The 115,343-nt window shown below is 70.2% G+C and carries 71 protein-coding genes and 3 pseudogenes (1 of these 74 cut by a window edge); 27 read left to right on the top strand and 47 right to left on the bottom strand.

Features of this window, described 5'->3' with window-relative positions; translation table 11 throughout:
* Nucleotides 1-376: the 3' portion of an NUDIX domain-containing protein gene (locus O7615_RS18035; protein ID WP_278178860.1), read on the top strand. Its footprint begins 116 nt before the window's first position; the window shows 376 of its 492 coding nt (coding positions 117-492); the start codon falls outside the window, past its left edge; its stop codon occupies nt 374-376.
* Between the two features lie 18 nt (nt 377-394).
* On the opposite strand, the gene O7615_RS18030 is transcribed toward O7615_RS18035, so the two are convergent.
* Entirely contained in the window at nt 395-943 is a 549-nt protein-coding gene (locus tag O7615_RS18030; RefSeq protein WP_278178859.1) for a type 1 glutamine amidotransferase domain-containing protein, read from the bottom strand.
* A gap of 138 nt (nt 944-1,081) precedes the next feature.
* Here O7615_RS18030 and rfaE2 point away from each other — a divergent pair, with 138 nt between their 5' ends.
* A complete protein-coding gene (gene rfaE2 / locus O7615_RS18025) occupies nt 1,082-3,019 on the top strand; it encodes a D-glycero-beta-D-manno-heptose 1-phosphate adenylyltransferase (RefSeq protein WP_278178858.1) in 1,938 nt (645 codons plus the stop codon).
* Complete coding sequence (locus O7615_RS18020; protein ID WP_278178856.1) at nt 3,016-3,888, top strand: glycosyltransferase family A protein; 873 nt, start codon at nt 3,016-3,018, stop codon at nt 3,886-3,888. The genes rfaE2 and O7615_RS18020 overlap by 4 nt, the downstream gene beginning before the upstream one ends.
* Nucleotides 3,889-3,924: 36 nt before the next feature.
* Here O7615_RS18020 and O7615_RS18015 read toward each other — a convergent pair whose 3' ends face one another.
* The 4 genes from O7615_RS18015 to O7615_RS18000 form a co-directional block, all read right to left on the bottom strand.
* The gene (locus tag O7615_RS18015; RefSeq protein WP_278178854.1) at nt 3,925-5,031 is read right to left on the bottom strand and encodes a glycosyltransferase family 9 protein; all 1,107 of its coding nucleotides are present in this window, start codon (nt 5,029-5,031) and stop codon (nt 3,925-3,927) included.
* Between the two features lie 8 nt (nt 5,032-5,039).
* Nucleotides 5,040-5,573, bottom strand: a complete 534-nt coding sequence (locus O7615_RS18010; RefSeq protein ID WP_278178853.1) for an Hsp20/alpha crystallin family protein — start codon at nt 5,571-5,573, stop codon at nt 5,040-5,042.
* Nucleotides 5,570-6,076 carry a DUF2231 domain-containing protein gene (locus O7615_RS18005; protein WP_278178852.1) on the bottom strand — a complete coding sequence of 169 codons (507 nt, stop codon included), beginning with the start codon at nt 6,074-6,076 and terminating at the stop codon, nt 5,570-5,572. Before O7615_RS18005 ends, O7615_RS18010 begins: the two co-directional genes overlap by 4 nt.
* Nucleotides 6,077-6,295: 219 nt before the next feature.
* Nucleotides 6,296-6,709, bottom strand: a complete 414-nt coding sequence (locus tag O7615_RS18000; protein ID WP_278178851.1) for a VOC family protein — start codon at nt 6,707-6,709, stop codon at nt 6,296-6,298.
* 104 nt (nt 6,710-6,813) lie between these two features.
* Here O7615_RS18000 and O7615_RS17995 point away from each other — a divergent pair, with 104 nt between their 5' ends.
* Entirely contained in the window at nt 6,814-7,293 is a 480-nt protein-coding gene (locus tag O7615_RS17995) for a hypothetical protein (protein ID WP_278178850.1), read from the top strand.
* A gap of 17 nt (nt 7,294-7,310) precedes the next feature.
* On the opposite strand, the gene O7615_RS17990 is transcribed toward O7615_RS17995, so the two are convergent.
* The 3 genes from O7615_RS17990 to O7615_RS17980 are packed head-to-tail and all read right to left on the bottom strand — an operon-like array spanning nt 7,311 to nt 9,675.
* Entirely contained in the window at nt 7,311-8,039 is a 729-nt protein-coding gene (locus O7615_RS17990) for a GPP34 family phosphoprotein (protein ID WP_278178848.1), read from the bottom strand.
* A complete protein-coding gene (locus O7615_RS17985; RefSeq protein ID WP_278178847.1) occupies nt 8,036-8,755 on the bottom strand; it encodes an ABC transporter permease in 720 nt (239 codons plus the stop codon). The genes O7615_RS17990 and O7615_RS17985 overlap by 4 nt, the downstream gene beginning before the upstream one ends.
* Nucleotides 8,756-8,796: 41 nt before the next feature.
* Nucleotides 8,797-9,675 carry an ABC transporter ATP-binding protein gene (locus tag O7615_RS17980; protein WP_278178846.1) on the bottom strand — a complete coding sequence of 293 codons (879 nt, stop codon included), beginning with the start codon at nt 9,673-9,675 and terminating at the stop codon, nt 8,797-8,799.
* A 108-nt stretch (nt 9,676-9,783) separates the two neighbouring features.
* Here O7615_RS17980 and O7615_RS17975 point away from each other — a divergent pair, with 108 nt between their 5' ends.
* Together O7615_RS17975 and O7615_RS17970 are read left to right on the top strand one after the other, a co-directional pair.
* Complete coding sequence (locus O7615_RS17975) at nt 9,784-10,932, top strand: histidine kinase (protein WP_278178845.1); 1,149 nt, start codon at nt 9,784-9,786, stop codon at nt 10,930-10,932.
* Nucleotides 10,929-11,531: a response regulator transcription factor gene (locus tag O7615_RS17970; RefSeq protein WP_278178843.1), complete on the top strand. Its 603-nt coding sequence runs from the start codon at nt 10,929-10,931 to the stop codon at nt 11,529-11,531. Before O7615_RS17975 ends, O7615_RS17970 begins: the two co-directional genes overlap by 4 nt.
* Nucleotides 11,532-11,567: 36 nt before the next feature.
* On the opposite strand, the gene O7615_RS17965 is transcribed toward O7615_RS17970, so the two are convergent.
* The 3 genes and pseudogenes from O7615_RS17965 to O7615_RS17955 all read right to left on the bottom strand — a co-directional run.
* Entirely contained in the window at nt 11,568-11,885 is a 318-nt protein-coding gene (locus O7615_RS17965) for a multidrug efflux SMR transporter (RefSeq protein ID WP_278178842.1), read from the bottom strand.
* Nucleotides 11,885-12,280 (bottom strand): SMR family transporter, encoded by a 396-nt coding sequence (locus O7615_RS17960; protein ID WP_278178841.1) that lies wholly within the window; start codon nt 12,278-12,280, stop codon nt 11,885-11,887. Before O7615_RS17960 ends, O7615_RS17965 begins: the two co-directional genes overlap by 1 nt.
* A 23-nt stretch (nt 12,281-12,303) precedes the next feature.
* A pseudogene (locus O7615_RS17955) lies at nt 12,304-13,011 on the bottom strand (SDR family oxidoreductase); the annotation flags it as partial.
* 155 nt (nt 13,012-13,166) lie between these two features.
* Between O7615_RS17955 and O7615_RS17950 the strand changes: the two are divergent.
* On the top strand, nt 13,167-13,775 hold the full coding sequence (locus tag O7615_RS17950) for a TetR/AcrR family transcriptional regulator (RefSeq protein ID WP_278178840.1): 609 nt from the start codon (nt 13,167-13,169) through the stop codon (nt 13,773-13,775).
* Between the two features lie 482 nt (nt 13,776-14,257).
* Nucleotides 14,258-15,217, top strand: a complete 960-nt coding sequence (locus O7615_RS17945; RefSeq protein ID WP_278178839.1) for a DUF5954 family protein — start codon at nt 14,258-14,260, stop codon at nt 15,215-15,217.
* Between the two features lie 420 nt (nt 15,218-15,637).
* Here the strand turns inward: O7615_RS17945 and O7615_RS17940 are convergent, their stop codons facing one another.
* The 3 genes from O7615_RS17940 to O7615_RS17930 form a co-directional block, all read right to left on the bottom strand.
* On the bottom strand, nt 15,638-16,966 hold the full coding sequence (locus tag O7615_RS17940; RefSeq protein ID WP_278178838.1) for a low temperature requirement protein A: 1,329 nt from the start codon (nt 16,964-16,966) through the stop codon (nt 15,638-15,640).
* 841 nt (nt 16,967-17,807) lie between these two features.
* Complete coding sequence (locus O7615_RS17935) at nt 17,808-18,545, bottom strand: nuclear transport factor 2 family protein (protein ID WP_278178837.1); 738 nt, start codon at nt 18,543-18,545, stop codon at nt 17,808-17,810.
* Between the two features lie 241 nt (nt 18,546-18,786).
* The gene (locus O7615_RS17930) at nt 18,787-19,362 is read right to left on the bottom strand and encodes a DUF3592 domain-containing protein (RefSeq protein WP_278178836.1); all 576 of its coding nucleotides are present in this window, start codon (nt 19,360-19,362) and stop codon (nt 18,787-18,789) included.
* Nucleotides 19,363-19,640: 278 nt separating this feature from the next.
* On the opposite strand from O7615_RS17930, the gene O7615_RS17925 reads away from it, so the two are divergent.
* Together O7615_RS17925 and O7615_RS17920 are read left to right on the top strand one after the other, a co-directional pair.
* A complete protein-coding gene (locus O7615_RS17925; protein WP_278178835.1) occupies nt 19,641-20,969 on the top strand; it encodes a S1 family peptidase in 1,329 nt (442 codons plus the stop codon).
* Nucleotides 20,970-21,179: 210 nt separating this feature from the next.
* A complete protein-coding gene (locus O7615_RS17920; protein ID WP_278178834.1) occupies nt 21,180-22,100 on the top strand; it encodes an AfsR/SARP family transcriptional regulator in 921 nt (306 codons plus the stop codon).
* Here the strand turns inward: O7615_RS17920 and O7615_RS17915 are convergent.
* Nucleotides 22,090-24,933 carry a BTAD domain-containing putative transcriptional regulator gene (locus O7615_RS17915; RefSeq protein ID WP_278178833.1) on the bottom strand — a complete coding sequence of 948 codons (2,844 nt, stop codon included), beginning with the start codon at nt 24,931-24,933 and terminating at the stop codon, nt 22,090-22,092. The genes O7615_RS17920 and O7615_RS17915 overlap by 11 nt on opposite strands.
* Nucleotides 24,934-25,328: 395 nt before the next feature.
* Between O7615_RS17915 and O7615_RS17910 the strand changes: the two genes are divergently transcribed.
* Together O7615_RS17910 and O7615_RS17905 are read left to right on the top strand one after the other, a co-directional pair.
* Nucleotides 25,329-26,276, top strand: a complete 948-nt coding sequence (locus tag O7615_RS17910) for a hypothetical protein (protein ID WP_278178832.1) — start codon at nt 25,329-25,331, stop codon at nt 26,274-26,276.
* 89 nt (nt 26,277-26,365) lie between these two features.
* The gene (locus tag O7615_RS17905) at nt 26,366-27,784 is read left to right on the top strand and encodes a hypothetical protein (RefSeq protein ID WP_278178831.1); all 1,419 of its coding nucleotides are present in this window, start codon (nt 26,366-26,368) and stop codon (nt 27,782-27,784) included.
* Here O7615_RS17905 and O7615_RS17900 read toward each other — a convergent pair.
* The 13 genes from O7615_RS17900 to eccD form a co-directional block, all read right to left on the bottom strand.
* Complete coding sequence (locus O7615_RS17900; protein WP_278178829.1) at nt 27,775-28,365, bottom strand: sigma-70 family RNA polymerase sigma factor; 591 nt, start codon at nt 28,363-28,365, stop codon at nt 27,775-27,777. The two genes, O7615_RS17905 and O7615_RS17900, sit on opposite strands and share 10 nt — an antisense overlap.
* Before the next feature lie 126 nt (nt 28,366-28,491).
* A complete protein-coding gene (locus O7615_RS17895; protein WP_278178827.1) occupies nt 28,492-29,046 on the bottom strand; it encodes a sigma-70 family RNA polymerase sigma factor in 555 nt (184 codons plus the stop codon).
* Between the two features lie 73 nt (nt 29,047-29,119).
* Entirely contained in the window at nt 29,120-32,368 is a 3,249-nt protein-coding gene (locus O7615_RS17890) for a right-handed parallel beta-helix repeat-containing protein (protein ID WP_278178826.1), read from the bottom strand.
* Nucleotides 32,365-34,104 carry a hypothetical protein gene (locus tag O7615_RS17885; RefSeq protein WP_278178825.1) on the bottom strand — a complete coding sequence of 580 codons (1,740 nt, stop codon included), beginning with the start codon at nt 34,102-34,104 and terminating at the stop codon, nt 32,365-32,367. The genes O7615_RS17890 and O7615_RS17885 overlap by 4 nt, the downstream gene beginning before the upstream one ends.
* Nucleotides 34,105-34,229: 125 nt before the next feature.
* Nucleotides 34,230-64,406, bottom strand: a complete 30,177-nt coding sequence (locus tag O7615_RS17880; protein WP_278178824.1) for a protein-glutamine glutaminase family protein — start codon at nt 64,404-64,406, stop codon at nt 34,230-34,232.
* A gap of 74 nt (nt 64,407-64,480) precedes the next feature.
* On the bottom strand, nt 64,481-64,801 hold the full coding sequence (locus O7615_RS17875; protein WP_278178822.1) for a hypothetical protein: 321 nt from the start codon (nt 64,799-64,801) through the stop codon (nt 64,481-64,483).
* Complete coding sequence (locus O7615_RS17870) at nt 64,794-65,231, bottom strand: YbaB/EbfC family nucleoid-associated protein (protein ID WP_278178821.1); 438 nt, start codon at nt 65,229-65,231, stop codon at nt 64,794-64,796. The genes O7615_RS17875 and O7615_RS17870 overlap by 8 nt, the downstream gene beginning before the upstream one ends.
* 12 nt (nt 65,232-65,243) lie before the next feature.
* Complete coding sequence (locus O7615_RS17865) at nt 65,244-67,439, bottom strand: hypothetical protein (RefSeq protein WP_278178819.1); 2,196 nt, start codon at nt 67,437-67,439, stop codon at nt 65,244-65,246.
* Between the two features lie 4 nt (nt 67,440-67,443).
* Nucleotides 67,444-67,911: a hypothetical protein gene (locus O7615_RS17860; RefSeq protein WP_278178818.1), complete on the bottom strand. Its 468-nt coding sequence runs from the start codon at nt 67,909-67,911 to the stop codon at nt 67,444-67,446.
* 43 nt (nt 67,912-67,954) lie between these two features.
* On the bottom strand, nt 67,955-68,251 hold the full coding sequence (locus tag O7615_RS17855) for a WXG100 family type VII secretion target (RefSeq protein WP_278178817.1): 297 nt from the start codon (nt 68,249-68,251) through the stop codon (nt 67,955-67,957).
* 32 nt (nt 68,252-68,283) lie between these two features.
* Nucleotides 68,284-68,643, bottom strand: a complete 360-nt coding sequence (locus tag O7615_RS17850) for a WXG100 family type VII secretion target (RefSeq protein WP_278178816.1) — start codon at nt 68,641-68,643, stop codon at nt 68,284-68,286.
* Between the two features lie 54 nt (nt 68,644-68,697).
* Nucleotides 68,698-70,092 carry a type VII secretion protein EccB gene (gene eccB, locus O7615_RS17845; protein ID WP_278178815.1) on the bottom strand — a complete coding sequence of 465 codons (1,395 nt, stop codon included), beginning with the start codon at nt 70,090-70,092 and terminating at the stop codon, nt 68,698-68,700.
* Nucleotides 70,093-70,095: 3 nt separating this feature from the next.
* The gene (gene eccD, locus O7615_RS17840; RefSeq protein WP_278178814.1) at nt 70,096-71,490 is read right to left on the bottom strand and encodes a type VII secretion integral membrane protein EccD; all 1,395 of its coding nucleotides are present in this window, start codon (nt 71,488-71,490) and stop codon (nt 70,096-70,098) included.
* A 124-nt stretch (nt 71,491-71,614) separates the two neighbouring features.
* Between eccD and eccCa the strand changes: the two genes are divergently transcribed.
* Complete coding sequence (gene eccCa, locus O7615_RS17835) at nt 71,615-75,613, top strand: type VII secretion protein EccCa (RefSeq protein WP_278178813.1); 3,999 nt, start codon at nt 71,615-71,617, stop codon at nt 75,611-75,613.
* Here the strand turns inward: eccCa and O7615_RS17830 are convergent.
* The gene (locus O7615_RS17830) at nt 75,579-76,601 is read right to left on the bottom strand and encodes a S8 family serine peptidase (protein ID WP_278178812.1); all 1,023 of its coding nucleotides are present in this window, start codon (nt 76,599-76,601) and stop codon (nt 75,579-75,581) included. The two genes, eccCa and O7615_RS17830, sit on opposite strands and share 35 nt — an antisense overlap.
* A gap of 300 nt (nt 76,602-76,901) precedes the next feature.
* Here O7615_RS17830 and O7615_RS17825 point away from each other — a divergent pair, with 300 nt between their 5' ends.
* Both O7615_RS17825 and O7615_RS17820 read left to right on the top strand, forming a co-directional pair.
* Nucleotides 76,902-78,005: an FAD-dependent monooxygenase gene (locus O7615_RS17825; RefSeq protein ID WP_278178811.1), complete on the top strand. Its 1,104-nt coding sequence runs from the start codon at nt 76,902-76,904 to the stop codon at nt 78,003-78,005.
* A 10-nt stretch (nt 78,006-78,015) separates the two neighbouring features.
* Nucleotides 78,016-79,536, top strand: a complete 1,521-nt coding sequence (locus O7615_RS17820; RefSeq protein WP_278178809.1) for a phenylacetate--CoA ligase family protein — start codon at nt 78,016-78,018, stop codon at nt 79,534-79,536.
* Nucleotides 79,537-79,558: 22 nt separating this feature from the next.
* Here O7615_RS17820 and O7615_RS17815 read toward each other — a convergent pair whose 3' ends face one another.
* The 6 genes from O7615_RS17815 to O7615_RS17790 all read right to left on the bottom strand — a co-directional run bounded on the left by O7615_RS17815 (nt 79,559) and on the right by O7615_RS17790 (nt 88,961).
* Nucleotides 79,559-80,401 carry a BTAD domain-containing putative transcriptional regulator gene (locus tag O7615_RS17815; RefSeq protein WP_278178808.1) on the bottom strand — a complete coding sequence of 281 codons (843 nt, stop codon included), beginning with the start codon at nt 80,399-80,401 and terminating at the stop codon, nt 79,559-79,561.
* A gap of 76 nt (nt 80,402-80,477) precedes the next feature.
* Nucleotides 80,478-83,267, bottom strand: coding sequence for an AAA family ATPase (locus tag O7615_RS17810; RefSeq protein WP_278178807.1), 2,790 nt, complete (start codon nt 83,265-83,267; stop codon nt 80,478-80,480).
* A 140-nt stretch (nt 83,268-83,407) separates the two neighbouring features.
* Entirely contained in the window at nt 83,408-84,814 is a 1,407-nt protein-coding gene (locus O7615_RS17805; RefSeq protein ID WP_278178806.1) for an FAD-binding oxidoreductase, read from the bottom strand.
* A gap of 34 nt (nt 84,815-84,848) precedes the next feature.
* Complete coding sequence (locus tag O7615_RS17800) at nt 84,849-85,787, bottom strand: hypothetical protein (protein WP_278178805.1); 939 nt, start codon at nt 85,785-85,787, stop codon at nt 84,849-84,851.
* Nucleotides 85,787-87,352 (bottom strand): alpha/beta fold hydrolase, encoded by a 1,566-nt coding sequence (locus O7615_RS17795; RefSeq protein WP_278178804.1) that lies wholly within the window; start codon nt 87,350-87,352, stop codon nt 85,787-85,789. The genes O7615_RS17800 and O7615_RS17795 overlap by 1 nt, the downstream gene beginning before the upstream one ends.
* 409 nt (nt 87,353-87,761) lie before the next feature.
* The gene (locus O7615_RS17790) at nt 87,762-88,961 is read right to left on the bottom strand and encodes an MFS transporter (protein ID WP_278178802.1); all 1,200 of its coding nucleotides are present in this window, start codon (nt 88,959-88,961) and stop codon (nt 87,762-87,764) included.
* 108 nt (nt 88,962-89,069) lie between these two features.
* On the opposite strand from O7615_RS17790, the gene O7615_RS17785 reads away from it, so the two are divergent.
* The gene (locus O7615_RS17785; RefSeq protein ID WP_278178801.1) at nt 89,070-90,026 is read left to right on the top strand and encodes a LysR family transcriptional regulator; all 957 of its coding nucleotides are present in this window, start codon (nt 89,070-89,072) and stop codon (nt 90,024-90,026) included.
* 47 nt (nt 90,027-90,073) lie between these two features.
* Here the strand turns inward: O7615_RS17785 and O7615_RS17780 are convergent.
* Both O7615_RS17780 and O7615_RS17775 read right to left on the bottom strand, forming a co-directional pair.
* Nucleotides 90,074-90,739 (bottom strand): annotated as a pseudogene (locus O7615_RS17780) (BTAD domain-containing putative transcriptional regulator); the annotation flags it as partial.
* Nucleotides 90,732-92,018 carry an amidohydrolase family protein gene (locus O7615_RS17775; protein ID WP_278178800.1) on the bottom strand — a complete coding sequence of 429 codons (1,287 nt, stop codon included), beginning with the start codon at nt 92,016-92,018 and terminating at the stop codon, nt 90,732-90,734. The pseudogene O7615_RS17780 and the gene O7615_RS17775, both read right to left, overlap by 8 nt.
* Before the next feature lie 297 nt (nt 92,019-92,315).
* Between O7615_RS17775 and O7615_RS17770 the strand changes: the two genes are divergently transcribed.
* Nucleotides 92,316-92,708 carry an SCP2 sterol-binding domain-containing protein gene (locus O7615_RS17770; protein WP_278178798.1) on the top strand — a complete coding sequence of 131 codons (393 nt, stop codon included), beginning with the start codon at nt 92,316-92,318 and terminating at the stop codon, nt 92,706-92,708.
* On the top strand, nt 92,701-94,758 hold the full coding sequence (locus O7615_RS17765) for a glycogen debranching N-terminal domain-containing protein (RefSeq protein ID WP_278178797.1): 2,058 nt from the start codon (nt 92,701-92,703) through the stop codon (nt 94,756-94,758). The genes O7615_RS17770 and O7615_RS17765 overlap by 8 nt, the downstream gene beginning before the upstream one ends.
* Nucleotides 94,759-94,953: 195 nt before the next feature.
* On the opposite strand, the gene O7615_RS17760 is transcribed toward O7615_RS17765, so the two are convergent.
* Complete coding sequence (locus O7615_RS17760; RefSeq protein ID WP_278178796.1) at nt 94,954-96,378, bottom strand: glucose/sorbosone family PQQ-dependent dehydrogenase; 1,425 nt, start codon at nt 96,376-96,378, stop codon at nt 94,954-94,956.
* A gap of 366 nt (nt 96,379-96,744) precedes the next feature.
* On the opposite strand from O7615_RS17760, the gene O7615_RS17755 reads away from it, so the two are divergent.
* Nucleotides 96,745-98,253, top strand: coding sequence for an FAD-binding protein (locus O7615_RS17755; RefSeq protein WP_278178795.1), 1,509 nt, complete (start codon nt 96,745-96,747; stop codon nt 98,251-98,253).
* 219 nt (nt 98,254-98,472) lie between these two features.
* Here O7615_RS17755 and O7615_RS17750 read toward each other — a convergent pair whose 3' ends face one another.
* Nucleotides 98,473-98,829: a hypothetical protein gene (locus O7615_RS17750; RefSeq protein WP_278178794.1), complete on the bottom strand. Its 357-nt coding sequence runs from the start codon at nt 98,827-98,829 to the stop codon at nt 98,473-98,475.
* Nucleotides 98,830-99,417: 588 nt separating this feature from the next.
* Here O7615_RS17750 and O7615_RS17745 point away from each other — a divergent pair.
* Both O7615_RS17745 and O7615_RS17740 read left to right on the top strand, forming a co-directional pair.
* Nucleotides 99,418-100,695 (top strand): S1 family peptidase, encoded by a 1,278-nt coding sequence (locus tag O7615_RS17745; RefSeq protein WP_278178793.1) that lies wholly within the window; start codon nt 99,418-99,420, stop codon nt 100,693-100,695.
* 123 nt (nt 100,696-100,818) lie between these two features.
* Complete coding sequence (locus tag O7615_RS17740; protein WP_278178792.1) at nt 100,819-101,184, top strand: peptidase inhibitor family I36 protein; 366 nt, start codon at nt 100,819-100,821, stop codon at nt 101,182-101,184.
* Nucleotides 101,185-101,329: 145 nt separating this feature from the next.
* Here the strand turns inward: O7615_RS17740 and O7615_RS17735 are convergent, their stop codons facing one another.
* Nucleotides 101,330-103,366, bottom strand: coding sequence for a glycogen debranching N-terminal domain-containing protein (locus tag O7615_RS17735; protein ID WP_278178791.1), 2,037 nt, complete (start codon nt 103,364-103,366; stop codon nt 101,330-101,332).
* Nucleotides 103,363-103,737, bottom strand: a complete 375-nt coding sequence (locus O7615_RS17730; protein ID WP_278178790.1) for an SCP2 sterol-binding domain-containing protein — start codon at nt 103,735-103,737, stop codon at nt 103,363-103,365. The genes O7615_RS17735 and O7615_RS17730 overlap by 4 nt, the downstream gene beginning before the upstream one ends.
* A 625-nt stretch (nt 103,738-104,362) precedes the next feature.
* On the opposite strand from O7615_RS17730, the gene O7615_RS17725 reads away from it, so the two are divergent.
* Entirely contained in the window at nt 104,363-106,402 is a 2,040-nt protein-coding gene (locus tag O7615_RS17725; protein WP_278182131.1) for a glycogen debranching N-terminal domain-containing protein, read from the top strand.
* 119 nt (nt 106,403-106,521) lie between these two features.
* Here the strand turns inward: O7615_RS17725 and O7615_RS17720 are convergent, their stop codons facing one another.
* On the bottom strand, nt 106,522-107,421 hold the full coding sequence (locus O7615_RS17720) for a pyridoxamine 5'-phosphate oxidase family protein (protein ID WP_278178789.1): 900 nt from the start codon (nt 107,419-107,421) through the stop codon (nt 106,522-106,524).
* Between the two features lie 218 nt (nt 107,422-107,639).
* Here O7615_RS17720 and O7615_RS17715 point away from each other — a divergent pair, with 218 nt between their 5' ends.
* Nucleotides 107,640-108,392, top strand: coding sequence for a zf-HC2 domain-containing protein (locus tag O7615_RS17715; RefSeq protein WP_278182130.1), 753 nt, complete (start codon nt 107,640-107,642; stop codon nt 108,390-108,392).
* A 2-nt stretch (nt 108,393-108,394) separates the two neighbouring features.
* Here O7615_RS17715 and O7615_RS17710 read toward each other — a convergent pair whose 3' ends face one another.
* The 4 genes and pseudogenes from O7615_RS17710 to O7615_RS17695 form a co-directional block, all read right to left on the bottom strand.
* Nucleotides 108,395-108,964: a sigma-70 family RNA polymerase sigma factor gene (locus O7615_RS17710; protein WP_278178788.1), complete on the bottom strand. Its 570-nt coding sequence runs from the start codon at nt 108,962-108,964 to the stop codon at nt 108,395-108,397.
* A 164-nt stretch (nt 108,965-109,128) separates the two neighbouring features.
* Nucleotides 109,129-109,725, bottom strand: a complete 597-nt coding sequence (locus tag O7615_RS17705) for a hypothetical protein (RefSeq protein ID WP_278178787.1) — start codon at nt 109,723-109,725, stop codon at nt 109,129-109,131.
* 213 nt (nt 109,726-109,938) lie between these two features.
* Nucleotides 109,939-110,421, bottom strand: a complete 483-nt coding sequence (locus O7615_RS17700) for a sigma-70 family RNA polymerase sigma factor (protein WP_278178786.1) — start codon at nt 110,419-110,421, stop codon at nt 109,939-109,941.
* 399 nt (nt 110,422-110,820) lie between these two features.
* Nucleotides 110,821-111,647, bottom strand: a pseudogene (locus O7615_RS17695) (IS5 family transposase).
* Between the two features lie 284 nt (nt 111,648-111,931).
* On the opposite strand from O7615_RS17695, the gene O7615_RS17690 reads away from it, so the two are divergent.
* The 3 genes from O7615_RS17690 to O7615_RS17680 all read left to right on the top strand — a co-directional run bounded on the left by O7615_RS17690 (nt 111,932) and on the right by O7615_RS17680 (nt 114,044).
* Nucleotides 111,932-112,225, top strand: coding sequence for an acyl carrier protein (locus O7615_RS17690; RefSeq protein WP_278178785.1), 294 nt, complete (start codon nt 111,932-111,934; stop codon nt 112,223-112,225).
* Nucleotides 112,226-112,322: 97 nt separating this feature from the next.
* Complete coding sequence (locus O7615_RS17685) at nt 112,323-112,781, top strand: hypothetical protein (RefSeq protein WP_278178784.1); 459 nt, start codon at nt 112,323-112,325, stop codon at nt 112,779-112,781.
* 42 nt (nt 112,782-112,823) lie between these two features.
* Complete coding sequence (locus O7615_RS17680) at nt 112,824-114,044, top strand: M20 family metallopeptidase (RefSeq protein WP_278178783.1); 1,221 nt, start codon at nt 112,824-112,826, stop codon at nt 114,042-114,044.
* Nucleotides 114,045-114,172: 128 nt separating this feature from the next.
* Here O7615_RS17680 and O7615_RS17675 read toward each other — a convergent pair whose 3' ends face one another.
* Nucleotides 114,173-114,433: a hypothetical protein gene (locus tag O7615_RS17675; RefSeq protein WP_278178782.1), complete on the bottom strand. Its 261-nt coding sequence runs from the start codon at nt 114,431-114,433 to the stop codon at nt 114,173-114,175.
* Between the two features lie 35 nt (nt 114,434-114,468).
* Here O7615_RS17675 and O7615_RS17670 point away from each other — a divergent pair, with 35 nt between their 5' ends.
* Nucleotides 114,469-114,858: a hypothetical protein gene (locus O7615_RS17670; protein ID WP_278178781.1), complete on the top strand. Its 390-nt coding sequence runs from the start codon at nt 114,469-114,471 to the stop codon at nt 114,856-114,858.
* The last annotated feature ends 485 nt before the right edge of the window (nt 114,859-115,343 follow it).

The following is a 115,343-nucleotide window of genomic DNA, read 5'->3' as shown; positions in this document are numbered from 1 at the left end:
GCTGATCCGCCGCTCGGACAACGGGCAGTGGGCCCTGCCCGCGGGCGCCATGGAGCTGGGCGAGTCGATCGCCGACTGTGCCGTCCGGGAGGTGCGCGAGGAGACCGGCCTGCGCGCCCTGCGGGTGAGCGCCTTCGCGCTCTACACCGGCCCGGACCGCACCCACACCAACATGTACGGCCACACGTACCAGATCTTCACCACCGCGTTCCGCGTCGAGGAGTGGGACGGTCAGCTGGCCAGGATCACCGACGAGACCACGGACGCGGGCTTCTTCCACCGCGAGGCGATGCCGCAGCCGCTCTCCGCCAGCGTCCCCGAGACCCTGGCCGACCTGGACGTCTTCGAGCAGACCAACCGCCTGATCCTGAAGTGACCGCCGGCGCGCCCCGGGTCAGTGCCGGCCCTCGGCGAACTCCTCGACGATCTTGGCGCAGAAGGCCGGCAGGTCGTCGGGCCTGCGGCTGCTGACCAGGCCGTTGTCGGTCACGACCTGCTCATCCACCCAGTTCGCACCGGCATTGACCAGGTCGGTACGCAGGCTCGGCCAGCTGGTCAGCCGGCGGCCCCGCACCACATCCGCCTCGACCAGCGTCCACGGGCCGTGGCAGATCACCCCGACCGGCTTGCCGGCATCGAAGAACGACCGCACGAACCGTACGGCGTCCGCGTCGGTGCGCAGGAAGTCCGGGTTGGCCACCCCGCCGGGCAGCACCAGCGCGTCGTACCGGGCGGGATCCGCGTCGGCCGCGCTCACATCCACGTCGTACGTGGTGGAGGGGTCCAGGTGGTCGAAGGAGGTGATCTTCCCAGGCTTGATCGAGACCAGCTCGGCCGTGGCGCCGGCCTGCTCGACCGCCTGGCGGGGCTGGACGTACTCGACCTCCTCCACACCGTCGGTGGCCAGGAAGGCGACTCGCTTGCCCTGCAACGTGGCTGCCATGCTGTTTCTCCTCTCCAGGGGTTCACCAGATCCCCTTCCCGGGCTCGGACGCCCGAAACACACCATTGCGGTGGCCCACGCCGCACCGCCGGCCCGGCCGGCAGGTTTGATCCCACCGGCCGGAGGGGAACCGCCGGCATGGCACGAGCAGAAGCGGAACAGCTCCGGCTCGCCGACGTCGTGCAGAGCTGGCTCGGGCGCCCGGTCCTGGTGATCGGAGACGCCATGCTCGACGAGTGGCGGTTCGCCGACTCCGACCGGTTGTGCCGGGAGGCCCCGGCCCCCGTCCTCACCCTGCGCCGGCGCATCTCCGCCGCCGGTGGTGCGGCCAACACCGCGGTCAACATCGCCACGCTGGGCGGTCGCTCGGTGCTGGTGGCACCGGTCGGTGCCGACGCGGCCGGCGACGAGCTGCACGACTGCCTCGACCGGGCCGGTGTCTGGGACCGGACGATCAGCCAGCCCGGCCGGCCCACCCCGGTCAAGCGCCGGATGCTGGCCGGCGACCAGATCCTGCTGCGGGAGGACTCCGGCGACCCGGAGGACTCGCTCAGTGACGTGGGCGTGGACTGCCTGCTCACCGCCCTGGACTGCGCGAGCGAGGAACTGCGGGCCGCCAGTCGTGGCGCGGCCCCGGCGCTGGTGATCTGCGACTACGGCCTGGGTGCCCTGCCCGCACCGGTCCGCTCCTGGCTGGTCGCGCATCGGGACCGGTACGGCACGGTCGCGCTCGACGCCCACGACCTGGCCGACTGGCGGGGTCTCGCCCCGACCGTGGTGACCCCGAGCTTCGCGGAGGCCGCCCGGCTGCTCGCCCGGGCGGGCACCGCCGCACTGGGCACCGCCGCACTGGGCACCGCCGCACAGGACAACGCCCACGGCAGCGGTGACGCTCATGGCAGCGGTGACGCCCGTGGTGCCGGTGACGGTCGGGGCGTGGATGATCGCGAGTTGCACCTGGAGCATCCCGAGGTCGATCCGGCCGACGGGCCGTCCGAGCTGACCGTGGGCGCGGCACCGGGTGGCGCCGGGATGCGGCGTACCGACGGGCCGACCGGCGAGCCCACCCCGGGCGAGAGCCGGGTGGCGATGACCCGCGACGGGCTCAGCGTGACCGGCACCGGGGTGACCGTGAACGCCGAGGCCGGTGCCGGTGTGGACCGGGCGGTCCTGGCCGAGTCCCGGCTCGCCGAGCTGCGCGCCCACACCGGCGCGGCCGTGGTGGCGGTGACCCTGGACACCGAGGGCGCGGTGGTCGGCGGCGCCGACGGTGAGCCCGCACGCAGCCACAGCACGCCCGTACCGGCCAGCCATGCCGTCGGCGCCGGTGACGCGTACCTGGCGGCGATGACGCTCGCACTGGCCACCGACGCTCCGCTGTCGACCGCCGCCCAGCTGGCCCAGTTCGCCGCCACGAGCACCGTTGCCGGCACCGGCACCTGCGTCTGCCATCGGGAGGACCTGCTGGCCGCGCTGGGCCGGCCGGCCTCCGACGGCGACGGCCGGCAGGTGCAGGTCAGCGCCGGGAGCCTGGCGGAGATCGTCGCCGATCACCGCCGCGCCGGGCGCTCGATCGTCTTCACCAACGGCTGCTTCGACGTGCTGCACCGGGGTCACGTGCGGTACCTGGAACAGGCCCGCGCCCTGGGCGACCTGCTGATGGTGGCGGTCAACTCCGACGGCAGCGTACGCCGGCTGAAGGGGGCGGACCGACCGGTCAACCCGGTCGAGGACCGCTGCGCCCTGCTCGCCGCGATGTCCTGCGTGGACCATGTGGTGGTCTTCGAGGAGGACTCCCCGGCCGCGCTGATCGAGACCGTCCGCCCCGACGTCTACGTCAAGGGCGGCGACTACCCGCCCGAGCTGGTGCCGGAGGCGCCGCTGGTGCGGCGGCTGGGCGGCCAGGTCCGCACCCTGGGCTACGTGCCCGACCGCTCCACCTCCGCGATCATCGACCGGATCCGGGCGTACGGCCAGCAGGGCGTCCCTGAGGTCGCCGGCCCGCCGCCCGAGCCGGTGACCGAGCATGGCACCGCCACCGGTGCGGCGGCTCCACTGACCGGCAAGGCGCCGTGAACCGACCACTCGATGCCGGCGACCCCGCCGAGTTCCGCACCGACCGCCTGGTCGACGTGCTGGTCCCGACCCGCGACCGCCCCGCCGAACTCGCCGTCACCCTCTCCGGGCTCGCCGCCCAGGAGGGGGTGCCGGGCTTCGGCGTGGTGGTCAGCGACCAGTCCGACGGCGACCCCGGGTACGCCCACCCGGCGGCGGCCACCATGGTCCGGGCGCTGCGCCACCGGGGACACCCGGTGCTGCTGACCCGCCGGCTGCCCCGGCGCGGGCTCGCCGAACACCGGTCCTTCCTGCTCGCCGCCTCCGCCGCCCGCCACGTGCTCTTCCTCGACGACGACGTCTGGCTGGAACCGGGAACGCTGCACCGCCTGGTGACCGCGATCGACGAGTTGGGCTGCGGCTTCGTCGGCAACGCGGTGCACGGGCTGTCCTATCTGGACGACGTGCGGCCGCAGACGCACCGGCACTACCGGGAGTGGCCGGGCCGGCCGGTGCCCGAGCGGATCCGTCCGGGCACCCCCGAGTGGGATCGCTCGCAGATCCATTCCGCGGCGAACCTGCTGCACGTCACCGAGTCGCTGGCCCTGCCGGCGGGAACCTGGCGGGCGTACCAGGTGTCCTGGGTCGGCGGTTGCGTGCTGTACGACCGGGCCAAGCTGGTCGACGCCGGTGGCTTCGACTTCTGGCGCCGGGTCCAGGAGCGCCACCAGGGCGAGGACGTCGCCGCCCAGCTCGCCGTGCTGGCGCACCACGGCGGCGCCGGAGTCCTGCCCAGCGGCGCGTACCACCTGGAGTCACCGACCACGGTCACCGACCGCGACGTGGAGGCGTGGGAGGTCCTGTTCGCCGAGGCGGACGCCGAGACCTGAGCCGGCGCCGGCGCGCGTTAACAAGGGGGCCCTTCCTTACCGGAACAGCAGTTCGCGGGCGGCTTCCGCCACCTCGGCGGTGGGTACGTCGGCGACGAAGGAGTCCCGGTGCGGGCAGTCGCCGTCGCCGGGGCGGTGCGGATAGATGCCGGGGGTGCAGTCCACCCCGCAGACCGGGCAGTGGACCGTCCACGAGGTGATCGGCCGGTGCCGGCCGCGCAGCGCGGTGGCGGTGGTGATCAGGTTGCCGACCCAGAAGATGCCGACGGTGGGCGTGCCGACGGCGGCGGCCAGGTGCAGCGGGCCGGTGTCGTTGGAGACCACCAGTTCGCAGCCGGCGTAGCAGCCGGCCAGCCCGCCCAGGCTGAGCGTGCCCACCTGCGGCCGTACCGGCACCCCGGCGGCGGCGACCACCTCGTCGACCACGCCCCGCTCGGCGGGGGTGCCGGTGACCAGCACCTCGTACCCGTCGGCGTGCAGCATCCGGGCCACCTGCCCGAAGCGGTCGGCGGGCCAGCGGCGGCGGGTGTCGGTCGCCCCCGGGTGCAGCGCCACCCGGGGGCGCTCCGGTTCGCCGAGCACGGCCCGCGCCTCGGCGCGGTCGGCGTCGGTGACCGCCAGCGCCGGGATGACCGTGGTGGCCGGGGCGCCGACCAGCGCCGCCGTTTCGAGATAGCGGATCACTTCGGGCTGGTAGTAGACGTAGCGCAGCCAGCGGTCCAGCGGTGGTGCGTCCTCGGCGCGCAGCCCGGCGGTGACCCGGGCGCCGAGCGCGGCGACCAGCGGGTTGGAGTTGGCGCCTCCGCCGTGCAGTTGGAGAGCCAGGTCGAAGCGTTCCGCGCGGGCGTCGGCCAGGAAGTCGACCATGCTCGACTCGGGCTCGCCGGCGGTCGCCGCGCGGATCCCGGGTGCGGGCGGCACCACCAGTACCCGGTCCACCGGGCCCGGCCGGTCCCGCCACAGCTCCGCGTGCCACGGCGCGCCGAGCAGCACGATCTCCGCCCCCGGGTACGCGGCCCGCAGCGCGTCCAGCGCCGGCAGCACGAAGATGAAGTCACCGAGCGCGTTGGCGCGCAGCACGGCGATCCGGGCCACGTCGGGCACCAGCCCGGCGGCCGGGGCGAACAGGGCCGGAGCGGCCACGGCCCGGGTTACCGGTCCGACTCGCCGGCGGCGACATCCGGCTGGTGCAGTTCCCGGTCCGCCGCCGGATCGGCGCTGCTCGGCGTACCGCCGAAGGTGCCGGCGGGGCGCGGGCCGGTGCGGCCGACGGTGATGGTGCGCGGCGTGGCCCGGTTCGCCCGGGGCAGCCGCACCCGCAGCAGGCCGTGGTCCATCAGCGCGTCGATCGCGTCGGGGTCCACCCGCGACGGCAACTGCACGCGATACTCGAAGCCCCGCGTCTCGAAGCCGCCGGGGATGCCGTGGTCGGCGTTGACCTCGGCCTCCGTCCGCGCCCGTACGCACAGCTCACGGTCGTCGAGTTCCACCGCGACCTCCTCCGGCGCGACGCCGGGCAGCCGGACGACCACCTCCCAGCCGTCCGCGGTCTCGCCCAGTTCCACCTCGGGCGGCCCCGGCCGGCCACCGACCAGCCGGCTCAGCTCGGCCCGCAGCGACTGCAACTCGCCCATCGGGTCCCAACCCTGCTGGCCGCCTCGCCAACCCCGTCCCGGCCTCGTCATCGCACCTCTCCCATCCGTTGGCTGGTCCCCGCCGGTCGCAGGGAACTCGGCGCGTCCAGACCGGCGTCGCGGTCGACGCCGACGCCGAGCCGGTCGACCAGTTCCCCACCCAGCCAGGCACCGACGCCGAGAATGGCGAGCGCCACCACCTCGATGGCGATCAACGCACCACCGGCCGCCCGGGACTCGGCGTTGAGCCGTACCGCCCAGACGGCGGCGAAGAGCAGGATCACCGCGACGTTCGCGGCGGCGTGGGTGAGCGCCACCCGCTTGGCCCGGGTGCCGGCCGGGATTGCCAGCAGGTCGAACACCCCGGCCGCCGCGGCCAGCAGGCCGCCGATCAGGCCGACGGTGAGATTCCAGTACGCCACCTCGCCGAGGAACTCGGGCCCACCGACCGTGTCGACGATATCGAACAGCACGGCGGTGACCAGCAGGGCGACCGGGAACATCACCAGCATCGGGTGGACGGGGTGACCCAGGATCTTGAGCCGACTCTCCATCTCCGGGCCTCCACTGCTCTCCTCGCGGGCGCTCGGTGAGGCCGTACCCGGGTCACCGGGGGACAAACCTCACGGTGCGCACGCGACCACACTGACGGTGGCGGTCTCCCGCCCGGACGCCGTCACACGGTCAACTCCACGGGGCGGCACCCGGTGACGGTGGCGGACTCGCACGTCGGCCTGATCTTCCTGATCCCTGACCATCGGCGGGCCGGTGAATCAGGCAGAGCCGTCGGGGGCGACCGCGACCATCCACAGGTGACCGTCCGGGTCGGCGAACATGCCCGCGTACCCCCAGGGTTGCTGCCCGGGCTCGGTGACCACCTCGGCGCCGGCGTCCCGCGCCCGCCCGACCAGCCCGTCGACCTCGTCCGGGCTGGCCGCGCTCAGACCCAGCACGCACTCGCTGTGCCGGGAGTCGGCCACCTCCCGCCCGCCGAGCACCCAGCCGAAGCCACCGGTCGGCACCAGCATCAGCCGCAACCCGTCGTTGACCTCGAACTGCAACGGCTCGGGCAGACCATCCTCGGCCGGCTCGCCGACGGTGACCAGGCCGAGGGCACCTCGATAGAAGTCGTGAGAGATCTTGCGGTCAGCGATCGGCAGGCTGACGGTGATCTGGGCTGGGCGCACGGGGCCTCCAGGGTTCGACGCGGCATCCCACCATAGGTCGAGCTGGCGCGCATCGTGCTGATCGTCGTCATGGACGATTGCCGCCTGGGCATACGATCCGGCGCATGAGGGTGTCCCGCGCCTGGTTGCTCGCCTGTCTCGTGCTGCCCTTCCTGGCGGCCTGCGTCATCGCGCCCACCGAGTCGGTGGCACCCCCGTCGGTGACGTACACCTGCTGTACGGACGAAGACGTGAACACGCCGTACGAGCCGGGGCAGACCCTCACCGTCCACTGGATCGTCGAGCACTCACCCGAGCCGGGCGGCGTCCCGCCGCAGGTCGAGCTGACCGCACACCTCACCGGGCCGTACGCGACGGTGGAGGCCCTCAAGTCGGCGATCGTGGCGGCCCGGGACATCCCGGGGGTGGTCACCTTCGCGGCGGCGCCCGTCCGCCCGGCCGGCACGCCCGACGAACAACCCGTCAGCCCCATCACGATCCCTGGCGAGGCTCAGCCCGGGTACTACAACCTGACCACCTCCGTGGTCGATGGCGACCACACCGCCAGCGGGTCGTCCATCGTCCAGGTGGTATCCCGCGGCTGAGCCCGCTGACACAGGCCCTAGCTTCGGGGAAGCACGGTGGTGGCCACGACGACACTGTTGACGATGACCGCCGTCATGGTGCGGGTCACGGCCTCCCCGGCGGCCCCGGCGCCCCAGTTGCCCCGCTCGAGTTCCTTGGCACGGTTGATCACGGGCGAGGTCCACGGGATGTCGCGGTGGAACTGTGGGAGAGTTCCGCTCGCCGAGAGCAGTGCCGCGAGTGCGGCAACGCGGGCCCGTGGCTCGGCACCGTCCACGAGGACCCGCCGGACCTCCCCGAGGAGGGCGGCTCGGCGTCCGCTTCGCCCCTCCCGGAGGGTGGTCGTACGGAACAGGCCGAGCACCTTGCGATCCCCCCGGTCGATGTCGCCGCGTGCGATGAGCCGCGCCAACAGTGGCGCGCGGAGTGTGGGACCGATCGCCGCGAGTACCGTCTGGACGCCCCGGGGCTTCGTGGAAACGTAGTCCCACGCCGAACGGAGCAGGTCATCCGGCGGGGCGTGACCCTCGACGGCCCGCACCCTGCCCCGGTCCGCCGTGGTCACGTGATCGCCGAGGGCGAGATCCGCGACGACGGCTCCCGCGAGGATGTAGAAGAGGGTGTTCTCTCCCGCGATGGTGCCGGAGTCGGGCTGGAACAGCAGGAGCAGGAGGTCCTCCGCCAGCGTCGGAGCGTCCGGCTGCGTCGCCTCGTCGGGCGTTCCGGCCCGGCCACCGAGGGAATCGTCAGGTCTGGCGGCGGTCATCGGCTGGGCTCCCAGCGGAAGAGTCGGGTGGCGAGTGCGATGGCGGCGACGACCCAGCCCAGCGTCGGTGCGAGCAGGGGAAGTGAGTCGGCGACCGCGACGCCGCCGTTCCAGGCGTTCATGACCAGTTCGGTGGCGGAGCCACCGGGCAGCAGCCGCTTGACCGCGGTGAGTTCCTCGGTGCCGGTGATGCCCACCCAGGTGGCCACGGCGATGACGCCGAGGCTGACCGGCAGCGTGGTCACCTGGGCGTGTTCCGGCGAGTTCGTCAGCCCCGCGGTGGCCAGGCCCAGACCGATCAACATGGTGACGGTGGCGAGGACCGCCGCCGCCAGCAGCAGAGCGTTGGCGGGCTCGCCGGCGACCGAGGCCAACACCGCCAGGATCGCGGTCACCTGCACCAGGGCGATGGCGGTGACGGGCAGTAGCAGGCCGGCGAGGATGCCGGCGTCCCGGGCAGCGGTGGATCGCAGTCGTTTGAGGAAGAGGGTCTGCCGCCGCGACGCCAGGGTGGTCACGGTCGCGGTGTAGAGCCCGAACGCGCCCACGCTGAACATCACGATCGCCGCGATGTAGCCGAGGCTGCCGATGGACTCGAAGGTGTCGTGCTGGTAGACGAAGAACGCGCTGATCATCACCGGCATGACGAGGCTGGTGACCAGCACCAGCCGGTTGCGGAAGATCTGGATCAGCTCGCTGGCTGCGATGGAGAACATGGGGAGAATCCTCTCGGGTACGAGTCGGCTACCGATGGCGATCAGCGGCCGACGGCGCGGAAGACGTCGTCGAGTCGGGTCGGCCCGGCCTGCAGGTCCGGCAGCTCGACGGCGTGGTCCTGCGCCCACCCAAGCAGCAGGTGCAGGTCCTTCTGCAGGCCGAAGGTCTCGACCACGGCCTGCCCGTTGTCGACGACGGCCGGCAGCGGCAGTGCCGGCGCCGCCGGCGGTAGCGAGAAACGGATGACGGCCGGCAGGGTGCGGGTCAACTCGGAGACGGTGCCCTCCCGGTGGAGGGTGCCCTGGTGCATGAGCCCGATGCGGTCGGCGCGCTGCTGCGCCTCCTCCAGGTAGTGGGTGGTGAGCACGATGGTGGCGCCGTTCTCACGGAGCCGGTCCACCGTCGCCCAGAGATCGTCCCGGGACTGGATGTCCAGGCCGGTGGTCGGCTCGTCCAGGAAGATCAGCTCCGGCGTTCCGTAGACGGCGGTGGCGAAGTCCAGCCGCCGCTTCTCCCCGCCGGAGAGCTGGGACACCCTCCTACCGGCCCGGCTGGTGAGGTCGACGATGTCGAGCACCCGGTCGACGTCGTCCGCCCGTCGGGTGAGGTTGCCGATCAGGCGGACCGACTCGCGAACGGTGAGGTCCGGGGAGAATCCGCTCTCCTGGAGCATAACGCCCATCCGGGGACGTACCACGCGCCGGTCCTGCGGGCTGCGGCCGAAGACACGCACGAAGCCGGAGGTCGGCGTCCGGTGCCCCTCGACGGTCTCCAGGGTCGAGGTCTTCCCCGCCCCGTTCGTGCCGAGCAACGCGTACAGCTCTCCGCGCCGCACCTCGAAGGAGAGGTCCTTCACGGCGTGGAACTCGCCGTACCTGAGGTTCAGGCGGTCGACTTCGATGACTGGTGTAGTGGACATGCCCCAATGACAGCAGCGGCCGCGCCCACCCGTCAGTGCCGCCATGTCACCGCAACGTGTGACGTAGTGTCACTGTCCGCCGGCCGGACCAGCAGAATACTGAGAGTGGTGACCGCCCGACCGCTGCGCATGACCCAGGCGACGCAGGGACAACTGCGCCGGCTCAACCTCATGACGTCACTTCCACCGATCGTGATCGCCGCGGCCCTTCTCGTGTACGTCGACGCGCACACCTGGTGGCACGTCCTCGTCCTGGTACCGGGTGTCGGGGCGGCCGTGGTGGCCTTCGAACGATGGACGGCCGGCGATCTGGACCGGTTCCTCCTGCCCTGCCTGATCGTCGCGGGAGCGGTGTGGCCGCTCGGGGTGCTGCTGACGGCCAGTCCCAACGCGTACTGGGGCATCTGCGTGGTGGGTTCGTCCGCCCTCGCCCGGCTGCGGCGGCATCGGAGCCTGGCGGCCGCCGGGCTCTTCTCCTACATCGCCGTGGTCGGCGCGACCCGGCTCCTGGTGGACCGGGCTGACGTACGCGCCACTTTGATCGACTATCTCCTCACCCCGACCGGCATCACCGTGGTGGTGAGCGTCCTGACGTTCGCCGGCGAACGGTTCTACGACATCATCCGCGAGCTTGAGCAGTTCCGGGAACGCGAGTCCGAGCTGGCCGTCATCCGGGAACGCGTCCGCTTCGCCAGCGACCTGCACGACATCCAGGGCCACACCCTGCACGTGGTCAAGCTGAAGGCCGCCCTGGCCCGAAGACTGGTCCACACCGACGCCGCGCGGGCCGACGAGGAACTGCGGGAGATCCACACCCTGGTCGGCGACACCATCACCCAGACCAAAGAACTCGCGTACGCCCAACGGCGGCTCAACCTCTCCGCCGAACTCGAGAACGCGAAGAACCTGTTCGAGGCCGCCGGCATCCGCGTACGGGTGACCCGGGAGGCCGAGGTGGATCCCCGGGCCAGCGAGCTGCTCGGCCAGGTGCTGCGCGAGACCACCACCAACATCCTGCGGCACGCGCAGGCCACCCAGGTGCGGATCACCCTCGCCGAGTCCGGCATCTCGATCGTCAACGACGGCGTATCGGGCGACGAGGCCCCCGAGCTGAGAGGGCTTTCCGCCCTCCGGCAGCGGATGTCGGACGGTGGCGGCAGCCTGACGGCCGAGCAACGGGGCGGGGAGTTCCTGACGGCCGCGACCTTCGCGCGACCCGTGACGACCGTGCCCCAGCCGGGAGAGGAGTCCCGATGACGACCGTGGTGCTCGCCGACGACGAGGCCCTGCTCCGCAAGGCTCTGGCCGCGCTGCTTCCACTGGAGGGCGACATCACCGTCCTCGCCGAGGCGGACGGCGGCGAGAGCGCCGTCGAGGCGACCCTGCGGATCCGGCCCGACGTGCTGGTCATCGACCTGGAGATGCCGGGCGTGGACGGGCTCGCCGCGATCACGCAGATCCGCCGCGCCCGGCCCGAGCAGGTGATCCTCATGCTGACCCGCCATGCCCGGCCCGGTGTGCTGCGTAAGGCCCTGAAACTCGGCGTCCAGGGCTTCGTCAGCAAGTCGGCCGAACCGGCACACATCGCCTCGGTCATCACCACCCTGCACCAGGGCAAGCGCTGGATCGACCCGGACGTCTCCGCACTCGCCGTCGTCGACGACTGCCCGCTCACCGAGCGCGAGCTCGACGTGCTCCGCGTCACCAGTCAGGGCTACTCGGTCGCCGACATCGCCACCCGACTCCACCTCGCACCGGGCACCGTACGCAACTACCTCTCCAACGCGATGCAGAAGACGCAGACCCGCACCCGCCACGAGGCGGCGCGCTACGCCCGCGAACACGACTGGCTGTAGGCAACGCGACGGCGCATCCCTGCCATGACAATCAGGTCAGCCACCGAGGAGCTTGAGTCCGACGATGCCGGTGACGATGGCGGCCAGGCCGGCAAGGCGTGTTGGGGTGGCCCTGTCGCCGAAGGCGACGATGCCGGTGAGGGCAACGCCGACGGCGCCGATGCCGACCCAGACCGCGTAGGCGGTCCCGACCGGGAGGTCGCCGAGCGCGAGGGAGAGCAGGGCGAGGCTGAGGATCGCCAGCGCGATCCCGGCGATGCTCCAGCCGGTTCGGCGTAGCCCGTCCGCCTTCTTCAGAGCTGACGACCAGGCGATCTCCAGCAGCCCGGCGACGACGAGGAAGACCCAGGCCATCAGCGCTCACCTGTCCCGTGATGCTTCCGGTCGCCGGGCTCGCGCTCAGCCGGGTTCGACGGCGTGTCGGTCAGTGTGAGTCCGATGACGCCGGCGACGATCAGGGCCAGGCAGGCGGCGCGCAGCGGTGTGAGCGGCTCGCCCAGGACGAACACCCCGGCGAGGGCGACGCCGACCGCCCCGGTGCCGACCCACACGGTGTAGGCACTGCTCAGCGGCAGGGTCCGCAGCGCGCGGGTGAGCATGACCAGGCTGGCGATCGCGATGGCGATCCCGGCGACTGCCCAGCCCGGTCGGGCCAAGCCGTCGGCCGCATTCAGTGCGAGCACCCAGATGATCTCCAGTCCCGCAGCGAACAGGACCAGGCACCAGGCCGACATCGCGACCCGGGGCATGGTTCGTCGGCTCCCGGCGGCGGTCATGCGGTGGCCCCGCCGTCAACGGTGATCGTGGTGCCGGTGAGGTAGGCGCCGCCGGGTCCGGCGAGGTGGGCGACGGTGGCGGCGATGTCACCGGTCGTGCCATAGCGCCCCAGTGCGGTAAGCGCCCGCTCGGCTGCGGCGTCGGGTGAGTCGGCGGGGTTCATCTCGGTGTCGGTGGAACCGGGATGGACCACCACGGCGGTGATCCCGCGCGGGCCGAGGTCGCGGGCCAGGCCCTTGGTGAAGCCGACCAGAGCGGACTTGCTCATCGCATACAGGCTGATCCCAGGTCCGGGTACACGTTCAGCCGGACTGCTGCCGATGCTGATGATCCGCCCGCCCTCGCCGAGGTGCGGCACTGCGGCTTGGACGGCGACGAACACCGCCCGGACGTGGACGGCCATGGTGTGCTCGTAGTCGGCCAGGGTCAACTCATCGATGACACCGTAGGGAAAGATCCCGGCGTTGTTCACCAGGATGTCCAGCTTGCCGAACGCCTCCACGGTCGCACCCACGGCGGCGGTCACCTGCTGCGGGTCCTGCATGGCTGCCGGCACGGCGATAGCGGTGCCGCCGTACGCGGTGATCTGCTCGACGACGCCGTTCGCCCTGTCCGGCGAGGAGTGGTAGGTCAGCGCGACACGGGCCCCGTCGGCGGCCAGTCGTGACGCTATGGCCGCACCGATCCCCCGGCTCCCTCCGGTACCAGGGCGGTCTTGTCGGTCAACGGGCCCATCGTCGCCTCCATGTCCGTGGCGCCAGTCGCTTATATGTAGCGACCACTACTTATTCTATTATGTAGTGACCACTCTTCAACGGGCAAGGCCGCCCAGCGACCGCAGGCGAGGAGGTACGTCCGATGGCACCGCGAGGTCGCCCACGGACCTTTGACCGGCACACGGCGCTACACACGGCGATGGAGCTGTTCTGGCGGCGCGGATACGAAGGGGTCTCGGTCTCGATGCTCACCGAGACCCTCGGGATCACCCCCACGAGCCTGTACGCCGCCTTCGGTTCCAAGGAGAGACTGTTCGACGAGGCCATCGAGCTGTACGACGCACCGGGCAGCACGCCGACCGACCAGGCACTCACCCGCCACCAGACCCGCGAGGTGGTCGAGGCCATCCTGCGCAACAACGCCGATGCCTACACCGACCCGGCAACACCACCCGGATGCATGATCGTGCTCTCGGCCATCAACCTCGGCTCCGGCCACGACGACATCGGCCGCAAGCTCAACGAGCGCCGGCGACGCGACCGTGCGAAGATCCAGGCACGCATCGAACGCGGCATCGCCGACGGCGATCTACCCGGGAATCTGGATGCCGCCGTGGCCGCCTCGTACGTGCAGACGGTGCTGCACGGGCTGTCCATTCAGGCCCACGACGGCTGCACCCGCGAACACGCTCACGCCATCGTCGGCGCAGCTATGGATGGCTGGGACACCATGATCGAACGGGCTACCTAGCGTCCCACGCCGGAGGCCCTGACCAGCATCTCTCCTGGTCAGGGCCTCTCCCTGAGCCGCCTGACGGAATCGAACCGTCGACCTACGCTCCTCGACCACCGCACTTGTTGACTTGACATCAACCGTCAGGAGTTGGCGTTGACCTGCACAAACGCCGAAGCAAAGTGATCATCATTTGTCAGCACCGGTCAGCAGTCTGCGGGGGTTTTCGGGGGGTAAACGGGGGGCGGTTCTTGTGTCAGCGCAACCACAGATGGCTGGGGACGGCGCGCAGTTTGGCGCCCTGCCGGGGCACGTCACAGAACTGTGCAGTGCCGACGGGTATGTTGATCGTCGAAGCTACCTATCCGTTGGCACCACCGCGCAACGGGCGGCGATGACCTCAGACCTCGCAGGTGGTGCATGTGACCACCGCCGTGTCGTGGCTCGGCCGCCGCGTGCCGGCAGGACAGCACCATCCGCTGCGTTACACAATGACGTCCATGAGTCACGAAGAGCACGCCCGGTCGCCAGCGGTCGTACGCGTCGAGCGGCCCACCGACCCGGTCGGTGCGATCACCGATCACGACGCCGTCTCCCGCACGCACGCGTACCCGGTCGTCCGGATCGGCGCGCCGCTGTTCGGACACGCGGTCGACCTCGGCGACGGACGGTGGCAGGTGCACGCCCTGCTCGACCACACCCCGCAAGACGCCCGCAACACCCTCGCCCACCGACTACGGGAACGGCTGCCCGACACCACCGACCCGGCCCTGGCCGCCGAAGTCACCGCCGTCGCACAGCTCCTCGACCGGGAGAAGATCGACGAGGTCGTCGTCGCGGGACAGATCCACCGCGTCATACGCGCGGACACGTTCGCCCGCTTTGGCCCCGACGGACCCGAACCGCCGCGTCCCACCGACCCCGACCCCCGCGACTTCACCGATCACGACAGCTTCTGCGACGAAGAGGTCATCGCCGACCCGGCAGCCGCCACCGGCGTCGGCACCGCGATGCTGAAAGTCGACCTACTCACCGCGCACTACCCACGCGCCCTCGTACCGCCCGACGTGTACGCCGACAGCGTCGCCGCCGTGCGCTCCCACCCCCACGCCGCAGTGCTCCCCGCCCGACACGCCGCCGCCGAACACGTCGACGGGGCATGGCAGCCCATCAGCCACGCCGTCGCCACTCCACAAGAGGCACGCGACGAACTCGCCTTCACCTTCCGCCACATCGAGCCCCGCCACCGCCCACTCACCCCCGACCAGAACGCCGCCTATCAGCAGGCCGCCGACCACCTCGACCGCAACCGCATCGACGAGATCACCGCCCTCGGCCGACGGTTCCGCATCACCCGCGTCGAAACCCTGCTGCGCTTCTCCCCCAACGGCCCGGAAGGCCCACGCCCCTCCGACCACGATCCCGACCCACCACCCGAGGCCGCAGCCAACACGTCCTAATCAGCACCGCCTCGCGCGCCGGAACGGCCTGTGCCAGCACAGTCCAAAGTTCCGCGAGCAGTGGCAGTTCCACACGGTGCGCCGAAAGCGGTACGGGGTCAAACGGTTCGACCATTCGGTGCTCGACGAGTTCGAGCCCGGGCGGCTGCGGCAGGCTCCCGGGCAGACCATCACCCTGCTGGCCTTTCCCACGATCATGGTATGGCAGCCAACGGTTGACCCGGCTCAGCCGTTTTCGGGAGCACGCTCAGGATGGGCGGGCTTCCGGAGCCTCGCCCGGCGCGAACGGTGCTGCCGTCCCTGTGTTCGGTGACGTTCCTGCTGAGCGACCTCCGGACGCCGGTGTTGTCGAGTTTGGGCGAGGGCGGGTGGCGAGTGTAGCTGCCAACAAACATCTATCGGGGCCGGCAGGCAAGCATGTCAGGGGTTGGTGTCGGATGGGTTGTCGTGCCAGCGGCTGCGGAAGGCGGCCTCGTTGGCCTCGTGGACGGTGCGCTCTTCGAAGACCGCCGCGCGCAGCGCGTGCCGGGACTCGGACATCAGCATCACCTCGGCGGTGATCAGGCCGACGCAGATCGCGGTGAGCAGGCCGAGGGCGGCCAGCCCGGGCAGGGGCATGGCGACCGGGACGCCGGCGGCGAGCAGGCCCAGGGTGCCGACCCGCAGCCAGGAGACCGTGCGCAGGGTACGCAGCTGGAAGAGCATGTTCCCGGCCAGATACAGGGCCACCCCGCCGAACAGCAGCGGCACGTCCGGGCCATGTGCCGGCTCGGAGATCGGCACCCCGGGCGCGGCGATGTCGTGCACGATGCCCTCCGCGCCGAGGGCGAACGTGATGATCCCGGCGATCATCGGCAGGTAGAGGTACGCGTAGGCGTCGCGGGCCATCAGCACCCGGGCGCGGCCCAGGGTGGAGTGCAGGGCGATCCGGGCGGCCGGACCGATCAGGTCGTAGTGCGCCCACCAGAGAGTGGCGGTGAAGACGATCCCGAGCACCGCCGCGGTCACCCCGGGCCAGGTGGGCGGCTGGCCGATGAGATTGCTGCCCAGTCCGACGGAGATCACCGACTCGCCGAGAGCGATGATCAGGATGAGGTCGTACCGTTCGGTCCAGTGTTCGGCGGAGGTCACCTGCCAGCCCCAGGTGTTGGCGAGCAGCCCGGTGGCATATTGGACCAGGATGACGGTGATCCACAGTCCGTCACGGACCAGCGTGGCCAGGGTTGGGTCGGTGATGAGGCCGGGTAGGAGGGCTGCGGCGAGGAGCAGGATGGTGCTGAGGGTGAGTTCGGGGGCGTAGCGGAGTAGTTGTCGGCGTTCGACTGGGTCGTTGCGGACCAGGTGCAAGAAGAGGGTCAGGTGTACGGCGCGAATGAGGACGTAGCTGACCGCGACCACGATGGGTCCAGCGTTGCCGCCGTGCGGATTGTGGAATGCCTGGGGTAGGGCGAGGGCGAAGCAGAACAGCGCGGCCATGCTGGCGACCATCAGTACCGGTACGAAGCCTTCGCCGACTCGGACACGGGTCGCGATCACGGTGTGTACCACCCAGCACCACCAGAGCACGGCGAGTACGAGCAGGGCGTGCAACAGTTGCCGGCCGGTGATGTTGCCGGCGGTGGCCCGGGCGATGTTGAAGAAGGAAAAAACTAGGACCAGGTCGAAAAAGATCTCGAACTTGTCGACCCGGGCGCCCGGCGCGATCCCAACGGCCGGTCCCAGCCGCCCTCGCCAGCCCCTGTCGCTCACCACCCGAGTTTCACAGCCGGCGAACGGAGCATGGGCGCGATTCGCGTAGACCACGCGCCCGCGACCGAGCCGGGTTGTACGTCGCTAAGCTAAGGGCGCTGGCGGTGATCTGGACGGCGCCGGGTTTACCGGTGGTGAGTTGGCGGGCTCGGCGTAACTGCGACGACTGCGTTAACACTCCAGCGTCTGTTCGCGGCGATGGTGGCCGGAGTGACGGCAGCCGGCATCCGTCGCGGCAGGAGGTACCCGGGGCTGGCTCGACGACGCCCCGCGCCCGCCTTCACCGGCTTACGGCAGCCGGTCTCCGTTGCGGCTCCGAGATCAACCCCGACTTTGAGGTGCTGCCGCACGACCCTTCACCGGCCGATCACGGCCGGTCCCCATTGCAGCGAGGATCTCGCCAACGACAACGCGCCCTACGCGGCCCTCCTCGACCGGCCGGACACGGCCGGTCTCCGTTGCGGCTAGACGGGACAGCTTGACGATCTTGCGGATTTCGTGCGCCACCCGGCCACCAGCGGCTGCCTCCGCAAACAGGCAAACCACCTCGGTGTCGCTCTCCCACCCCGAGTACGTAGATCAACGTGGTGAAATGGCGGTGCCTCGATGAACGCCGCGCGCAGTGGCAGGCCAACGCCAGACATGCCGACGCTCGGCATTGTCGGGCGGCGCGGTCACCCCTGTTGGGACTGGAAGCCCATGTCCGGCCTACTGACTTGAGTCTCGATTGCGTCGAAGATGTCGGCGTCGACCTCGCGCTGCCTCTAGTCCGCCGAGTAGCCGCAGGGGTCTCACCCTCCGGCTACTCGGCCGCCTAGATCTCGGCCATTCGCTGGTCGCTTCAGAACAGGCCGTTGCTGTGCGGCAGATCGGACTTGATCTCCGAGACCACATCCCAGTGTTCGACAATCTTGCCATCTTCGACCCGGAACAGGTCATAGTACGCGGTCGGTGTAGCGCCAGAGCGTCCCTCCGACAGAGTCAGGACAAAGTTTCCTTCGGCGATAACTTTGTGCAGGGTGTCATGACGCCTGACGCCCTCGTCACCGCCGAACACACCAAGAGCCGTTCCGGAGCCGGGGCCGTGTTCGATGTAGTGCTCCGTGTCGAAGAACTCGGCTACTGCACCGGTCGGGCGACCCTTGAGGACGGCCTCCATCAAGTGAGTGATGAGCCTACGGTTGTCGTCGGTCGCGTGAAGGTCGTCGACCTGTGCGACACCAGCCGTTTGCGAAGTGCCGGAAACCGTCTCGTCCACGACAGGGGTGAGGTTCTCCCAGTGCTCCGCGAGCCGCCCGTCCTCCACACGATAGACGTTGAACGCAATCAACGGCATCGGACCGAAACCGTGGAACGTGCCGTGCAGTGCGACGTGGTTGCCGTCGGCGATCACCCGATGCAGATCGTAGCGGAAGCCTGGGGGAAGGTATTGCAGCATCTGCCGTACCCCATCGAGCCCACCGGAGGCGTAAGCGCTGTGCTGGATGTAATCGGGCGATGTCCAACGATCGACGGCCGAGACATCCTTGTTGCCGAACAATTCTTCGGCGGCACTCAGCACGATTTCCTTGGCATTCATCGTTCTGCTTCTTCCTCTGCTGGAGTTGCTTACGGCCCCGGCGGCATATGGTGCGACGCTGTTGTGCTGTGCGGGCAGCAATGCCACCGCGCCCTTTCTGGATCAAATCTGCGCAACACTCGCCCTTGAGGGGACGTTGACTATCCTTTCGACGCCGTGGATGTTGCGACCCATAAAGTGTCGCAATGCGAAACTGCGGCGCCGTCGGCAAGCGACGACGCCAGAGGGGCAACCGCAGGAATCAACGAGCTTGCCGTTTCGCGGTAGTGAGCAAGTATATGCCGGTGATAAGGCTGGTCAGGCGCACGCAGAAAATTACCACACCGAAAACTCCGGCCAACGCGCCCGCGGCGATGAAACTGTACGGCAGCCAGGGGTTATCCGGGACGACGCGTGCCGATCCGGGATCCTGTGGCAGGTAGGAAACCGTTGCGACAGAACCGATCACTGGCCGCTTGCTGCTCTGCTGCGACTCGGCTATCTCGATCCGCTCCCCAGCCTCGGTAGTGAACGTCAGGGTACGTCGGTACATCGTCTGCCCCTCGCTCCCGCGAGAGGTCGTGAATTCGGTAACCGTGGCGGTCGTCGATACGCCGTCCGGAAAGGGCTGCTGCTGGCTATTCCACCACAGACCGAACCAAACGAATACGACGCCGATGACGATCAGCACGAGGGACCCGAAGATTCCCGCGCGCTTCCGTCCGCCGGGTAGGTCAATGCCGATCAGTCCATCGGTGACCAGCACTGCCCCCGCCGCCGTGCGCGTTCCTCTCCCGGTAAGAATCCTGCCCAAGCTACCCATCCACTGGTTGGACACACCCGCTCCCCTCTACCTGCTGTTCCTGCCCCTACACGGACACCGGATCCACGTACCGGGCGTCGGTGAGGTTCGCGCAACTGACAGCACGTGATCTGGATCTCAAACCCGAGCAGGTGCGAAGTACCGGCCGTCTGGCCACAAGCCGTCATCCAGGCGTGCACCGGAAATCCGCCGCTGGCCGCCGTACTTCCTGGGCGGGACTGGTGTGCCGTGAACCTGCTGGTGGGTGGGGACGTGTGGGAGTTGTCCCGTTCCTACAGCACGATCGAGGAAAGATGCCCGAACCCAGGATGTTCCGTCCGGCGAGGTACGCCGTGGCGAGTGTGGCCGGGCTGCTCGCCCTGGCCATCACGACCGCTGGCTGCGCCGCGACGACCAGCCAGGAGTCGCCGGGTGGCGGCTCCTCGACTGCCCCCACCCCGACGGCCGGCGGGTTGCCCGAGCAGATCTTGGCAGCAGTGGCGAAGTCCATTGACGGCACCGAGGAACAGGCCCGTGAGCGGCTGGCCCGGCAGGCCGAGATGACCGAACTGCACACGACGATCGCCCCGTCCCTGAAAGTCGACTGGAGCGCCGGCACCTGGCTCGACCGGGACACCGGCAACCTGGTGGTGGCCGTCACCAACGAACGCCGGGCCGCCGAGATCCGGGCCCGCAACGCCGAACCACGACTGGTCACCCGATCAGCACAGGACCTGCGTAACGTGCGAACGCAGGTAGAGCGCCTCCTGAAACAACACGCCGTCACCTGGGTCGGCACGTCCATCGACGTCACCAAGAACGTCGTCGTGGTCACCAGCCAGGAAGCGGATCTTCCCACCTCAGTCGCCACCGCGCTACAGCGCGAGTTCGCCGACGCGGTCGACATCCGCTACCAACAGGGCCGCGACACCGCCCTCGCCACCGCCAGCGGCGACCAGATCACCTCCGACAGCGGTACGCTGTGCTCGGTCGGCTGGTGGGTCAGGGACGCGAGGCCCGGCGCTGCCAGGAACTACGTGATGACGGCGGGGCACTGCGTGGCCAACGGCCCGGACGTCTCCTGGCGACACGCAGAAGGCGAGATCGGTCGGCCCGAGCGGTTCAGCTTCGATGGCCCCACCGGCTCTGACTGGGCTCTTATCTCGGTGGATGACGATGCTGCGCGACGGTTGTCGCCCTCGGTGTCGGTCCGAGGGGTGAAGCCGATCGGCGAAGAAGGGCAACCAGATCGCGATCTGGTCGTCTCGCTGTCCACCGCAGGACTGGCCCGCCAGACCGCGTTCCTGACCGGAACGATCGTCTGCAAGAACGGCCGCACGACACAGGTCACCTGCGGCCGCGTCATCGCGAATGATGTCGACCTCAACATCGCCGCCGGTGAAGGCCGTTCCGTCCCCCTGAGGGGAGTCACCAGGGTGTCCCTGCTCGCCCAACCCGGCGACAGCGGCGGCCCGGTCTTCATCCTCGGCGATCGAGACCAGGTGACCGCGATCGGCGTCGTCAGCGCGGCCAGTGGAGACCGAAGCAACCCGCTGGCCGCCACGATGACCTTCCAGCTCCTCGACCGGGCACTCACCGAATCCGGCACGAGACTGGTCATCGATCCCAACGCGCCGCGCTAGGTCGACGGGTGTCAGGCGGCGGTTGACCCGGTCGCGGTCAACCGCCGTCGGCACGTATGGCCACTGTCAATCCGCCATAGCCGCCGTGCGGTCACGGACCAAAGCCGTTGAACGCCCGGGGTGGGCGCGTTCAGCTTTTGGTCAGCATCCCTACCAGCGCCGCCACCTACGGTCGCAATGAACTGGAGATACAACGATGAGGAACAGACGATGTCAGATGGCCGGACTGGCACCCCGACGGCAGTGCTCGACTCTTACCGGCGGTCCGGAGCGGGTGGACCGATCGAGTTCAGCTTCGCGCTGCTGGGCCCCGTCCGGGCGTGGGGGCCCGACGGGGAGGTCGACCTCGGCTCACCTCAGCAGCGGAGCACGCTGGCCGTCCTGCTGCTGCACCAGGGTGCCGTAGCAACCGTGGACGAGTTGATCAGAGCCGTGTGGGGCGATGAGGCGCCCCGCGCGGCCGTCACCACCATCCGCACCTACGTGTCGCGCCTGCGGCGGGTGCTGGAGCCTACCCCGGACTCCCCCACGGGTGTACGGATCCGCTCGATGGGCGGCGGCTACGCACTGCAGGTGCCGCCAGACTCGGTCGACGTGATCCGGTTCCACCGGTACACGGCGTCGGCCGCCGCCGCAACGCGTCGAGGCGACTCTGCTGCGGCGGCCACCCGGCTGCGTGCGGCGCTGGCGCTGCCCAACGGGTCGCCTCTGGCCGGTGTGTCCGGTCCGTACGCCCATGGTCAACGCGTACGCCTGCAGCAGTTGGTCCTCAATGCCGAAATCGACCTGATTCACGCTCAGATCGACATCGGCCGGCACCACGACGTACTACCCGAGTTGTCGATGCTGGTGACCGAGCATCCGCTCTGGGAGCGTGTGCACGAGTTGTTCATGACGGCCCTGTACCGCAGCGGGCGCCAAGCCGATGCGCTGGCGCACTACCAGACGGCCCGGCGTGATCTCGTCGAGCACCTCGGCATCGAGCCCAGCGCCGCCCTGCGGGATCTGCATCAGCGGATCCTGACCGGTGAGGTGGCGATCGGCCCCGCCACGCCCTGGGCCGTCAACCGGGCCCGGTCGACCACTCACCGGGCAGGTGCCAACCGGATGCGCCGGTTGGTCAGGCGCTGACCTTCACCGCTGGCTCCCCCGCCAGGCGGCGTAGCGTCTCGCGCACCGTGTCAGTACGTGGGTTGCGCAGCCGCTCGAAGATCTGCAACGCCCGGCCGAGGGATGCGTGGGCCTCGCGAACCTGCCCCGCCTCGGCCAACCGATCGCCGAACAACTCCAGTAGCAGGGCCGCAGCGTACTCGTCGCCCATCGTTCGGTAGAGGTGCACGGCGCGGTCGTTGGCGGCGAGCGCTTCGTCCAGTTCGCCCCGACCGATCCGGATATTCGCCAGGGTGTGCCAGGCGGTCGCCTCCCGGTAGTTCCCCGCCTGGTCGAGGTGCCGCACCGCCCGCAACGCGTAGTCCAGCGCCGCGTCATACCGGCCGAGTCGCTCGTAGACGTAGGCGAGGTAGTCGGGTGGTACGGTTCCCGGCCGGTCGGACTCCACACCCTGGTACAGCGCCAACGCCCTTTCGTGCTGCGCCCGTTCGGTACTTTGACCGTGCCAGTGCCTCGCCAGGGCGAGGTGAGCGTGCGCCTGGGTGAGCGGGTCACCCGCGACGGCGAAGAGACGGATCGCTTCAAGCAGGTGCCGCTCCGCCTTCTCCGGTTCGTTGAGCATGACTCCGCAGTAGAGATACCCCAGCGAGTAGTGCGCACCGGCCTGCAACGTCACGTTGTTCAGCCGCCGCGCCGCCGCCAGTGCGTGGTGTTGCGTCGCCTCCCAGTCCGACCAGTACTCGTACGAGCGCACCATCGACTCCAGCGCCCAGGCGAGCGGCCACACGTGCGTGTCGGCACCGAGCGACACGGCCAGGTCGATCATGGCGAGCAGGGTCCGCCGCTCGTTGGTGAGCCAGGCTAACGCCGGCCGACGCTCCCGGAAGGATTCGGCGGTGACATCCGGTACCGGCTGCGGGCGCGGCGACTTCGGTCGGCTCACCCGCTCCGGATCCAGCAGGGCCAGGGCGGCGAAGCTGCTGAGCAGGTAGTGGTCCAGCAGACGTTGGCTCGCGTCCCGCTGCGCCCCGAGCCCATCGAGGTGGACGAGTTCGGCCGAGTAGGCACGCACCAGGTCGTGGATCCGGAACCGTCCGGGCTCGTACTCGGTCAGCAGGTTCGCCCGCGACAGCTCACCGAGCAGCATCCTGCCCCGCGCCGAGTCCGTACCGAGCAGGCTCGCCGCCGCGGCGACGCCGAACTGGTGGCCGGGATGCACGGCGAGGAGCCGGAACAGCCGGGCGGCGGGTTCCCCCAGCAGTTCGTACGACCAGGAGAACACGGCGCGCAGGTCGTGGTCGGCGTCGGCTTGTCCGAAGGAGTCCAGCCGGTGCGTCGCGAGTTCGGCGACGAGGTGACGCAGGGTGAACTGCGGGTGGATGGCGGCCCGCGCCGCGAAGATCGCCAACGCGAGCGGTATACCCCCGCAGAACCTGACCGCTTCCCGCACGGCCTCGGGTTCGGCCGCCAGCCGTGCCGGGCCGAGGCGGTGTGCCAACACCGCCTCGGCCTCCGCGCCGCTGAGCAGGTCCAGGGGAACCGGCAGCGCCCCTTCCTGCACCACCAGGCCGGTCAGCGCATCCCTGCTGGTCACGATCGCGGCGCTGCCGGGGGCACCGGGCAGCAACGGGCGGGCCGACTGGGCGTCACGGACGTTGTCGATGACGACCACCATCCGTCGGCCGGCGATCAGGCTGCGGTAGAGGGCCACCTGCGCGTCGATGCCGGCCGGCAGCTTCTCCTCGGCGATGCCCAGGGCGTCGAGGAAGGACCGGATGGCGTCCTGAGGTCGTAGCGCGATCCCGGACGGGTCGAACGCGCGCATGTTGACGTAGAGCTGCCCGTCAGGGAAGTCGGCGGCGAGGCGGTGCGCGCACCGCACTGCCAGGGTCGTCTTGCCGATGCCGCCCATCCCGCTGACGGCCACTACGCGGGCGGTGGCCGACGGATCGGTGGTGAGGAAGTCCGTGATGCGCGCGAGGGACCCGGTGCGTCCGGCGAAGGTCGGCAGGTCGGCGGGGACCTGCGCTGGGCGGACCGGTGCCGGCCCGTCCGCTGCGTCAGCGCGGGGTGTGGCCGGCGTCCGCCCGCCCTGCGTCACGGTAGCGGTCGGTTCGGCGCGCAGGATTTCCTGGTGGGTGGCGGATAGTAAGGGCCCCGGATCCACCCCGAGTTCGTCGGCTAGCCGACGCCGGACGCCGTCGTAGTGGGTCAGGGCCTCGGCCGGCCGGCCGGTGGCGGCCAGGGCCCGCAGCAGCGCCGCCTGGAGCGTCTCGTCGAAGGGGGCCACCGCCGCCGCGGCACGCAGTACGGGCAGCACCCGATCCGATTCACCGTTGGTGAGCGCGAGGTCCGCAGCTCGCAGCACCGCCGCCACGAACTCGCCGTCCACCTCGGTGAACATCGGCGCCGCCCGAATCGCCGGGTGCACGCTCGCCGCCGCGTGCCCGTGCCACAACCCCAGCGCCTCGATCAGCAGATCCAGTGCACGGCGGGAATCGTCGGGTGCCACGGCGGCGGACCCGTCTCGTAGGCGGCGGAAGGTCAGCAGATCCACCTCACTGTTGTCGAGGTCCAGCCGGTAGCCCCCGGAGCAGCGGGCAAGGGCGTCGGCGGGCAGCATCCGACGTAACCGGCTGATGTAGCGCTGCACCACGTTGACCACTGTCGACGGCGGGTTCTCACCCCAGATCACGTCGATGATGTCGGTCATCATGACCGGCTGCCCGGCACGGACCAGCAGCACGGCGAGTAACGCCTGCTGCTGCGGCGGGCCCAACTCGACCTCCGCGCCGCCGCGCCAGGCACGCACCGGTCCGAGGACTGAGAATCGGTACCCGGCCTCGTCCGTCATGCGTCCAGTCACTGTCTCCCCCCAACTGCTCGCCCTCCCGATGAGTCTGACCGGACTGCGCCACCCGCACCCCTGCTGGTGGGCACCGAGCCCGCGCCCGGGTGGAGTGGATGCCCGTCTCCCAGGCAGCCGGCCTCTCAGCGGCGTTCGAGGGCAGGCACCACCCACCGTGCCGCACACTGTGCCGGCTTTCGGTTGACACCGGAGCGACACCACATCAACAGGCGATTGACGGGCAGGCCAGCACGGGTAGCAGCCGGAGGCGTCGGCTCGGCCCGGCGCACGCCGCCGGAGAGTCCGGGATCACCCGTGAACCGGCGGCGGGAAGTCGCCGTGTGGATCTCGAAACGTGGTCCGGAGTACCGGTGCCACCGAGACGTTAGAGAGAGAACCTGATGTCACGCAGACGCATCATCCTGCTCGTCGCTCTCGCGGCCCTCACTGCCCCGACTGCCGCCTGCGGTCCCGCCGGGGGCGACGCGGAGCCAGTGCCGGCCTCGTCGGAGGCAACCAACCGGCCCGACATCGAGGGCGAGGAGGTGTTCAGCCTCGTGGCCAGCACCGCACACGCCAACAGATCCGAACCCGGCACGGGCGACTGGGCCTTCCCCAGAGGCGGCCGGGTCACCAAGAACAAGCTGGCAGCCTCCCAACGGTGGGTCGAGGTACGCGTCTCCGACGCTGGCGCCCTCGACCCGGTCGTCGTCAACGGCGCCGGGTTGACCCTGTACCGGTTCGACGACGACGACGCCAACGTGCGGTCGAACTGCAACGGCCCGTGCGCGGAGGTCTGGCCCCCGGTCACCGTGCGGGTTCGCCAGGACGGCAAGCCGAAGGTCTTCAATCCCGACATTCCGCGCCGGCTGCTCGGCGTCGTACCGCGAGCAGACGGCTCCTACCAGCTGACCATTGGCGGCTGGCCGGTCTACCGCTTCTCAGGCGACACCCGGCCCGGTGACACCAACGGGCAGGGCCGCGACGGCAAGTGGTTCGGTGTCGCGCCGGACGGCGATCGTGCCGGTGTCGCACCCGACGGCAGCCCCGCCACCGCCACCCCTCCCTCGGGCGAGGCGGAGCAAGGGAGGAAGGTAGCCACCCAGGTCACCTTCTTCTCCGACCCCAACCGGGCCGAGAGCGGCTTCGCCGAGGGTCTCACTGGCGACGGCTGTGTCGATGTCGTAGCGGCGGGCGTGCACTCCTCGCTCCAGACCAACGGTGAGCTTCGGATGTGGTCCAGGCCGGGTTGCCAGGGCGAGTTGGCCGTCGCCCCGGGCGACGTGGACGACCTGCGCGAGCTCGACTTCGACAACAAGGTGGCGTCGGTGCGGCTGGCGGCGAAGTGAGCGCGCCGGGTCGGGGTGCGCCAGGGCTGGTCCACCCCGACCCGGCCGAGCCGCCCGCACCACCACGTCGACGTGTGAGGTCAAGACAAATGCCACGGTGGATTCGATCCTCACTTGTCGCGCTCCTGGCCACCCTCGGTGCGCTGACCGGCTGTGCGCAGCAGGTGCCGGACGTCGAGCCGAGTTGGATCGACGGATGGAGCCCGACCCGAGTCGCCGGAATCGAGGTGACCGCCGGCCCATCGGGACCGCGGCCGGACGGACCGGCCAGCCGGCTCGTCGCCGAGAACAGCGACGGCGGCCCGCTGGACCGACTCGCCCTCAACGCTCTCGATGACCTACAGATCTACTGGAAAGACCGGTTACCCCTGGACTTCGGACGACCGTTCGACCCCGTCGACCGGATCGTCTCGTACGACTCGACCCGGCCCACCGGGCAGGTGTGCGGCATCGACACGGCGGGTGCTGCGAACGCGTTCTACTGCACAGGCGAGCAGGACACCGTGGCCTGGGACCGGGGCGAGTTGCTGCCGATACTCGACCGGCTCTTCGGCCCGTTGGCGGTGGTGACCGTCCTCGCCCACGAGGTCGGCCACGCCGTCCAGTTTCGGCTCAGCGACGCCCCGGCCGCCAGCACCATCGTCAGGGAACAGCAGGCCGACTGCTATACCGGCGCGTTCTTCCGCTGGGTCGCCGAGGGTGACTCGCCACGGTTCCAGGTCTCCACCGGCCCGGGACTCAACCAGGTGCTGTCCACGCTGTTCTTCATCCGCGACAACCTGGGTACCAGCTTCGACGACGTCGGCGCCCACGGCACCGCGTTCGACCGGGTGACCGCCTTCCAACTCGGCTTCAGCGACGGCCCACGGCGGTGCGCGGAGATCGACGAGACGGAAATCCGGGAACGGATCACCCAGCAGGGCGCCGACCAGGCGGACGACGTCGACGCGGGCGGAGCTGACCTCCGCGTCGACGACAAGCAGAACCTGACGGCACTGGCGGCCACGCTGCGAGAGGCGTTCGGTCCGGCATCCGGCGGTCGGTTCAGGTTGGACTCGGCGGCCTGTCCCGGCGGACTCACGACCACGCCGGTGACCTACTGCCCGGCCAGCGTCAGCGTACATATCGACCTCGACGGGCTGGCCGAGATCGGTGCGTCGATGGACGAGGGTGGTCTCGGTGATTTCGCCGCGTTCGCCGCAGTGGCGTCGCGGTACGCGCTGGCGGTGCAGCATGCCGCCGGTCTGCCGCTCGACGGTCTGGTCGCCGCCCAGCGTACGGCGTGTCTGACCGGGGCGTGGGCGGCGAGCATCAGGGCGGAGCAGGGACGGCGACTGCGACTCTCGCCCGGTGATCTTGACGAAGCGGTGGCCGAGATGCTCGCCGTCGACAGCCTCGTGGCGGCCGACGTACTGGGTCGCAGCGTGCCGTCCGGGTTCGCCCGGGTCACGGCGTTCCGGGACGGCTACACCGCGGGCATTGACGCCTGTCTGGCCAACTACCGTTGACCGGTGGGGTCCGAGTTCTCGCCACCACGGCCGGCCAGGCCCTCCCTTTCGCGTCGCTCGCCCGCAGCGTGCAGGTCACGCAGGGTCCGCAGGGCGTAGTGGGATCGCGACTTGACCGTTCCGGACGGAATACCGAGCGCCCGCGCCGTCTCAGCCACCGAGTAGCCGTGTAGGTACATTCGCTCCAGCACCTCGCGGTATTCGACGGAGAGACTGCCGAGTGCGTCCGCCAGCACCATGGTGTTCACCACCAGGTCGGCGTGGTCGGGTGCGGTCGTCAGGTCCAACGGCGGCTCGGCCACCTCCTGCGGCCGGGCCCGGCGGGCCCGCGCGGCGTCGAAGACGATGTTGCGGACGACCTTGAGCAACCAGCCCCGCAACGATCCCGTGCCGGTGCTGAGTTTCCGCTCGTGTCGCCAGGCCCGGAGGAAGGCCTCCTGGACCACGTCTTCGGCAGCCATGCGATCCCGGGTCAATTCCTGGGCATACGCCAGCAGCGCGCCACGGTGTTCGACGAAAAGGAACTGGACGAATCCCTCGTCCGGGGCCGCGCCACGGCGGGACAGGATTCCGGCTGTCACCGGTACCACCTCCGGGTCTCACGCCGACCATCGGATGTCGGCACCGGACCCACGCAACCGCGGCGGCATCGACGTGTGATCGACAGCGGGTTGCGACGGTGGCCGCCGGGAAGCCCCGCCATCCAGTCAGTCGCCTGCGTCGATGCTTCCCAGTGCTCGGCCGAGCCGGCGCACCGCGTAGAACGTCCGGGACTTGACCGTGCCCTCGGGAATGTCGAGCTGCCGGGCGATGTCTCCCGGCTCGCGGTCCCGGAAGTAGACCTCGATGATCATTTCGCGATGCATCGGGGTGAGCTTGGGCAGAGCCGCGTGGATGACCTGCGCGTCGACGACCCGCTCGGCGAGGTCGACCGACCCGACGCCGACCCCCGGATCGATCAACTCGACCTCCATCGGGCGGGCGCGCCGGGCCCGCAGCACGTCGATCGCCGCCCGACGGGCCACCGTGAACAGCCACGGCCGGGCTGCGGCCGGATCCGCGGGCAGGTCGTCGATCCGGCGCCAGGCCCGCAGGAAGGTCTCCTGCAACAGGTCTTCAGCGAGATGATGCTCACCGAGGGTCAACCGGAGCAGGTAGGCCATCAGCGGGTTGGCGAGCGTGTCGAAAAAGCCCCGGAGCCGGCTGGCCGGGTCGTCCGCGACCCGCCGATCCACTTCCGGCGGGCAGGTGGCGAACACCATGATGGGAGTCCTTCCGCAAGGTTCCGGACATCCCATTGGCTCCGGCGGCGATCACCACCCGCTCAACACAGTGTCAACGCACCGCCGAGGTGGGCGGAGTGACATCGGCCGGTAGCAGGGTGCGCATGTCGTCGACGCTCGGTGTCGTCGTGGTGCGCAGCCGGCGGGCCTGCCGCACGATCATCTCGTCGAGCACCGTGCGGGCGTACCGACCGTTGCCGAACGAGCGGCCCCGGGGTACGCCCTCGAAGTGCGCTCGCAGGGCGGTCAGTGTCGGCCCGGCGCAGTCGTAGCCGGAGGTGCGGGCCAGCGTCTCGACGATGGCGACCAGCTCGTCCGGGGCGTAGTTGGCGAAGTTGACCCGGCGGGTGAAACGCGACCTCAGCCCGGGGTTGGCGTCGAGAAACGAGACCATCTCTTCGTCGTAGCCGGCCGCGATCACCACGATCTCCTCGCGGTGGTCCTCCATCAGCTTCATCAGCGTCTCGATCGCCTCCCGGCCGAAGTCCTGCTGGCTACCGGACGACGACAGCGTGTACGCCTCGTCGATGAACAGCACCCCGCCGAGGGCACGGTCGAACGCCTCCCGGGTGCGCTGTGCGGTGTGCCCGACGTACTCACCCACCAGGTCGGCGCGGGCCACCTCGACCAGCTGCCCCTTGGGCAGCGCGCCCAGCGCGGCGAGGATCTCGCCGTACAGCCGGGCCACGGTGGTCTTGCCGGTACCGGGTGGCCCGGCGAAGACCAGGTGCCGGGAGACCGGCGGCGCGGGAAGGCCGGCAGCGACCCGGGCGCGTGCCGCCTCCAGCACGTCGATCAGCTCGGACACCTCGCGTTTCACCTCGGCCAGCCCGATCATGCCGTCCAGCCGGGCGAGCAACCGACCGACCTCCGTCGACTCCGGTACCACGGTCTCCACCACCGAGCCGGCGGGTCGGCCGAGATCCTCGGGCAGCAGCTGGGCGAGCTCGACCCCGGAGGCGTCCGGTCGCTGCGCCAGCCGGAACGCCTGCCGCCCGATCATCTCCTCGAACACCTGCCGGGCCACCCGGGCGTTGCCGAACGACGCGCCGCGCGGCATTATCTGGAACAGCTCGACCAGCGCGATCCGGGTGTCGTAATCCAGCGAGTAGTGATGCGTGCGGCACAGGTTCTCGACAATGCTGCGCAGCTCTGTCGCCGAGTAACTCTCGAATTCGATGGTCTTGGCGAACCGGGACGACAACCCGGGGTTGGCCGTCATGAAGGCACGCATCTGCTGGGAGTAGCCTGCGACGATCACCACCACGTCGTCGCGGTGGTCCTCCATCAGCTTGACCAGCGTGTCGACGGCCTCCCGCCCGAAGTCGTGGCCGCCGCCGGTGCCGCCGTCGACCGGGGCGAGGGCGTATGCCTCGTCGATGAAGAGTACTCCACCGAGCGCCTCGGTGAACTTCTCGGTGGTCTTCACCGCGGTGCCACCGACGTGCTCGGCGACCAGGTCAGCCCGAGCCACCTCCACGATCTGTCCCTGCCGCAGCACGCCGAGCGCGGCGAGGATTTCGCCGTAGAGCCGGGCCACGGTGGTCTTACCGGTACCGGGCGCACCGGCGAAGACCATGTGCCGGGACATCGGCGGCGACGGCAACCCGGCCGCCGCGCGCCGCTGGCTCACCCGGTGCAGCCCCACCAGCGTCGCCACCTCCTGCTTGACGCCGGCCAGGCCGACCATCCCGTCGAGCTGTGCCAGCAGCAGCGCTGCGGCGTCCGCCTCGGGTGCCGCCGGCGGCGGTGCGGCGCTCTCGCCGCCGGCGGCCGCCGGCGCGAGCCCCGCCGGCGGCGAGGTCGGAGCCGGGACAATGGTCGGTGCGCCGGCCTCGTTGCCGGACTGGGTGGTGCCGGTGACCTCGACCGGCTCGGTCGTCTCGACCAGCAGCCCGGCGCCGGTGTTGTCGACGATCTCGCAGCCGGCGACGCCTCCCCGGCTGCCGGCGCGGAACCGGACGCCCGGGCCGCCGCTGCCGTGCACCCGGGTGGCCCGCAGGGTGAGGGTCGCTCCGGCGTCCACCAGCACGCCGGACGTGGTCGGATCCGCGATATCGCAGCCGGTCACGATGGTCTCGCCGCCGCCCGCCTCGACGGCACAGGAGCCGCCGCTGAGCCGCGTGTCGGTGGCGTGCAGGGTGCCGCCGAGCGTCCGCAGCCCGGTGACCGAGTCCTGCACCCGGCAGCGCAGCACCGTGAGCCGGCCGGTGTCGCGCACCTCGGCGCCGGTCCCGGCCGCCAGCACCGTCACGTCCGTCAGGTCGGCGTGTGCCGCACCGGCGACGAGTACACCCTGGTGACCGGTGCGGACCGAGAGCCCGTCCGCGACACAGCCGGCGGCACCCTGGACCAGCAGGCCCGGCCGGTCCGGTGTGCCGTGCAGCACGCCGCCGCCGAACCTCGGCTCGGCGGCGCCATCGACACTGACACCACCGGCCACGTCACAGTCGGTGAAGTTCCCCGTGGCGGTGTCGGTCAGGAACAGGCCACTGCCGGCCGTCGCGGTGACCCGGCAGCCGCGCAACGCCGGGGAACCGCCGGTGACCACGACGCCGTGTCCACCGGTGCCCTGGACAACACATCCGTCCAGGGTGGGGGTGCCGTGCACGACCACCATCCCCGCGCCGACGGTGTCCCGGATCGTCGTACCCGACAGCACCGGTGCCCCGCCGTCGACCGCCAGCCCGGGACCGTCCACCGCGCTGATCTCGCAGTCGATCAGCTGACCTCGGCTGCCGGCGACGCAGTACACGCCGGTGCCCCGCACGTCCTCGATCACGCAGTTCCGGAAGGTCGGGTCACCGGTGCCGGCGAGCAGGATGCCGGTGGTGCCGATGTCACTGATGGTCACGTCCAGCGCCTCGACGTGGCAATCCCCCTCGACCAGCACTCCGGCACCCTCAGGGTTGGTCACGCCGCCGCCGCGCAGCCGGAGCCGGCCACTGCGGGCATGCACCGCCGCGACACCGCAGCCGATCACCTCGCAGTCGGTCAGTTCCAGGCTGCCCGCGCCCACCTGGATGGCGGGCAGCCGGTGGCCGCCGCCGCGCAGCACGAGACCACGCAGCAGGTTCGCGCCGCCGGCCGCGAAGACCACCACCTCGTCGGTCTCGACGAACACGGTGCCCGGGCCGTCCTCCGCCACCAGCGTCACCGAGCCGGGGAGCAGCAGCTGTTCCCGGTAGCGGCCGGGCTGCACCACGATCGTGCCATTCGGGCCAGCGGCCCTGATCGCGGCCGAGATCGTCGAATGGCAGCCGGGCTCGGACTGCGAGACCGTCAGCACGCCATGGCTCATTGGCTCTCCCTCTCCGGATACGGATGCCCGGTGTCGTCCAGGCCGGGCACCGCGGTCACGTATGCCCCGGACAGGGTGAGGTCGGTGGTCGTCCGCGACGCCGCACGCATCCGGCTGAGCACCCGGTCGGTGTGGCCGCCCACCGGTCCGCCCTGTGCGCCGCCGGTCACGTCGCAGAGCAGCACCCGCGGCAGGCCAGCGGCATCGTCCGGGCGGTCGACGGCGAGCACGGTGAAACGACTGGCCGGCGGAAACAGGGCCGCCGCCGGCCCGTCCAGGCCGAGGCGCCCGACCCGACGCGCGCTGACCGACCAGATGACGAACTGGACGGTCGCGTCCGGGACGCTGGCCGGCGGGATCCAGGCGTCGAGCAGCCCGGGCTCGGCGAGTACCCGGCCGGGTTGGTACGCGGCCAGGACCCCGGCGTCGATCCGTCCCGGCCGGAAGACCGGACCGAGAACCGTCGGCAGGCAGCGCAGGCCGCACGCGGCGCCGCGGGCGAGCACCGCCGCCCGCTCGTCGCCGGCACCGGTACGCAGTAGCCGGTTCACCTCGTCCCGGTCATCGGCGCAGTAGGCACGCAGCGCCACCAGTCCGGCGACCAGATCCGGCGACGCGCCGGCCACCCGCAGGCCCGGCTCTTCCGCCAGCGTCTTGGTGACCACCCGGAAGTGTGCGTCGTACCGGCCGTTGAGGGTGGTCCGCAGCGCCGCGCGATCCTCCTCCCGCCAGGCACGATGGTCGATCCAGACCGGCGTCCGGCCCGGAGCCGTCGCGGTGGACACCGCAACAGTGGGCCCGGTTGTGTCCGGGTGGCCCGGCGGATCAAGGTGTGCCGACGCATCCGGGTGGACGGCCGGGGTCACGGCGTCGGGCGGGTCCATCGGTGGCACCGGCGCGGTCTCCGCCCGTGGAGCCGATGGCGTGGGCGCCCCGGTCACCAGCGGCGGCGTTGCCGGTGATGCCGGGTCCGCCGGAGGCGCGACCGGCGCCGGACGGGCAGCCTGCGCGGCGGCGTGCGGCCAGTCCCGCCGTCCGAGCAGCGTATGCAGCCGCTCCGGCACCGGCACGGCATCGGGCGAGGGCGGGACCACCGGGGACGCGGGTTCCTCGGCCGGGGGCGGTGTCCCGACCGGTGCCGGGGCCGGCTCTGCCGGCGGTGCGAGTGCTGCCGGCGGGCCGGCCACGGCGGGATGCTCGGCCACTCCGTCGACCTGGCTGGCGCCCGCCGGGTCGACCTGGCTGGCGCCGGCTGGCGGCCGGGCGTACGCCGGCTCGGGCTCCGCGACGGTGGCCATCGGCCAGCGTGGCTCGTAGTACTCAGCCTGGTTCGGTCGGCTGGTCAGCCACAGCGGTCCCGGCTCGGCCCCAGGCACCAGCGGAGTCACCGGCGCGGTCACCGGTACGCCGAGCAGCCCGGCCAGGTACCGGAGGGCGTCGATGGTGCTGGCCGTGGCGGGGAACGGACCGAGCATGACCAACCGCACCGGCACCCGCCGGCCGGCGAGCGCGGTGACCAGCGCATCAGGGAAGCCGGTGGAGAGGCCGGCCGCCCCCGTCACGAGGATGACGCACCGCTGCGGCTCCGTGGGTAGCTGCCGCAGGAAGTCCCACAGCGGCTCCGGCTTGTCCCAGGCGGTGCGCAGCAGAAGGCCGTCACCGACCCGTTCGGCCATCACGGGCTGTGCGGTGGGGAGGGCCGGGTGGGGCGTATCCGGTGAAGTCGTGGTCGACACGGCACCCTCCTCTGCGTCGGTCGGCGGCAGCCGTCGGCAGTACTACGGCCCGCACACCGACCCCGTTCACGCTCTGGCTACGTCGTCCCGGCATCGACGTGTCGGACAGACGGCCCAACCGGGCGTCACGAGAGACTCGGGTAACGCCGACGTTCGCCCAGGTGATCCTCGAAGGGTCCGTCCCCGTCCGCGTCGAGCCCGAGGAGTTCGAGGACCTCCGGCGGAAGGTCCACCTGGCGGTACTCGGTGGCACCGCCACCGCGTGGCTGGAAGTGGATACCGACAGTGACGGTGCTGACTCGCTCCCGCAAGTCGGGCACGTCGAGAATGAACCCGATGACGGCGCGCCACCCGGCAGCCCTGTCGGGTAGCCCGTTGATCACCGGCGCAACAGCGACCAGATCCAGGTCGCCGTCGCGGTTGTACAGGCTCCGCACCAGCGTGGCGACGACACCGCGCAGCACCCTCGGCACCTCGGCCGCCGGGTAGGCAACGGACGGCGCCAGCGGGTCCGGGGATATCCAGCTGTTTGCGCTCACCACAGCGATGTTCGTGCCGGTGATGCCCGGAGGCAGTGCGTCGAACAGGTCGTACCCGGTCACCCACAGCACCGTCGTCAGCAGCCCTGGGCCGGTGCGCCAGAACACCGAGTGGCGGCGAGCCCGCTGCCGGTCCTCGGCGAAGGTGGACGGCAACAGGTTCGGCAGCCGCTCGAAGAGCGTGTTCTGGTCCCGGTGGTACTGCCGGGACAACCCGGTGCGGTAAAGCTCCACGAACGGGTGGTGCCGCGCGGCGAGCAGGGCCGCGTTACCCGTACCCCTCCCGGCGGCTCCGTGGTCACTGAGGTAGATGGCAAAGCCGCGTTCGGCGAACGTCTCCCGCAACCCGTGCACCGTCTCCAGCTGGTTGTCGGCGTCGGTGTACAAGCCACCGAACCGGTAAAGGATTTCGATGCGGAGCAGGTCACTCGCAGCGGCGTAGCCGCGCCCCTGCTGCTTGGCCAGCTCGACCCGGTAGTAGTCGTTGAGCATCATCGGGTCACCCGCGTGGAACACCTCGTCGACGTTGACCAGGATGACATCGTGCCTCCGCGCCCATGCGCGTAGGCCGGCCACCGGCCCGGTCTGCTCGGCCGCGAAGCGCGATTTCGGTACGTCGGTCCAGAGGACGGTCCGCCAGCCCGCTGGCCGGATCCGTGCCGCCAGTCGGGCGAGGTTGTCGAGAAAGTCGGGCCGGGTCAGGGGACCGCCGAGCCAGACGCTGTGCGCGATCAGCGGCGACTCCATCCGCTCCGGCAGCGGGCGCAGCGGATACCTGCTTCCGTCGTGCTGCGGTCCCCACCAGACCCCTCCCGGCGGGGCCGGGTAGTCCCAGTACGGTTGCTGGGACCGGGTGTGCCGCTCCGGCGCCGCGAGGTCGAGCTGTTCCAGCAGGCCGACGAGTTGCCCGGTCGGATAGGCGGCGACCGCTTCGTGCCGCTGCGGCGCCGGCGGCATCCGACGGATGCGGAAGTAGTCCGGACCGAGAAAACCGGCATCCGGGGCGTTCAGATCGGCTGCGGCATGGAGTTCGATCCGCTCCAGCCCGGCCCGGAGATCGGCCAACGCCGAGCTCAACTCGTCGTTGCCGACGACTTCCGTCGTAGCGGTGTGCGCCGCGAGTTGCCGGATGATGTCCCGCTCCTGGCTGCCGCTGAGCCCCATCGCCACACTCATGCCGTTCACCGTCTCCAGGACAGCTTCGGGCGGGACCGACACACCCCGGCGCAGGTCACCTAGCTGGGCGTGTAGTTGCTGGGCCAAAGGCCACAGTCCGGACGCTGGCGGCGGCTCGTTGTGCAACCAGGCGTCGTAGTGGTCGTCGGTGCGCCACAGGTGCAGCCGGTGCTGTGCCGGCTCGGGGCCGACGCCGAAGGGAGCGTAAGCCGGCATGCCGGGAGTGCCGACGACCGGAAAGACGCCGAGCGCCTCCGCGAGAAGCGCCAGGAAACCGTCACCGCGGTCGGTCGCCCACGCCGTGTTCCACGTCCGCACCGCCGCGGCCAGAGCCGCCCGTTCCGCCGCGACGGTGACAGGGTTCTCGGCCACTCCGCGCTGCGTCAGCGTCGACCTGATCGCGTAGCTCCCGAACGTGGCATACGGCGGGTTCTCCACCAGGCGTGACAGGTAGTTGGCGATCTCCTGGTAGACCCGCGGGGCAGCAGGGTCGTGCAGTGCCCTGTTCTCTCCGTCGATCTCCCTCCGGAGAACCGTCACCCGGTCCAGCCACGCCACGGCATGGGGCGACAGGCCGTCACCGAACCGCTGCCTGACGAGGTCCGGAACGGCGAGCACCGTGGCGTGCAGCAGGCACCACCCGTCCCGCGGGACCGCCACGATACGCCCGGTGGTCGGCCCGCCGGTCGGACCGCGTGACGTCCCCTGGCCCGGCCCGGCCGGTGTCCGGCTCAGCCCCGGATCCAGCAACGCCTCGACGGTGCGGCTGCCGTCGGCTCCCTCGATCGGGAAGGCGGCACCGGCGGGAACCGGCCCGGTCACCGTGGCGGGCTTCCCGGCGGGGTCGAGCACCAGCAGGCGTACCCCTGGTTTCCGCAGCCGCTCCAGCGTCGCCTTCTCCTCGGCCACGGCGCTGAACAGCCCATGAACCTGGGTGTCCACCCACCTGGGCGTGACGACGCCCGTTCGGCCGTCGGCGAGCGGCGTCGGGTCGCGGCCGTCGGCGACCAGCCACGAGACGTGCGCCGTCGCGTTCGGTGCTGCCTCGTAGACCAGGACTGACGTGTTGGGCACCGTGTTCAGCGCCCGCCACACGCCGGTGAGATCGACTCTTGCGGCGGAAACAAGTTCGCCGCCCAGCATCCGGGTGACGTCCGCCAGGCTGGGTGCCGTGGCGAGCCTGTCGTCCGAAGCGGCGTTGCCGGGGCGGCCGTGCAACGCCACATACCCTCCGACGGCGCGCAGCAGGCAGTCCGTCAACGGCTCCTCCACACGTCCGGTTGGCACCTGAACGTCGGCTATCCAGGACGCCAGCCGCTCCATCGATGGTTCGGTGCCCGGCTGCTCATCAAGGCGCCGGGCCGCCGACAGCGCGGACGAGGCCGTCAGGGGCAGCACGGCGCGCGAGTCGGGGGCGACGGCCACCGCGTCCGGTCGCCGCCCGGCCCTGCCGACTCCACCGAGCAGGGACCACGGCCCGGGATCCGTCGTGTCGGCGGCCGGCAGATGAGAGCGCTCGGGTACGCCGGGCGCCTGGCTCTCGATGGGTAGGACCCGCGGGACCGGGGCGGTCAGTCGTGGTCGCCAGAGACCGAAGGCGTCCGGCGCGAGCAGGCCGGTCCAGACGGCACCGGATCCGGCGCTGACGAGCACCGCTCCCCGCGCGGCGTACACCGGTGCGGGGTGGAACAGGCTCGCGACGGCCCGCGCCGCCGAGGTGGCCGACCCGACCGGCAGCGCCATGCCGCTGCCCAGCAGGAACAGTTGCCGGCCGGCCAGCCCGTGCTCGTGTACCCAGCGGCTCACCGCGTTGGCGAACAACTCCGGGGGGATCGGGCGGCCATCGAGCAGGGGCACTCCGTCGACGCTCTCGGTCAGGACGGCGACCGCGGCCGGTGGCAGCCGGATCGGGCCGGCCGGGACGTTCCCGATCCGCAGTATCTCGGGGTGCCCAGGAACGACGGACGTCTGTTCGGCCAGCTCCGCGCCGGTGACCTCCGTCGACCGGTCGATGGTGGGCGCGACCTCCTCGACGGTCAACGAGATCGACGGCGGCCCGACCCACGGAGGCGTCAGGGTCGGCACTCCGGCGGCCTGCGGCGTGCTGGTCAGCAGGGCGACAAGCGTAGGGAGATGTGCCGGCCCGAGCAGCCGGCTCAGCGGTCCGTCCTGAGCCGGTGTGCCGTCCGCCTCCGCCGAGTAGTCTGCCGCCAGCCGCTGCCGTCCCGGATGCCCGAGGACGAATGCCCGTACCGCCGGGTCGGCCAGCACGGCGGGGCCGGCCAGCTCGATCATGCCGTGCAGATCCCGGGTGAGCATCCGGGCCAGCGCCTCGGCGGCCAGCCCTTCGGTATAGGCGCGGCCCTCGGAATCGATCAGCCAGGAGGCGGTCTCTGGAACAGAGAGAACCCGCGGCAGCAGGCGATGGTGGCCCCGGGGATGGGCCTCGACCGCGGGTGCAGGCGTGGACGGGTCGATGCCGACCGCGTCAAGCCAGTCGGTCAGCAGCATCGGCCCACCGGCCATCGCCGGGTCGAGTGCCACGGCGTGGCCGACCCCGTCGACCTCGACCTCGACCACCGTCGTGACGTGGTGGCTCCAGGCGACGTGGGCCGGCTCGCTCCAGGTCGCGCCCCGCGCGCCGAACGACGGCACGACAACGTCGCCGGGTGGGGCGACCACTACCTGCCAGGAGTGGAATCCCCAGGCGGCCAGCCGCACTCCGGCAGCCAGGGCGCGAGCCTCGCAGCCGTCCTCCGGGGTGGCCACCACACTGGGCAGGGTCGCCGAGCGTGGATCGACCGCCAATAGGCGGTACGCCCGTATCGCCTCGGCCGGGGTGAGGGTGGTCAACTCCAGGTCCCCGCCGTACCGCAGGTGTCGAAGATAGCTGGCCGTGGCATCGTCGACGGCCGTCACCAGCCGCGCGAACCGGGACTGGAACGCGCCCTCGCCATGGCGCTCGTCGACTGCCCTGACCAGGTCGGTCTGCCGCTCCGGTGCGGTACGCGAGCGGTGCAGCACACCCGCGACGAGGATCGCCCGGTCGCCAGCGTCGGGCACGGGCTCGCCGGTCGGCGGCAGGTCAGCCAACGCGCGGTCCAGCCGCTCCACCTCCACCTCGAGTCCCACCGCCTCCGGCTCGGAGGCGGCGATTCGCACCAAGCCGGTCTCGAGTACGGTCAGGCCTTCGAGTTCGGGCCGCTCCGGAAGATCGGCGAGTTCACCGCCGTCGTAGCCCATCAACGCGCCGTCGACTTCCCAGTAATCGCTCGTCGCCCGGGTCAGCGCGGCCAACAACCCGAGCAGGGCGGCGGTGTCTTCCGATCCGGGCGTACGGGCGACCGCGCCCAGCCACCCCACGATCTCCACGGCGAGATCCATGGGCGTGGTCGGCGTGGCGGAGGCAGTGCGGTCCAACGCCTCCGCACGGGCCAGTCTGGTCAGTTCCGCCCGGGCGGCCGACACCGCCTCCCAGTCGGTGAGGTCTGCGCCCTCTGGAGCGTCGGCCTCGATCCCGTCGGTCAACGGCAGGAACCACACCGCGACGTCGTCCGGCGGCGCCAGGGCCCGCCCATGCTGACCGTCGACGAACATGACGCCGTCGACCAACCGGACGACGTTCACCACATGAGCCGGCCGCCCCGGACCCCCCTCGAACACCACAAACCCCCGCGCCCGCACCCGCGCACCAGCCAACGCCGCACGGACCGCACCCACCGTGGTCCTCGAAAAACCCAACTTCCCCCGCCCCGGCTCCCCACCCCGGGCCGGATCATTCGCATACGCCACCAGATCAGACAACGCCATCGGACCCGACGGCGGCACCTGATACCGATACTCCCCGCCATCCCCCAACGACATATCGGTACCGATCGCCGCCAACACACAGTTCGTCAGGAAATCACCACCACCGGCACGCCACGGATTGACCTCCCCCAACCACCCCAACCCAGCCGTGGAAAGATCGACCTCGTCAACCACCCAACCCGCAACCACCGAACCGGCGTCAGTAGACCCCGCCACAGCGTCCGGTGCGCCACCGAGCAGGACACCGACTGCGGCCGACAGCCTGGCCACGTGCGGCATCCGGGCCGATTGGCCCTGCTTGAGGTGTTGCCATACCCCAATCGCGGTGCTGATCGCGCCCAGCGCCACGAGTGAGGGTGCAGCCCAGTAGCGACCGACCGCTTCGTCGATCGCCCGCAACTGCGGCGAACGCTTCCGACCGATCAAATTTGAGCCAGCCGGCCACCGACGCAGAACCGCCAACGCCTCTGCCCGACGCGTGGCCGCCTCCTCCACCTGGCTCGCGGTTTCCGCCGCTTCCTGGCGCGCGGCTTTCGCCTCCCACGTGCTGAGCTGTTCCTTCACCCGGTGCATCAGCGACCCTGACCACTCGACGAGCTCGTGGTACTGATCCGCGATCCCCTCGAAGTCGGACAGTTGTGGATCGGGGTGTCGCATCTCGAGGAGGACCAGCGGCATGTCCGCCAGCGCGCCCCCGGCGTCGTCCAAGGTGGTCATGTGGGTGCGGATCTCCAGCGCCTGGTCCTGGTTGATCAGCGTCCCGGACAGAGCGGAGAATGTGCTCCCGAGATAGTCACGGATCGTGAACGTCTCGGTCTCAGGTGGCACCACTGCTTGCATCTCGGTCAGGCGTTCACGACGCCTGTTCCTCTCCGCATCGGACAGCCGAGGCCACATACGATCCACGAGGTGGCCGATCAACTGATCCTGCAACCCTGCTGCCGATGACGCGACGAAACTCCGCGCTCCCGATGGGAGCGCGTCACGGACGGCGTACAGGGCGGTCCGTGACGCCAGGAGGGTGTAGTTCTTCGGCATAACGAAAGTGCCTGTGCGCTGCCGCTTCCCGCTGACGATCGCGGCGACCTGGGTAAACGCGAGTGCCAGGAAGCCGATGAGGGCCGCGACATCCGGATCCTCTGTCGCCAGGATCTCGTCGAGGCTGTCGTCGGCCAGGACGCCGGAATAGCCGCGGACAGCCCCAGCCGCGAACTCGAACGCGGTGGCGAGGTGTGCGTGGGCGATCGTCGTGGGATGGCCTTTCGGGGCATCGGCGGAACGGTTGAATTCCCTGATGAGCAGGTCGAGGAGACCCGCCACCGGTACGCCGACGGTGTAGTGAGGGAAGAGAGGCGGGCCGCCCCTGGCGCGCTCACCGGTCACCACGATCTCGTGAGCAACCGGCGCCACGGTGAACCCGTCGCGATCGGCGAAGATCTCCCCCAGCGTCCTACCCTCGCCCTGCTCCAACGTCGCGATCACCGATCGCGCGGCGGCGAGGACCTCACCCACCGATCTCCGCAGGCCCACCTCCTCCGGCGACACGGCGGCCGGCTCCGACACCACCTCCGCGATCCACCTGTCGTCCCAGTCCAGGACCACCTTTACTCCGGGACCGGTCACCAGATCACCCAGCGCCCAGATCGCCTCGCGATCGCGGTCGCCCGGGATCTCCAACACGATGGCGGTCTCCGCCTCGAAGCCCACCGCACCCGCCTGCTGGTCCGTCAGGCGGTCACCATCCGCCACCACCCCCTCGACGACAATCCCGTCGGTCAACGGCAGGAACAACACACCGGCATTATCCGGCGGCACCAACAGCCGCCCGAGCTGACCGTCGACGAACATGACACCCCGCGCCAACCGCACCACATTCACCACATGAGCCGGCCGCCCCGGCTCACCATCGAACACCACGAACCCCCGCGCCAACGGCTCAGCGTCAACCAACCCCGCCCGCACCGCCCCCACCGTGGTCCTCGAGAAACCCAACTCCCCCCGCCCTGGCTCTCCACCCCGAGCCGGATCATTCGCGTACGCCACCAAATCGGACAACGCCAACGGACCAGACGGCGGCACCTGATACCGATACCCACCCCCATCCCCCAACGACATATCGGTACCCATCGCCGCCAACACACAGTTGGTCAGGAAATCACCACCATCGGCACGCCACGGATTGACCTCCCCCAACCACCCCAACCCCACCGACGACAGATCAACACCCTCCACCACCCAACCCGCAACCACCGAACCGGCCGCAGACCGCTCCGCGACAGCCGACGACGGACCAACCGCCGGCACCGGACCCCCGCCCCGCGACCGGATCCCCGCAGCCGGACCAGACGGCTCACCGAGCAGGACACGGACTGCGTTCGACAGCTCGTCCATCGCCGCCATCCGGTCCGACCTGCCCCTGTGGATGGCCCGCCACGCCGCGATCGTCTGTCTGACACGCTGTAACGACGTCGACGACCGTCCGTTCAGGTAGTCGGCAACCGCAGCATCGATTGCCTTCAATCGATCCGAACGCCCGTTCCACCAGGCCAGTTCCGAACCAGCCGGCCACCGGCGGAGCACCGTCAGCGCCTCCGCCTCTGCCCGCGCGGCTGCCGGCCCCACGTCGTGCGCGGGCTCCGCCTCCACCGCGCCGGACGGTTCCTCCACCTGGGGCATCAGCGACCCTGACCACTCGACGAGCTTGTGGTACTGATCGGCCATCTCGTCGAAGGAAACCAGTTGCGTGCCGTGATGCCGCAACTCGACGACGACCAGCGGCACCCGCGACAACGCACCCCCCGCATCGTCCAAGGTGGCCATATGAGTGCGAATCTCCAGCGCCTGATCCTGGTTTATCAGCTTCTCGGGCAGCGCAAAGAAAGCACTCATTACATAGTCTCTGACCGTGAACCCCTCCGTCCCGTACGGCACACTGGCCCGCATCATGGCGATCGCTTCGCGGTGCCTCTGCTTTTCCTTCACCGAGGCCGTGGGCCAGTTTCTCTCCACGAAATGACGGATCAACTGATCTTTCAGCTCGGCCGCCGACCACTCGACGAAATCCCGCTGCCTCGGCGGGAGCGCCTCACGGACGGCGTACAGGGCGGTCCGTGACGCCAGGAGGGTGTAGTTCTTCGGCAGACCGGCACTCCCTCCAGGCCTCTGCTTCCCGCTGATGATCGCGGCGACCTGCGTATACGCCAGCGCCAGGAAGCCGGTAAGGGCCGCGACCTCCGGATCATCTGGCGCCGGGGTTCCTTCGGGATGATCGCCGGCCGGGACGCCGAAATAGCCGCCGGCAGCCTCGGCCGCGAACGAGAGCGCATCGTTCAGATGAGCCAGCGCCCACCTGCTAGGAAATTCTTCGCCCTCGTTCTCCGAAGCGTGGGTGTCCCTGAGCGCTCTCTCAAACAGGTCAGGGAGATTGGCCACCGGGACGCCCACGGTGTAGTGCGGGAAGAAAGGCGGGCCACCTCTGGCACGCCTGCCCGTCACCACGATGTCGTTCGCCGCCGGCTTCACCGTGAACCCGTCACGACCGGCGAAGATCTCCCCCAGCGTCCTACCCTCACCCCCCTCCAACTCGGCGATCACCGACCTCGCCATGCCGACGATCTCATTCGCCGACCGCCACTTGGCCGCCTCGCCCGGTGACACGGCGGCCGGCTCCGACACCACCTCCGCGATCCAATCCTTGTACCGGTCCAGGACTATCTTTACTCCGGGACCGATCACCAGATCACCCAGTGCCCAGATCGCCTCGCGATCGCGGTCGCCCGGGATCTCCAACACGATGGCGGTCTCCGCCTCGAAGCCCGCCGCACCCGCCTGCCGGTCGGTCAGGTCGTCTCCGCCCACCGGGACACCTGCGACCCCGACCCCGTCGGTCAACGGCAGGAACCACACCCGAACATCGTCCGGCGGCGCCAACATCCGGCCAAGCTGACCGTCGACGAACATCACGCCGTCGGCCGACCGCACCACGTTCACCACATGAGCCGGCCGCCCGGGGCCACCGACGAACGCCACGAATCCCCGAGCGCCCGGCCCGGCAGTGGCCAGCCCATCGCGCACCGCACCCACCGTCGTCGCGGTGAAGCCCAACTCCCCCCGCCCCGAAGCCGGATCATTCGCATACGCCACCAGATCAGCCAAGGCCATCGGGCCAGACGGTGGCACCTGATACCGGTACTCGCCCCCCTCCCGCAACGACATATCCGTACCCATGGCTGCCAACACGCAGTTCGTCAGGAAATCACCACCACCAGCACGCCACGGATTGACCTCCCCCAACCACCCCAACCCCACCGACGAAAGATCAACACCCTGCACCACCCAGTCGGTAACCACCGAACCGACATTGGCCCGCCCCGCCGCCGCACCGAACGACGGCGGCTCGGTCGATGGACGGTCCAGCAGGTTATCGGCGCCCTGCCGGAGGTCTTCGCCGCGCACACCCGGCTGGACGGTGGTGTCATCTCCGACAGCGATGCCGTCGGTCAGCGGTAGGAAGTAGACCTCCACGCCAGCCGGGGGAAGCTGGGCGTGGGTGCCGGACTGTGCGTCGAGGAAGACCACGTCCCGCCCACCGCCGGCGCTCGGACCGGCGGTGTCCAGGGTCACCACGTTGACCACGTGCGCGCGGCCGGTGCTGTCCAGGGTGCCCAGGATGCCGCGCGACCAGGGTGGCGCCGCCGCCATCGCCGCGCGTACCGCCTCCGCGTCGCCGATCGCGGCGAACCCGAACGGCTCCCGGTGCGGCCGGATCCCACGCGCCGGGTCGTTGGCGTACGCCACCAGATCCGCCACGCTGGTCGGCGCCGACGGCGGCGCCTGGTACGTGTATCCGTCCAGGTCTGCCAGGGACATGTCGGCGGCGATCGCGGCGATGACGCAGTTGGTGCGGAACTCGCCATCCGCGTGCCACCCGGGGTTGACCAGCGCCAGCCACGGGAAGCGGGCATCGGTCACGGTGGCCGGCGTCGATCCGCCGCCGGCATCGGCGTCCAGGAACCGGCGGAGGCTGGACCGCCGGCTGCTTCCCGAGGCGCCGACCGCGCTCGGCTGGCCCTCGGACGAACTGTCCAACTGGTGGGTACCGGCCTGGTTCGACGCACCGAGGCCGGTCAGCAACTCGTGCATCCGTCGGCGGGTGCGGGACCGGCCGCCCACCGAGCCGGCCGGCGTACCTACTGTCGATGGCCCGCCTGAGCCGCCCGGCAACCCGATCCGGGGTGCGACGCCCACCGGCTCCGCCGCAATGGTCCGGCCCGGGTCCGGCGCGCCGCTCGCGTCCAGTAGGTCGGCAGGCCCGCCCGGTCGCTCAGGGTCGCTCAACGGGTCCACCGCCGACGGACGCCGGAAACCGGGAGCAGGGGCATCCGGCACGCCGACACCGGCGGTCGGCGCCGACATGGCCCAGGGATTGCGGAAGCTGGGCACGGAGGCATCTGCGGTGGCGGAGTCGCCCGGCGGGACGCCCCGCCGCCGCCTCTGCCGCAGGCTGAACACCTCGGCCATGTCAGACAGGCGCGGGACCGACGAGGCGCTTCTCTCGGTGCCCGTCGACGCCGCCGAGGGCCGGGGGTGGCGGAACTCCACCGCCGTCGGCATGCCCGACGGCGCGGCCGGCCGCCATTGGTATGGGGCGCCGTCGGCGTCCACCAATGTCGGGGACGGCTCCTCGTCGGCCCGGAGAGCCCCGGTGCGCGGCACGAACCGGATCAGCGGCTCCCCACCCGGCCCGTGTGCCGCGATGATGGCGTCCCGCATCGCGCGGTGTTCCTCGGGCACCGCCCAACCGAGGTGTGGTCCGTGCTCCACGGCGATATCCGCCTGCCGCAACCGGCCGATCACGGTGGCCTCGTCGGGCCCGGCGGCCTCGTTCGGCCCGGCCGGCCGTTCTCCCGTCGCCGCGTTCAGCAGGTCGAACACGTCATGATCGCCGGCGATCAGCCGGTAGGACCCGTCTGGGGGCACACCAGTCGACGCGTTCGTCGACGACCTCGCGGACTCCCTGCGGTGCGCGATCCCGCCGACGAGCACGATGTCCGGACTCAACGCCGACGACTCGGGTGAGGTGTGCGTCGCGTGCTCCGCCGAGCGCTGCCGGGCACGATGATGGTCGGCGGCCGTCCACTCCGGCCGCGGGGTCGGCGGCTCGTACGTCACCACCAAGCCGGCCATCTCCGACGGCGCGCCGATCCTCAGGTCCGGCGTGCCCACTGTCTTCGCCTTCAGCTCCGCCGGCTTCGGGCTGGCGTTCAGTTCCAGCCAGGCCGCCGAGGCGGGATTGGTCGGGCGGACGTCGATGATGATGCCGAGTTCGGTGGCGAGATCCTGGAAACGCCGCTGGTTCGCCATGGGCATCCCGTACACCTGTCGGACGGTGTCCGAGGTCGTCGCCACGCCCGGGCGGACGCCTCTCGGCGACAGGGCGTCGTAATGCTCCCCGGTGCGGACCACCCGCAGGACGTACCGCTCGCCCGGCCACAGCGCGACCGCTCCCGGCCGGTCGCCGTCCCCCTGTTCCACCACGAGGTTTAGCTGAAGCGCGACGGCGAGTGTCTCGGGCAGTAGGTCGCCCAGCCGCGAGTCCCAGCGCTCAGCGTTCGCCAGCCCCATCGCCAGCAGTTCGCGCAGCGCCGGCAGCCGCCCCTCGCCCCGTACCACCTGCCGGGCGTGGTCGATGACCGCGCGATCGCCGGGTCCTGCCGCTGCCTCGGCCCGGCCCCACACCGGGTGATCGGCGTCGACGGCGGCGACCGCCAGCAGGCCCGGCGGCAGTTCCTCCGGTGGCAGGTCGCCGAAGATCAGATCCGTCACGAGGTGCTGCTCGATGGCCGGATCCGGCAGTCCGGGCAGATCGCGGACCGTCCGCGCGGCGTGGTCGCGCAGCCTGAGGTGGGCGTCATCCGCCCTGATGTCGCCCAGGACACTGGTGAGCCGGTCCGACAGCCCCTGCAGCCGTGCGCTCTCCAGGACGGCCCGGAACAGCGTGTGACCATCCCGGGGCACCCGGTGGATCACCCTGCCGTACGGGGAGCGACCGTCCTCGATTCGAGCCGGTTCGGCCGGCTGTTCGTCCCCGACCATCACGGCCGGCTGATCGGGTGCGGGGAGTTCGGTGTCCAGGTCTTCCAGGTCGGAGCCGGCCGGCATGGAGCTAGCCTCGACAGCCCGGCCGCCGGAGTCGGTCGGCACGGGCGATGCGCTCTCGTCGCGCCCGGCGGCCAGCCCGACCTCCACCAGGACGAAGCGACCCTCGGCCTCGTCCGGTCGTGGCAATTCACCCGCCACCACCTCGATCACCAGACCGGGATCGTTCTTGAGCGTCGCGGGCAACTCACGGACGATGGCCTCGCGGACAGCAAGGGCCCGCTTCATTCCGGTACGGACAGCCGTCCAGCGCCGCAGAGACTCGTTGGCGCGGACGCTCGCGCCGTTGCCGTGACCGGTGACCGTGACCCGTAGCGTCGCCGTCCCGGCGTCCCGGCGAAGATCCGTCAGCTTCCGTACGAACGCGCGGAGCGCCGGCGTATGGCTCTGCTCGACAGCCTGACCGCCCTGCGGAAAGCGAACAACCAGCCTCGGCCGATCGCCGGCCCGCTCGGCGTCGGAGACCGCGACGCCGGCACGGTCCTCAGCCGCCGGCCGGTCACCGATGCCGCCGTGCCGTCCGTGCGACGGCGGCATCGGGGCCGGTGCGGTGCCCTTGCCCTTGCCTTTCCCCTTTGCCATGGCGTCGTCCGGCTCGTCGGACCGTCGGACGATCTCCACCTCGTCGGGATCCGCACCGGCCTCCGGCGTCTCCACGGCCACCGCGCTCGTCCGGCTCAGGATCTCATCGTCCGGCAGCCGCGCCGGAATCTGCTCACCGTCGCGTTCGGCGGTGGCATACAACAGCGCCCGGCGTGCGGCCATCGCCCGACCGGCGTCAATCGCGACGATCACCAACCGCGAGTCGCCACGCTGCTGTCCCCCAAGCCGGTCGTCCAACCACCTCCGCAACCCAGCGACCCGGTCCAGACCGTCATCGTCCTCGGACAGCGTCATCGGATACCGATTGGTATAACTCCCAGGACCAGGAACCTGCTTCCGCGACTCCTCCATCGCCCGCGCCATCTCACTCGGCGACCAACCTTCGCCGGCCGTCCCGCCCTCCACTCCCGGCATCACGGCCCGGCCGGCCAGCGCCTCACCGTGCTGCTCGGAGGGCTCGGCCGCCCGGTCTACCGGGCCTTGTCCGAACAGCCGGGCAGCGGCTTGCAGCGCCTCTGCCTCGATGCGCGTCGCGGTGGCCGGATTGGCCGGCGCCACCCGGTCCGGCTCGGGACCGTACAGGCGCTCCAGCAGCGGCAGCAGTTCGCGCTCGTGGTCACGCACCCAATCCGCGCCGTTGTTGCGAGGAAGCCCGGTGTAGGGATCATGACCATGGTTGGTACCCAGGTACGCGTTGGTGGTCTGGGCGAAAAACTCTGCGGGATCCGTCGCCGCGTACGGGTCGACCCGCCCGCTGCCGGTGTCCAGGCTGGGCCCGTCCGCCCACTGAGCGGACGCACCCTCCTCCCGGCGCTCCGCGAAGACCCTGCTGAGCAGCGCCCGGTCGGCGTCGGTAAGACCATACGCATAGACCAGGTGCGCGAACTCGTGAGTCGCGCTGGAATAGCCGTCGGCATATCGCGGGTGGTTGCCGACCGACGTGGTCTCACCCAGCAGGTTCTCCTCCGCGACGGCGGCGATCCGCGGCTCCGGGAAGAAGGCGCCACGCACCTCCGCACCGTCTTCCGTCGCGCGGTGGTCGTGCTGCTCCCGCCGCCCCGCCAGGTCCGGCACGTCCGCGAACGACTGACCACGTGGCACCACCATTACCCGCGCACCGCTGTCCCGCACCCGGACAGCCGTACCCCGATCCGCCAGCACTCGACTGAGCTGCCGTACCGCCTCGACCCGCGCCGACACCGGCGCCTCCACCCCCGGCGCCACCTCCACCAGAGATAGCGCGATATCCCGTACGGCCTCTCGATCCTCGGCCGACTCCGGGAATGATCGGCCGATCCCCTTCGGGGCACGCACCGGAACGTCGCTGTCCACGACCCCGCGCTCACCGACCGGCGGAGCCCCGTACGTGTCCGACGCGCCCGGCCCGCCGGCGGAATCGGCGACGGTGATGCGGGCAGGCGACCTGGCCAGCATGGTGGTCTCGATCGCGGCGAGCGGCCACGGAGGCTCGGACCGCGGGGTGGGCGGGAACAGCGGGATGTGCGGCGATCGCGGCGGAGAAGGGTAAAACGCCGAACCGGCGTCGGGAGGTGCGCTGACCGGTGACCCGACCTGGGAGAGCACGATTCGTTCGGGCATCGCGGCGATCACTGGGGATCCCATCGCCAGCAACCGCTGGGTGCCGGTGAAGGACGGTGCCGGCTGGTCCCCGGCCGGATGCATCTCCACGTCGAGGACCGCCCGCCGGCGCAGCACATCGGCCGTGTATTGGCGGGAGGGCCGGACGCCCTCGGGAAAGGCGCGGCCCCGGTTGTGGCCGGAGACGACGAATTGGGCCGCGTCGAGCCGGTCCCCGGTCGCCTTCGGGTCCTGCAAGGTGTCCAGTTGCTGCTGAAGTTCGGCACGGAAGGCTTCCGTGACGGCGCGTAGGCGTGCTGCGGCCTGCCTGCGCGCCATCTCGTCACGCAGGGGGTTGAGACGGGGGCCGTTGCTGCCCGCCGAGACCCGCACGGTGGGCAACGCAAGGCCGTGGCGGAAACTCCACAGTCCGACCCGGGCCACCCGCCGCGCCAGGTGGAGGAGCTTCAGACGTTCGTCCCTGTCGAGCTGCGTCTTCTCACCGGGAGCGAAGTCGATCCATCGTGACGTTTCGGTGGCGTTCCGGTGGGCGCCGACCACCACCGCGGTGAGTGGGTTGACCACGATGCCCGGTTTGTCGTCCTCACGCAGCCCCGCCATCAGGTCGTGGAAGGTCTCGTGTCGCTCCTTGCTGACGAACCGCATATGCCAGAGTTCGCCCGGCCTGGCCCGACCCTGCCGGCCCGAGAGCTGACCCAACGCGTGGGCAGCACGCTTGCGCGCCCGCGCGACCGAGGCGGTCCCCGCCGGGTCAGCGGTGTGCGTCGGGGCGGACGCCGTACCGGATTCGTCCGCTGGAGCACCGGAAGCCGCGAGGTCTGCCCGCGCGTCGCGGAGGGCGATGAGTGCCTCGACCGCGTCGACCTTCGCCGCGGCGAGGGCCTTCGCGGTCCCCTCGGCCGTGGCCGCCTCGGCGAGGTACGTCTCCCGCATCGCCGGCAGCCGATCACCGAAGCGGGTCAGGTTCCGCTCGACCGCCTCGTTGAGGGCGCGGGAGACGATGCCGCTGCGGTTGTAGTTCTCCAGGGTCACCTGCGACGAGCCGTCCTCGCTGGCCAGCACGACGGTGGCGTAGTGGTAGCCGTACGGGTTCTCGATCGGGTGGAAGGCGTCCGCGTAGTCGTCGAGGGTGAAGTTGCCGTCCGCGTCACGAATGCCGATGGACTGGGTCAGGTATGCCTCGCCGACCTCGGCCCACGCATACTCGTTGATGCCCACGTCAGCCGCGGCGCGGCGCATTGCCTGCTGCTGCCTGGCGAACTGCGGATCCGCGCCCACGTACCGGCCGTAGGTCTGTCCCGGCATCGGTGTCGGCGGCAACTTGCCGGAGCCGGGCCTGGCGGTCTTGGTGGCCGCCCAGGTCACATCCGGGAAGCGGGCCGACAGACGGGTGCCGTCGACAAACGAGGTCATGGCGTCCGCGAGCCGGTGCGCCTCGCTGACCTTCATGCTGTCGCTGGCGACCATGGGGCCGAGATCCGTCGTGCCGTTCTCGGCGCGGAAGACCATGTGGTCGGGCCCACCGCCGATCAGGTCTCCGGCGAAGTCGCGGCAGATGTCGATCGGTTCCTTGGCGAACTCGGGGCGGACCGGGTGCAGCGTGCGTTCGCTCCCGTTGTGGGTGAACGTCAACCGTACGGTGGTGTCGGCGACGAGGGTCACGCTTCCGCCGGTGGCACGTAGCGCGGCTGACGCCTTCTCGACGGCGTCGAGGGTGGCGAAGACCTCCTGTACCTCGCCGGCGGTGCTGATGGCGAGGGTGCCGTCCCCGGAGACCCTCAGGTCCGGGTGCGTGTCGGTGATCACCCGCTGTGTCAGCGTGACCAGGCTCGTGTCCTCGGAGACGGGCACGTCGGCGGACTCCGCCACGGCCGGGTCGTCGGAGAGCAACAGGGGCGTGGCGCGTCTGAAGACGGCCGGTGCGGTCGCATCCCCCGGAGCTACCATCTCCACCCGGTAGTCACGGACCGTCGACGGCCCCCTGCTCGCGTCGAGGTTGAGGGGGGCGGGCCGCCGCTGGGCCCGCCGCGCCGGCCCGGCGGCGTTCGGCATGGGCTCGGTGGCCCCCGTGGCCCCCGTGGCCCCGGGGGCGACGGTCGACGGAGCCGAGGGAGCGGTGTCGGTCCGCGGCGGGGCGTCGACCGCCGGCACCGGGCTGACGCCCGCAGGCGCGTCCGGCGCCCGCCACGTCTCCGTCGCATCGTCCGAGAACAGCTCGGCCCGTGGCTCGCCGTGCTCGTCCAGTAGCGACGCGACGAATGCCACGTCGTCGAACGGTTCCTGGACCACCGGCGCGGGGGGACCATGGACATCGTCAGCAGACAAGCCCGGCAGCGACTCCACGAGGTGCGCCTCAAGCCGCTCGACGTGGCCCGCGCGGCGACTGACGCCGGGCTTGCTCTCCTTCCAGGCGTGGATCGCGTCCAGCGCCGCCTGAAGGTGCGCAGGATTGTCCGGCTCTTCGATCACCTGGTCTACCGCGCGGTCGATGTCCTGGAGCAAGGGCGACCGGCGCATGCGCTTTACGGCGGAGTCGGTCCTCCATGTCCGCAGAGTGTCGGCACCGCCGCGCAGCCGCGATGACTCATGTTCGCCGGGTGTCGGCTCCTCGGGTCGCAAGGGGCCCTCATCATGCCCGACCTCCACCAGAACGACACGGCGGTCGGCGTCGCTGCCCGATCGCATCAGCCCACCCGACGCCACCTCGATCACCAGACCGGGGTCATTCCTGAGCTCCGCCGGCAGTTCCCGCAGAATGGCCGCGCGCACGGCAAGAGCCCGTCTTCCGCCCGTACGGGCAGCCGTCCAGTGGCGCAGCGCCGCCAGGTCAACCAGACTCGTCCCGCTACCGTTGCCGTAACCGGTGACCGTGACCCGCAGCGCAGCCGTCCCGGCGGCCCTACGAAGATCCGTCAGCTCCTGCGCGAACGCCCTGATCGCCGGCAGGTCACTCGGCTCGACAGCCTGACTCTGATGCGCGAAGTAGACGGCCAACCGCTGGTCACCGGCTTGACCGGCGGCGATAACGGCAGCCGGCGGCGCAGCCGGGTCCCCACCGTGACCCGGCTGCGATGCCTGCTCCGGGTGACCCACGTCCGGCCCCGCCGCTCCCCCGTCGTCGGTTGGGTTCCCGCCGGCGGGACGAGCCCCGTCCGGCAGCTCCGTTATCCCTCGCCCGGCCGGTTCCCATCCGCCATCGGAGGGCTCCATGGCATCGTCACCGTGATCCGACCGAGGTCTTCCGTACCCGCCGCCGGACGATGACCGGCTGGCGCCGGACGACGGCCGGTCACCGAACCCGTCATCCGACGACGAGACGTCGTCGCGGTCCTCGTCGCGGTCACGCGACCGACCACCGAAACCGTCATCCGACGACGCCCAGGTGTCATCGCGGCCCCCCTCGCCTTCCCGCGACCGACCACCAAACCCGTCATCCGACGACGACCACGCGTCGTCGTGCTCCGGCAGCTGGTCGTCATCGCCGTCCCGCGACGACCGGTCGTCGTGACCGTTCTCCGACGACCGGGGCTCGTCTGTCCCGGTGCGCCCGTCAGCCTCATCGTCGGCCTCGGGAGCGGGAGGGCCGTCGTCCTCGGAGTCCGACGGGTCGATACCGGACCGGCTGTCCCACGGCAGCGGCTGGGCGCGTCGCTTCCCCTTGCCCTTGGCATCGTCCGACGCCGTGTCGCTGTCGTCGGACTCGTCGGGCCGCCAGACGATCTCCACCTCGTCAGGGTCCGCATCGTCGGCCGGCAGCTCCGCGATCGCCGTGCTCGTCTTTTCCTGAACCTGGTCATCCGACAGCCCCGACGGAATTTGAGTACCACGGCGTCCGTCGTGGGCGTACAGCAGCACCCGCCGCGCGGCAGCGACCTGACGGGCGTCACCCGCCACGATCACGAACCGCCCGGCGCCTCCCTCCGCCTCCCCGAACAGGACGTCCAGCCACTTCCGCACGTCGTCAACCCGATCAAGACCGTCACCGCCCGCGGACAGCGTCATCCGGTACCGGTGGGGGTCGGCCCCGACTCCGAGTGGTTGCCTCCGCGACTCCTCGAACGCCTGCTCCATATCACGCGCCGACCAATCGTCATCGGGCCCGCCACCTCCCACTCCCGGAGCCGCCGCCGGAGCGGGCGGCGTCGGCGGCGTCTCGGCCGGCGCCTCGTCCCCGCCCGTGTCCGGTGCCGAATCCGCGACTCCGCCCGGCGCGGCTGCCTGCTCGAGCCGAACGGCGTCCGCGTACACCTCCCGCAGCAGCATCGCGATGGTCTGGAAGTCACTCCGGAAGTCCTGGTACGGAGTCCAAGAGCGTCCCGGTGCGTTGCGCAGTTCGAGGAGTACCAGGGGTGGACCACCCGGAACTGCCCGGTCAAGCTGCCGGTAGTTCCCATCCGGGTCTCGCATATCGAATGCCTGCTGCTGGTCCATCGGATGCGGAGGGCTGGCCAGGAGGGCATTGTCCAGGTACTCCAGGATGGAGTGCTCGCCCTTCTCGGGTGTAGTGTCCAGCCAGGTGCTGTCGAGATAATCGCGATTGATTATTTCCTCGAAATACGTGCGGATTCTCGGCGCTACCTCCTCAAGATAGACGCGTACCCGCTCGGGCAGGGCTTCCCGTACCGCACCCATCGGATTCCGCAGCATGGCGAGGGCGCCGTTCTTGGCGATGGTGTCTGATTGCTGGAACCCGATCGCGGTCCCCATCACCTGCGTGAAAAAGAGTATGGCGTAACCGCGGACAGCCTCGATCTCGAACGTCGTGACCGCGTCCTGCTCCGGCCCACGTTGCGCCCGCCAGGCGGCATATTCCCTGGCGACCTCGTCACCGAACCCGACACCTAGCCTGAGTGCCTCCGTCCGGGGCGTGCGGACACCCTCACCCCGTTCGTTCAGCCATTGCAGGAACGCAGCCAGGCCGGCCACGGGAACGCCGACGGTGTACTGGATGTAAGTCGATGCCTCGAAATCAGCCGTCTGGAGTACCTGCACCCTTGTTCCGGCCTCGGCCACCGTGTAGCCGTCGCTTCCTGCGAACAGCTCGGAAAGCTCCGTTCCACTCTCGCCCAACATGTTCTCTACTGCAGGAAATGTCGTCCCGAATTGCCGGACCACGTGGTCGAGTCCGTCGAGTACCTCCGCAGCCGACACCCTGCCCGGCAGCCCTTCCTCACCTGGCAGGACCGCGACTGGATCGGACACCACCTCGATGATCGGATGGCTGAAGGATGCCTGCGACGGTGAAATGTTCTGGCGGTACGTCTGGAGGAACCCGTTGGGATCCACTATAAATCGGCGTATGTCGATGGCTAGGGTGATGCCGTTGCCGGTCACGAGCACCTCTGCGGTGGTGACCGGCCTGGCCCCTCGTCGCCTGACGACGACCACCCCGAGCTCGGCTTCGAAGCCGAGCGCACCGGGGTGGCGACGGCCCGGGGGCGGGTCCACCAGGGCGTCCGCGAGCATCGGTGTCGTGTCCACGTCGGACTCGGTGAGCGGCACGGGTCGGCCGTCCGCGTCGAGCATCAGCAGCCGCGTGCCGGGCCGGGTCAGCGCCCGCCCACGCTCGTCCCCACGCTCGGCGTCAAGGTTCGCCTCCCGCTGGAACAGGCCCTGCTCCTGGGTATCCACCCACCGCCGCACGACCTCTCCGGTCCGGTCGTCGGCCACCAGCCAGTAGACGTGCGCCTGCCGGCCGGTTCGATCCCCCGGTCGGTAGACCAGCATCATCTGCCCGCCGGTCATCCCGGCCAGCACCTGCTGCACGTCGACCGCCGACGCGTCGACGAGCCGTCCGCCGAGCATCGCCTCCACGTCGCGCAGCGACGGCTCGCGCAACGAGTCGTCGCTGCTGGTGGTCGCGCCGTGCGCCGCCCGGACCGCCGATACCGCCCGGATCAGGCAGTCCGTCAGCCCCAGCGCACCGAGTCGACCCTCCGCACGATCCGCTGTCTCCGTGGCCCCGACCCAGTCGGCCAACCGCTGCACCGACGGTCGCTGCCGCGCACCGGGAGCCGGGGGGGTCTCGGCAGCGGCCGAGCGCCGGTCAGCCCCGGCCGCCGACGACACCTCTCCGGGCGGGTCCGACGGGTCGGGGCTGCGCCGGCGGAGCAGTGACGGCGGCAACGGCCGGACCCGGCCCTTCCCCTTGCGGTCGGTGGCCTCCACCACCGCCGGTTGCCTCAGCGATTCCCTGATCGCCCACTCCAGGTCGGAGTCCGTCTCGTCGGCCGGTGGCGTGTCCTCATCGGACACCGCCTCCAACGCCCGAGCCCACTCCTCGTCCCCGCTGGTGGTCGGCGGTTCCCCCGGCCCCTCGTGCCGAGGAAGCCCGGCCGGCGATGCGGGCGTCGGTGGCACGATCACCGCCGAGTAGGTTTCGTTTTCCAGGCTCAGCCGGATCGGGTCTCCGGTCCTCGGCAGGCGGAAATGTTCCGGTCTGAACACCTCTACCAGACCGATGCCGAGATCGATTTGGACGCTGCGCTGTAAGGTGAGACCGATCATGATCGGGAACAGGTCACCATAGCCGCCAAAATTGAAGACATCCCAATTCCGCACGGCCTCGGCCATATTGTGGCGGATCCTCGTGTCGTCGAGATGCATGACGAGCTGGCCCCAGATGCGGTCCTCCAGCGTATCCAGGCGACTCTCGATCGCGGTGCGGAGCGTCCGGCTCACCGCGGCCAGCTCCCCGGTAACGTGGCCGACACCCGTCGTCCGGGCCCCCGGGACGGTTTGGTTGTCCAGCCAGTCCCTGATCCGCGCGAGCCCGGCGTCCTGGTCCGCGCCGACGACCGCGGCGACGGCGTCGGGAGCGGCCAGGATCGTCGCCTGCAGCAGGCACTCGTTACCGCGCACCCCGCCGCCCGGATGGATCAGCCGTGCCGATGCCGGCAGGCTCCGCCCCGGCACCGGTGCCGCGCGCCGTACCTGTTCCGGCCCCGGCCCCGGCGCGGGCCTGCGGCCGGCGGGCTCCGTCACCTGACCAGCACGACTGGTGCTCGCCACGTTCGTCGGTGGCGCTACGGGGTCGCTGGAGCGGAACTCCGACATCTCGAACTCTTCGGTGGGCTCCGGCTCGCGCCGCGGCCTGCTGGAGGGCCGGGCGGGCGACCCGGTGCCCACCGATTCCTGCGTCGCTGAGACCAGATCCGCGGCACCGGAGCCGTCGCCTTCCTCCGACTCACCATCGCGCAGTGCGTCCCGGTACCGGTTCGTCAGTTCCGGCGCGCTTAGTTGACTCTGACCGAGGATGCCCGTGCCGGCCGGAACGGGGTACGTCCTGGCACGCCGGCCGTCGTAGATGACCACTTCTACCTCGTAGCGGTACAGGAAGAAGTCGGCCGTTTTTTCCACGTTGCGTTCATCGACGTATCCGAGCCCCGAATCGTGCCCGCGGCCCACCGCGCCAGAGCCCGCGATCTCCAGGGTGCCGCCCAGCCGGTTGAGGTGGTTTCCCGGCTCCTCACGCCGATCGGTCACTCTGCCGCTGGGCTCCCCGCGCAGCGAGACAGCCCAGGCCGTGGCGCTGTCGGCGGAGACGGCGGGGCTCGTCTCGTGCTGCCGGTAGTTGCGGGCCTTGTACGGGGCCTTGGCGGCGGTGGGGGAATCGTCGCCCACGGCGCGACGATGCTGGCGCACCTCGGTGATGTTGAGACCCACCGTCAGGCCGAGACCGGAGAGGACGTACCGGTGGTTCAGGAGGTCGGCCAGCCGGGCACGGGTGAGTGACAGTTCGAGTTCACCCGTCAACTGCTCCGTGACCTCCGGCCCCGTCGGCAACGGGGAAACTCCCGGCTCGGCACTCGCTCCCGGCTCCAGTCGCGGATTCTCCACGAGCCGCGCCAGCCACGCCACCACTGGCAGGTCGTACGGGTGGAAACTCTCGTCGTCGACGACGAGCCGATTCAGGGGCGAGATCTGGACCGCGCCGCCTCCGTCCCCACTCTCCTGCGCCCCCCGGTCGACGAGCCGGTGCCAGTCACTCTGCTCGTCCGGGCCGACCATCAGGTGCCTCGCCACCACCATCCGGACCGTGCCGATCTGTTGCGTGTCCTGCGCTGACCAACTGCTCTCGACGGCCAGCGCAGCTGGTGGGTGCGTGCCGAACCAGCCTGCGGCGTTCATCGCCGCACCCCGCAGCGGTTCGCGCACCGACGGCCAGACGGAGGTGGTGAAGGACAGGTCGATGGTGAACCGGACCCGGTCGGTCAAGGCGTACGACGGAGCCCCGCTCTTGTCGCCGACCCGGTTGATCTGCTTGGTCGAGGTGCTCTCGGTGCTCGCGTCCCCCGTTTCGGCCGTCCTTTGCGCGTCTAACAGAAAGCCCCCGCCCCGGTCCGGACCGATGCGCCGCGCCCGCATTTCGACTCCCAAGTCGTACGCGACGGTGCGGGTGCGTTCGTCGCCACGGGACTGGTGCCGCTCGGCGCGCAGCGTCAAGGAGGTTCCCGGGCGGGTCTCCTGCTCCGTCGTGTCCGACCCGGGCTCGACCCGGGCCGTCACCCGGACGAACAGCGTTCCCCGGAACAGCGGACCGTGCCACGGGTAATGCCGCACGACACCGCTGCCGAACAGCTCCAACGGGAGAGCCTCCAGCTTGTCCGAGGCGTACGTCTCGGCGATGTCGTGGTGGAAGGCCCGGCCGTAGTCGCCGTGCAGCATGTTCCGGTCGGTCAGCTCGGCGTCGATCCACCGCATGACGGAGTCGGCTTCCAACCACTCGACGTGGCTGAAGACGTGCGTCCGTGCCGGGTCGACGCTCCGCCAGCCGGTGACCGCAGCGGCGGCTTCGTCGCCGGGGGCGGCCGCGCCACCGGGGGGCGTCTCACCTCCGGAGACGGCCACCGGAGCGGCCTCGGGGGCGGAGACGGCCTCGGGCAGGTGCAGCCGTCGCGCCAAGGGCTCCGGCAGGTACATGACCAGGGGATGCCCCAGCCGATTGCCGGTCCGGTAGACCTTCGTCACCGGTGGCGGAACCGGTGGCCGAGGGGTGGGCCGTTCCATTCGCTGGATCGCGCGCGTCCACCGGGTGACGGATTCGACCACACTCGTCTCTTGCCACCGCAGCGGGATGAGTTGGATCTCGATCCGATCGGCGCCGTACGCCGGCAGCATGCCGTCGTAGGTGATCCGGGTGATGTCGATGCTGCCATCGGCGCTCTCGGTCGCCCTACCGCCCGCCCAGGATCGCTCCAGGGTCACCCTCGGCGCGAACCGCGTGCCCTCGTCGGCGTGCTCGTCGCCATCCGTCACTCCTGTCACGTACTGGAACTCGCCGGCACCGCCCAGCGACATCTCGACACCGCGCGACGAGTGGTCGGCGGCCTGCCGCGCCGCCTGCGAGTACTGCTCGATCTCCGCCTTTCTCGTACCGAGCAGGAGCGGGGAGTGGATTGTCAGCCGGATCTCGATGGCCGAGGCGAATCCGTCCCGGGACGGCAGCCGCACGAGGTGTCCGTGTGGGCCGACCAGGGCGGCGAAGTGCGATTCGAAGTATGTGGGCGACCCCAATGCCAGGAGTGCCTCGGGCCAGTTCGTCTGCTCCCGCTGCCAGTCCGGACCGAGCCCGTGCATCCGGGCGTAGAGGCTGACCGCCGATCGCACCAGATTCCGGAATTCCCGGAAGATCGGCACCAGTCCGGACGCGCCGTGGGCCTGGAACCGCAGTGGACCCGGCGTCTGCGGCGTCTGGGCGGGCAGCAGCTCTTGACGGCCCCACTCGTCCGTTGTCGCCCGCAGGACGGTCTGTTCCAGCAGCACTGGAGCCAGGACCGCTCTGCGGTCGTTCGGGCCGGTCATTCGTCCGCCGAGCGTCACCGTGACCACGTCGGTCGCGAACTGGTCCCTTATTCCGAGACGACGGTACTGCTTGGTCTGCCAGACCAGGCTCCGCCCGTGGGACCGCTCGTACCCGCCTCCGAGGAACACCGCGGCGTTGAACCTGGCTTCCGTGGAAGTGTAGATCGTCGCGGAGCCTTGTAGCTCGATCGACGGACGCACCGACGAGGTCCGACCTACCTGGGACGTCACACCGACGATACTTCGCCTGTTGATCGTGAATTCCGTTGCGGGGCGACTCGGGCGTGACCGAGGAGTGTGGGAGGTGATGTGGACGAAAACCTCGAATGACGTGCCCCGGATGGGCAGCCGAATCCGCACGCCCGAGTACAGGGCCGCGAAGTCGGAGGTCAGGGCCGGGGCGCCGAGCCGCCTGGCGATCCGGGCCCGCACCCGCTGCTCCTCGGCCGCCGTCAGCGGACCGCGGCCGATGCCCCGTATCTGTTGCCGGAGTTCCTGCAGGATCAGTGCCTGCAGCGCGTCGACGCCGGCCACCTCGACCGTCGCCCCGATGCCCTCGCCGGGGAGAGATCGCGGGATCCCGGTCAGGGCGGGGTTCGCCGGCGCAGGCCCGATTGCGGGTGCGCCATTTGTCAACACTAGTTGACGCAGGAACTGGTCCCGGGCCGCCGCTGGAAGACTGATCTCGTACCTGACCGGTGCCGCGATCCGACCGGTCCAGGGCCCGGTGATGGTGACGAGCATCCTCCCGAAGCCCCGGAAGGCATGTAGCTGACTGCTCTCCTGGACGATCGTGTGGTTTCCGTAGCTACGCGAGCTGGCCGATTCCGCAGTCCGCGTATATTTCACAGCCATCGATACCTTGACGTTCCCGCGCACCCTCGCGGCGGCCTCTTCTCCGGTATGCGAGACAGCGGAGAAGAGGCCACGCAGGTAGCCACCGAGCCCCAGTCCCACGGCGGTGGAACTGCTCTCGACGGTATCCACCGAGCCGGACATGCCGATGTCGTCCCGGAGCGCCAACGGGAAGTGGCCTACCTCCTCGAAGGTCAACGGCTCCAGACGTACCTCGATCGACAGCGGTGTGGCGACCCGGTCGGTCCGCAGCACCGGGACGTCGATCGAACCGCCGCCGAGCAACCAGAGGTACCGGGTCATCAGTTTGCGCTCGCCGAGCACCTCGTCGAGCTGACCGGCGATCGCGGCGGTCTCCTCTGCGGTCAACCCGCGGCGGCGCAGCTCCCGCTGGATCTCCGCGCTGACCGCCGTCGTATCGATGGCAGTCAACGAGGCGCGGATGTTCTGCGGCGGTTGGTTGGGGGGTACCCGCATGATCGGAGACTGCCCGGCGGGGGCGACGTGGGAGCGTGCCACGGGTATCTGGAGCGCCGCCCGAATCGGACCGCCGGCCAGTGAGGCCCGCGGCCACCGGACGCCGTCGACGTAGACATCGAAGTCGACCCGGGCGCCGAGGGTCGCGAACTCGGTCAGGTACAGCCGACGCCCCGAGATGACCCTGTGCTCGTACGCCACCCCCACCTCGGACTCGCGGGAAAAGCTGAGCCCGAGCGCGGTGTTGAACCACAGGGAGGAGACCTGTTCCCCGACCCATCGCGCGAGCCCGACGATGGCCTGAGGGCCCAACTCGCCGCTGGCCTTCTCCCGGCCGGTATCCCGGTCCCGCTGACTCTCGACGGAGGCGAACGACACCCCGTACGTCCGCGCCGGCTCCTGCTGGTTCTGGCCGAAGGCGTGACCGGATGTCCTCGGCACCAGCCAGACGGCCCGGTCGCCGACGGTGAACCGCTCGCCGTGGAGGAACAGTTCCTCCCACTCTCTCCGCCGCTCGTTGCGGCCCTCCAGCGTCGGCGGCGGCGCCGAGGGCGTCAGCAGTCTCGTCACCACCGCGGCGATTCCGGTCCGTAGCTGCGCGGTCTCGGCCTCGTCCCAGCCTGGCAGGTTCCGGTCCGTGCGCGGATGTCTCGGTCCCCGTGCGTCCAACGCGTCCACCACGCGCTGCGCCGTGGCCCCGGGATCGTCGGCGCGCAGGTCCAGCACGATGAAGTCGCCGAAGGCACGACTCGTGTTGAGGTACCAGGGCACCGCCGGGCCGACGGCGGCGACAGGCTGCTGCCGTCCCGGCTCGAGCGGGTGGGAGAGCACCACACCGGTGCTGTCATCCGCCGGGGGCGCGACCGGCGCGAGGTCCCGCACCGGGCCGGCGACCGGACCAGGAGCCGCAGAGCCCTCCGTGCGGTCCTCGACGGTCGCGGGTGCCTCCAGTACCAACCGCCGCCGGAACCCGTCCTCGCCGACCCGCTGGAGAAGCATGAACCATTCGGCCGCCGCCCAGTCGTCGTCCGTCACCGCCCGATCCGGTGCCTCCGCGTCGTGCTCGCCCCCGTCACGTTCCACCGGCCCGGCGGGCCAGTCGCCGTTGTCCTCCGGCCGATGCTCGCGGATCTGGCGCAGCAGCCACAGTTCGGCCGCTCCGGTGAAGGCCGCATCCCGGTCGGCGTCGGAGATCGCGTTGGCGTGCGCCCACCGCGCCAGCGGTGCCTCCAGTTCCGATGCCAACTCCGGGAGTCGCGCGTTCAGCCATCGCCCACCGCGCAACGCCCGCGCCACGACGTCATCCCGGCCGCCCACCGGTGTCCCCGCCGTTCGCGCCGCGTGCAGGGCGGCAAGGTCCGTGATCTCGGCGTCCTCGACGGAGTCGATCGTCTGGTACATGTCGTGGGCTCGCTGCACGGTCAGCTCGGTGAGCCAGTCGTCGACCGCCGGCCGGACGCCGTGTGCCACGCGCGGGTCGGCCTGCTGCGACGAGTCGGCCTGCTGCGACGGGTCCGCGACGGCCTGCTGTTGCAGACGCCGGCCGTGGAACTCCCGGGACACCGGCGCATCGATGAGGGACCGGGCCACCGATGTCGACTCGGGCCGGTCCGCCAGCACGGGCAGCACCACGCCGTCGGGGCCGACCACCACCGCGCGGGCCGCCGCCGGGTCCGCTTCCATCTCGGCCGACCAGGGTACGAGATGGTGGCCTTGGCCGGTGGAGACGTCCGCCTGCCATAGCTGCCCGTCGGCCGTGTGGTAGAGCGCGATGGCGTGCCCGACATCCGCGTTCGGCCAGCTCATCAGCACGAAGGCGGCGGCACCGGGGCCGGCCTCGGTGACCGCCCGGCCCAGTTCCCCCCACGAGTCGACGCGCTGCCAGTCCCGCCCCGCTCCACCCTGTCCCGGCCGACCCGGACGCAGGTCCAGGTCGTCCCGGGTGCGACCGGCTCGCAGCAGGTCCGCCAGGCGGCCGGCCCCGTAGAGCTGGACCGCCAGTTCTTCGACGAAGACGAGGCAGGCGCCCCGGTCCGGGCGGTCCGGCAGGTCCCCGGCCAGGCGCCCGACCATCCGCCGGAGACTCGCCGACCGGTACGGCGGATGGCCCGTCACCGCGCCGCTGACGGTGCTCGGGACGAGCGGCGGCCCGCCAGCCTCCGACCGCGCCGACGGCGATTCCCGTGGCCCGGGTCGCGCCGGCGGTTCCGGTGTTCCCGATCGGCCCGGCGGGGTGTCCGGCGCCACGATCAGGGTCTCCCTGGCCTCCACTGGACGGACGCTCGGCGCGGCGTCTCCGTCGGGGGAGTTCTGCGCCGACAGTTCGGTGGGTGAGCCGATCTCGACGGTGACCGCGGACGGATGCGCCGGGCCCGGTACGGATGCGGCGGCGGATCGTGCGACGCCGGCACCGTCCGGCCTCCCTGCGGCCCCGGCCGGTGTTCCGCGCCCGTCGCCACCGGCCCACGCACCAAGGCGCTCCGGGCGGCCGGCGGCTGCTGGCTGCGCCGGGCTCGCGGCCGGATGACCGGCCAGTCCGGTCTCGGGCAGGCTCACCGGTTGCGGTGCACCGGGGTTCGCCCGCTCGGCGCCGCTCACGTCCCGACCCGGCGTGCCGGCATCGGTCGCGGCTAGCGCTCGCGGCCCGGCCGCGGCAGGCCCGGCGGGCGGAGCCGCGGGTGCGGCGGCGGGCGGAGCCGGAGCCGGCGCTACTGGTGTGCCGGTGACCGTTGCCGGCACCAGGTCGGGTCCGGCTGGCGCCGTGGACGGCGCGTCCACCGGCGGGGGCGGCACCGGCGCCGGGGCATCGGATGGCGTGGTGACCGGTGCGTCCAGGCCCGAGGTCGAGGGACCCGGCGCGGCGGGCACGGCCGTACCGCCGGCCGGCACGGTGCCGGGCACCGGCACGGTCCCGGCGGATCCGTCGGACGGGGCGGGATCGCCGGTTCGGGTGGCATCCGCCGGCGCCGTCGGGCCGGCCACGCCGGGAGACGGTGGCGGCCGCTCCTCCGATGGGTACGGCGGCAGCCGTTCCGGCGTATACGGTGGCAGGGGTTCGGGCTCGGCCGGTGCCGGTGGCTCCTTCGACGCCGGCTTCGCCGGCTCCGGCTTGCCGGCTCCCGGCGTCGCCGATCCTGCGAGGTCGGTGTTCCTCGACCACGACGGCGCGTACTTCTCGTTCAGTTTGTCGCCGAGCGCCCCGCCGCTCATGTCCAGCACGGCGCCGCTGGCACCACCGAGCAGCACGGCTGCCCCGACCGTCCACCCCTCTCCGGTCATCAGGCCGTAGAAGCCCTCAGTCAGGTACTCGACCATCGCCCCTCCGACGACAGCCCCGGCCACCCCGCCGGCCGCCAACCAGGCCCCGCCGGCACCGGAGCCCGGCGGAGGTGCCGGGGCAGGGCTCGGGGCAGGTTTAGATCCGTCGGGTGCGCGCGCCCCCGGCACGGGGGTCGGTGGCGGCGCGGGGCTCGGCGCCGGCTTGGCGGATGGCGTCGGATCCGGCCGGGGCACCGGGACCGGTTTGGGGGTCGGTGTCGGCTTCGGAGTGGGCGTTGCACCTCCCGGCCCCGGTACGGGCGGCGTCGGGCCGGGCTTGTTGAACAGCTTCGAGAACAGCGAACCCAGGGCGTCCGGTCCCATGCCGAGCAGCGCGCCCAGCGAGCCGATCGCCGCGCTGGCCCCGAGCAGGCTGGTGTCGAAGGTCTTCCGGGTGCCCAGGTCGATCTGCATGCGCTGCACGATCAGGTCGAGCAGCACCTCCATCGCGACGCCGATGATCTGGGTGAGCGTGACCGCCTGGAGGATCCGGAGCATCAGGCTGCGCATCAGCAGCTGCATCACCAGCCGGGCCACCGCCATGGCGCGTAGCGGCGCAGTCGGGTCCAGCCAGGCGAACGCCGCCGCGAGGGTCAGGTCGATCATCATCTGGATCGCCCCACCGATGATCATGAGTTTGGCGTACTGGACCTCCATCGCCAGGTTCTGGTGGTTGTCGGCGTACTCACCGGCCGCCCGCGAGGCGGTCGGCAGGTAGCCCGGGTAACTCGACAGGTAGACATCCATCGAGCGGGTGAAGGCCTCCACCGACGGCCCCCGCGCCGAACGACGCACGCTGTCCACCGCCGACCGCAACAGCGACTCGGCACTGGCCAGGTCCCGTTCCAGTTGGCGATACGTCTCGGCCAGGCGCAGCAGACGATCCTCGTTCGCCGCCGGGAACTGCTCTCCCGTCAGTACCAACAGGAAATTCGACAACTCCCGCGATGCCTCGATAGCCACCTTGCACCACCACCAACTCAATCACTTGCCGTACGGCGACCGGGGCGGCGGGGCGTTCCGCCCCGCCGCCGGGTCTACCGGTGTGGCCCGCCGCCGACGCGCGCCTGGTCCAGCGCGGACTCCTCCTGCTTTCTGAGGACGGCATCTAGCTGGCGCACCCGCTCCTGGTCCAACGCCGGCATCTTGGCCAGCTCCGCCAGGGTCCGGCGGGCGGACTCCGCCGAGGGGTCGACCGCCTGCGCCACGGCGTTGTCGAGCTCGCCACGCCGCTCGGCGAGCACCGGCAGATTGCCCTCCAACCCACCCCGCAGCCGCGCGGCCGTGTCGGTCAGGTGCGACATGAACTGCTCGAACGGCGCGGGAAGCGTGCCGTCCTTGCTCCACAGGTCACTCATGGCGACCGCCTCCGCGTTGTCCGTTGAGGAGATCGCCGAGCCGGTCGTCGTTCATCATCCGCGCGGCGCGGGAGAACATCGCCTCCACGTCCAGGCCACCGTTGTGCGGGTCCATATCGGACAGCGCCTCGGGCAGGCTTGACCGGTACCGCTCCATCGCCTCGTTGGCCGCCTGGGTTCGCGCCGCCTCGATGGTCTCCACGATGAGATTACCCAGTTCGGCGGCGGGCATCGTGCGGTACGCGCTAATCGGGAACCTGATCGAGGTGACCGCCGCCCGACCGTTGACGGTGACCGAGATGGCCCGGTTCTTCGACGTCACGGTGGTCTCGGCCCGCTCCGATTCCGCCGCCAGCGCGGACAACGCCTCCCGCTGGCGGGAAAACTCGGCGTATGCCTGCTCGATCTGGTTGTGCAGCGGTGTGGTCATCTCTTTCCTCCCTCACGCCCGGCCACGGGTGGCCCTGGTCGTCTCGGTGCGCGTCGGCGCGTACGGCGAGCCGGGCGTAGCCGCCGGCTCCGGGCGCCGCGTCGTCGGCTCGGCGTCGGCGTCGGGCAGCGGCTCCCGGCCCAACACGGTGGAGACCACGCCCGGGTCGGTGCCCCAGACCTCCTCGTCCTCGGTGAGCCAGGTCTTGCGTTCCCGCTCTTCCTGCTTGCCGGCGTTCTGCCCGCCCATCCCGCCCATTGGGGGCATGAACGGGTAGCCGCCACCGGGCCCACCGGCGGAGCCGCCCGCCGACGTACCGGCCAGATCCCGGGCGGCGGTGTCCGCGCTCAGCTTCGCGAGATCCTGGTAGCCGCCGAGGCCGTCGGGCGCGGCGCCGATCAGGCCCCCGCCGAACGGTGTCGGGGTGAGCCCGCCGATCTGGTCGAGCGCACCATCGCCGATCGCCGAGGGTCCACCGAGGTTGCCACCGCCGCCGAGGACAGCGTCCGGACGACCGATGGTGGACCCGAGTGGACCGCCGCCGGGCAACGCGCCGCCCTCGGGCGCCTCGATCCCGCCACCGAGGAAGCCGCCGCCGCCCCCGGCGCCACCACCGGGTCGGCTGCCACCGCCGAGCCCGCCGGGGCGGATAGGCCCGGGCCCGCCCACCACCGGGCCGGTGAGACCGCCGGTTCCGCCGCCGGTGAGCGGGTCGCGCGGGCCGTCCAGCCCGCCGATCCCGGCTCCGCCGCCCGAGCGGGGTGGCGGAACGATCCCACCACCGCCGAGCGTGGGCGGAACGATCCCACCACCGCCGAGCGTGGGCGGCGCGACAGACCGCCCCCCGGGCACGGGCGGCGGGACGGCTCCACCGCCGAGGAGGGGTGGCGGAACCGCTCCGCCGCCGAGGACGGGCGGTGGGGTGACTCCCCCGCCGCCGGTTCCCGGTGGCGGGACAAGGCCGCTCAGGTCGAGCGGCGGTGGAATCGTCGGCGGCGGTAGCTCGAAGGAGAACGGTGGCGGCGGCGACGCACCACCGCCGCCCGGGTTGTTCGACGAGCCGCCCAGCCCGTCGCGGTCCGGGACCCCGGTGGGCGTCCGCAGCACGATGGTCTCCAGCCCGGAGAGCAGTTTCGGGACCACGCGCTCGGTGACGTGGTCGAGGTCGCGCTGGATGCCCTTGATCCAGCGCGCTTTGGCCAACTCGTCGACGACTCTCCAGGAGTCCTTGTACAGGATGTCGACCGTGCGGATCAGCTCCGGGTCGTCGTCACCGAGGCTGAGATTGAAGGTGACGTTCCAGTTCGCCAGCCCGAACGCCGTGCCGGCCTCGGAACTGGTCTCCCAGTTCCCGCCCAGGCTGTCCAGCACCGCCTGGTAGACGCCGCGTTCGTCAGGCCTCTCCTCCAGCGTCGGGCCCACCGTGGGATCCAGCGCCAGCCAGTGACCGTAGATGATGCGGTCCGGGCCAGCCCAGTGTGGCTTGTGATACCAGGCTCCCCGCATCTCCTGGTTGAACTCGCCGATCGCGTCGGCGCCATTGTTCAGCAGCGTGCTCCACGCGGTAGGGCTCTGGAGACTCCTGTTTGAGAGGTCGCCGTGCAGATCTGTCAGGTCCCGGTGGAGGTTCGCCAGGTTGATGTGGAACGCCTCGGCGGCCGACCCGGAGAAGCCGGATGCCTCCGTGTCGATGCCGTCCATCTGCCGCTGGACCATCGCGCTGGTGCTGTCCAGCCACCGCTCGACGAGATAGAAGCTGTTGGCGGCATTGACGAAGGACTGCCGGTCCAGCACCGGATGGTTCCCGTTGTCGAGGAGGGGCTGGACGGCCAGGTACGAGCCGTGCGACCAGTCCTGCCACTTCGGCAGGTACTCGTCGCGGTGCACCCGCACCTTGACGATGATGTTGTCGATGTCGTTGACATAGCCGGTCTGATTGCTTATCCACCGGTAGAAGTGGATGACGTCCTTCTCAGTGTTGTACATCCACGGCTTGCGGTCGTTGAAGGTACCGTTCTTCCACGCCTCGTCACGCCAGGTAGCCTCGTGCTCGATCCAGGTGATGCCGGTCACGTCGGCGCGGTCGATCGGGCCCGACTGACCGCCACCGAGGATCACGTTGACCGTCTTGTCCCAATCCCACGGCCCGCCGCCGGTGCCGGCACCCCCCGGCCCCGGCGTGTCGGTCGTCTCGTCTCCCGGAGGCACCGCGCTACCTTCCCGCTCCCTCGTCGGTGATCTCGTAGAAGGTCACGTGTTCCTGCAACGAGGCGGCCGTGACCTGGTTGAGGTCCTCCAGGTTGGCGTTCTCGGCCAGGAACGCGTCGAGATCGAACCCGTACCGGTCCAGCCGGTCGCGGAGCTTCGTCATGCGGCTGAAGACCACCGGTGCCACGTTCGCCACCGACCGGGCCACCTCAGCGCCAGCCGTGAAGTCCGCGGTGCCGGCGGCGACCCGGACCCGGTCCAGCACCGGAAGTGGCGCCGCCGGACCGAGCCGGTGGTCCGTCTCCGACACCCGGTCTTCACTCGGAGGCGGCAGCGTGGCGCCGTGCTCGTCGACGAACCGGGTGCCGTACATGACGACGTTGTCAGCGCCGATGGCCGCGTTCTTCAGCCGCACCCCCAGCCCGTTGATCATCTCGTGATTGATGACGATCGGGGTGTTCTCGCCCGGCATCGCCTGCTACCGCCTTCCTTGATGACCTGTGCCCTCGGGCGGGTCAGCGCCCGCCGGAGAAGATCGCCACACCGGTCTGCTGACCCTGCTGGTACTTCTCCAAGATCGCCGAGAGGTTGACCCCCGCCTGGGCGAGGCTGGTCCGCATCTGTTCGAGACCGGCGTTCCACTCCGTCTGGGCGATCCGGTACTCCTCGACTGCGTCACCGGCGTTGACCGCGACGAACGTGTTGACCACGCTGTTGAGCGTGGCCATGGCGGCATCGATGCGGACCTGGATGCTGTTGATCTCGTCAACGGTGGTCAGCATGCTGTCGGGTCGTACGCTGAAGTCGGTCACTGTGTTACTCCTCGGATTCGAAACGGGGTTGCTCAGGTCCAGCTAGCGGGCGGGTTGGGGGCGCTGGATCCGGTCGGCAGGGACATCGGCGTGCCGCCGCCGATCCAGGTCGAGGCGTCGGCGAGGGCGTCGTCCTCGGTGCGCTCGTTGCTGCGGGCGAAGGCGGCCATGTTGTCCTGAAGGCCGGCGAGCGCGTTCTGCACCCGCTGCAGGCCGTCCAGCCACTGGCCCATGCTGCTGGAGAACGCGCTCGAGGCGACCCCGCTCCAGCCACTGAACAGCGTTCCGGCGGCGTTGCTGACCGCCGTCGAGGCGGCCTGGTTCTCCGCCTTCGCCGTCTCGAAGGCGTTCAACAGGTCGGTGGTGGACTTGGCATTGACGTCGATAGTCATGGTTTCCTCCGGTTTCGGGCTGACATCTCGCTGATAGCAGATGAGGTGGTCCGGTCACTCCCCCCGAACCACGGCGGGGTCGAGCAGGGGCCCCTCGGGGAGCAGGCGCAGCCACTCCGGGGGGATGGTGACCGCCTCGGCCGCCTGGTAGCCGAGCGCCGCGGCGGCGGCGTCCGATGGCACGCCGTAGCGCAGGCCGGCATCGGTGACCAGGTAGAGCGGGCCGCCGGCCGCCTGGCCCGGCCGGCCGGAACGGACCAGCCCACCGGCCCCGGGCGCCATCCGCACCGCGTCGGCGACCGCCCCGGCCGCCAGCTCGGTACGGGCCGCCGCGCCGCCGGCCGGGGTGTCGGCGACCACCTCGACCGGGCCGCCGGGGCGCTGCCGGACACACCAGGACCGCCCCTCGCCCGCCACCCCGACCGGCGGCGGCACGCTCGGCAGGCCCTCCGGAAACAGCCGCCGCCCCGACACCGGCACCTGAGCCAGCGCCGACGGTCCGACCTGCGTCGGCGTCACCGCCCGGTCGGGGTACGCGCGGGCGGTCACCGGATCGGCGGCCACGATGGCGTACCCGGTGGCGGTCAGCGGGCTGAACCCGTCGCGCAGCAGGACATAGTAGCGATCCTCGGCTCCGACGAGCCGGACCACGAACAGCTGGCCGATACGGGTCGGGCGGCCCTGCACCGTCGGACCCGGCTCGCCGAGGCCGGGCACCTGCACCGGGTCGATGTCCGACGCCGGGGGCAGCAGGTCGATCCACCGGCTGTCCACGCTTTCGGCGGGGCCGTCGTACCCGAAGACCCGGGCCATCCACGCCGCACCGAGCCGGTGCCGATGCCCCTGCCAGACGAGGTAGTTCGCGCGCTCGCCCCGGTCGCCGACGGGACGCACGACCACCGCATCGCCGCCCAGCGGCGCGCCGGTGTGCCCGCCCGCGACGGTCAGCACGAGCCCGGAGCCGCCCGCGCCTGCCCGATCCGCCCCGCCGACCGCGCACGAGGTCCACCCGGCGTCGGCGAGCGCGCCCGGGCCGGGCAGCGCGTCCGGGGCGGCCACGATCCCGACCGGCAGCCCCCGGGTCACGGTGGTCAGGGACCGGCTGGAGACCGACACCCGGGGCGGGTCCCCGCCGAACAGCAACCGCGCCGACGCGTAGTTGAGCACCGGCCGCAGTTGGTCGCCGGTGTAGACGTACCGGCTGCCGGTCTCCTTCTCCAGCACCAGCGTGCCGGGCTTGCGCCAGGCGCTCGACCCGCCGGGACGGAGATACCCGTAGATTCCGAAACCGGCCAGCATCAGGGCGGCGACCAGCACCCCACAGACGACACCGACGAGGGTCCGGCGGTGCGGGTTCTCCGCCCGTTCCGGATCACCGGCCACCAGCGCGGCGGTCAACCGGCCCAGCACGTACGACTGTGCCTGCACCTGGTCACGACGGGACTGCACGGCTCAACCCCCCATCGCGCGGACGTGCTGGTAGACGCCGAAGGTGGCGAGCAGCACCGGGATGGTCGCCACCGTGGCCACCGTCTGGGCCAGGTCGCCGATCCGCCCCCAGTACGGCATCAGCCGCCGGCCCGGCAGCAGGCGGGCCGCGATGGCCAGCAGCCCGGCCAGGAGCAGGACGGCCACCGCCGCGTACGGCCGCCACGCCAGGGGCGCCAGGGTCAGCGCGCCGATCGCGGCCGCACACAGGCCGAGCACGGCCGGCGCGCCCTGGGCCAGCCGGTGCCACGCGCTGGTCATCGGCCGCAGCGAGAGCAACCGGACCAGCGCCACCAGCAGGATCAGGGTGAGCGTGTCCCAGCGGGGCGCGAAACCGAGCAGCACCAAGGCGACCGTGGTCGGCACGGCCAGGCCGGCGTAGAGAGCGGTCATGCACCGATCGGCCACCGCCGCGCCGGCCAGCAGCGGCCCGCTCGGCTCGGGGTCGATGTCCTCCTGGAGGTGTTCCGGCTCGGTGGGCAGTGGCTTGAGCCGCATCCGGGCCATCCGGAACGCGGTCACCGGCACCAGCGTCGCGGCCACCGTGCCGACCACGGCGACCGCCCCGGCCGTGGCGGTGGCCGGGGCGCCGAGGAAGGCGACCGCCGCGGCGCCCGCCGCAGCCACGCCGACCGCGGTCGCCACGGTGACGACGGCGAGGCGGGCGGCGCCGATCGCGAGCCCGGCGGCCAGCCCCGCCGCACCCACGGCGACGGCGGCGGTGAACACGTGCGGGCCGCCCAGGCGCAGCGAGGCGGCAGCCAGCGTCAGGTCCGGCAGGCTCAACCCCGCCAGGGCGGCATAACCCAGCGCCCCGCCGCCGAACAGGATCGCCACGGGCCGGTCGCCCACGGCCCGGCCCACCGCCGCCGAGGCCGCGGCGAGCAGCAGGGCGGTGAGGCCGGCGGCGGTCGCCCGCCCGGCCGGCGACGCCGGTAGGCCCAGGGCGATCACCCCGACCACCAGCGCCAGGGCCAGGCCGCCGAGAGCCGCCCAACGGGTCATCTCCGGCTTCCACCGGCCGCTGCGGGCCGCCAGGCCGGCGGCGACCCCGTCGATCATGTCGTCGAAGGCGGCCGGCGGGATCTGCTCCGCGCGCGGTCGCAAGTGTACGACGTCGCCGTCGCGCAGTCCCAGCGAGCTGACGCTGCCGTTCTCGTCCAGAGCCGGCGAGCCGAGCCGTTGCAGGACCCAGCCACCGTGGTCGAGCCCGGCGTCGGCCAGGTTGTCGCCGAGCTGGCGCAGCAGCACGGGCAACAGGTCGGCAATCACCACCTGCTCCGGTACCGCCACGTCGACACGCCGGTCCGGTCCGCACACCACCAGACGGCACATGTCGCCCGTCACCTCACCTGCCACGACGGGTACTTCGGTCGGCGGCGGCAGCTGGTTCACGCCGGTGCGAAAAGTTTTGCTGACCCGATTCCGGTGCCGTGACGTAGTGGCCAGGGACGTTCCCGTCCGCGTAGAGAGAGGCGAACCCATGGCGACCGTGATCTTCAAACGGCCGGCCCGGCGCAGCGGACCGGAGACCCCGAGCGGAGAGCTGAGCCTTCAGGAGCCACCGGAGCTGGCCGAGCAGCAGTCCAACGGGCTGCGGATGGTCCTGATGGTGCTGCCGATGGCCCTGATGGCCGGCGTCATGGCGCTGATGTTCAGCGGCGGCGGCTCCTCGCGGGGCCCGATGAGCTGGATGATGTCCGGGATGATGGTCGTCGCGATGGGCGGCATGATGCTCGGCCAGCTGGTCACCGGCGGCGGTAACCGCAAGCAGCGCACCGGCGCCGAGCGACGCGACTACCTGCGGCACCTGGCGCAGCACCGGCGCCGGGTCCGGCGGTACGTCACTCAGCAACGTGACGCGGCGCTGTGGCGGGATCCGGAGCCGGGCGCGTTGTGGTCGCTGGCGATGACGTCGCGGCGGTGGGAACGCCGTCCCAGTCACCCGGACTTCCTGGAGGTGCGGGTCGGCACCGGCGAGCAGCGGCTGGCGGTACGGATCACCCCGCTACAGACCAAACCGATCGAGGATCTGGAGCCGCTGGCCGCCAAGTCGCTACGCCGGTTCATCCGGGCCTACGGCAGCGTACCGGGGCTGCCCGTGTCGCTGTTCCTGCCCGGTTTCGCCGAGATCCGCGTCGCCGGTGACCCGGAACTCGCACGGGCGCTGGTGCGCGCGCTGGTGGCGCAGTTGGTCACCCTGCATGCGCCGGAGGAGGTGACGGTGGCGCTCTGCGTCGGCACCGAGGGAGCCGCCGCCTGGGAGTGGGCGAAGTGGCTGCCGCACCTGCAGCACCACAGCGAGCAGGACGCCGCGGGACAGGCCCGGCTGGTCGCCGACGGCATCGACGGGATCGAACGCATGCTCGGTGAGGGCTTCACCCAGCGTCCCCGCTTCGAGCGCGACGCCCGGGTGACCCGGGACGAGCCGTACGTGCTGGTGATCCGCGACGGCGGCCGGCTGCCGAACGGAAACCGCTTCACCAGCGGCGGCTATCGCAACGCGCTGCTCCTTGACCTGGACAACCCGGCGGTCAGCGGTGACAAGGAGGTGCTGTGCCTCTCCGTCGACGCGGAGACACTGGAGATGATCCGCCCCGACCGGGTGGGCAGTCCGGTGCACACCCGGCTGGCCACCCCCGACTCGCTCGGCGTGCCGGTCGCCACCGCGCTGGCTCGGCTGCTCTCGCCGTACCGGCTCGCGCTCGCCACCGAGCCAGATCGGGAGGCGATGAGCACCGACTTCGACCTGCCGACCCTGCTCGGCATTTCCGATCCCCGCGCGCTGGACCTCGGTGAGCTGTGGGCCACCCGGCCCGTCGCGCAGCGGCTGCGGGTGCCGATCGGGGTGGACCGGCACGGCACCCCGGTGGAGCTGGACATCAAGGAGTCGGCGCTGGGCGGTTCCGGTCCGCACGGGATGCTGATCGGCGCCACCGGCTCGGGCAAGAGTGAGCTGTTGCGCACGCTCGTGCTGGCGCTGGCCACCACGCACTCCTCGGAGACCCTCAACTTCGTGCTGGTCGACTTCAAGGGCGGCGCTACCTTCCTCGGCCTGGACGAGCTGCCGCACACCTCCGCAGTGATCACCAACCTGGCCGACGAGGCGGCGCTGGTCGGCCGGATGCGCGACGCCCTCCAGGGCGAGCTGGTCCGCCGGCAGGAGCTGCTGCGCGCCGTCGGCGGCTACAGCTCGGTGCTGGAGTACGAGCGGGCCCGTGCCCAGGGCGCCGAGCTGGACCCGCTGCCGACCCTGTTCATCGTGGTGGACGAGTTCAGCGAGCTGCTCGCCGCCCACCGGGACTTCATCGATCTGTTCGTGATGATTGGCCGGCTCGGCCGCTCCCTCGGGGTGCACCTGCTGCTGGCCAGCCAGCGGGTCGATGACGGCCGGATCGGACAGTTGGAGTCGCACCTGTCGTACCGGATCGGGTTGCGGACCTTCTCGGCGCTGGAGTCCCGGTCGGTGATCGGCGTGCCGGACGCCTACGAGTTGCCGTCGGCACCGGGCAACGGTTACCTGCGCACCGATGTGTCGACGCTGGTGCGGTTCAAGGCCGCCTACGTCTCCGGTGCCCACCGGACCAAGACGGCCCGGGTGCGGCAGGAGATCGTCCAGCGCCAGGTGGTGCCGTACCTGCTGGACCACGTGCCGCACCGGCACACGGAGCCGCTGCCGGCGGAGCCGGAGGTCGACGCCGCGCCGGACGGGACCGATGAGCAGGTCGCCAGCGTGATGTCGGTGCTGGTGTCGCAGCTGGAGAACCAGGGCCCGCCGGCCCACCAGGTGTGGCTGCCGCCGCTGGCCGCCGCGCCCACGCTCGACCAGCTTCTGCCCGCGCTGGAGCCCGACCCGGAGCGGGGTCTGTCGGCCGCGCGGTGGCCTGGCAACGGCCGGCTGGTCGCCCCGGTCGGCTACATCGACAAGCCGGCCGAGCAGGTGCGGGAGCTGCTCACCGTCGACCTGTCCGGCGTCGGTGGGCACCTGGGCGTGGCCGGCGGGCCGCAGAGCGGCAAGAGCACCCTGTTGCGCAGCGTCATCGCGGCGCTGGCGCTGACCCACAGCCCCGCCGAGGTGCAGTTCTACTGCCTCGACTTCGGCGGTGGCACGCTCGCCACCATCGCCGACCTACCGCATGTGGGCAGCGTCGCCGGGCGTCTTGACGAGGACCGGGTGCGGCGCACCATCGCCGAGATCACGGGCCTGATCGCGCGCCGGGAACGGACGTTCGCCGAACGCGGCATCGACGGGATGGCCACCTACCGGCGGCAGCGGGCCGCCGGGGACATCACCGACGACCCGTACGGCGACGTTTTCCTGGTCGTGGACGGCTGGTTCACGCTGCGCCAGGAGTTCGAGGCGGTCGACGCGGCGGTGCGGCAGATCACCGCCCGGGGACTGAACTTCGGCGTCCACCTGCTGCTCACCGCGTCGCGCTGGTCGGAGGTGCACCACGGGATGCGCGACCAGATCGGCACCCGGCTGGAGCTGCGCCTCGGCGACCCGGTCGACTCCACCATCGACCTGCGGCTCGCGGCCACCGTGCCGCAGGTGCCCGGGCGCGGGCTGACCCCCGACAAGCTGCATTTCCTCGGCGCGTTGCCGCGCATCGACGGGATCGAGGACGCCGACTCGGTGCCGGCCGGAGCACGGGACCTCGCCGCCTCGGTCGCGGACTTCTGGACCGGTCCCTCGGCCCCACCGGTGCGCACGCTGCCGGCCGTGCTCGAAGTGGCCAGCCTGCCCGCCCCAGAAGGTGACCTGCGGGTGCCGATCGGTCTCGACGAGGAGCGGATGGCACCCGTCTGGCACCACTTCGGCGAGGTGCCCCACCTGACAGTGCTCGGCGACGCGGAAAGCGGTAAGTCGAACCTGCTGCGCCACCTGGCCCGGTCGATCACCACCCGGTTCACCCCGGAGGAGGCGCGCGTTCTACTGGTCGACTACCGCCGGACGCTGTTCGACGCGATCGCGGCGGAGTACCGGCTCGGCTACTCGGTCTCGGCGGAGTCCACCCGGGCCACCGTCGCCGACGCGCTGGCCGGCCTGCGGCCCCGGGTGCCCGGCGCGGACATCACCCCCGAGCAGCTCCGCCGCCGCGACTGGTGGTCCGGACCACGGTTGTTCGTGCTGGTGGACGACTACGAGATGCTCGCCGGCATGGACGGCCCGCTCCAGCCGCTCGTCCCGCTGCTGCAACAGGGTGCCGACATCGGCTTTCACCTCGTGCTGACCCGGGGCGCGGCGAACCTGTCCCGGATGTCGATGGATCCGCTGATCCGGCGACTCCAGGAGACCAACAGCCCGGACATCGCGCTGTCCTGCCCGCCGACCGAGGGCCCGCTGCTCGGCGGGACCAAGCCGCGCCACCTGCCGCCCGGACGGGCACTACTCTGCACCCGCCGGGGCAGCAGACTGATCCAGACCGCCTGGTCCGAGCCGGCGGCTACCGTCGACGCCGCCGCGCCGACCGGAGAGTGAGGGCCACCGCCGCGGTCGCGGCGGCGACGGCGAGCAGCATCGAGCCGGCGATCCCGGCGATCCGGATCGCCGGGTCCGTGTTCGGCGGCCCCGGCAGGACCACCGCCGCGCCCCGGAGCGTCGGTGGCGACGACGGGCGGGCCACCACGCCGGACACGGCGGCGTACGGGTCGACGGTGCCGGCGCCGAGTGCCCCGGCGTACCGGGCGGGCGGCGGCTCGGCGGTCGCCAGCAGCCGGTCGCGAACCTGCGACCAACCCAGACCGGGATGGTACGAGCGGACGAGCGCCGCCGTGCCGGCCACGTACGCGGCGGCCACGGCAGGGCCGCCGACACGGTAGTGCCCCGGTCCAGCCGGCCCGATGCTGTAACCGCCGGCGGCTGGTGCGGCCAGGTCGACGCTCCCCTGCCGGCCGCCGGCCTGGCTGGGGTCGCCGGCGGCGATCGGCGCGCCGTCGACGTTGACGCCCGTAACCGCCAGCACCTGCGGGTAGGCCGCCGGGTAGGACACTTCGGAGCCGTCGTCGCCGGTCGTCGCCACGGCGACGATCAGGCTGTCGGCGGCCACGGCCTCGGCCACGGCGGCCCGCAGGCCGGCACTGTCGATCGGAACACCCGCCCCGACCAGGATGACCGTCGCCCGTTCGGCGGCGGCGGCCCGTATGCCATCGGCCAGGGCGTCCGGTGGTACCCGTCCGGCGGGATCCACCACGCGGATCGGCAGGACTTCGGACTCGGGCGCCATTCCGGCCATCGCCGTACCCGGCGTCGGGCGGGCCGCGACGATCCCCGCGAGCGCGGTGCCCCGGCCGAGGCAGTCATCCGTGGCGGGGCCGCCCGTGACCACGTCCCGGCCGGATCGCACCGCGCCGGCCAGGGACGGGCTGACGCGGCTCACCCCGGTGTCGACCACCGCCACCACCGTCCCGCGGCCGCCGGTCAGCGGCCACACCAGGTGCGGCGCCATCCGGCCCTGTGGCCAGGACATGTCGGTGGCCGTAACCGGGGACCGACCTACGCAGGAGCCGGTCTCGGTCGCCGGCAGCGCGGGGGGTTCCCCGGGGGCGGGGGCGCTCGCCAGCGTCAACGCCAGCACGCCCGCTGTCCAACTCAAGCTCATGAACTGGACTACGGACGTCGACGAGGGGTTGTTCACGTCGCCGGCGGGATGCCGTCGCGGCTCACGTCAACACGTCGTTGATCTCCGCTCGCTACCGTCGGCCGCGGTGGACAGTACCGCCGTCCCGCCGGATCGGCGGCCCGGCGGGGACGATGGAAGGGATCCGGGATGCGTGGCGACGGTATTCGGGTGCTCGTGGTAGGTGCCGGCCTTGCCGGCCTGTCCCTCGTCCATGCGCTGCGAGACTGGGGGGCCGAGATCCACGTCGTCGAGCGGTTAGCCGGTCCGGCTCCCGCAGGCAGCGGCATCTACCTGCCCGGAAATGCCACCCGCGCGCTACGTGAGCTTGGCCTGCTCGATCCGGTCGCGGATATCGCCGTCCGGATCGAGCGCCAACGGACCGCGACCTCGCGGGGCCGGCGGCTCTTTGAGGTCGACGTCGACGGGATGTGGCGTGACGTCGGCCCGTGCCTCGCCCTGCACCGCAGCGAACTGCACCGCAGGCTGCTGGACGCGCTGGAAGGCCAGCCCGTGCGCTGGGGTCTGACCCCCATGAGCCTGACCGCGGTGGGCAGCCGGACGTTAGTCGAGTTCAACGACGGCAGCAGTGACATCTACGACCTGATCATCGGCGCCGACGGCGTGCACTCCACGGTCCGGCGGCTCGCCTTCGGCGACGGTCTGGCGCGGCGGCTCGACCAGTACGCCTATCGCTTCCTCGCTCCCCGCACCGACACCGACACCGCGTGGTCGGTGCAGCTCGGACCCGGGATCCAGTTCCTCACCATCCCGATCAACGGGCGGCAACTCTACTGCTACCTGAACACCGGCCCGGGTGGCGCGCGGTCGGACTGGCGGGAGGTGGCCTTGGCGATGTTCGCCGAGCCGGTACCGACCCTGCTGGGCCAGACCGACGGCAGGGGGCACGCGGGCCCGAACGAGGAGGTCGTGCTCCCGACCTGGATACGCGGCACGGTGCTGCTCGTGGGCGACGCAGCACACGCCTGCTCGCCGAACATGGCTCAAGGCGCCGCGATGGCGTTCGAGGACGCGATCGTGCTCGCCGAGTCACTGCGCCAGGCGGCGGATATCCCCGCCGCGCTGGCCGCCTTCCAGACACGCCGTCGCCCCCGTACCGACTGGGTACTCGCCCAGACCCGCCGCCGCGACCGCTCCATTGGGCTGCCGTCCGCCGTTCGCAACCCGCTCCTAAGCGCGTACGGCCAGCGGATATTTCGTGACAACTATGCCCCGCTGCTGGGCCGACCCTAGGGAGACCGTGATGCGTGACCTAAACCGCTACGCGCTGGGCACGACCGCTGTGCCGGGCTGGCTCGGACCGAACGAGTGGAGCGAAGACGAGGACGAGGCGACCCGGGCGCTGGAGCTGTTCCAGGATGTGGCGGCCACCGTGCCGGCCTATCGGAGCTTTCTGGAGGCGCACGGCCTGGATCCGACGGAGATCCAAGCGGTCGACGACTTCGCGCGGATTCCCCTGTTGACCAAGGAGGGCTACCAGCGCCGGTACCCGCTGCCCGACCTGTGCCGTGGCGGCCGGCTGGACGGCTGCGACGTGGTGGCGGTTTCCTCGGGCTCGTCCGGGCAGCCCACCGTGTGGCCCCGCTCGACGGTGGACGAGTTGGTCGTCAGCCAACGGTTCGAGCAGGTCATGCACGGCAGCTTCCGGGCCGACACCCGGCGCACCCTCGCCGTGGTCTGCTTCGCGCTGGGCAACTGGGTCGGCGGGATGTACACCGCCGCCTGCTGGCGTCACCTCGCCAGCCGCGGCTACGCGATAACGATCGCCACTCCCGGCAACAACGTCGAGGAGATCCTCCGCGTCGTCACCGAGCTCGGACCGCACTTCGACCAGGTGGTGTTGGCCGGCTATCCACCCTTCCTCAAGGGCCTCATCGACGCTGGCGTTGAACGCGACATCGACTGGCCCCGGTACTCGATCCGGCTGCTGCTCGCCGGCGAGGTGTTCAGCGAGCAATGGCGCGACCTGGTGGGCCGCCGGGCGGGGATGTCCCGGCCGGCCTTCGACTCGGCGTCGCTGTACGGCACGGCCGACGCGGGGGTGCTCGGCAACGAGACGCCGTTGAGCATCACCATCCGTCGGTTCCTGGCCGCGAACCCGGCCGCGGCACGGGAACTGTTCGGTGCCGACCGGCTCCCCACACTGGTGCAGTACGACCCGATGACCCGCTACTTCGAGACGCACGGGCACACCCTCGTCTTCAGCTGTGACGGCGAGGTGCCGCTGGTCCGCTACCACATCGCGGACGAGGGTGGGGTCGTGCCGTACCAGCGGATGCTGCGCTTCTGCCGCGACCGGGGCTTCGATCCACTCGCGGCGGTCGTGGAGGGCGATCCCCACGCCGGCGACGCCGTCCCGACACGGGGTGCGCCCGCGCTGCCCTTCGTCTACGTCTTCGGCCGTTCCCTGTTCGCCGTCTCGTACTTCGGTGCGAACGTCTATCCGGAGAACATCGCGGCAGGACTGGAACACCCCGACGTCGCGGAGTGGGTGACCGGGAAGTTCGTGCTCGGCGTGACGACCGATGCCGAGCACGAACCTGCGCTCTCCGTCGTGGTGGAGTTGGCTCCGGGGATCCACCCCGAACTGGCGCGCGCCGCTGTCCTGACCGAGTCGGTGCACGCCGCGCTGCTGCGGCTCAATAGCGAGTTCGCCCACTACGTACCATCCGGACGACAGCTGCCGCGGGTTGACATGCGCACCACCGGTGACGCCGAGTACTTTCCACCTGGGGTCAAGCACCGCTACACCCGGGCGGGTTAGCCCGGACGACCCGGTCGGGGGGCTACCCGCCGCCGGCACCGAGGAGCATCATCGACCGACCAGGGCTGCGCGGTAGCTTACGCCGCAGCCTGCCGGCGTTGTCCGCACTAGACAGTATCCGCAGGTAGAGATCCTGGAGGGCGAGGCCGGGGTCGACGCCCACCTCCGCGGCGAGGAGCCCGCGGATACGGTGGTATTCGGCCAGTGCCTCAGCCCGGCGTCCCAGCTTCCAGAGGGTGCGCATGTGCAGCGCGCAGAGTGCTTCGTCGTACGGCTGCTCGGCGGCGACGACGACCAGGTCGGCCAGCGCCTCGACGCACCTGCCCTGCTCGATGTCGATGGCGATGCGCCGCTCCAGCGCGGCCGACCGCATCAGCATGAGGCGGCGACGCTGGCCCTCCAGGTACGGCCCAGGTAGCCCGAGCAACGCCGTGCCGCACCACAGGTGCAGCGCGGCCCGCAGGCCCCGTGCCGCGTCGTCCGTCGGTGCGGTCGAGGACGCGTCAAGCAGGTGGCGGAAGCCGGTCAGGTCCAGGCTGAAGGTGGCCGACGGCAGATGGTAGCCGCCGGCGGCCGACCGGATGACCCGATCCGCATCGCCCGAGGGGTTCAGGAGACGGTTCAACCGCGAGAGGTGGGTGCGGACGGTCCCGACGGCGGCGCGCGGGGCATCCCGCCACAGGCCGTCGACCAACTCCTCGATGCCCACCTGCGCGCCGTCGCGCAGCAGCAGGGCCGCGAGGACCGCCTGCTGCTGGCGGGAGCCGAGATCCACCTCGGTGTCGCGGTACCACCCCCGCAACGGTCCGAGGACGGAGAAGGTCCAGTCCGGTGGCGGTGGCGCGTCGTGTCGCTGGTCGATCATAAGTCAACGGTAGGGCGGGGAGTGGTCCGAGGCGTACGACGCATGACCTATGACGTGACCGATATTCGCCGCGAAATTACCCATCAAGGACGTCGGCGGACATCACCGTCGCCAGTTCCGTTCGGGATGTCACACCCAGCTTCGGGAATATGTGGTACAGGTGCGTGCGAACGGTCCGGAACGACAGGTACAGCTTCTCGGCGATCTCGGCGTTGGTCAGCCCCTCCGCAGCCAAGATCGCAATCTGACGCTCCTGGGGGGTGAGCCGACCCGGCGTCACGGCGGGCCGACCCCGGGCCTGCGTCCCGGAGGCGCGGAGTTCCTGAGCCGCCCGCTCGCTCCAGGGCGGCATCTCCAGGGCGTCGAAGAGGTCCTGGGCGGCGCGTAGCGTGGCGCGGGACTCGCTGATCCGTCGGTTGCGCCGCAGCCATCTGCCGTACGCGAGCAACACCTTCGCCCGGTGGACGGGCCACTGGTTGAGCGCGTCGGTGAACACGGCGTCGAAGGCGGTCTGCGGATCGGCGGACAACACCGGCGCGGTTACCGCCACGCCGATCGTCAGGTGCGGCGAACCCGTCCGCTCAGCCTCAGCCGCCCACTGCCGGTGCAGGTCGCGGACCCGCTCGGGGCACCGGGCCAGAGTGGCCGACTCGACCAGTTCCACCACCGCGTACGCCTTCATCCGGTCGTTGTATGCGATGTCCGACGGATCGAAGATGCGCACCAGATGCGCGTACGCGGACTCGAACTCCCCGGTCGCGAGGGCGGCGGTTCCCCGGACCATTTGCACCAGGGCGAGCAGCGGGTGGGCACCGGCGCGCAGCAGCGCCGCCTCCGCCACCGCCGCGGCCGACTCGGCCTTGTCGACTTCGCCGCGCCGGGCCGCCAACATCGCCTCGGCGAGCCGGGCCAGTTCGGAGGTGCGCTCCGGACCACTCGGCGGTGACAGTGACCGGCACTCCGCGGCGGCCGCGGCCGCCGCGCCGGCCCGGCCGAGCAGCAGGCCCACCCACGACTGCATGGCCTGCACCATGGCAAGCAGGGCGAACTGGCCGTCGGCGCGGGTGCTGTCCGCCACGGTCGCCATCAACCGGTAGTAGTCCGGCAGGGCGCCCAGGTAGCCCAACGCGGTGCCGATCTCGACCAGCGCGTGGATGCCCCGGTCTGGCCCACCCAGCGGCAAGTCGCGCAGCTGTCGCAGGATCTCGGGGCCACGCTCGTGCTGTTCGGCCATGGCGGACACCAGGATCTGCGCGGGGTGGTCCGCCGGCACCGGAAGCGACTGTGCAATGGCCAGCAGCGGACTGCATGCCTCGGCGCTGGCGTCCCCCCACCACCCTGCCGTGGTGGCGCCGAGCAACGCGAGCATCGCAGCTTCCGTCGCCCCCGCGGCGTGGAAGCGGCGGGCGGCCTCGACCAGTGTCGGGATGCTCTCGGCGCTCATCCAGCGGCCCTCGGTGAACTGCCGGACGATCCGCAGGTAGGAGCGGGTCAGCGCGTCGGAGGGCAGTTGCGGCAGGTTGGTCAGCCGGGTTGCGTCCTCGTACGCGCCGCTGCCGGAGTGGATGTGCACCGCGATAATCAGTCGCCGGCCCCGCTCGCTGTCGGCGCTGGACAGCCCGGCCGCCCGCTCCAGGGCGGCCGCCGCCGTCGCCGGAGAACCCCGCTGCAGCAGTCTCGTCGACAACTGCTCGAGCTCCGCCGCCAACCCGTCATCCGGGCCCGCACTCGCGTCCGCCCGGTGCCAGAGGCGACGGACGGGGTCGGCGACAACGTCGGCGAGCGCCGCGTGCACCTCGCGCCGCCGCGCCGGGGACACGGACTGGCAGATCGCCGAACGGACGAGGGGATGCCGGAAGGACAGCCGGCCATTGGCGATGGTCACCATGCCGCGTGTCTCGGCGGCGGCGAGGGTGTCGACGCCGGCCCCCATACCGGTGAGCCGGGCCGCGGCCTCGCTCGCCTCGGCGGCGCTCCCGCCGTCGTTGAGCGCCGCCGCCGCCAGCACGGCCTGGGCGTCGGCCGGCAGGTCATCGAACTGCTCCCCGAAGGCACGTTCGAGCCGCGCGGTGAGGGGGAGGCCGCTCCCGGCGAGGACTTCCGTGCTCGAATGGCGCAGTGCCTTGGGCAACTCGACGAGGGCGAGTGGATTGCCGGAGGAGGCCGACAGCACGCGGCGCAGCACGTCGCCGGGAAGGTCGGCGGCGTGCCGCCGGATCAGGGCGGCGGCGTCTGGTTCGGCCAGCGCACCCAGCCGCGCCGACGACAGGTCGATCGACGCGATCGGGTTGTCGGCGAGTTCCTGCGCCCGCCCCGCGCTGATCATCACCACCGGGTCGTGGGACAGCCGACGCGCCACGAAGGCGAGCACGTCGCAGGTAGACCGGTCGAGCCACTGGATGTCATCGACCGTGAGCAGCACCGGCCGCTCCGCGGCGTACCAGGTGAGCAGTTCGAGCGTGGCCAGCCCGACCCGGAACGGCCCTTGGACGGTACCGTCGGTCAGCCCCAGCGCCGCGCCCAGCGCGTTCCGCTGCGCCGGCCGTAGCTGGTCGACCATCGGCAGCACCGGCCGCAGGGCCTGCTGGAGGCCGGCGTAGGGCAGATGGGTCTCGGTGGCGGCGCCCACGCAGCCGAGTACCCGCATCCTTCGGGAGGACGCCGCGGCGGTGGCGGCGGCGAGCAGGGCGGACTTGCCGGCGCCCGGCTCGCCCTGCAATAGCAGCGCACCGCCGCCGCCGGAGTCGGTCCGCCGCAGCAACTCCTCGATTCGGGCCAGCTCGACATCCCGACCGATCAGCCGGTGGCACAGCACCATCGAGCTGCCGGCGGGCTCCTGGTCACCTGGTCGCAGCTTGTGTACCATTCCCGCCCTTGCCAGATGAGGTCGGTCCGAATATACGACAGACTCGGCGGCGGGATGCCGAGTCTGTCGTATGGTGTGCCGCCGATTACCGTTGGCACCGATGTTGGCGCCTGTCCAGGGCGCCGGATACCGCAATGCGGTCAGTCGGTGTGGATGGTGTGGGTGAACCGGAACAGGTTGTCAGGATCCCAGCGCCGCTTGAGTTCGACCAGACGCGTGTACACGCCGGGCGGGTATGCGGAGGCGACGTGGTCGGCCGCCCCGTTACCGGGAGTGAGGAAGTTGGCGAATGCGCGACCGGTGTCCCACTCCGCCAGTTCCTCGATGATCCGGGCGTGGTACGCGACGTGCGCCGGCACCGCGTCCAGCGCGGTGACACTGGCCACGAAGAGCAGGAAGGCCGCTTCCCGGTTGGCCACCGCGTTCGGCACCTGCGGGGCCCGGCGCAGCGCGCCGGCGAGATGACGGATTTCCACCACCGTGACCGGAACCTCGGACCCCTCCCCGGCCAGCCCGACGATCCGGTCCAGGGCTGCGGGCGTCAGGTCCCGCAGTAGGGTCGAACGCTCGCAGACCGGCAGCGGGTCCACCGGGTCGTTGTGGATCGATGCGACGGCGGTGTACGGCAGCTCCACCACGCTGTCCAGCAGCACCGTGCCCGCCTCCCGCAGCGGCGCGACCAAGCGCGCGCCTTCCTCGGCCGAGCCGAGATGGGCGATGCGGACGTGGACCACCAGTTGGCCGCGGAGCGGCTCCGGCACCGCCTCCACGGGCGGCAGCCGCAGCAGTGCGATGGAGGAGGTCAGCTCGTCCGGAGTGTCCTCGATCCACGACCGCCACGCCTGGAGTACCTGCCGGGCCTGGCTGCCGGGGAAGAAGAGCGCACCGCCATAGAGCCGCTCCAGCGGGAAAACCCGGAACTCGATGGCGGTCACCACGCCGAAGTTCGCCTTGCCGCCCCGTACCGCCCAGAACAGCTCCGGCTCCAGGTCGGCGGTGACGGTGCGCAGCTCGCCGTCGGGCGTGACGATGTCGACCGCGGTGACGTGGTCGGCGGCGTAGCCGTAGGAGCGGCCGAGGAACGGGCTGTGCCCGCCACCGAGGGTGTAGCCCACCACGCCGACCGTGGGAGACGACCCGTTGATCGCGGCGAGACCATACTTCGCGGCCTCGTCGATCACCCGCTGCCACCGTACGCCTGCCTCTACCCGGGCGATGCGGGCGTCGGGATCGATCGTGACGCCGGTCATCCGGCTGGTGTTGATCAGCACCGCGCCGTCGGCCGGCACCCCGACGCCGTGCCCGGTCGCCTGGACCGCCACCGGCAGGCTATTCCGGCGGGCGAACCGCACCGTCTCCCGTACGTCGTCGGCGTTCACCACGCCGACGACCACCGCTGGGCGCTGTGGGGTCAGCAGGTTGTAGGTGGCCCGGTCGGCGTCGTAGCCCTCGTCCCCGGGCAGGAAGACCGGGCCTGCCACCGCTGCGGAGAGCTGCACCACCTCGGGCTCGGCGAGGATCTTGGAAAGTGTGTCGTCAGAAGCCATGAGAAAAGCGAACCTTCACCAGGTCAACAGCCCATCAACCCGACGTCGACGACGGGGTGTCGTACAGCCGGAAGTAGCAGTCGTGAAGGCGGTCGGCGTAGCCCCCCGTCGCAGGGGGTGAGACGATGTCGTGCCCGAGCTGCCAGGTTGGTGGTACGACGTACATGCCGAAGGAGGCGTGGCAGTGCCGGGCCAGCGTCGCCGGCAGGCACAGCGCCGTGGTGGGGTCGGCGACTTGGTCCGCCGAGGAGACGGCCACGGCCACCCGGGACAGCTCCGAGGCGCCGGGACGCCGCGGGTAGCCGGCGACGATGCCCAGGTACTGCGCTACGGCCGCGTACGAGTAACCCCGGCTGGTGCTCCGGTCGGGCAGCAGGCCCGAGCCGAACAGCGCCCGGGACAGCGTGGTCAACATCGGGTGCGCCTGTGTGCGGTGAGGCCGGTAGAACGGGGCCAGGGCGAGCAGCCGCCGGACGGAGTAGCCCGGCCGCTGGGCCAGCCAGGTCGCCAGCACCGCGCCGGCGGACACGCCGATCACACCGGCCTCCTCCCCCAGCGCCGCGGTGATCGTCCAGGCTTCGGTCGCGTGCTCCCGCAGAGCAGCGGCGGTGACCCGGGCGTGGGCACCAGTGTTTAGCAGGCCATGCAGCGGTGCGCGGGGCACGTAGACGTTGTAGCCGCGCGCGTGGAAGTGCTCGGCCAGCGCTACCAGTTGTCGGGGATCGTGGGTGTAGCCGTGCAGCATCAGCACGGCCTTCGCGCGGCGCTCGCCGTGCGACAGCAGACAGGAGGTCGCGTCGCTCCGGACCGAGGCGTCGGCCTGGTCAGCGGCGATCGTCGCGCGGGCTGCAGCCACACCGGCGTCGAAACTCAGCTCTGGCGAACTCCCGGCAACGACTGTCGAGGCGATCGAGGACGACGCGGTCGACGCCGCGACCTTCGCGCTCGCGGCGGTGTCACTCGTCATATCCATCACGCGTTCACCCGCGAGCTGCGACGCCTGAATCCGTACACCGCTACAACGAGGGCGGCAAAGCCGCCGACACCAGCGACGACGATCAGCGCGACGCCAGCCAGCACGAAGATCGGAAACCACGGGATTCCCGCCTCGACGGCCTGCACCTCGGCGACCAGGAAGTCGGTCCGTTCGACCCGTTCACCATCCGCGGTCTCACCGACCACCACCACGTCGATGCCGTGCAGACCGACGCGGTCCGGCCGCCAGGCTCCGACCGGCTCGACGCCGCCCCCCTTCAGCATCACCGCCTCCTCCCCGCCGTCCGGCGTACGGATCAGCGCCACCGCACGCCGGATGGCCACCGGCGGACCATCGCTTTCGAACGTGGCGCTGATGTGAACCTCCTCACCGACCTCCGGAAGCAACTCACTCGTCTGGGATCTGAGCGTGGCTCCGCCCTGGACCTGGGCGGTCAGCGCGAAGTCCGCCCCCGTCGGCGGCGTCCGATCGGTCGAGTGGAGCGTGATCCACCAGGGGCCGGGCTGCGGGTTCACAAAGCCGTACCCCAGATATAGGAGCGTCTCCGGATCGTCGATCTTGATAAGTCCGTTCTCGGCCGCACTCAGTTCGAGGGGGTTGCCGCTGGCCCCGCGTACCGATACGGCCAGCGACCGCGTCGAATCGAAGATGGCAAACGTCGCCACCGCCACCTCGTCGATATTGAGCACCTGTTCGACATGCGCACCCGCCGCCACGTGGCCAGCGGCCAGGGCCACCGTCTGCGGTTCGTCGGGTCGCGCCGGACTGGTGCCGGTTTCGTTGCCCGGCTCGGCCACATCGGAGGCCAGGGCTGGTGCAACGAACTCACCGAACGCCTCAGCCGATCTCTGAAGATCGTCGTGCAGGAGCGGCAGGCGTTTCGCCGCGACACCGGCGGCTTCGACACTGTCGACATCGACGACGAGATCGCTCGGCGCACCCGTACACGGCGACCGCAGCGCTTCGGTGAACACGTCACCGGCCAGTGCGTGGAAGGACACCCCGTTACGGCGCGTGATCTGTTGGTTGAAAACGTCATTCAGGTAACTTGGCCGAAGCTCAAGGGTGGCCGGCGTGGAAATTCCCAACCGCGCCGGCAGGTTGGCACACGGTGATCCACCGTTCGGCGTGCCGAGCATGACCAGCCTGTCCACGTCCCGCTCGTCCATCAGCCGGTCGATGTAGTAGCGAGAGATCAGGCCACCCATGCTGTGCGCCACGATGTCGACTCGGGCCGCGCCGGTCATCCGCCTGACACCGGCGATGTAGTCGCGGAGGATTGCCGCGTTCTCAGCGATGGTGTTGGTCCCGCCGAACGGTTCGGTGTAGCTGCCGGTCCGAAGCACGCCGGGCGTCTGTCCGTCGCCGACGGCGAATCCTCGCCGGCCCACCTTAGCCAGGAACCCCTCCGGCCCAAGGTACGCGGCCCACTTCGTCGCCGTCGAGTTCAAGCCGTGGACGAGCACCACCGGGTTGGCACCGCCGGCGGCCGCGTCCGGCATGCTGCCGGGCGGGCCGGCCAGCATCATCACGAGGGCCATGGCCAGCACCTTGCACATTCCCCTGCCGCCAACCTCTCGGATCGATCCTGAGCAAAGCGAGGAGCGTGGCCGACGCAGCCAGATCAGCGTCTGCCTGGCGGCTGTTCCGGTGAGAGATGGCTGTCCTGCCCAGCGGCATGTGCCCGGGCGTGGGTTGCCCGTCGTACGGCGCTGCTCCCAACGGATGCGTGGCACGTCTCCTCCATCACCGCACCGATCAGTGCGCGCACTTCGGCGGTCGTCCGACCTGCTCCAGTGGGGACCTGGATGGTCAGCGGCCGGCTGTCCTCCAGGAACCCACGACGCACACGTACTGACAGCCGACCTGGTTCAACACCCGGCCCGTTCACCGCGAACGAGACTCAGGCCCCAGACGCGGCCCTTGCCAGCCCAAGCGACCGGGCGCAGGTCAGCGACGGACCAGAGGGCGCGCGGCCGCGACGAGCAGCGAAGCCAGGCCGGCCGCGAAGATGAGCACGGCGGTGCGGGTGGACAGGTGTTGGGCGGCGAACCCGAGGCCGAGCACCGGTACGGCCAGACCGACGTAGCCGACGAGGAACAGCCCGGCCAGCGCCTCACCACGCGCCCGTGGAGCGGCCAGGCCGGCGGTGGTGACCACCGCGCCCTTGAACACGGTGCCCGCGCCGGCACCGGTCAGCAGCCCGCCGACGAGGAAGAGACCGAAGTGTGGCAACCAGATGCCCAGGATCAGCGCGGCGAGCCCGGCGACCAGCCCCGCCAGCCCGACGTACAGCTGCCGGGCCAGGGACACCCGGGTCATCACCAGCTGCCCGGCGACGCCGGCCCCGAAGGCCAGGAAGGTGACCTGGCCGGCGACGGCGTGCGACGGCTGGCCGAGGACACCGGCCAGGAACCCCGGCGTCAGGGAGGTGAACAGACCGAAGACGGCGAAGGAGGCGAACGCGGCGGCACCCGCAGCGGCGTAGCGGGCTCGCGCGCCGGCCGGCACCGACACCCGCTGCGGCCGCCACCGGACGTCGCGGCGGGTCACCGTCTCGTGGGCCCGCAGGACGACGACCAGGCCGATGCCCAGCAGCGCATGGAAGACCAGGTACGGCACGGTGAGCGGAAAGGGGACGTACTCGGCGAGCAGGCCGGAGATCAGCGGGCCCAACCCGATGCCGCCGATGTTGGCCGCCGTGGCAACCAGGTCGGCACGTCGCCGGCCGGTGCCCGGACGCCCCGTGAGGTGCAGCTCCATGAGGTACGCGGTCGCGGTAGCGGTGAGCATTCCGACGCTGACGCCGGAGACGAAGCGGGCCACCAGCAGGCTGCCGAGGCCGGGCAGCAGGAAGATCAGGCCGGCCAGCATGTTGGTGAGCAGGGCCCAGATCAGGACGCGACGCCGGCCGATCCAGTCCGAGACGTGCCCGACGGTGAACACGCTGAGCACGACGCCGACGGCGTACGTGGCGAACACGACGGTGACCGTGAACGGGCCGAAACCGTCCCGCTGCTGGTAGAGCACGTAGAGCGGGGTGGGCACGGCGGAGAACGCCATCATCACGCCGAAGGCGTACGCGACGGGCCAGAAGCCCCGGATTCGGACGTCCGGCCGTTCGGGTGCGAGAGCGGTGGTGCTTGACACGAGTAACTCCTCACAGACAACCGTGGTCAGGGCAAGCATGTCGGGGATCGGGCGTGGCACCCGCGCATCCTCGCGCTACGTCGCATCGCGGTCCGCGATAGTGGTGCGGTGGAACTTCGCCAGCTCGAGTACTTCATCGCCGTCGCCGAGGAGGGCACCTTCACCAGCGGCGCCCGCCGGGTCCGGGTGACGCAGTCGGCCGTCTCTGCCACCATCCAGAAACTGGAGCGGGAGCTGGGGATGCCGCTGTTCACGCGGGAGGCGCAGGCCAGTTCGCTGACCGAGGCCGGCATGGCGCTGCTGCCGGAGGCTCGCGCGCTGCTGAGCGCGGCGCGGCACGCCCGGGACATCGTCGACCAGGTCCGTGGCGGGCTACGCGGCACCATCAGGATCGGCACCCTGGTCTCCATCGGCAGCCGCCCCGAGTCGGCCGAGCCGCTCATCCTCGACCTGCCGGCCGTCCTGGGCCGCTTCCACGTCACCCATCCCCTGGTGACCTTCCAGCTGCGCGGCTCACCCACCGGCTCTGCGGGACACCTGGCCGACATCGCCGCCGGCAACCTCGACCTGGCGCTGGTGGCCACGATCGAGGTGCCGCGCGGTGTCCGCCTGCACCACCTCGGGTCGGTGCCATGGTCCTTCGTCTGTTCCCGTCGTCACCCGTTGGCCGACGCCACCTCGGTGAACCTGGCGGACCTGCGCGACGAGACCTTCATCGACTTCCCCCGCGGCTGGGGCAACCGGGCGCTGGTCGACCGCGCCTTCGCGGCCGCCGGCATCGTCCGGCACGTTCCGTTCGAGGCCGCTGATCAGGCGACCGCGCTCGGACTGGTCCGTAACGGGCTCGGTGTCACCTTCCTGCCCCGGGCCGGCAGCGAGGACGACGGTGTCTCGGTCATCAAGGTGGACGGCGCCGACCTCAATTTGCCGGTGGGCCTGGCCACCTCGAGTGACCGGCCACGGTCGGCGGCGACCACCGCCCTCATCGGCAGCATCGTCCGGGCCGCCAGCCGCACGCCGCGCGCCGGCGGGCGGACGAACGGCGCGGGCGTCAGCAGCCGCTGATAGACCCGCTGTACCTCCGGCGCCGGGTCCACCCCGAGTTCCTCGGACAGCCGCTTCCGCAGGGCGGCGTACTCGACCAGCGCCTCGGCCGGACGGCCACTGAGCGCGAGCATCCGGAGCAACGCGGCGTGTACCGGCTCGTCCAGCGGGGCACCGGCCGCCGCCGCGCGCAGGACCGGCAGGAGTCCCTGCGCCGCCTCCCCAGTCCGTGCCAGGCTGGCCGCAACGGCGGCGAACTCCCAACCGACGGTGACGAACGCCGGCGCGGTACGGACGTTCTCGTCCAGGTTCGCCCCGACCGGCCCATGCCACCGGCGCAGCGCGCCGGTCATCAGGTCGACGGCGTGCCCTGGGTCGGTGCGCTCCACGGCGGCGGCCTCGGCCACGGCCCGCCGGAACGCGTGCAGGTCCAGTTCGTCACCGGCCAGCTCGGCACGGTACGCCCGGGTGACGCGGACGAGCGTGCCGGACGGCAGCAGACGGCGCAACTGGCTCACGTACCGGTGCACGATGTTCACGGCGGTGGCCGGCGCGCCGCCCGGCCACAGCACGTCGACGATCTCGCTGATCGTCACCGGCTCCCCCACCCGCACCAGCAGCAACCCGAGCAGGGCCTGCTGCTGCGGTGGGCCGAGCGGGATCTCGTCGTCGCCGACCCAGGCGCGCAGCGGACCGAGCACCGACAGGCGAAACGCCCCGTTGTGCTCACGCATCGGCCAGCATCCGATCGCGGGAGGCCTCGGCCCGCTGCCGGGCAGCCGCCGGGTCGGCGCCGACCAGGCGACCCCGGTGCTTGCGGATCTCGCCGTTGACGAGCACCGTGTCGACGTCGCGCGCCGAGGCGAAGGTCACGGCGGCCGTGGCGGCGAGCCCCAGGCGCAGCGGCGAGCGGCCGGTGTCGACCAGGATGAGATCGGCGCGCTTGCCCGGCGTCAGGGAGCCGACCGTGTCCGCAAGCCCGAGCGCCCGGGCGCCGTTGATGGTGGCGAACTCGACGGCCTGACGGGTGGTGAGCGGCACCGTGGCGGATTGCTCGCCCTGCGCCAGCAGCCGGGTGTACTGCCGCACCCGCTCGGCTTCGAGCGCGGCGCGCATCTCGTCGAACATGTCGCCCGGCGTGCCGGCGACCACGTCGACCGACAGGGCCGGCCGCAGCCCGACGGCCATCAGCCGGCCGGTCGCCGGATGGCCGTGACCCATCATCATCTCGACCCGTGCCGAGACGGAGGCGTGTGCCCCGGCATCCGCCAGCAGCTTCAGCTCGTCGTCGGAGGACGTGTTGCCGTGCAGGAAGATGAGGTCGGGTCCGAGCATGCCCCGGTCGTGCAGTTGGGTGATGGCCCGATGCCCGCCCAGCAGCCCGATGCCGACATGCATCGACGCCCGCACGCCCAGCTCGCGGGCCAGGGCGAGGTCGTGGGCGGTCGCCTCGATGGTGGACAGCTCCGGTCCACGGACGGACAGGGCGAGGGTGACCAGTTGGTCCGCCGACGTGAAGTACTCGGCGGCGATGCGGCGGACGTCGACCGGGTGCGGGCGGTCACTGCCCATGTACCACGACGGGTCCGAGGTGGGGATGCCGTGCCCGAACACCGCGCGCAGACCCGACGCGCGCAACGCGTCGACCGCGGCGTCGGCGTGCTCGGGCGTGTTCATGACGTGTGCCCAGTCGAAGAGGGTCGTCACCCCGCTGTCGAGGGCCTCCAGCGCCCCGTAGTAGGTGCCGTCGCGGACGTCGGTGGGCGTGAAGTGCGGCGAGAACCGACCGACCAGCCCGGCGAAGTATTCGTTGAGCGTCCAATCGGCGGCGATCTGCGCGAACGCGCCCTGCCAGACATGGCGGTGGGTGTCGACCAGTCCCGGCATCACCACCATGCCGGCCGCGTCGATCACCTCGGCGTCCGGCGCGTCGATGCGCGGCCCGACATCAACGATGGTGTCGTCCTGTACGAGGACGTCGCCGGTCTGATGGTCGCCCACCGCGGGGTCCATCGAGAGGATGTTTCCACCGCGAATCAGCTTACGAGACATGATCTTCCCTTTCGTAGGCGCAGTCGGCTACTCGACCATGCATCGTCCGGAAGGCCGCCACGATCGGAAGTCGCATTGCACCCCATCGCGGTTGGCGATGATCCCTACCGCCTCGACGGATACTTCGAGCGCGCCGGCCGCTGGGTTCACCACCGGCGCCACCGTGCGGCAGGAACTCCGGCGGCCACCGCCTGCCCGTCGGGATTTCACCCGATGCGGGTGGTGCCGACTCAACCTGGCGGCGAGCAACATCACCTCATGGGCGACGGTGGCATCGAGACGTTCTTCGCCGAGCTTCAGGCGCACCCGCCGCGGGTGTCGCCCCGCATCGACAACACCTTCCGTTTCGATCTCGAGTACCGGGACGGGGCGGCGACCGAACACTGGTTCATGCGCGTTCGCGCCGGATCGGTACGCGTCTGGCGCGACTACCGCGAGGCGGACCTGGTCGTCCGCGTCACGGGAGAGACCTTCGAACGCGTCATCAGGGGCGAGACCTCGATCCTCGCGGCCGCGTTCCGCAACGACGTGAACGTCGCGGGCGTTCCCTGGCTGTTCGCCGTCGTGCGGAAGCTGATGCCCACCCCGCCCGACGCGCACGATCCCCGACAGTCGGCGCCGGCCCGGGAGGTGACCGACGGAGATGGATGAACCGGCCCTGATCAGCATTCTCAACGGCAACTCCTTCGTGGTCTGCGACCTCGCCGGCGACATCGAGCCGTCCGACCAGATGCCCACCGGCGCGTTCGAGATGGACACCCGCTTCATCTCCGGCTGGGTGCTCACGATCAACGGAGAGCGCGTGCACGCGCTCTCCACGGAGCAGCCACAGTATTTCGAGTCGCGCTTTTTCCTGGTGCCCGGAAAGCCCACCCACTACCTGGACGCGAAGGTGTCGCTGATCCGGCACCGCGAGATCATCGGCAGCTTCGCCGAGCGGCTGACCGTCTTCAACCACGAGACCGCGCCGATCGACCTGGTGATCCGGCTGGACGTGGCGGCGGACTTCGCCGACATCTTCTCGATCAAGGACAGCAACCGCGAGACGTGCGGCGAAACCGAGATCCTCACGGACAAGAATGAACTGCGGTTCAACTACCGGCGCGAAAATTTCTCCCGGGAGACGGTCATCACCTCCTCCCAGCCGGCGGCCGTCGATCCGCACGGGCTCACCTACCAGATCCGGATCGACCCGGGCGGTTCCTGGGAAGCCCAGATCCTGGTGACCACCGTGGTCCATCCGTCACCCCAGTTGGGGCTCGAGGTGAGCCTCCAGGACTATGTGCGCAACGCCCGCGCCGACATGACCAGCGCACTTGACCGCTGGGTGCGCCAGGCTCCTCGGCTGGTCTGCGACTCGGGGCCGCTACATCACGCCTACCAGCGCGGCCTGGTCGACCTCGCCGCGTTGCAGTACGCCCCCGTGGTGGGCGGCGGACGTCGGATACCCGCCGCCGGCCTTCCCTGGTTCATGACGACATTCGGCCGGGACAGCATCCTCACCTGTCTACAGACAGTGCCGTTCCTGCCCGAAATGTCCGCGACCACCCTACAGATCCTGGCCTGGAGCCAGGGCGGCCGGCTGGACGACTTCCGGGACGAGGAACCTGGCAAGATCATCCACGAAATCCGGTACGGAGAGTCGGCGGGCTTCGAGGAACAGCCGCACACCGCGTATTACGGATCCGCCGACGCGACCCCCCTGTACGTGATCCTGCTCGACGAGTACGAACGCTGGACCGGCGACTCGGAACTGGTGCGCCGGCTCGAGTTCGAGGCGCGCCTGGCGTTGGAGTGGATCGACACCTACGGCAACATCATGGGCGACGGCTACATCTGGTACCAGCGCCGCAACACCCGAAACGGGCTGGAGAACCAGTGCTGGAAGGACTCCGAGGACTCCATCTCGTACCGCGACGGCCGCCTGCCGGGCTTCCCGAGGGCGACCTGCGAGATCCAGGGGTACGCCTACGACGCCAAGCTGCGCGGCGCCCGACTGGTGCGCGAGTTCTGGGGCGACCCGGACTACGCCGACCGGCTCGAACGCGAGGCCGCCGTCCTGAAGGCGCAATTCAACCGCGATTTCTGGCTTTCCGAGCGGGGCTATTACGCGCTGGCCCTCGACCGGGACGGCGGACCGGTCGACACGCTTTCCTCCAACATCGGTCACCTGCTCTGGAGCGGCATCGTCGACGAGGACCGGGCGCGGGCGGTCGTCGACCACCTCGTCGGCCCGGAACTCTTCTCCGGGTGGGGGGTGCGGACGTTGGGAACCCGGGAGCGCCGGTACAACCCGGTTGGCTACCACGTCGGCACCGTCTGGCCGTTCGACAACTCGGTCATCGCCTGGGGCCTACGGCGGTACGGCTTCGCCGCGGAGGCCGCGCTCGTCTCCCAGGGCCTCATCGACGCCGCCCCGTTCTTCGACGGCCGGCTCCCGGAGGCGTTCGCCGGATTCGATCGGCAGGTCACGCAACAGCCCGTCCCGTACCCGACGGCCTGTAGTCCGCAGGCCTGGTCCTCGGGCACCCCGATGCTGCTGCTGCGGGTGCTGCTCGGCCTCGAACCACGGGGCGGAGACCTGATCGTCGACCCGTCGCTGCCGGCCGAACTCGGCCGGATCGAACTGCTCGACATCCCCGGCCGGTGGGGGCGGCGCGATGCTTTCGGCCGGAGCACCAATGAACGCTGCTCAACCTGAACCACGCGGCGCGTCCGCCCGCGCCGTCCGTCCGACCGCACGGAGAGGTGGAAAAGGCTCAAAGCCGGCCCAGGCTCGGGAGCCACCGATGCACCTCAGAAGCCGCTGACGGGCCCGGGTACGGAGGGTCGCGGCAGCCTCTCGAACGGCAGGGGCGGGGCGTGGCCGGTGCCACCCCCGCCCCTGCCGTGACGGTCAGCCGCGGTAGCTGTATTCCAGCAGCGCACCGGGGTTGGCCAGCTGGCTGGTGGGTGCCCCCTGGGTGTCCCGCACCTGCCCGCTGCTGTCGGTGACGGCGTAGAAGACGGTACCGGTGGAGTTGAACGCCACATCGCGGTAGCGGTTCACGCTGCTCCAGAGCGGCATCGCCGCACCCGTGCGTCGCCCGTCGTCGGTCAGCGGCACCCGGTAGATGGTGCCGTCCTTCAGGGTCGTCATCAGCAGCGAGTTGTTCCAGCCGCGCACCCGCGAGCGTTCGAGGTACTTCAGGCTGGACGGCGCGATGCCGGGCCAGCAGATGTAGTACGCCGCGGCGCACTTCGGATCCTGCCAGTTGTGGCCGTTGTCGACCGTGTAGAAGGTCTGCAACGGCTCGACGAGGTTCGGAGCCGTGAAGCTCGTCTCGCGCTGCTTCGGCACCGAGGCGGGAGCCGGCGCGTACGGGTCCCACCCGAGGGACGCGCAGTTCCGGGCGGCGGACCAGTTCTCGTACTCGTAGGACTTGTCGTCACGGTAGCCCGAGACGTGGGGCCACCCGTAGTTGCCGCCCGCCCGGATCAGGTTGATCTCGTCGTCCGACTTCGGCCCGTGCTCGTTGGAGTAGAGCGTCGAACGGGCGCCGAAGGTGAGCCCCTGAGGGTTGCGGTGGCCGTACGAGTAGACGTGGCTGCGAACCCGGTCGATTACCGGGTTGTCGTTCGGCACCGAACCGTCCAGGTTCAGTCGCAGGATCTTGCCCTGGTAGGCGATCCAGTTCTTGCCACGGACCTCCTGCTCGGTCGGGGTCCGCTGGGCCAGGATCGGTTTGCAGTAGTTGGCGAACTGGTTGTTTCCGCTGTCACCGATGCTGTAGTAGAGCTTGGCGTCGGGCCCGAAGACGAGCCGTCCCGAGTTGTGGTCGTAGCTGCCGGGCAGACCGCTGATCAGCGTGACCGGGCTACTCAGCGTCTGGGACGGACGGTTATCGGTGTACCGGACCAGCTTGACCCGACGGTCCAGCTCGGCGCTGGCATCGGCGTCGTACGTGTAGGCGAGGTAGACGTACTGGCCACGTCCGCCCGACAACAGTTCCGGGTGCAACGCCATCCCGAGCAGCCCGTCCTGCGCACCGGCGGTGACGAGGACGTCGGGCACGGTCAGCGCGATGGTCCGTCCGCCGGTCTTGGGGTCGACCCGGACCACCCGTCCGGCGCCGCGCTCGGTCACCCAGAGCATGCGGTCGGGACCTTCGACGACCTCGAACGGGTTGTCCAGCCCGGTGGTGATCACCCTTGTCGTGAACTGCTCGGGTCCGGCCGGGGCGGTGTCGGCCTCGGCTGCGTGCGCGGTGCCACCGACGAAGATCGTGGCCAGCAGCGCCAGCACGGCGCCGGTGGCCATTCTGCGGGTAGCGGTTCTCATCCTGCTCCGTTCTGCACGGTGCCCGCCGATGCTGGCGGGCCTGTTTCGCCGTAGCTACGGCGGGACAGGCCCGAACCTAGGAGCCGCCGGACAACAAAAGATCAACATCTGCTCGGCGAGCAAGGTCGACAGCGCGCATACCGGGCATCCGCCCGGATGCGATGCAAGCTGCTGAGCAGGGCACGAGCGCTGTCACCGACCGGCCAGCGGATTGCCAGGCGATCGCGCCGCGCGGCTGCCGCTGTCGAACGGGTGTTGACAGCCCGTCAATCCGCCGGAGCTTGACTCGTTCGACCAGCCATGCCTCCGGTGCTCGCAGCAGCCTCTCCGCACCGGTGCGGCACCCAGCGAACCGAACGGAACCCGATGCAAGACAAGAACCCCATCCCGAACCTCGGCCGACGACGCTTCCTCGGTCTGAGCCTCGGCACCGCCATCGGTGCCGCGTCGCTGATGGCCGGCTGCGGGACGCCCGGTCCGACCGTGACCCCCAAGCCGACCCCCATGCCCATCGGGACCCTGCGAGAGCGGGTCAGGGGCAAGGTCCTGGCCCCGGACGAAGCCGGCTACGCCGACGAGGTCAAGGGCTACAACCTCACGCTCGAACGCCGTCCCCGACTGGTGGTCGCGGCGGCCGGCCCCGCCGACGTGCAGGCCGCCGTACAGTACGCGGCCACGAACGGGCTGGCGGTCGCGGTCCTGGCGACCGGCCACCAGAACTCGGTGCCCATCGACGACAACACGCTGCTGGTCACCACCAGAACGCTGCGCGGCGTCACGATCGACAAGTCGACCTCGACCGCGCGCGTGGAGGCCGGCGCGCTGTGGCAGGACGTCGTCGCCAAGTCCACGAAGGTCGGGCTCGCTCCGCTCAACGGCTCCACCCCGATCGTCGGAGTGGTCGGATACACGGTTGGCGGTGGCCTGAGCCCGACGCTCGGCCGCGCGCACGGGTACGCCGCCGACCACGTCACCAGCCTGGAGGTGGTGACGGCCGACGGCGAACTGCGCACCGTCAATGCCGGGTCGGAACCGGACCTGTTCTTCGCGATCCGTGGCGGCAAGAGCAACTTCGGCATCGTCACCGGGATGGAGTTCCGGCTCTTCCCGGTACGCACCCTCTACGCCGGTGTGCTGGTCTACCCCGGAGAGGCCGCCACGGCCGTGCTGGAGGCATACCGTTCCTGGACCGCCACCGTGCCGGACGCCATGTCGTCGTCGGTGGCCCTACTACGGCTGCCCGACGTGCCGGCCGTGCCGGAGCCGCTGCGGGGGCAGCTCGTCGCCCAGGTGCGTATCTCGTACGCCGGCAACGCCGCCGAGGGCGCCAAGCTCGTCGCTCCGCTGCGGTCGGCCCCCGGTCCGATGCTGGACACGGTCACAGAGATCCCCTACGAGCAGTTCGCCACCATCCACGCCGACCCGACCGATCCACTGCCGGCCTATGAGCGCACCGCGTCGCTGAGCGAGCTGACCAGCGATGCCATCCGCGAGATCGTCGCTCTGGCCGGCCCGAAGGCGCCGTACCCCCTGACCATGGTCGAGTTGCGGCACCTCGGCGGCGCGCTCGCCCGGCAACCGGAGGTGCCGAACGCGATCGCCACCCGGGACGCGGCGTTCACCCTCTTCACCGCCAGCATCGGAGCCCCGACGGATGCCGCGGCGATCAAGCAGGCCCAGACCGATCTGATCGAACGGCTCCGTCCCTGGAGCACCGGCGCGATGTTCGTCAACTTCATGACCACCGAGGAGACGACGCCGGATCAGGTCCGGGACGCCTACTCCGCGGGGCTGTACGACCGGCTGGCGTCGATCAAGCGCCGCCATGATCCGGAAAACCTGTTCCGGCTGAACCACAACATCCGCCCGGCCTGACCGGCCCGTGCCCGGCACCGCCCGTCGCGGCGGCGGGATGCCTCCCGCCGCCGCGACCAGGGCGCTCTCCCGAGGGCTGCGCGGCTGGTGTAGCGCCAGCGGTGGCGCGCGCCAGAATCCGGAAAAGCCGCTTGGAGTGTCCCCAAGCGGCTTTCCAACCCGATGTCCGCCATGAACTACGACGGCGACGTTACTCCGGAATGATTCCGAGCCGGCTGCTCAACAGCTGAACGCGGCGATCCGGCCCCCCGTGGTGGCGGCAAGCCAGCAGAGGCCCACGCCCGGACGGTAGTACTGCTGGGCGATAAGCTGATTCCCGGTGTAGAAGCTCACGTGGGTGTCCGCCGAGATGTCCCACGCGCTCCAGCACTGCCCGTTGCCGATCACCCTCGTGCTGACAGCGTTGCTGTTGCCCGGACGTTGGAACCTGCCGTGGACCCCGACACTGTCGTTGCCGGTGTAGTTGCACAACTTGACCTGGCCCGGTGATGCGGCACTCGCCGTCGTCGGCGCGGCGACGACGGACGCGCCAACCGCGGTCAACGACAGTACGGCGCCGACCACTGCTCGTCGCATCGCTCTGGATCGATTCACCATCCAGCCCTTCCGTGTGGGATGGCGCGTCACGACGTGGACGCGCCTGCCCCCCACACGTGTGATCGGCTATTCCGGTTCACGGCATTTCCACGTACCACGGGAACGCCCGCCGCGCCACATTCGGTATCACGGGCAGAGGCCCGGAGCCAGGCAGGGCAAGTCTGGCCCGGTCATCGTGCTCGCGTACACCGACGCCCCGAGCACCCCGGCCGCTATCGCCAACAGCACCGCCGCCCGGACAACGATGCGGATCACGCGGCGCGGAGACATTGGCATCCTGGTGGTCTTCAACACGACTGCCATCGGATGCCATCGGAGTCGGTGGGCTGTCAATCCGGCGTCGACGGCGTTCGGTTGAAAGGTTGTGGGGGTGGTTGTTGATCGGCGGTCCGGGCTCGCTGGCAGGGGCGGCGTGCCCCCGCCCGCGCCCTGCCTCCGCGCGGTTCGGTGTGCCGTGAACCTGCTGGTGGGTGGGGACGTGTGGGAGTTGTCCCGTTCCTACAGCACGATCGAGGAAAGATGCCCGAACCCAGGATGTTCCGTCCGGCGAGGTACGCCGTGGCGAGTGTGGCCGGGCTGCTCGCCCTGGCCATCACGACCGCTGGCTGCGCCGCGACGACCAGCCAGGAGTCGCCGGGTGGCGGCTCCTCGACTGCCCCCACCCCGACGGCCGGCGGGTTGCCCGAGCAGATCTTGGCAGCAGTGGCGAAGTCCATTGACGGCACCGAGGAACAGGCCCGTGAGCGGCTGGCCCGGCAGGCCGAGATGACCGAACTGCACACGACGATCGCCCCGTCCCTGAAAGACGACTGGAGCGCCGGCACCTGGCTCGACCGGGACACCGGCAACCTGGTGGTGGCCGTCACCAACGAACGCCGGGCCGCCGAGATCCGGGCCCGCAACGCCGAACCACGACTGGTCACCCGATCAGCACAGGACCTGCGTAACGTGCGAACGCAGGTAGAGCGCCTCCTGAAACAACACGCCGTCACCTGGGTCGGCACGTCCATCGACGTCACCAAGAACGTCGTCGTCCTCACCACCCAAAAGGCAGACCTACCCACACCGGTAGCCACCGCGCTACACCGCACCTTCGGCGACGCCATCGACATCCGCTACCAAGATGCCCGCGACACCGTCCTCTCCATCGCCAGCGGCGACCAGATGGCCTCCGACAACATGCTGTGTTCGGTTGGCTGGTGGGTCCGGGACGCACGATCCCCCGTCGTCAGAAACTACGTGATGACGGCGGGCCACTGCGTAGCCGACAGCCCAGTCGTCCCGTGGCGACACGCGGAGGGGGAGATCGGCCGGCTTGGGCGGTTCAGCTTCGACACCCCGATCGGCTCTGACTGGGCTCTCATCTCTGTGGATGACGATGCTGCGCGACGGTTGTCGCCCGCGGTGTCGGTCCGACAAGCCAAGCCCGCAGGCGAGGGAGACGATCGCGAACTGGTCACCAGCCTGTCCATCGCGGCCACGGCCCCCAAAACCGCGTTCCTGACCGGAACTATCGTCTGCAAGAACGGCCGCACGACGCAGGTCACCTGCGGCCGCGTCATCGCGAATGACTCCGACGTCAACGCCGACACCGGCGGCGGCCGCGCCGTCCGGCTCAGAGGGTTCACCCGAGTATCCCTCCTCGTCCAACCCGGCGACAGCGGCGGCCCTGTCTTCATCCTCGACCCACGCGGACGAAACCAGGTAACCGCCATCGGCGTGGTCAGCTCAGGCGGCGGAGACCAAAGCAACCCACTCGCCGCCACGATGGCCTTCCAGCCACTCGACAGGGCACTCGCCGAATCCGGCACGAGGCTGGTCATCGACCCCAACGTATCCCGCTAGGGCCCGGTGTCCACGTTCTCGGTCGCAAGCCCGTCATCGGTGCGTCGATCCATCGTTGACCCGGCGGCTTGACGCTTGCCGTGTCTGGCCGCAGAAGGTCAGCAGATTTGTAGGAGTATGATCATGAAACGTCCATTCAGGGCTGGAGCGCTGGCCGCGGCTCTGGTCGTCGCCGGGTTTGGCGTGGCCGGCCTGCCGGCACCCGCGTCAGCCAATCAGCAGGCGTGCAGTCTCCGGGCATGGGAACACGTGGACTTCACGGGACACTCGTGGTGCTACGGGATCCTCGGCGCCGGACTCGGTGACCTCCGTGACGCCAACGACCGGATCAGCTCCGTCAGGAACCGCTCTGGTCAGTCGTTCTGCCTGAACACGGGCAAGAACTTCTCGGGCGGCCACACGTTGCGCGTTCCCCCGAATACGTCCTACAGCCGAGTGGCCGACCACGGCCCCTTCAACGACAACTTCGAGTCGATCAGGTACTGCTGAGCGAGGCATCAGCCGCTCGTTTGGCGTTGCACCGGACGCGAGTGAGCACAGCCCTCGCGTCGATCATCGGCGGGTCGTACGGACCGTCGATGATCGACGCGGGGGCCGCGCACTACCATCCAGGTGGTGCCCACCTGACAATCTCTCAGTAGTGCCCCCGTCCGAAGGCGTCGGCGGTGCCCCAGCGGCCGGGAATGTCGAGCAACTCGATGCGTCCGAGCTTCTGCGGCACGGCGGGATCCACGAGCAGGTGGTCGCCGCGAGGCTCGATGCCGAGCATGGTGCGGAGCAGGAGCAGCGGAGCCCCGGTGGACCATGCCTGAGGGCTACACGCCGTCGGGTACTCGACCGGGTAGTGGGTCAGCTTTCTCGGGTAACCGCCGAATGCTTCCGGTAGGCGACCCTGGAAGAACTCAGCAGCGTCCAGGATAGCCTCCGCTATCCGCGCCGCCTCCGCTTTGAATCCGTAACGCCGCAACCCCCAGGCGATGAAGGAATTGTCGAATGGCCAGACAGTTCCGACGTGATAGCCAACGGGATTGTAGCGTCCCTGTCCCTCAGCGAGCGTTCGTACGCCCCAACCCGAGAAAAGCCGTGGGCCAAGTAGATGCTCGACTATGGAAGCCGCCTTCGACTCATCGACGATACCGCTCCAAAGCAGGTGGCCGATGTTGGAAGAAAGCGCATCGACCTGGTTGCCGTCCGGATCCAGTGCGAGGGCGAAGTAGCCGCCGTCATCGACCCAGAAGTCACTGTTGAAGCGCTCCTTAAGTTCGGCAGATTCCCGTTCGAGGCGGTCAGCGAGGTCGGGATCGTTCCAGAACTCACGCGCTAGGCGCGCCCCTCGCCGCTTCGCATCGTACGCGTATCCTTGCACCTCGCACGTGGCGCGCGGCAGTCCCGGCAGCCTGCCGTCTCGGTACGATATGGAGTCTGGGGAATCTTTCCAGCACTGATTTTCCAGCCCGTTGGGCTTGCTGCGGCACTGGTACCACAGGTAGCCGTTGCCGCGCAGGTCGCCGTACTCGTCAATCCATTCAAGGGCGGCTCGCGCGAAGCCTTCACACTGACGCACCATCGCGGCGTCACCACTCCATCGCTCGTACTCGTCGAGCAGGACTACGTACAACGGAGTAGCGTCGACAGTACCGTAGTAGGGCGTGTGAGGCTGATCGGCGAATGCGGCAGATTCTCCGAATCGGAACTCGTGGGGTATCTTGCCGGGCTCTTCGTCACGGAAGTCGTCAAGTCTGCTCCCTTGAAGAACCCCGAGTTGTTGCAACGTGGTCCAGGCGAACTCGGGGGTGAAGGGAAGAACCTGGAGGCTGGTGAGGATCGCGTCGCGGCCGAAGACCGTCATGAACCAGGGTAGACCCGCCGCCGGCATCGCCCGTTGCCCCGCCGAGATGATCGGCGTGTAGCGCAAGGCCGCCAAGTCGTCCAGGCAACGGTGGTATGTAACCTTCAAGGCCTCGTCTTCGGTCTCCAGGCGTGGCATGGATGAGACCCATCGTTGATGGTCTTCCTGTGCGTCTGGCCCAGAATGGCCGCATTTTCCTTGCAGGCTTCCCCGAATGTTTTGCTCGTTCTTTCCCAGCGGCTCGACATGGAGTCTGGTAGTCCATGTGCCGTAAGGATCGATCCGCACGATGAACTTGAATCCGCTTTCGCCTACCTCCGCTGCCGTTGACGTCGTGATTAGCGTCTCGCGGAGGAATGCCTCTCGCTCATAACCGATCTTGAGCCGACCTCGGCCAACCTCGACGAAACACCGTCCTGACTTCCGTGGCTGGATGTTCTTGATTTCGAAGATGTCTGCAAAGTCACTATCTACTTCGAGGTGCATGGTGAGTTCGACGGGCTCGCTGCCATGGTTAAGAACTGTTAGCTCCTCCGCCATGCTGTGACCAATAAGTCGATCCCTGATAATCGATATTTTCGCCTCGATGCAGCTGGAGAATCTAGCGGGAACCAGAAAGAATCTGGCCCTTGAGTGCTGCAGGGTATCCACAGATAGCGGCTCGAGTGGCTGACGCTCGGCGGTAAGACGCCATTTCGACAGGAAACGGGTATCAAACGCGAACATCCCCGTTGGGAAAGTGTCCGACGCTTCCATGTCTCCATTCATTGAACTGACGGCGAAGGTGTTGCTGTCCAAGATGCTAACCGTTTCTTCCCTCATGGAACCTCCCCGCCTGAGCGACCGGACGGTCTCGGGTCACGCGCGTCGGAGGGCCCCGGAAAGACCTTCGCGATAGATGCCAGTAGCTGCAACTCTCCTTCAACAACAAGATCGTTTTTCAACCAGGCGCTGTACGCGTTGGCACTGCCGGCCACTATGCGGTCAAACAGATCCTGGTCGGCACGGATCACACAGTCCGCCCTTCCCGCGCCGCGAGACACCTCGACATCCCCACGTCGGATGTCGAGGAACCAGCTCTCTGACTGCCGGCCACCATCAAGATCGAAACGCACGGTGCCGCTCACCCCCTCCAGGAGCGGCTCGTGGCTGCTGCCGAGAGTTCTGAAGAAGGCGATCGTCTGCTCTCCCACACGGCAGAGAATGGCTGGGGCCGGGTGAGCGGCATGACTCGATGCGCGTGAACTACCCGTACGTGTGACGATGGGTCGCGACTCGACGTCTCTCGCCACGACACGGTTATGGTCAAACGAGCGCATCCGGGAGGATGTTCGGCGCGAGAACGGCCCGCGACCGGCCGGACTGCGCGGCGTGGTGGTATAGGCGCGACCGGTGCGGAGTGTGTTGATGTCGGATGCCACGGCTGAGTTTTTCGAGGGGCTTGCCCAGCAGCGATACGTTCCCGTGTTGAGCCATCTCAGCGGAAGCATACGGTTCGACATAACACAGGACGGTCGGGTCGACCACTGGCTTCTCGAGATCGAGCATGGCAACCTGACTGTCACCCGGGAAGTGCGTGAGGCTGACGCAATTCTAGAGGTGGATAAGACGCTGTTTGACTGCATGGTCAGAGGGGAGACAAAATCTCCGCCGGCGTGGTTGCGGAACGAGATACTTCTTCAGACACGCGACCCGGGATTTGTCGCTATCTCGTTTCTGTATCCGGGGAGCCCAGAGGCGCGCGATCCCCGCGATCTTCCCCGTTCTCCGGCGCCCGGGCCGCCGGAGCCAGGCCCGAGGGCCGACGAAGCGACCAGCCTGCCCCGGCGGAGCATCAGCATCTTCGACGGCAACGTTTTCATGGTTACCGACAACAGCGGCGACATCGATCAGTCTCCGACCGCCCTGACAGGATTCTTCGCCCACGACACGCGTTTCCTGTCGACCTGGAACCTGAGTATCAACGGCGAGCCGCTGCAGGCGCTGTCCATAGACGACCGCCTCAATTTTGAGACCCGCTACTTCCTGGTTCCGGGCGAGCCGACGCACTATGTCGATGCCAAGGTGTCGGTGATCCGGCAACAAACGGTGGGAGCTAGCCTAACCGAGCACTTGACCGTAATCAACCATTGCCCAACATCGATTGATCTTCGGCTCCGTCTAGAGGTCGGTGCTGACTTCGCTGACGTGACCCAACTCGGGCGGGACGTCACGCGGCAGGGCAACCACTACGCGCGGGTCGAGGGCGAGCGGCTGTTGTTGGGCTACCGACGTGAGAGCTTCCGCCGGGAAAGCCTGATCACATCCAGTCAGCCAGCACACGTCGACGAGCACGGGATGACCTTTGAGATCCGTGTCGAGCCACAGCAGGAGTGGTCCACACGCCTCCATGTGGCTACGCCGAGTTTGACCACCTTCGGCATGTTGAGCGGGCAGCGCAGAATGGACGAATCGATCACCCCGTCGCGGAGTCGACAGGAGATTGTGCAGGAGCTGGACGACTGGTTGAACCAGGCCCCGCATTTGGAGTGCGACTACGAGCCGCTGACGACAGCCTACAAGCGCAGCCTGGTCGACCTCGCCGCCCTCCGGTACCGGCCGGTGATCAGTCCAGAACTATACCTGCCATGTGCCGGGCTCCCCCGGTACATGACCGTCATCCAACGCGACTTCCTTCTGAGCGGTCTGCAGGTGCTGCCGTTCAAACCGGAACTGGCCGCCACCGCGCTGATCGGCTCAGCGGTGGGGCAGGGAAATGTGCTGGACGACTTCCAGGAAGAAGAACCCGGCAAGCTGGGGAGCGAAACCCGGTACGGCGAAGCAGCCGCGTTTGAGGAGCTACCACAGATACTCTACTTCGGTGCCGCCGACGTCACGCCGCTGTGGCTGGTGTTGCTCGACGAGTACGAGCGCTGGACCGGTGATCAGACTCTCGTGCGCCAGTTCGAGTGGACAGCGCGGCGCTGTCTGGACTGGATCGACACCTACGCCGACGCGCTCGGCAACGGCTACGTCTGGTACCAGCGACGCAGCCCCGCCGGCTTGGCCAACCAGGGCTGGAAGACGTCCTGGGACGCTATCTGCTTCCAGGATGGCAGGCTGCCAGACCTGCCCCGCGCCACCTGCGAGATCCAAGGCTACGTCTACGACGCCAAGATCCGCGTTGCTCGCCTGGCCCGACAAGTCTGGAGCGATCCCGACCTCGCCGACCGCCTCGAGCGGGAAGCCGCCCAGCTCAAACAACGCTTCAACCGTGACTTCTGGATCGATGACAAGCAGTACTACGCCCTTGCCCTCGACCCCGACGGCAACCAGGTGGACGCCCTCGCCTCCAACATGGGACACCTCCTCTGGTGCGGTATCGTCCCACCCGAACGAGCTCCCCAACTCGCCGAGCACCTGCTCGGCCCAAAGCTCTTCTCCGGCTGGGGGATCCGTACCCTTGCCACCGACGCCGCTCGATACAATCCCATCGGCTACCACACAGGCACCATCTGGCCCTTCGACAATGCCTTCATCGCCTGGGGTCTACGCCGCTACGGTCTCGCCGACCACGCAGGCCGCGTCACCCAAGCCATCCTTGACGCCGCCCCCTACTTCCGCAGCCGTCTCCCGGAGGCCTTCGCTGGCCACGACCGCCATCTCACCGAACGCCCCAACATCTATCCCAATGCCTGCAGTCCCCATTCAGTTTCGGCTGGAGCGATCCCCCTCCTGCTGCGCACCATGCTCAGCCTGAACCCCGACGGCGACAACCTACTCTTCGACGCCGCCCTACCGTCACGGATACACAACATCAAACTTCTCGACATCCCCGGCCGCTGGGGCCGCACCGACGCCTTCGGACGCAGCAGATGACGACCAGGCTCGGCCGAACGGTGCGCCTGTCAGCGGCAACAGCACACTCCGGAGACGCGCCCTGACGCCGGGCCACGCATGCCGGCCGCCGGCCTGATAGCCAGAACTGGCCGCGACCTTTACGGGAGCAGCGCCCGATAGTCGGCCCAGGGGATACTCGGACGAGCAAGCCCACGGCGCGTGAGATATTGATCTGCCGTAGCTCGGCAGCGCCGCGCTGATCGGATCCTTCCCAACAAGCTGTCGTCTCCAACGGGTTCGATGATCCGCCTGGGAAGCAGTGACCATCCACTCGCGGCGGAGCCCTCAAGAATCCCAGCAACGCTCGCGTTGTGCATGTCGGCGAGGTGTTCATCGTGCCGATGCACCAGCAAGCTCGCCGGACCGCTCGTCATATCTGCGTCGTGCGGCAAGTGGATCTGATAACGGCCGTCCAAGGCATCGACGGTGACCCGACGAAGAATAGGGTTGCCGTTCTTGTCACGGGCCCCGAGAACCGCGCTCGGATACCGCGCCACAGTTTTACTGCCGGGCACTCCGTCGGCTGGCTGACTCGCTGCCGACGCGGGCAGCACATTGGATTCGACCAGCCGCGGCGTGATCCTGATCAGCAGCCGCATGAAGTACCAGTCCATGAGATTGCGGGTCAGCGGCTGCAAGAACTTATGGGACGACGGTTGGCGCTCAAAAATCCTTCGCCAGAACCGACCCAGGTCCCCTTCGGGGACGACATTGATAACATCAGGGCAAGTAGCCTCTCCGCCAATCATAACCTGTGGCGGGTTTGCAAGTCCCGTGCCGGTTGGATTTGAGAAGAGCAGGGCGACACGTCCGTCGCGACGAACGTTGAATGCCTTCTGCGGGAAGGCTACGGAGGTCGTGATAAGGAAGGTGCCGTCGCCGCACGGCAGTGGGGTTGTCGGCCAAGCTATTGGCGTGCCATCACGGGACAAAGTCGCGAACTCGCAGGTGAGATAGCGATCAAGGGTGTCGAGCAACGCGGGTTCGATAACTGGCATAACGTCTACTATAGTCCTCGGTGCTTTTCGACGTCAGGACTCCCCCAACATCCCAAAGCCACATTCGTGAATCTCGGGCTACGGACCGTGACGGTCATGTCGAGCCTTGACCCTACTGCCCCTGCGAGGCTCCCAGCGGCCGGGATCGCACCCAGGGTCGTCCGGCGCATAAGGTGAATGGCGGGAACCGGGTGGCGTTATCGGCCGACTACCGGGGCATGGGGTGTGAGCAGTTCCGGGAGTCCCTTTCGGCGGGCCTCGACGGTGAGGACCGCCCGGCCGAACGCGCCGCCACCGACATCCACCTGACCGGTTGTCCCGACTGTCGCCGCTGGTACGAGGCGGCGGCGATGGTCACCAGGCTGGCCCGCATCGGCCCTGCGCCGGCAGGCGTCCGGGTCGACGACGCGGTTCTCGACGCGGCGCCGGGTCCGGCCTCGGCCCGCCTTTCTGCCGCGCTTCGCACAGTGCTCGGCATCCTCGGCGTCGCCCAGTTCCTCCTTGGTGCCGCCCAGATCGGCGGCACCGCTGCCGCCGAACACCTGCATGCTGCGGGAGCTGGCGCCGGGGGCCACCTCTGGCACGAATCCGCCGCCTGGAATATCGCGCTCGGGGCCGGCTTCGCATGGATCGCCCTACGTCGTACCCGCCCATCCGGCACTGTGCCCATGCTCACCGCGTTCGTCGGCGTACTGAGCCTGCTCACCGCCAACGATCTGATCGCCGGCAGGGTCGACCTCGCCCGCGTCCTGAGCCACGGCATCATCGCCGCCGGATACGTAGCCATCCTGATCATGACGCGGATCGGCAGCGGTCCCGTGGCACCACCCGCCGATCTGCAGGACTCCCGGCGGTGGCGGGCCACCCTCGATTCCGAGCCGGCACCGGCGCCACACCTGCGGTTGATCCCCGGGCCGGCCCGACCATCCGGCACCGTACAAGCCTCTGTCGGCGTACGCCGGGCGGCCTGACGTCAGCTGGAACGGAGCCTGTGGGCCGGCTCGGTCATCGCGGCGACCAGATCTTCCCGGGCCCGGGCGACCCGGGACCGGATCGTGCCCACCGGGCAGTCACACACTCGCGCAGCCTCCTCGTATGACAGCCCGAGCACCTGGGTGGCCACGAACGCCTCCCGCCGCTGCGCCGGCAGACCATCCAGCAGGCGACGCAGCACCACACTTTCCTCGAAGCGAGGAGCCTCACCGGACCGGCACATTTCGACGGCCCGCTGCCAGTCGCCGCCTGTGACCAGCCGAGGCCGGGCCGCCGCGGCGCGGACCTGGTCGACCGCGACCCGGCGGGCGATCGTGAACAGCCAGGTGGTGGCCGACGACCGGCCGGCGAACGTTGACAGGCTCCGCAGCGCCCGCAGGTAGGTCTCCTGAGTCAGATCGTCCGCCTCGGCAGGACTGGACAGGTGGGCCAAGAACCGCCACACGTCCCTCTGGGTCGCGGTCACGAACGCCGCGGCTGCTGCGCGGTCGCCTCGACCCGCAGCCAGCGCCAACTCGGTGACCGTCGCGTCGCCGTTGGGGCCGGTCATCGTGTGCCGGCCTCACTCGCGCACGCGCTCGGGTGCCGGGGCACCCGACCGGTCAGAATCGCCACTTGTTTCCTCGCTCTCGCGGCCAAAGACCCCACTCCAGCGAACTCTAGACATCAGAGTCGGTCAATCTATGGCCAGCTGATGAGACATTCGCCGGACAGTCATCCGGGCCCTCGGTACCGGCCCGGGTACGCACCGGCGCAGGCCCAGATTTGCGCCGGCATTACGTCGCCGGTGTGGAAGTCGGGCACGTCGGCACACATGTCAGCCGGCAGGCTCACCAGGTCGTGGGCCGGACCTAGGGTGAACTGCTGCCGGGCCGACCCGTAGCGGGCGGTGGCGCGCAGCCGGGCGGCGGGCGTGGTCGACCCGCCGCCTCGCGCGCTGCTGCACACGAGGCGGCGGGGACAGCTACATAATTGGAAGGAGTAGGCTCGGAACGACTGGTACTTGCCGGCGGTGAAGGTGCGGAACGTGCCGAGATTCTGCTGGAGCCCGGTGCAGTTGGGGCCGGTGAAGGCGCTGACCTGCTCGACGATGCGCTCTCCGGTGAGCGAGGCTGTGGTGGGCGGCATCGTCAGGCAGGTGCCGTCCGGCTCGGGGACGTAGAGAAGGATCTTGGCGAAGGTGCCCTCGAAGATGCTCAGCCCCGATGTTGGGACGTCGACAGCGGCCTGTGCGGGCTGAGCCTGTAGACCGACCAGCGCCGCGACGCCGGCCGTGGTCAGGCCCGCGACGATACGAACTCTCTTGCCCATGCTGAACCTCCTGGGCCGATTCCGTCAGGCGCGCCACCCACAGCCTTTCTCGGGTTCTTTGCCACGACAACCGAGGGATTGGTGACTATCTCGACAGAAAATGTCGGTCGATAGATTGAACGCCGGCCGTCTCATCCGTAGCTTCGTCCGCTGCGCTGACGACTCCGTCATCTCCTCGCGCGGGCGCGTTGGCCGGCGCCCGCGGTGTCAGGCTCAGCCGGTCAGCAGGGCGTTTCGGAGTTGACGCATGGCGTAGTGGGCCCGTGACTTGACGGTCCCGACCGGGACGCCGAGCCGGGCCGAAGCCTCGTCCAAGGTGCAGCCCTCGACGTAGAGTTCATGGAGGACCGAGCGGTGGGCGGTGCTGAGTTCCTTGACGGCATCATGCAGCGTGAGCATCGCGATGACCGTCTCGGCGGATTCCCATCCGGACGCGGCGGGCTCGATGCCGAGGAGATTGACCTCCACGGGTCGCGACTGCCGCTTGCGGTGCGCGTCGATGACCAGCCGGCGGGCCACGGTGAACAGCCAGCGCCGCTGCGACTCGGGCTCGAGCGGCACGGCGTCGAGGTTCCGCCAAGCGCGGAGCATGGTCTCCTGCGCCAGATCCTCGGCGGTGTGCGAGGCGGTGGTGGGGACCAGGCTCCGCAGGAAGTAGAGCAATGCCCCGCCGTTGTTGTGGTGGATCTTCCGCATTTGGGCGTCGGTAACGCTTGTTGCGGTGGTCATAGAATTCATCCCCGTAGCAATCCGGTAGCTTCGGAAAAAGTGTAAAGAGGCACCTGTGTAATATTACTTAAATGTTAGTTACGCCGATGTGGAGTCGATTCCGTAACAATTACGCATGGGCAATCGTGGTGCGACCGACTGAATCCCGAAGACAGCGAATCGTGTGAGGCCGACGCATCGCAGATCGGCCGGCCGTTCGGCGGCGGCCAGCCAGTGTCCGGTGGCGAGAAGCTCGGTCAGCGCCCCCGCCGATGTACGCGGTATCGGCCCGCCCCAGGGCATGGCCTCGATGGCGACATTGAGCACGCCAGTGCCGCGTCACCAAGCAGCAGCGAACCCGAGACCGGGCCGTGCTTAGAGCGTGTCTCAGGTGGTGAGTTTGAGGTAGCGCTTGTGGTAGGTGAGGGCGGCGGCGAGGGTGACGAACGCGCAGTAGAGGCTGGCTGAGCGTTCGTAGCGGATGGTCAGCCGGCGGTAGCCGGTGAACCAGGCGAACGTCTTTTAGATCACTCAGCGGTGCCGACCGGGACGGTGGGGCGATTCGATGCCGCGACGGGCGATGCGGGGTCGGATGCCGCGAGCACGAAGCATGCGGCGCAGCTGGGGGTAGTCGTAGCCCTTGTCGGCGTGCAGCTTGTCGGGGCGCCGGCGGCGGGGTCCGCATCGGGAGCGGATGGCGGGGACGGCCTGGACCAGGGACTCCAGGCAGCGGCTGTCGTGGGTGTTCGCGGCGGACACGCCGACGGACAGAGGCAACCCATTGCGGCCGGACAGGGCGTGGATCTTGCTGCCGGGCTTGCCTCGGTCGACCGGGCTCGGTCCGGTCAGGTCACCCCCCTTTTCGCCCGCACGTACGCGGCGTCGGCGGTGGCACGGGACCAGTCGATCAACCCCTTCGCGCCGAGCTGGGCCAGGGCGGCGACGTGCAGCCTGCGCCACAGCCCGGCGCGGGTCCAGGCGACGAAGCGGCGGTGCGGGGTGGCCTTGGAGACTCCGAACCCGGATGGCAGGTGCCGCCAGGCGCAGCCAGTGGTCAACATGTACACGATCGCGGCGAACACCGCCCGCGCCTCGATCGGTAGCGTGCCCCCGCCCTGCGGACGTCGAGGCGGTGGCGGAACCAACGGGCTGGCCAGGCTCCACAACTCGTCAGGCACCCACTGTGAAATCAACCGGTCGTCCACAGTAGACATCGATCGCACGACCGACGGTGTGACCTCGTGCTGCGCCCGAATATTCGAGTGCGTGAGCCTGACGGAGAAGGCGCCAGCGTGCCGCGATTCACGCGTTGCTCAGCTGGCGAAGCTGGTCAAGCCCGCCGCATGACCTTGTCCGGCAGCCACAACGCCGGGAAGGGGTCCATCGGCCGCTCCGGCGGTCAGGATCACAATTTTGAACTCCGCGATCGTTCCTGCGTCTGAGCAGACGGTGACCTTGCGGTCGAAAGCCGGGAAAGCGGCTGTCCTGTGCAGGAGGAATGCGAATGACCATCACTGAAGAGGTGCAGCAGCAGATCGCCGCCGTGTGCGAGGTCGGTCTGGAGGAAATTGACCTGGCTGCGAGGCTGTCCGATCTGCCGCATATGGATTCGTTGCGGTTCGTCGAGCTGGTCGCCTGGGCTCGGGATCGCTGGCAGATCGACCTGAGATGGAACACCCTGCTCGACGTACAGACCGGCCACGCCTTCGTTGACCTGATCGAGGCGGCACGCGGCCGGGACCTGCCCGAACAACGCCCACACCCGAGCCCGGACCTTCGGCCGGGTTTGTAGCAGGCCAGGCCGGCGATTGAGACTCGATACCGGCTTGGGCCAAGTGCTTGCGGAGCCAGGAGCGCCGGAAGTCGTTGGCGGTCTGCCAGGTGGACGAGTGATTTGGAGGAACTTGTACCTGCTCGTGGCCGGCGCCTCGGCGGTCCTGGGCATGCTGTTGCAACCGGTGCTGGCACGGGCGGACTGGCTCATCACCGTGCTGGACGCGGTTGTCATGGGACTGTTCGGCGCGATCGCGGCCTCGAAGGCGTTGTCTCTCGGCGTCGGTGAGGCCGGCGCGCTGGTCGTCGGGGTCATCGGTGGCGGCATGATCCTGAGCCTGCCGATCTCGTTCCTGCAGGTCGGCACCCTCTACGCCGTCGCAGCCGGAACCGGTGCCGGGTCGCTCATTCTGCTCACCGCGCTCGGCACCCCGACCCCGATCGCGGGTCTGGTCTGTGTGGCCGTGACCACATCCGTCCGACTGGCCGCCGTCCGCTTCGGTTGGACCTTGCCGAGCAACGTGCGGTACGTCCCCGACGTCGAAGATCCCTCAGCCCGTGAAGACGCCCGCTGAGTGACCGCCCCACCAGAGAACCGACCAGGAGGCCAACCCGCTGTGGAACCCCACGATCATGTCACCGTCCTGCGCGAGACCGCGCACCGGCTCCAACCGGAGCTGGTCCGGCTGCGCCGGGATCTACACGCGTACCCGGAGATGAGCCTCGACCTGCCGCGTACCCAGGCGGCCGTCATCGAGTCGATTGACGGTCTGGGGCTGGAGGTGTCACGCGGTGCCGGGCTGACCTCGGTGACAGCGGTGCTGCGTGGCGGACGACCCGGCCCGGCGGTACTGCTGCGCGCGGACATGGACGCGCTGCCGCAGACCGAGGCGACCGGCCTGGACTACGCCAGCCGCACGCCCGGGGCGATGCACGCGTGCGGGCACGACCTGCACACCGCCGCCCTGGTCGGCGCGGCCCACACTCTCGCCGAGCACCGCGGCCTGCTGGCCGGCGACGTCGTCTTCATGTTCCAGCCCGGCGAGGAGGGGTGGGACGGCGCCGCCCGGATGATCGACGAGGGTGTGCTCGACGCCGCCGGTTCCCGGGTGCGGGCGGCCTACGGCCTGCACGTGCGCTCCTACGGGACGGCCCGGGGCGTCTTCCGCAGCCGGCCGGGGGCGCTCATGGGTGGCGTCGACGCGTTCACCGTGACGGTGCACGGCACTGGCGGCCACGCGTCGATGCCACATCTGGCCGACGACCCGATCCCGGTGACGGCGCAGATCATCACGTCCATCCCCCCGATGCTCACCCGCCGGTTCGAAGCGCTCGACCCGGTCGTCGTCACCGTCACGTCCGTGCGGGCCGGTAGCGGGGCGAACACCATTCCCGAACGCGCCGAGCTGACCGGCACGATCCGCACGTTCTCGGAGGCGAGCCGCCCTCGGGTCAGGGCCGAATTCACCAGTTTGTGCGAGTCGGCAGCTCTGGCGTCCGGGACGACAGCCGAGGTCACCTACACGGATGGTTACCCGGTGACCGTCAACGACCCGGACGAGTACGAGTTCGCTGCGGCAGTGGTGCGGGACGTGCTGGGCCCGGACCGGTTCGAGCCGATGGCCACGCCGATCGCCGCCGCGGAGGACTTCTCCCGGGTGCTCAACCAGGTGCCGGGCTGCTACCTGCACCTGGGGGCGAGCGCTGCCGGCGACCCGGCGACCGCCGCGACCAACCACAGCCCGTACGCCGTCTTCGACGATTCGGTCCTCGCCGACGCGTCGTTCGTCCTCGCCGAACTCGCCAGGCGTGCACTCGACCGCCTGGCGGCGTCCTGACCGGCGACGCTGCTACGGATGCTGTTACGGATGGGAGAGGCCCAACTGCACCCGGTGGCCCGGTCGCCGATTGTTGCGTGCGTCCCGCCGGCTCGTCAGGGTGGCGTCGCGCCCGCTGGCGGGCCGGCTCAGGCGTTGATCAACGCGTTGCGCGGGGGCTGCGTGGCGTAGTGCGCGCGGGACTTGACGGGGGCGGGCGCGGGGGCAGCGCCTACGCTCGGCTCATGATCGGACGTCGTCGTGAGCGTGCCGCCGTCCAACGACTCCTGGACCGCGCCGTCGCTGGTGTGGGCGGTTGCCTGATCGTGGTGGGACCTGCCGGGTCGGGGAAGACCACGCTCGGCGACGCGGCGGCGGACCTCGCCCGGCAGCGTGGCCTGCCGGTGCACCGTACGGCGATGGCAGACCCGCCGGGCCCCAGTTGGTGCTCCTGGACGACCTCGACCAGACCGCGCCGACCGTGGACCTCGACTGGTTGGTACGCGACGGCGCGGCGGTCGTGGCCACCACGGCCGAGGCGAGACAATCCGGCCAGCACCCCTATCTCACCCCGCTGACCGAGGCCGAACTGGCCGCCCTCCTGCCGGACACGCCGAGCGGCGCGGTGCACGCGATCTGGCTGCTCACCGCCGGGTGGCCCGGTCCGGCTCTCGACCTCGCGGCGAGTATCCCGTCCGGGGCCGAGGAGAACGCCGTCGTCGAGGCAGCCCTCACCTCGCCCTCGCGAGGTCAGTTCCTCGCCCTCGATATGGGGCTGATCCGCCTGCTGGAGATGGTCGTCGGGCGGCTCGTGCAGGGCATCGGTACTCTGTGATTGATCTTCGCGGCGGTTCATGAGGTGGTCAGGACACGTCCAGATCAACGTCATCCGGGACACCGACACCGCCCGGTGATGTGTCAACCGGCGGCCCGGCCGTCCACCCAACGCCACCGCGACCGCTTGCAGGTCACCGGCCGCCAGGAGCGGGTGACGGGCATAGCGATGCGTGAGCCCGGGTACCTGCTTGACATACATCCGCCGCCGGCATCCGCTGTCGACGCAGCTGAATCGGCGAACCGTCACGCCAGCAGCACCTCGTGGCCGCGCAGCCCGGCGTTGGCCAGTCGCCGCACAACGCCATGCACACTGCTCGACCAGGTCCCACAGGCCACGCACGAGGTCCCCGATTCACAAAATGTGTGCCAGAGCCAGCCAGCAGATCTGATCATCTTGGTCGAGATCCACCGGCCCATCCCTCTATACCAGGCTGCGGCAAGACGCCAGGGAAGGCCCGTGTCCCTTACTCGACCTCGACGTAG

Origin of the sequence: Micromonospora sp. WMMD1082, assembly GCF_029626175.1 — a bacterium.
In the GTDB taxonomy this organism is placed as follows: domain Bacteria; phylum Actinomycetota; class Actinomycetes; order Mycobacteriales; family Micromonosporaceae; genus Micromonospora.
This window is presented reverse-complemented; position numbering and strand designations above follow the sequence as displayed.

Coding starts and splice junctions, on each gene's coding strand:
- O7615_RS17800 (WP_278178805.1), bottom strand. CDS start 85,787: ATGGATATGACGAGTGACACCGCCGCGAGCGCGAAGGTCGCGGCGTCG.
- O7615_RS17915 (WP_278178833.1), bottom strand. CDS start 24,933: ATGACGGACGAGGCCGGGTACCGATTCTCAGTCCTCGGACCGGTGCGT.
- O7615_RS17770 (WP_278178798.1), top strand. CDS start 92,316: ATGGGCGACGGTGGCATCGAGACGTTCTTCGCCGAGCTTCAGGCGCAC.
- O7615_RS17705 (WP_278178787.1), bottom strand. CDS start 109,725: ATGGGCAAGAGAGTTCGTATCGTCGCGGGCCTGACCACGGCCGGCGTC.
- O7615_RS17740 (WP_278178792.1), top strand. CDS start 100,819: ATGAAACGTCCATTCAGGGCTGGAGCGCTGGCCGCGGCTCTGGTCGTC.
- O7615_RS17965 (WP_278178842.1), bottom strand. CDS start 11,885: ATGGCCTGGGTCTTCCTCGTCGTCGCCGGGCTGCTGGAGATCGCCTGG.
- rfaE2 (WP_278178858.1), top strand. CDS start 1,082: ATGGCACGAGCAGAAGCGGAACAGCTCCGGCTCGCCGACGTCGTGCAG.
- O7615_RS17990 (WP_278178848.1), bottom strand. CDS start 8,039: ATGACCGCCGCCAGACCTGACGATTCCCTCGGTGGCCGGGCCGGAACG.
- O7615_RS17935 (WP_278178837.1), bottom strand. CDS start 18,545: ATGAATGCCAAGGAAATCGTGCTGAGTGCCGCCGAAGAATTGTTCGGC.
- O7615_RS17820 (WP_278178809.1), top strand. CDS start 78,016: ATGCGTGACCTAAACCGCTACGCGCTGGGCACGACCGCTGTGCCGGGC.
- O7615_RS17905 (WP_278178831.1), top strand. CDS start 26,366: ATGCCACGGTGGATTCGATCCTCACTTGTCGCGCTCCTGGCCACCCTC.
- O7615_RS17860 (WP_278178818.1), bottom strand. CDS start 67,911: ATGCCGGGCGAGAACACCCCGATCGTCATCAATCACGAGATGATCAAC.
- O7615_RS17950 (WP_278178840.1), top strand. CDS start 13,167: ATGGCACCGCGAGGTCGCCCACGGACCTTTGACCGGCACACGGCGCTA.
- O7615_RS17895 (WP_278178827.1), bottom strand. CDS start 29,046: ATGGTGTTCGCCACCTGCCCGCCGGAAGTGGATCGGCGGGTCGCGGAC.
- O7615_RS17750 (WP_278178794.1), bottom strand. CDS start 98,829: ATGCGACGAGCAGTGGTCGGCGCCGTACTGTCGTTGACCGCGGTTGGC.
- O7615_RS17995 (WP_278178850.1), top strand. CDS start 6,814: ATGAGGGTGTCCCGCGCCTGGTTGCTCGCCTGTCTCGTGCTGCCCTTC.
- O7615_RS17775 (WP_278178800.1), bottom strand. CDS start 92,018: ATGGACCCCGCGGTGGGCGACCATCAGACCGGCGACGTCCTCGTACAG.
- O7615_RS17910 (WP_278178832.1), top strand. CDS start 25,329: ATGTCACGCAGACGCATCATCCTGCTCGTCGCTCTCGCGGCCCTCACT.
- O7615_RS17810 (WP_278178807.1), bottom strand. CDS start 83,267: ATGGTACACAAGCTGCGACCAGGTGACCAGGAGCCCGCCGGCAGCTCG.
- O7615_RS17690 (WP_278178785.1), top strand. CDS start 111,932: ATGCGAATGACCATCACTGAAGAGGTGCAGCAGCAGATCGCCGCCGTG.
- O7615_RS17925 (WP_278178835.1), top strand. CDS start 19,641: ATGCCCGAACCCAGGATGTTCCGTCCGGCGAGGTACGCCGTGGCGAGT.
- O7615_RS17710 (WP_278178788.1), bottom strand. CDS start 108,964: ATGACCGGCCCCAACGGCGACGCGACGGTCACCGAGTTGGCGCTGGCT.
- O7615_RS17760 (WP_278178796.1), bottom strand. CDS start 96,378: ATGAGAACCGCTACCCGCAGAATGGCCACCGGCGCCGTGCTGGCGCTG.
- O7615_RS17945 (WP_278178839.1), top strand. CDS start 14,258: ATGAGTCACGAAGAGCACGCCCGGTCGCCAGCGGTCGTACGCGTCGAG.
- O7615_RS17960 (WP_278178841.1), bottom strand. CDS start 12,280: ATGCCCCGGGTCGCGATGTCGGCCTGGTGCCTGGTCCTGTTCGCTGCG.
- O7615_RS17825 (WP_278178811.1), top strand. CDS start 76,902: ATGCGTGGCGACGGTATTCGGGTGCTCGTGGTAGGTGCCGGCCTTGCC.
- O7615_RS18005 (WP_278178852.1), bottom strand. CDS start 6,076: ATGGAGAGTCGGCTCAAGATCCTGGGTCACCCCGTCCACCCGATGCTG.
- O7615_RS17815 (WP_278178808.1), bottom strand. CDS start 80,401: ATGATCGACCAGCGACACGACGCGCCACCGCCACCGGACTGGACCTTC.
- O7615_RS17805 (WP_278178806.1), bottom strand. CDS start 84,814: ATGGCTTCTGACGACACACTTTCCAAGATCCTCGCCGAGCCCGAGGTG.
- O7615_RS17830 (WP_278178812.1), bottom strand. CDS start 76,601: ATGTCCTGGCCACAGGGCCGGATGGCGCCGCACCTGGTGTGGCCGCTG.
- O7615_RS17920 (WP_278178834.1), top strand. CDS start 21,180: ATGTCAGATGGCCGGACTGGCACCCCGACGGCAGTGCTCGACTCTTAC.
- O7615_RS18010 (WP_278178853.1), bottom strand. CDS start 5,573: ATGACGAGGCCGGGACGGGGTTGGCGAGGCGGCCAGCAGGGTTGGGAC.
- O7615_RS17715 (WP_278182130.1), top strand. CDS start 107,640: ATGGGGTGTGAGCAGTTCCGGGAGTCCCTTTCGGCGGGCCTCGACGGT.
- O7615_RS17875 (WP_278178822.1), bottom strand. CDS start 64,801: ATGAGTGACCTGTGGAGCAAGGACGGCACGCTTCCCGCGCCGTTCGAG.
- O7615_RS17700 (WP_278178786.1), bottom strand. CDS start 110,421: ATGCGGAAGATCCACCACAACAACGGCGGGGCATTGCTCTACTTCCTG.
- O7615_RS17720 (WP_278178789.1), bottom strand. CDS start 107,421: ATGCCAGTTATCGAACCCGCGTTGCTCGACACCCTTGATCGCTATCTC.
- O7615_RS17890 (WP_278178826.1), bottom strand. CDS start 32,368: ATGAGCCATGGCGTGCTGACGGTCTCGCAGTCCGAGCCCGGCTGCCAT.
- eccCa (WP_278178813.1), top strand. CDS start 71,615: ATGGCGACCGTGATCTTCAAACGGCCGGCCCGGCGCAGCGGACCGGAG.
- O7615_RS17795 (WP_278178804.1), bottom strand. CDS start 87,352: ATGGCCCTCGTGATGATGCTGGCCGGCCCGCCCGGCAGCATGCCGGAC.
- O7615_RS17970 (WP_278178843.1), top strand. CDS start 10,929: ATGACGACCGTGGTGCTCGCCGACGACGAGGCCCTGCTCCGCAAGGCT.
- O7615_RS17735 (WP_278178791.1), bottom strand. CDS start 103,366: ATGAGGGAAGAAACGGTTAGCATCTTGGACAGCAACACCTTCGCCGTC.
- O7615_RS17850 (WP_278178816.1), bottom strand. CDS start 68,643: ATGACTATCGACGTCAATGCCAAGTCCACCACCGACCTGTTGAACGCC.
- O7615_RS17755 (WP_278178795.1), top strand. CDS start 96,745: ATGCAAGACAAGAACCCCATCCCGAACCTCGGCCGACGACGCTTCCTC.
- O7615_RS17870 (WP_278178821.1), bottom strand. CDS start 65,231: ATGACCACACCGCTGCACAACCAGATCGAGCAGGCATACGCCGAGTTT.
- O7615_RS17985 (WP_278178847.1), bottom strand. CDS start 8,755: ATGTTCTCCATCGCAGCCAGCGAGCTGATCCAGATCTTCCGCAACCGG.
- O7615_RS17765 (WP_278178797.1), top strand. CDS start 92,701: ATGGATGAACCGGCCCTGATCAGCATTCTCAACGGCAACTCCTTCGTG.
- O7615_RS18030 (WP_278178859.1), bottom strand. CDS start 943: ATGGCAGCCACGTTGCAGGGCAAGCGAGTCGCCTTCCTGGCCACCGAC.
- O7615_RS17980 (WP_278178846.1), bottom strand. CDS start 9,675: ATGTCCACTACACCAGTCATCGAAGTCGACCGCCTGAACCTCAGGTAC.